Annotated in this window: 94 protein-coding genes (2 of these 94 running past the window's edge); 23 read left to right on the top strand and 71 right to left on the bottom strand. The window is 36.5% G+C overall.

The features are described from left to right. A protein-coding gene (locus MHB40_RS03730) for an AAA family ATPase (protein WP_342533962.1) crosses the window boundary here: on the bottom strand, positions 1–1,707 show its 5' portion. 420 nt of this gene lie to the left of the window's left edge; 1,707 of the gene's 2,127 nt are visible here — the first part of the coding sequence; its start codon is at positions 1,705–1,707; its stop codon lies off the left edge, out of view. Positions 1,708–1,975: 268 nt separating this feature from the next. Here MHB40_RS03730 and MHB40_RS03725 point away from each other — a divergent pair, with 268 nt between their 5' ends. After that, positions 1,976–2,662 (top strand): Crp/Fnr family transcriptional regulator, encoded by a 687-nt coding sequence (locus MHB40_RS03725; protein WP_205441358.1) that lies wholly within the window; start codon positions 1,976–1,978, stop codon positions 2,660–2,662. A 58-nt stretch (positions 2,663–2,720) separates the two neighbouring features. Here the strand turns inward: MHB40_RS03725 and MHB40_RS03720 are convergent, their stop codons facing one another. Both MHB40_RS03720 and MHB40_RS03715 read right to left on the bottom strand, forming a co-directional pair. Beyond that, complete coding sequence (locus tag MHB40_RS03720; RefSeq protein WP_036120908.1) at positions 2,721–3,029, bottom strand: metal-sulfur cluster assembly factor; 309 nt, start codon at positions 3,027–3,029, stop codon at positions 2,721–2,723. Between the two features lie 53 nt (positions 3,030–3,082). Continuing rightward, positions 3,083–3,847: a prolyl oligopeptidase family serine peptidase gene (locus MHB40_RS03715; RefSeq protein ID WP_342533961.1), complete on the bottom strand. Its 765-nt coding sequence runs from the start codon at positions 3,845–3,847 to the stop codon at positions 3,083–3,085. Positions 3,848–3,968: 121 nt separating this feature from the next. On the opposite strand from MHB40_RS03715, the gene MHB40_RS03710 reads away from it, so the two are divergent. Next, positions 3,969–4,778 carry a Cof-type HAD-IIB family hydrolase gene (locus MHB40_RS03710; RefSeq protein WP_342533960.1) on the top strand — a complete coding sequence of 270 codons (810 nt, stop codon included), beginning with the start codon at positions 3,969–3,971 and terminating at the stop codon, positions 4,776–4,778. Between the two features lie 142 nt (positions 4,779–4,920). Beyond that, entirely contained in the window at positions 4,921–5,778 is an 858-nt protein-coding gene (locus MHB40_RS03705; protein ID WP_342533959.1) for a DegV family protein, read from the top strand. Between the two features lie 48 nt (positions 5,779–5,826). On the opposite strand, the gene MHB40_RS03700 is transcribed toward MHB40_RS03705, so the two are convergent. From MHB40_RS03700 to addB, 6 genes are all read right to left on the bottom strand, one after another. After that, complete coding sequence (locus MHB40_RS03700; protein WP_342533958.1) at positions 5,827–7,296, bottom strand: alpha-amylase family glycosyl hydrolase; 1,470 nt, start codon at positions 7,294–7,296, stop codon at positions 5,827–5,829. 186 nt (positions 7,297–7,482) lie between these two features. Then, the gene (locus MHB40_RS03695) at positions 7,483–7,851 is read right to left on the bottom strand and encodes a YisL family protein (protein WP_205441348.1); all 369 of its coding nucleotides are present in this window, start codon (positions 7,849–7,851) and stop codon (positions 7,483–7,485) included. Positions 7,852–8,052: 201 nt separating this feature from the next. Continuing rightward, positions 8,053–8,955, bottom strand: a complete 903-nt coding sequence (locus tag MHB40_RS03690) for a fumarylacetoacetate hydrolase family protein (RefSeq protein WP_342442498.1) — start codon at positions 8,953–8,955, stop codon at positions 8,053–8,055. A 124-nt stretch (positions 8,956–9,079) separates the two neighbouring features. Next, positions 9,080–10,246 (bottom strand): DUF418 domain-containing protein, encoded by a 1,167-nt coding sequence (locus MHB40_RS03685; protein WP_342533957.1) that lies wholly within the window; start codon positions 10,244–10,246, stop codon positions 9,080–9,082. Positions 10,247–10,321: 75 nt separating this feature from the next. Beyond that, positions 10,322–14,038, bottom strand: coding sequence for a helicase-exonuclease AddAB subunit AddA (gene addA / locus MHB40_RS03680; RefSeq protein ID WP_342533956.1), 3,717 nt, complete (start codon positions 14,036–14,038; stop codon positions 10,322–10,324). A 1-nt stretch (position 14,039) separates the two neighbouring features. Next, a complete protein-coding gene (gene addB, locus MHB40_RS03675; RefSeq protein WP_342533955.1) occupies positions 14,040–17,549 on the bottom strand; it encodes a helicase-exonuclease AddAB subunit AddB in 3,510 nt (1,169 codons plus the stop codon). Positions 17,550–17,747: 198 nt separating this feature from the next. Here addB and MHB40_RS03670 point away from each other — a divergent pair, with 198 nt between their 5' ends. Beyond that, positions 17,748–18,656, top strand: coding sequence for a hypothetical protein (locus MHB40_RS03670; protein ID WP_342533954.1), 909 nt, complete (start codon positions 17,748–17,750; stop codon positions 18,654–18,656). Positions 18,657–18,748: 92 nt separating this feature from the next. On the opposite strand, the gene MHB40_RS03665 is transcribed toward MHB40_RS03670, so the two are convergent. Together MHB40_RS03665 and MHB40_RS03660 are read right to left on the bottom strand one after the other, a co-directional pair. After that, entirely contained in the window at positions 18,749–19,387 is a 639-nt protein-coding gene (locus MHB40_RS03665) for a TVP38/TMEM64 family protein (protein ID WP_081977475.1), read from the bottom strand. A gap of 11 nt (positions 19,388–19,398) precedes the next feature. After that, positions 19,399–19,950, bottom strand: a complete 552-nt coding sequence (locus MHB40_RS03660) for an XRE family transcriptional regulator (protein WP_048392043.1) — start codon at positions 19,948–19,950, stop codon at positions 19,399–19,401. Between the two features lie 124 nt (positions 19,951–20,074). Here MHB40_RS03660 and MHB40_RS03655 point away from each other — a divergent pair, with 124 nt between their 5' ends. Continuing rightward, entirely contained in the window at positions 20,075–20,809 is a 735-nt protein-coding gene (locus MHB40_RS03655) for an AzlC family ABC transporter permease (RefSeq protein WP_342442493.1), read from the top strand. Continuing rightward, the gene (locus tag MHB40_RS03650; RefSeq protein ID WP_205441334.1) at positions 20,806–21,132 is read left to right on the top strand and encodes an AzlD domain-containing protein; all 327 of its coding nucleotides are present in this window, start codon (positions 20,806–20,808) and stop codon (positions 21,130–21,132) included. The genes MHB40_RS03655 and MHB40_RS03650 overlap by 4 nt, the downstream gene beginning before the upstream one ends. A 33-nt stretch (positions 21,133–21,165) precedes the next feature. Here the strand turns inward: MHB40_RS03650 and MHB40_RS03645 are convergent, their stop codons facing one another. The 5 genes from MHB40_RS03645 to MHB40_RS03625 all read right to left on the bottom strand — a co-directional run bounded on the left by MHB40_RS03645 (position 21,166) and on the right by MHB40_RS03625 (position 25,868). Then, entirely contained in the window at positions 21,166–21,387 is a 222-nt protein-coding gene (locus tag MHB40_RS03645; RefSeq protein ID WP_016991517.1) for a DUF2198 family protein, read from the bottom strand. Next, on the bottom strand, positions 21,387–22,568 hold the full coding sequence (locus MHB40_RS03640) for a PDZ domain-containing protein (protein ID WP_342442492.1): 1,182 nt from the start codon (positions 22,566–22,568) through the stop codon (positions 21,387–21,389). The genes MHB40_RS03645 and MHB40_RS03640 overlap by 1 nt, the downstream gene beginning before the upstream one ends. 122 nt (positions 22,569–22,690) lie before the next feature. Continuing rightward, on the bottom strand, positions 22,691–24,133 hold the full coding sequence (locus tag MHB40_RS03635; protein WP_342442491.1) for a S41 family peptidase: 1,443 nt from the start codon (positions 24,131–24,133) through the stop codon (positions 22,691–22,693). Between the two features lie 518 nt (positions 24,134–24,651). Then, a complete protein-coding gene (locus MHB40_RS03630) occupies positions 24,652–25,239 on the bottom strand; it encodes a redoxin domain-containing protein (RefSeq protein WP_205441328.1) in 588 nt (195 codons plus the stop codon). Then, on the bottom strand, positions 25,236–25,868 hold the full coding sequence (locus MHB40_RS03625) for a hypothetical protein (RefSeq protein WP_342442490.1): 633 nt from the start codon (positions 25,866–25,868) through the stop codon (positions 25,236–25,238). The genes MHB40_RS03630 and MHB40_RS03625 overlap by 4 nt, the downstream gene beginning before the upstream one ends. 204 nt (positions 25,869–26,072) lie before the next feature. Between MHB40_RS03625 and MHB40_RS03620 the strand changes: the two genes are divergently transcribed. Continuing rightward, complete coding sequence (locus MHB40_RS03620; RefSeq protein WP_342442489.1) at positions 26,073–26,498, top strand: hypothetical protein; 426 nt, start codon at positions 26,073–26,075, stop codon at positions 26,496–26,498. A 27-nt stretch (positions 26,499–26,525) separates the two neighbouring features. Here MHB40_RS03620 and MHB40_RS03615 read toward each other — a convergent pair whose 3' ends face one another. The 8 genes from MHB40_RS03615 to MHB40_RS03580 form a co-directional block, all read right to left on the bottom strand. After that, on the bottom strand, positions 26,526–27,836 hold the full coding sequence (locus tag MHB40_RS03615; protein ID WP_342442488.1) for a peptidoglycan DD-metalloendopeptidase family protein: 1,311 nt from the start codon (positions 27,834–27,836) through the stop codon (positions 26,526–26,528). A gap of 54 nt (positions 27,837–27,890) precedes the next feature. Further along, positions 27,891–28,775 (bottom strand): permease-like cell division protein FtsX, encoded by an 885-nt coding sequence (ftsX, locus tag MHB40_RS03610; RefSeq protein ID WP_342442487.1) that lies wholly within the window; start codon positions 28,773–28,775, stop codon positions 27,891–27,893. After that, positions 28,765–29,451, bottom strand: a complete 687-nt coding sequence (ftsE, locus tag MHB40_RS03605) for a cell division ATP-binding protein FtsE (RefSeq protein ID WP_205441319.1) — start codon at positions 29,449–29,451, stop codon at positions 28,765–28,767. Before ftsE ends, ftsX begins: the two co-directional genes overlap by 11 nt. Before the next feature lie 247 nt (positions 29,452–29,698). Beyond that, positions 29,699–30,886, bottom strand: a complete 1,188-nt coding sequence (locus MHB40_RS03600; RefSeq protein WP_205441317.1) for a DUF4097 family beta strand repeat-containing protein — start codon at positions 30,884–30,886, stop codon at positions 29,699–29,701. 141 nt (positions 30,887–31,027) lie between these two features. Beyond that, positions 31,028–31,336: a hypothetical protein gene (locus MHB40_RS03595; RefSeq protein ID WP_342533953.1), complete on the bottom strand. Its 309-nt coding sequence runs from the start codon at positions 31,334–31,336 to the stop codon at positions 31,028–31,030. A 35-nt stretch (positions 31,337–31,371) separates the two neighbouring features. Then, positions 31,372–34,239, bottom strand: coding sequence for an excinuclease ABC subunit UvrA (gene uvrA / locus MHB40_RS03590; protein WP_342533952.1), 2,868 nt, complete (start codon positions 34,237–34,239; stop codon positions 31,372–31,374). Positions 34,240–34,246: 7 nt separating this feature from the next. Continuing rightward, a complete protein-coding gene (gene uvrB, locus MHB40_RS03585; RefSeq protein ID WP_342533951.1) occupies positions 34,247–36,226 on the bottom strand; it encodes an excinuclease ABC subunit UvrB in 1,980 nt (659 codons plus the stop codon). A 586-nt stretch (positions 36,227–36,812) separates the two neighbouring features. Continuing rightward, positions 36,813–37,061 (bottom strand): IDEAL domain-containing protein, encoded by a 249-nt coding sequence (locus MHB40_RS03580; protein WP_342533950.1) that lies wholly within the window; start codon positions 37,059–37,061, stop codon positions 36,813–36,815. 227 nt (positions 37,062–37,288) lie between these two features. Between MHB40_RS03580 and MHB40_RS03575 the strand changes: the two genes are divergently transcribed. Further along, a complete protein-coding gene (locus tag MHB40_RS03575) occupies positions 37,289–37,798 on the top strand; it encodes a competence protein ComK (RefSeq protein WP_205441307.1) in 510 nt (169 codons plus the stop codon). A gap of 44 nt (positions 37,799–37,842) precedes the next feature. Here MHB40_RS03575 and prfB read toward each other — a convergent pair. From prfB to MHB40_RS03390, 37 genes are all read right to left on the bottom strand, one after another. After that, positions 37,843–38,944 (bottom strand): peptide chain release factor 2 gene (prfB, locus tag MHB40_RS03570; protein ID WP_342534747.1). Its coding sequence is split into 2 segments (ribosomal slippage): positions 37,843–38,871 and positions 38,873–38,944, totalling 1,101 coding nucleotides; the frame shifts between segments, so codons are not numbered across the junction. Between the two features lie 125 nt (positions 38,945–39,069). Next, positions 39,070–39,612: a competence protein ComK gene (locus MHB40_RS03565; protein WP_205441305.1), complete on the bottom strand. Its 543-nt coding sequence runs from the start codon at positions 39,610–39,612 to the stop codon at positions 39,070–39,072. A gap of 374 nt (positions 39,613–39,986) precedes the next feature. Next, positions 39,987–42,497 carry a preprotein translocase subunit SecA gene (gene secA / locus MHB40_RS03560; RefSeq protein ID WP_342533949.1) on the bottom strand — a complete coding sequence of 837 codons (2,511 nt, stop codon included), beginning with the start codon at positions 42,495–42,497 and terminating at the stop codon, positions 39,987–39,989. Between the two features lie 143 nt (positions 42,498–42,640). Next, on the bottom strand, positions 42,641–43,192 hold the full coding sequence (gene raiA / locus MHB40_RS03555; RefSeq protein ID WP_004227537.1) for a ribosome-associated translation inhibitor RaiA: 552 nt from the start codon (positions 43,190–43,192) through the stop codon (positions 42,641–42,643). A 100-nt stretch (positions 43,193–43,292) separates the two neighbouring features. Continuing rightward, positions 43,293–43,676, bottom strand: coding sequence for a PilZ domain-containing protein (locus MHB40_RS03550; protein ID WP_205441292.1), 384 nt, complete (start codon positions 43,674–43,676; stop codon positions 43,293–43,295). A 195-nt stretch (positions 43,677–43,871) separates the two neighbouring features. Further along, positions 43,872–44,282, bottom strand: coding sequence for a flagellar export chaperone FliS (gene fliS, locus MHB40_RS03545; RefSeq protein WP_342533948.1), 411 nt, complete (start codon positions 44,280–44,282; stop codon positions 43,872–43,874). Positions 44,283–44,491: 209 nt separating this feature from the next. Beyond that, the gene (locus MHB40_RS03540; protein WP_342534746.1) at positions 44,492–44,851 is read right to left on the bottom strand and encodes a flagellar protein FliT; all 360 of its coding nucleotides are present in this window, start codon (positions 44,849–44,851) and stop codon (positions 44,492–44,494) included. Between the two features lie 22 nt (positions 44,852–44,873). Next, the gene (fliD, locus tag MHB40_RS03535) at positions 44,874–46,808 is read right to left on the bottom strand and encodes a flagellar filament capping protein FliD (RefSeq protein WP_342533947.1); all 1,935 of its coding nucleotides are present in this window, start codon (positions 46,806–46,808) and stop codon (positions 44,874–44,876) included. 18 nt (positions 46,809–46,826) lie between these two features. After that, entirely contained in the window at positions 46,827–47,225 is a 399-nt protein-coding gene (locus MHB40_RS03530; protein ID WP_342533946.1) for a flagellar protein FlaG, read from the bottom strand. A gap of 227 nt (positions 47,226–47,452) precedes the next feature. After that, positions 47,453–47,809 carry a hypothetical protein gene (locus tag MHB40_RS03525; protein ID WP_342533945.1) on the bottom strand — a complete coding sequence of 119 codons (357 nt, stop codon included), beginning with the start codon at positions 47,807–47,809 and terminating at the stop codon, positions 47,453–47,455. A 934-nt stretch (positions 47,810–48,743) separates the two neighbouring features. Beyond that, a complete protein-coding gene (gene pseC / locus MHB40_RS03520) occupies positions 48,744–49,892 on the bottom strand; it encodes a UDP-4-amino-4,6-dideoxy-N-acetyl-beta-L-altrosamine transaminase (protein WP_342533944.1) in 1,149 nt (382 codons plus the stop codon). A gap of 16 nt (positions 49,893–49,908) precedes the next feature. Next, positions 49,909–50,601 (bottom strand): class I SAM-dependent methyltransferase, encoded by a 693-nt coding sequence (locus MHB40_RS03515; protein WP_342533943.1) that lies wholly within the window; start codon positions 50,599–50,601, stop codon positions 49,909–49,911. Next, positions 50,598–51,290, bottom strand: a complete 693-nt coding sequence (locus MHB40_RS03510; RefSeq protein ID WP_342533942.1) for a PIG-L family deacetylase — start codon at positions 51,288–51,290, stop codon at positions 50,598–50,600. Before MHB40_RS03510 ends, MHB40_RS03515 begins: the two co-directional genes overlap by 4 nt. A gap of 35 nt (positions 51,291–51,325) precedes the next feature. Further along, on the bottom strand, positions 51,326–51,988 hold the full coding sequence (locus MHB40_RS03505; protein ID WP_342533941.1) for a class I SAM-dependent methyltransferase: 663 nt from the start codon (positions 51,986–51,988) through the stop codon (positions 51,326–51,328). A gap of 3 nt (positions 51,989–51,991) precedes the next feature. Then, on the bottom strand, positions 51,992–52,714 hold the full coding sequence (locus MHB40_RS03500; protein ID WP_342533940.1) for a WbqC family protein: 723 nt from the start codon (positions 52,712–52,714) through the stop codon (positions 51,992–51,994). Between the two features lie 372 nt (positions 52,715–53,086). Beyond that, complete coding sequence (locus tag MHB40_RS03495) at positions 53,087–54,145, bottom strand: N-acetylneuraminate synthase family protein (protein WP_342533939.1); 1,059 nt, start codon at positions 54,143–54,145, stop codon at positions 53,087–53,089. 11 nt (positions 54,146–54,156) lie between these two features. Next, the gene (pseG, locus tag MHB40_RS03490) at positions 54,157–55,200 is read right to left on the bottom strand and encodes a UDP-2,4-diacetamido-2,4,6-trideoxy-beta-L-altropyranose hydrolase (protein ID WP_342534745.1); all 1,044 of its coding nucleotides are present in this window, start codon (positions 55,198–55,200) and stop codon (positions 54,157–54,159) included. Positions 55,201–55,901: 701 nt separating this feature from the next. Further along, complete coding sequence (locus MHB40_RS03485; protein WP_342533938.1) at positions 55,902–56,480, bottom strand: formyltransferase family protein; 579 nt, start codon at positions 56,478–56,480, stop codon at positions 55,902–55,904. 1,137 nt (positions 56,481–57,617) lie between these two features. Then, a complete protein-coding gene (locus MHB40_RS03480; RefSeq protein ID WP_342533937.1) occupies positions 57,618–58,343 on the bottom strand; it encodes a glycosyltransferase family protein in 726 nt (241 codons plus the stop codon). A 91-nt stretch (positions 58,344–58,434) separates the two neighbouring features. Next, positions 58,435–59,058, bottom strand: a complete 624-nt coding sequence (locus MHB40_RS03475) for a pseudaminic acid biosynthesis-associated methylase (RefSeq protein ID WP_342533936.1) — start codon at positions 59,056–59,058, stop codon at positions 58,435–58,437. Between the two features lie 14 nt (positions 59,059–59,072). Further along, the gene (gene pseB, locus MHB40_RS03470) at positions 59,073–60,044 is read right to left on the bottom strand and encodes a UDP-N-acetylglucosamine 4,6-dehydratase (inverting) (protein WP_342533935.1); all 972 of its coding nucleotides are present in this window, start codon (positions 60,042–60,044) and stop codon (positions 59,073–59,075) included. A gap of 255 nt (positions 60,045–60,299) precedes the next feature. Then, complete coding sequence (locus tag MHB40_RS03465) at positions 60,300–63,065, bottom strand: 6-hydroxymethylpterin diphosphokinase MptE-like protein (RefSeq protein ID WP_342533934.1); 2,766 nt, start codon at positions 63,063–63,065, stop codon at positions 60,300–60,302. 111 nt (positions 63,066–63,176) lie between these two features. Next, entirely contained in the window at positions 63,177–64,796 is a 1,620-nt protein-coding gene (locus MHB40_RS03460; RefSeq protein WP_342533933.1) for a flagellin, read from the bottom strand. A 162-nt stretch (positions 64,797–64,958) separates the two neighbouring features. After that, the gene (gene csrA, locus MHB40_RS03455; RefSeq protein WP_259420191.1) at positions 64,959–65,177 is read right to left on the bottom strand and encodes a carbon storage regulator CsrA; all 219 of its coding nucleotides are present in this window, start codon (positions 65,175–65,177) and stop codon (positions 64,959–64,961) included. A gap of 3 nt (positions 65,178–65,180) precedes the next feature. Next, positions 65,181–65,615, bottom strand: a complete 435-nt coding sequence (gene fliW, locus MHB40_RS03450; RefSeq protein WP_342533932.1) for a flagellar assembly protein FliW — start codon at positions 65,613–65,615, stop codon at positions 65,181–65,183. A gap of 12 nt (positions 65,616–65,627) precedes the next feature. Then, complete coding sequence (locus MHB40_RS03445) at positions 65,628–66,194, bottom strand: DUF6470 family protein (protein ID WP_342533931.1); 567 nt, start codon at positions 66,192–66,194, stop codon at positions 65,628–65,630. Positions 66,195–66,319: 125 nt separating this feature from the next. After that, positions 66,320–67,315, bottom strand: coding sequence for a flagellar hook-associated protein FlgL (gene flgL / locus MHB40_RS03440; RefSeq protein WP_342442468.1), 996 nt, complete (start codon positions 67,313–67,315; stop codon positions 66,320–66,322). A gap of 29 nt (positions 67,316–67,344) precedes the next feature. Next, a complete protein-coding gene (gene flgK, locus MHB40_RS03435; RefSeq protein WP_342533930.1) occupies positions 67,345–68,997 on the bottom strand; it encodes a flagellar hook-associated protein FlgK in 1,653 nt (550 codons plus the stop codon). A gap of 16 nt (positions 68,998–69,013) precedes the next feature. Next, positions 69,014–69,514: a flagellar protein FlgN gene (locus tag MHB40_RS03430; protein ID WP_342533929.1), complete on the bottom strand. Its 501-nt coding sequence runs from the start codon at positions 69,512–69,514 to the stop codon at positions 69,014–69,016. A 27-nt stretch (positions 69,515–69,541) separates the two neighbouring features. Beyond that, positions 69,542–69,802: a flagellar biosynthesis anti-sigma factor FlgM gene (flgM, locus tag MHB40_RS03425; RefSeq protein ID WP_342442465.1), complete on the bottom strand. Its 261-nt coding sequence runs from the start codon at positions 69,800–69,802 to the stop codon at positions 69,542–69,544. 121 nt (positions 69,803–69,923) lie between these two features. Beyond that, positions 69,924–70,337 (bottom strand): TIGR03826 family flagellar region protein, encoded by a 414-nt coding sequence (locus MHB40_RS03420; protein ID WP_342442464.1) that lies wholly within the window; start codon positions 70,335–70,337, stop codon positions 69,924–69,926. A gap of 78 nt (positions 70,338–70,415) precedes the next feature. Next, positions 70,416–71,006: a ComF family protein gene (locus MHB40_RS03415; RefSeq protein WP_342533928.1), complete on the bottom strand. Its 591-nt coding sequence runs from the start codon at positions 71,004–71,006 to the stop codon at positions 70,416–70,418. Next, positions 71,003–72,388 carry a DEAD/DEAH box helicase family protein gene (locus MHB40_RS03410; protein WP_342533927.1) on the bottom strand — a complete coding sequence of 462 codons (1,386 nt, stop codon included), beginning with the start codon at positions 72,386–72,388 and terminating at the stop codon, positions 71,003–71,005. The genes MHB40_RS03415 and MHB40_RS03410 overlap by 4 nt, the downstream gene beginning before the upstream one ends. A gap of 45 nt (positions 72,389–72,433) precedes the next feature. Then, positions 72,434–73,276: a DegV family protein gene (locus MHB40_RS03405; RefSeq protein ID WP_342533926.1), complete on the bottom strand. Its 843-nt coding sequence runs from the start codon at positions 73,274–73,276 to the stop codon at positions 72,434–72,436. Positions 73,277–73,536: 260 nt separating this feature from the next. Continuing rightward, positions 73,537–74,082 carry a DUF3225 domain-containing protein gene (locus MHB40_RS03400; RefSeq protein WP_342533925.1) on the bottom strand — a complete coding sequence of 182 codons (546 nt, stop codon included), beginning with the start codon at positions 74,080–74,082 and terminating at the stop codon, positions 73,537–73,539. A 285-nt stretch (positions 74,083–74,367) separates the two neighbouring features. Beyond that, complete coding sequence (locus MHB40_RS03395; RefSeq protein WP_004227590.1) at positions 74,368–75,042, bottom strand: response regulator transcription factor; 675 nt, start codon at positions 75,040–75,042, stop codon at positions 74,368–74,370. Positions 75,043–75,077: 35 nt separating this feature from the next. After that, a complete protein-coding gene (locus MHB40_RS03390; protein ID WP_205441222.1) occupies positions 75,078–76,226 on the bottom strand; it encodes a sensor histidine kinase in 1,149 nt (382 codons plus the stop codon). A gap of 165 nt (positions 76,227–76,391) precedes the next feature. On the opposite strand from MHB40_RS03390, the gene MHB40_RS03385 reads away from it, so the two are divergent. Beyond that, complete coding sequence (locus MHB40_RS03385) at positions 76,392–77,027, top strand: YigZ family protein (RefSeq protein ID WP_342533924.1); 636 nt, start codon at positions 76,392–76,394, stop codon at positions 77,025–77,027. Between the two features lie 147 nt (positions 77,028–77,174). Continuing rightward, positions 77,175–78,230, top strand: coding sequence for an LCP family protein (locus tag MHB40_RS03380; RefSeq protein ID WP_205441218.1), 1,056 nt, complete (start codon positions 77,175–77,177; stop codon positions 78,228–78,230). 246 nt (positions 78,231–78,476) lie between these two features. On the opposite strand, the gene MHB40_RS03375 is transcribed toward MHB40_RS03380, so the two are convergent. Then, positions 78,477–79,544 carry an MraY family glycosyltransferase gene (locus MHB40_RS03375; protein WP_004230902.1) on the bottom strand — a complete coding sequence of 356 codons (1,068 nt, stop codon included), beginning with the start codon at positions 79,542–79,544 and terminating at the stop codon, positions 78,477–78,479. 225 nt (positions 79,545–79,769) lie between these two features. Between MHB40_RS03375 and secA2 the strand changes: the two genes are divergently transcribed. Continuing rightward, positions 79,770–82,133 carry an accessory Sec system translocase SecA2 gene (gene secA2 / locus MHB40_RS03370; RefSeq protein ID WP_205441207.1) on the top strand — a complete coding sequence of 788 codons (2,364 nt, stop codon included), beginning with the start codon at positions 79,770–79,772 and terminating at the stop codon, positions 82,131–82,133. Continuing rightward, positions 82,133–83,032 (top strand): accessory Sec system S-layer assembly protein, encoded by a 900-nt coding sequence (locus MHB40_RS03365; protein WP_342533923.1) that lies wholly within the window; start codon positions 82,133–82,135, stop codon positions 83,030–83,032. Before secA2 ends, MHB40_RS03365 begins: the two co-directional genes overlap by 1 nt. Before the next feature lie 84 nt (positions 83,033–83,116). Here MHB40_RS03365 and MHB40_RS03360 read toward each other — a convergent pair whose 3' ends face one another. Next, on the bottom strand, positions 83,117–84,010 hold the full coding sequence (locus MHB40_RS03360) for a LysM peptidoglycan-binding domain-containing protein (RefSeq protein WP_342533922.1): 894 nt from the start codon (positions 84,008–84,010) through the stop codon (positions 83,117–83,119). Positions 84,011–84,260: 250 nt separating this feature from the next. On the opposite strand from MHB40_RS03360, the gene brnQ reads away from it, so the two are divergent. Beyond that, positions 84,261–85,580 carry a branched-chain amino acid transport system II carrier protein gene (brnQ, locus tag MHB40_RS03355; RefSeq protein ID WP_342533921.1) on the top strand — a complete coding sequence of 440 codons (1,320 nt, stop codon included), beginning with the start codon at positions 84,261–84,263 and terminating at the stop codon, positions 85,578–85,580. A gap of 182 nt (positions 85,581–85,762) precedes the next feature. Next, positions 85,763–87,130 (top strand): S41 family peptidase, encoded by a 1,368-nt coding sequence (locus MHB40_RS03350; protein WP_342533920.1) that lies wholly within the window; start codon positions 85,763–85,765, stop codon positions 87,128–87,130. Between the two features lie 41 nt (positions 87,131–87,171). On the opposite strand, the gene MHB40_RS03345 is transcribed toward MHB40_RS03350, so the two are convergent. After that, a complete protein-coding gene (locus tag MHB40_RS03345; RefSeq protein WP_342533919.1) occupies positions 87,172–87,771 on the bottom strand; it encodes a helix-turn-helix domain-containing protein in 600 nt (199 codons plus the stop codon). Between the two features lie 590 nt (positions 87,772–88,361). Between MHB40_RS03345 and MHB40_RS03340 the strand changes: the two genes are divergently transcribed. Further along, complete coding sequence (locus tag MHB40_RS03340; protein WP_342534744.1) at positions 88,362–89,336, top strand: proline dehydrogenase family protein; 975 nt, start codon at positions 88,362–88,364, stop codon at positions 89,334–89,336. Positions 89,337–89,451: 115 nt separating this feature from the next. On the opposite strand, the gene MHB40_RS03335 is transcribed toward MHB40_RS03340, so the two are convergent. Beyond that, positions 89,452–90,789, bottom strand: coding sequence for a helix-turn-helix domain-containing protein (locus MHB40_RS03335; protein ID WP_205441199.1), 1,338 nt, complete (start codon positions 90,787–90,789; stop codon positions 89,452–89,454). A 180-nt stretch (positions 90,790–90,969) separates the two neighbouring features. Here MHB40_RS03335 and pruA point away from each other — a divergent pair, with 180 nt between their 5' ends. The 4 genes from pruA to MHB40_RS03315 all read left to right on the top strand — a co-directional run bounded on the left by pruA (position 90,970) and on the right by MHB40_RS03315 (position 96,349). Then, positions 90,970–92,514 carry an L-glutamate gamma-semialdehyde dehydrogenase gene (pruA, locus tag MHB40_RS03330; RefSeq protein ID WP_342533918.1) on the top strand — a complete coding sequence of 515 codons (1,545 nt, stop codon included), beginning with the start codon at positions 90,970–90,972 and terminating at the stop codon, positions 92,512–92,514. A gap of 274 nt (positions 92,515–92,788) precedes the next feature. Beyond that, on the top strand, positions 92,789–94,759 hold the full coding sequence (locus tag MHB40_RS03325) for an S-layer homology domain-containing protein (protein WP_342533917.1): 1,971 nt from the start codon (positions 92,789–92,791) through the stop codon (positions 94,757–94,759). A gap of 244 nt (positions 94,760–95,003) precedes the next feature. Beyond that, the gene (locus MHB40_RS03320; protein ID WP_342533916.1) at positions 95,004–95,510 is read left to right on the top strand and encodes a helix-turn-helix domain-containing protein; all 507 of its coding nucleotides are present in this window, start codon (positions 95,004–95,006) and stop codon (positions 95,508–95,510) included. Beyond that, complete coding sequence (locus tag MHB40_RS03315) at positions 95,507–96,349, top strand: IS3 family transposase (protein WP_243456011.1); 843 nt, start codon at positions 95,507–95,509, stop codon at positions 96,347–96,349. Before MHB40_RS03320 ends, MHB40_RS03315 begins: the two co-directional genes overlap by 4 nt. Positions 96,350–96,731: 382 nt before the next feature. Here MHB40_RS03315 and MHB40_RS03310 read toward each other — a convergent pair whose 3' ends face one another. The 4 genes from MHB40_RS03310 to MHB40_RS03295 all read right to left on the bottom strand — a co-directional run bounded on the left by MHB40_RS03310 (position 96,732) and on the right by MHB40_RS03295 (position 105,269). Then, positions 96,732–98,657 carry an N-acetylmuramoyl-L-alanine amidase gene (locus tag MHB40_RS03310; protein WP_342533915.1) on the bottom strand — a complete coding sequence of 642 codons (1,926 nt, stop codon included), beginning with the start codon at positions 98,655–98,657 and terminating at the stop codon, positions 96,732–96,734. A 233-nt stretch (positions 98,658–98,890) separates the two neighbouring features. Continuing rightward, complete coding sequence (locus tag MHB40_RS03305; RefSeq protein ID WP_342533914.1) at positions 98,891–99,802, bottom strand: C40 family peptidase; 912 nt, start codon at positions 99,800–99,802, stop codon at positions 98,891–98,893. A 221-nt stretch (positions 99,803–100,023) separates the two neighbouring features. Continuing rightward, complete coding sequence (locus tag MHB40_RS03300) at positions 100,024–101,091, bottom strand: S-layer homology domain-containing protein (RefSeq protein ID WP_342533913.1); 1,068 nt, start codon at positions 101,089–101,091, stop codon at positions 100,024–100,026. Between the two features lie 200 nt (positions 101,092–101,291). After that, on the bottom strand, positions 101,292–105,269 hold the full coding sequence (locus MHB40_RS03295) for a cell wall-binding protein (RefSeq protein ID WP_342534743.1): 3,978 nt from the start codon (positions 105,267–105,269) through the stop codon (positions 101,292–101,294). A 345-nt stretch (positions 105,270–105,614) separates the two neighbouring features. Here MHB40_RS03295 and MHB40_RS03290 point away from each other — a divergent pair, with 345 nt between their 5' ends. Together MHB40_RS03290 and MHB40_RS03285 are read left to right on the top strand one after the other, a co-directional pair. Next, positions 105,615–106,292 carry a hypothetical protein gene (locus MHB40_RS03290; RefSeq protein ID WP_342533912.1) on the top strand — a complete coding sequence of 226 codons (678 nt, stop codon included), beginning with the start codon at positions 105,615–105,617 and terminating at the stop codon, positions 106,290–106,292. After that, the gene (locus MHB40_RS03285; protein ID WP_342533911.1) at positions 106,289–107,548 is read left to right on the top strand and encodes an HlyD family secretion protein; all 1,260 of its coding nucleotides are present in this window, start codon (positions 106,289–106,291) and stop codon (positions 107,546–107,548) included. The genes MHB40_RS03290 and MHB40_RS03285 overlap by 4 nt, the downstream gene beginning before the upstream one ends. A gap of 494 nt (positions 107,549–108,042) precedes the next feature. On the opposite strand, the gene MHB40_RS03280 is transcribed toward MHB40_RS03285, so the two are convergent. Then, positions 108,043–110,535 carry an S-layer homology domain-containing protein gene (locus tag MHB40_RS03280; protein ID WP_342533910.1) on the bottom strand — a complete coding sequence of 831 codons (2,493 nt, stop codon included), beginning with the start codon at positions 110,533–110,535 and terminating at the stop codon, positions 108,043–108,045. A gap of 66 nt (positions 110,536–110,601) precedes the next feature. After that, on the bottom strand, positions 110,602–112,494 hold the full coding sequence (locus MHB40_RS03275) for a stalk domain-containing protein (RefSeq protein WP_342533909.1): 1,893 nt from the start codon (positions 112,492–112,494) through the stop codon (positions 110,602–110,604). Positions 112,495–113,072: 578 nt separating this feature from the next. Here MHB40_RS03275 and MHB40_RS03270 point away from each other — a divergent pair. After that, positions 113,073–114,650, top strand: a complete 1,578-nt coding sequence (locus MHB40_RS03270; RefSeq protein WP_342533908.1) for a VPA1262 family N-terminal domain-containing protein — start codon at positions 113,073–113,075, stop codon at positions 114,648–114,650. A gap of 2 nt (positions 114,651–114,652) precedes the next feature. After that, positions 114,653–115,343, top strand: partial view of a hypothetical protein gene (locus tag MHB40_RS03265; RefSeq protein ID WP_342533907.1) — the beginning only. 815 nt of this gene lie beyond the right edge of the window; the window shows 691 of its 1,506 coding nt (coding positions 1–691); the start codon lies at positions 114,653–114,655; its stop codon lies off the right edge, out of view.

The raw sequence follows: 115,343 nt of genomic DNA, 5'->3' as shown, positions 1-115,343 counted from the left end.
TAAAATGACCACTGTATTTGTAAAATTCACCATACGTCCCTGACTATCTGTAATGCGACCATCATCTAATATTTGCAATAAAATATTCGCCACATCAGGATGAGCTTTTTCAATCTCATCTAGTAGCACCACAGAATAAGGATTTCGGCGAACGGCTTCTGTTAGTTGTCCACCTTCCTCATAGCCTACATAACCTGGAGGAGCACCAACAAGACGGGACACACTATGTTTCTCCATGTATTCACTCATATCAATACGAATAAAGTGATCCTCTGAATCAAATAACTGTGCAGCAAGTGCCTTGGCAAGTTCTGTTTTACCTACACCAGTTGGGCCTAAGAATAAAAAGCTACCAATAGGTCGGTGTGGATCTTTGATGCCTGCACGTGCACGCCATACTGCTTCTGTCACTAATTGAACAGCTGTATCTTGCCCAACCACACGTTCATGCAATGTATCCTTTAAACGTAAGAGTTTTTCACGCTCACCCTCCACTAATTTTGTAACAGGAATTCCTGTCCAACGTGAAACGATCGCAGCGATTTCATCTGCTGTTACCTCTTCACGTAAAATGCGAGATTCTACACCGTTCTCTAATTCCTTTTCAAGTGCCTGAATGTCTTTTTCAAGTGTCGGAATTTTACCATGACGTAATTCAGCAGCTTTATTTAAATCATATTTACTTTCCGCCTCATCTAAATCACGACGATATTTATCCAATGTTTCCCGTTTTTTCTGGATATCGTGAAGCTTTTCTTTTTCTGCTTCCCATTGTTGTCGCATGCCCTCAGAGGATTTTTTTAACTTTGCTAATTCCTCACGTAATTGCTCTAGACGCTTTTTACTTGCCTCGTCTTTCTCCTTACGTAATGCCTGTTCTTCAATTTCTAGCTGCATAATACGACGAGTAACTGCGTCTAATTCTTGTGGCATGGAATCAATTTCCGTACGTATCATTGCACAAGCCTCATCAATTAAATCAATCGCTTTATCGGGTAAAAATCGCTCTGTAATATAGCGATTGGATAGTTCTGCTGCCGCAACAATGGCTCTGTCATGAATACGTACGGCATGATGCAACTCAAAGCGTTCTTTTAAGCCACGTAAAATGGATACTGTATCCTCTATAGAAGGCTCACGCACTAGTACTTGCTGGAATCGGCGTTCTAACGCGGGATCTTTTTCAATGTACATACGATATTCATCTAAAGTAGTAGCACCAATACAGTGTAATTCACCACGTGCTAGCATTGGCTTTAGCATATTTCCTGCATCCATAGCGCCATCTGTTTTTCCTGCGCCTACGATCGTATGAATTTCATCAATAAATAGAATAATTTGTCCTTCTGAATCTTTTACTTCTTTTAGCACACCTTTTAAGCGTTCTTCAAATTGTCCACGATAGCTTGCACCAGCGATTAGCGCACTCATATCTAGTTCATATAGCACACAATCTTTCAAGCCTTCAGGTACATCACCTTTTACAATACGTTGTGCTAAACCTTCAACAATCGCTGTTTTACCAACTCCTGGTTCACCGATTAATACAGGATTATTTTTCGTTTTACGTGTTAAAATACGAATGACATTTCGGATTTCTTCATCACGACCGATAACAGGGTCCATCTTGCCATTTTTCACTTCTTCAATTAAATTACGTCCAAATTGCTCTAATGGTTTTTTATTGTCTGTTTGTTGAAATTGCATAGCTAGCACTCCTTTACTTTCATGTTTCTCATTATTTATATACCCTATCTTATTCATTTGAAAAAGTTTGACCTTTTTTGACTAACTTTATTTTACATCACTCGACAATGCTTAGCAAAGAAATTGCACTAAAATTTTTTCACTTATTATGGAAATCTACGTTATAATAATGATATGTTTCTATGTTTTAGTATCGAAATCCACTATCCTTTTGTAATAATCGCCATTTATTACAAAAAGAAAGCGATGTGTTGGAGATATGGTTTTAATGGATAATATGTTTGAAAAAATTAAGGATCTTTTTCAAAAGCATGGTGTTTTTATCAAAGTGAATAAAGGAAATAAAATTTTTCTAGAGGGAGAACGGGCAAAAGAAATTTATTACATCCAATCAGGTGTTATTTCGATTAGCCAAGAATCCGAAACTGGCAAGGAATTAACCATTCGTATTTGTGGTCCTGACAGTATAATAGGAGAAGGTTCATTATTTTGTAATCTCGTCTATAATTCGATGACTGCCAAAGTTTTAGAACCCTCTACGCTGTATGTTTTGAGTCGTAAATCTTTGGAGCATTTACTAGAAGAGCAGCCGACAATTATGGTGGAATATATGAAGTGGTTGCAAACAGAAAACTTAAAGCATCAAAGCCGTTTGCGCGATTTAGTGTTAAACGGTAAAAAAGGTGCTCTATTTTCAACGCTCATTCGACTTTCCAATACGTATGGTAAACCTTTAGAAAATGGCTCCATTTTTATTGATTTTCAGCTAACCAATACAGAAATTGCGAATTTGTGTGCAACAAGTCGTGAAATGATCAATCGCATGCTGAATGATTTAAAAAAACATGAGATTATCACTTTTGATAAAGGATTTATTACCATTCATGATTTACAATTTTTAAAAAATGAAATTGCCTGTGAAAATTGTCCATTACAAATATGCCGTATCGATTAATTTCGTTACAAGCAAAAACCCTGCTTATTTTTGAATAAGCAGGGTTTAATATTACATTTTAACGTACACCTAATGCCATTTTTGCATAGCGTGACATTTTATCTTTTGACCAAGGTGGATTCCATACAATATTCACATTTGTACTTTTCACTTCAGGAAGTTCACCTAATGCTGTATTTACTTGATCCACAATGACTGGTCCAAGTGGACAGCCCATCGATGTCAAGGTCATTGTAACAGTTGCGACACCTTCATCATCTAAATCCACATCATATACTAAACCTAAGTTGACGATATCGATGCCAAGCTCAGGGTCAATTACATTTTCTAAAGCACCAAACATGCTGTCTTTCATATCTTGATCCATTCGTATTTCTCCTTCCATCATAGTGTTAACCTTATCATAGCAGATGCATCCTGTTATGCCAAATGCTGTGCAAGCCATGCTGTAGCTGCTAGCATACCGTCACGTGGTACAGCATGTCCAGCCCGTTTGTTAACCATGAACTTTAAATATTCAGGGTTTGCTTCATAGTATTCCCGTAATGTTTCATAAAATTTATACGTTTCATGAAAAGGAACTGTTTTATCTAATTCTCCATGCCAAAAGAATACAGGGCGGCCCGCGAATTTTTCTGGTGTTAAACTGACATCATATTGAGCAAGGACATCATTAATTTTTTCTACGTCTTCCTCTGACATAGGCCAGTTTACTCCGCTTTTAGCAAATTGCTGTAATTGATATTCACCCAATTTAATAAAACCAGGAGCGCCCATACATATTGCAGCTGTTTGTATCCAATCATAAAGTTTCAGACAGCCTGATGTCACGATGCCACCCATTGAAGTACCTGCTATGCCAATATTATGACTAGCTAATAATTTTTTATTCTTTAATTCATCATATAATTGTTGCACTTCATGAATAGAATTTAAAACAATGTCCCAAAAATTTAAGTTCATTTGCATTTCTGTTAGGCCTTCGCTACGCTCACCATGAAATTTTGCATCTGGCAATAGGACACGCACCCCTTTATGCACCAATTGGTATGCATAGTGTAAGTTATGTTCTTTTGCACTCATAAAGCCATGCAAAAAAATCACTACCGGGGTTTCTTCATTCATATTGTCTGTATGTATATGTAATAAAGGAATAGTTCCCCACACTTCTTTTTCTACAAACATTATTGTCACTCCCAACTCTTGTCTCATCTTTATGTTAGCAAACTTTTTTCACTGTGACAAAATTTTGACGAATGTAAGACAAAGAGATACTATTCAAACTATAGGAAAGGGGCAACGAGCTATGAAACCACATTTAATCGTATTAGACTTAGATGGAACTTTATTAACAGATCAACAACAAATTACAGCAAAAACGAAAAAAACATTATTGCAGGCTAAGGAACAAGGGCATCAAGTGATGATTGCGACGGGGCGCCCATACCGTGCAAGCGATCTTTATTATCATGAGCTTGGGCTCACTACACCCATTGTCAATTTTAATGGCGCATATGTGCATCATCCTAAAAACATCTCTTGGCAACATATGCACACACCGATTGATTTAAGTGTTGTACATGATGTCGTTGATTCTATTAATAGCTATGAGTATGAAAATATTATCGCTGAGGTAAAAGATGATATTTATGTTCACACAGAAGATGATCGTATCTTAAATATTTTTAATATGGGAAATCCCAAAATTACACTTGGGGATTTATACACACATCTCTTAGAAAATCCCACAAGTTTGCTGATTCAGGCAAATGAAGCAAATTCGGTTATTATACGTGATCATTTACAGGCGGTGCATGCTGAAGTCATCGAGCATCGTCGATGGGGCGCACCTCTTCATATTATTGAAATTGTGCGTCGGGGCTTAAATAAAGCTGTTGGTATAGCGCATGTGGCAAAAGATTTAGGTATCCCACGTGAGCGCATCATCGCGTTTGGCGATGAAGACAATGATTTAGAAATGATTGAATATGCTGGACTTGGCGTAGCGATGGGGAACGGTATCTCAAGTCTAAAAAACATTGCTAATGAAATAACTGCAACGAATAATGATGATGGAATTGCAAAAATACTCATTGAACGCTTGAAATTATCATAGTTAAGTAGTAAGTTCAAGTTAACATTCCATTTTTACCAGTTTAACTTTATTCAGTGGTACCCCTTCCATTTATCTAAAGTGAGTATCTACTGAATAAAGTTAAAAAGCTTGAAAAGTAAGTTGAATTTAGGGGGACAAGAGAATGAAGATTTTTACAGATAGTGGATGTGATCTACCGAAGTCTTACTATGAAGAAAATGATGTTGTGCTACTCCCTTTACGAGTGCAATTGAACAACAAAGAATATGAAGATGTGATTTCAATTGATTCCAAAGAGATTTATGATGCGATACGTCAAGGTGCTCAGCCAAAAACATCACAAGTGTCACCTGAGCTGTTTTTGAAGCATTTTGAGGAACTAGCCAAGAATGATGAAGAAGGCATTTATATCGCGTTTTCATCAGAACTATCAGGCACATATAGTACTGCTCAAATGATTCGCAATCAAGTACTTGAGCAGTATCCTTCCTTAAAACTAGTCATTATCGACTCTAAATGCGCCTCATTAGGACATGGCCTTGTCGTGGAAGAAGCTGTTCGACTTCGAAATATGGGCGTATCCTTAGAAGATACGGCATCTAAAATAAATAACCTTGCACCTCAGGTTGAGCATTTATTTACAGTGGAGGATTTAGATTACCTTGCTAAAGGTGGTCGTGTATCGAAAGCCAGTGCATTTTTAGGTGGCCTACTTAGTATTAAACCTATTTTAAATGTAGAAGATGGCAAACTTGTACCGATTGAAAAGTCACGAGGTCGAAAAAAGGCACTTAATCGTATGTTAGATTTAATGCAGGAGCGTGGCGGCAGCTTTACAAATAAAATCATAGGTATTAGCCATAGTGATGATGCTGCCTTTGCAAATGAAGCAAAAGCCTCTATCCAGGAGCGTTTTTCACCTCAAGCTGTGCAAATTACTATGATTGGCTCCGCAATTGGTTCACATGTAGGTCCAGGGACTATTGCGATTTTCTTCACAAATAAAAGCTTTGAAGGCTAATAAAAAGCATGTTAGGATGGCTCCTAGCATGCTTTTTTCGTTGTGCTATTATTGTTGGACGTCTTGCTCCTGACGGCGAACTTTTCCTCGTTTAATGATGATGACTACAAAACCAATAAAGATCAACCATACTAAGCCTAAAGCCACCATATAGGGCGTGTTTAAGCCTTCATCATTGCGAACCTGATAAATCTCGACCATTTCTCGGTCTAAAATAACAGGATAAACTTCTTTTTCATTTATACGAACTTTTTCCTCATGTAAAATCCCGTTCAACATTTTCCCTTCACCAAGTTGTTCAGGCGTTAAGTCGACGCGTTGTGTTTTACCAGTATTATTAACCATGATTACCCACTTTTCTTCATCAGAAGTACGTGTAAAGACAAGAAGGCCATTTTCATTTGTAATGACTTCAAAATCACCATTACGCAAAGTAGCTGATTGATTACGTAAAGATTGAACATTTTTAATATAATCAATCAGTTCTTCATCTGTTTTAAAGTTGTAAAACTGGTGTGTATCTGGTTTGGCTTCCCCATTCATAGCAATTTCGGTACCATATTGTACGACAGGAATTCCTGGTAGCATAAATAATGCACCCATCGCCATTTTTAAGCGCGTAGGTGGGAACATATTTTCATTAGCAGAGTCGAATGTAAAACGATGAGTTTCAAGCGAATCCACCATAATTTGTGTCGGTTTTTCTCCTGTAAAAGGTTCCATTAATTTAGAGGAATCCATATCCACGTTTTTAAACATATTACGATAGATATCTGCCGTTACAGGTGAGAAAGTTGCATCAAAGTCAGCATCACTTTCTTCATTAGCAATGACATAAAGGGACGATTTTGTCTCTTTTAATGCGGCTATCATTGCATTGATAAACGCTGTATCAGCCCCTGCAATATTTGTTAAACGAATACCACCGATGTCATATGTAGAAACAAATTCAGTTACTGCTTGAATAAGTGCCTCTTGCACATCTTTATTCGATAAATCCCACTGTACTTGTCCATTATTCGTAGATGCAACCCAATCTGCTTTTGAAGCATCCTTTGCCCACTCATGATTTGGACTCACATTTGTAAGTGGAAAATCAACCATAATAGACATATTTTTAGCTTTATAGGCCTCTACAATACTTTGGAATTCTTCCGTTGTTCCAAAATGACGTTCGATTGTAGTATAGCTTGTTGGCATTGAACCATCGTATTTCTCTGTAGAAAAAATAGGTCCAATGGAAACAATCGTATAGCCCATCTCACCGATAAATTTCAGTTTATCCTGTAAACCTGTAAAATCGCCCCCCGCAAATTTCGAAGGGTCCTGCGTATTTGTATCAAAATCGTTTGTGCCCGAGCCATTAAAGAAACGGTCAACGAGTAAATCATAGATGCTCTCTTCTGCTATCGTTCTAGTCGCTGATTCATCCGCATGGGCTACTGGTATAGTAGTTACGAATGAAGTTGCTAATAAAAGTGATGCAGCTGTTGCACTTATCCACTTCTTAAATTTCACTGTTATTCCCTCTCTTTCAAACCAATCATCGTCATTTTACCAAATAACTCAGTCACGTCGCTATCTTTTCCAAACATTTTGCGAAAATGCGAAATGAATTACGGCAAAAAGGTGTCATTTACGTCTTCATTTTCGTTTACAAAATAAAAGCCGTGAAGCAACTACTACTTCACGACTTTTAAATCATTATGCTAAGAAATCTTGACCCATTGGTAGTTTAAATCCTAGGAACAAAGTGATTAATAAGAATACTGCAAATAAAATCCAAAACATACCTGTTGGTTTATTTTTCTTTTGGCGCACTAATACCATTTCCATCATACCAATTACAAGTATGCCACCTAAGAATTTAAAACCGTAAAGCATACCTTGACCATAGTCCATTGCCTCGATAAATAATGCTCCACCTGTGATGATTATTAATACATAAAACAGACGTAATGTCATATGTAAGCCTTTTGATTGCTTGCCCATTAGTGCCGCAATTAAAAAGATAACAATAGCCACTACCCACGTAGTAATATGCAAATGCGTTTGGCTAGTTAAAAAACTCATGTTTGTCCCACCTCATTCTTTTTCTATCAAACTCTATCCTACCATGCGATGGAAAGGGTTTCAAATATTACAATAGTGTTCACATAATTTACATCAATTAAGATTCTACATCGTTAGATCTAACAGCTTTAACTTCTGTTACCTTCCCTTAAAGAAGTAAAAAATCCGCGGAGTATGGACTCCCGCGGATTGATATCATCATTATTCAAAATGGTTGACTAATGTACCGATTCCTTGAATGGATACTTTTACTGTATCTCCAGCTTTTAAGAATTGTGGCGGGTTCATACCTTTGCCAACTCCTGCTGGCGTACCTGTTAAAATAACATCTCCTGGCTCTAATGTCACATGCTTTGATAGGATGGATACTAGTGTTTCAACAGTGAACATCATATCTTTCGTAGAGCCGTTTTGACGTACTTCATCATTAACCTTTGTAACAACTGTTAAGTCTTGTGGATTTGGAATTTCATCCTTTGTCACAAGGTATGGTCCAAGAGGGCAAGTACCGTCTAAGCTTTTACCCAAGAAGAATTGTTTATGATTCTCTTGTAAATCACGAGCTGTTACATCATTGGCAATTGTGTAGCCAAATACATAATCAAATGCTAAATTTTTAGGAATGTTTTTGCCACGTTTCCCAATAACGATAGCTAGCTCACCTTCATAATCCATTTTTGAAGAAAGATCAGCATGAATAGAAATTGTTTGTCCATCAGCGGCAATTGCAGTTGGTGATTTTGTAAATACCATTAAATCCGTTGGTGCTGCTTCTGCACCCATTTCCTTCGCATGTTCATCATAGTTTTTACCAATACACATAATATTTTTAGGTGTACGTGGAATTGGTGAAAGCCATTCGATCTCTGTAAATTCACGTTTAAAACTATTAGCATTATCTGATTTTTCTGCTGCTTCTACTAATTTACGAATCTGTTCCACAAAATCAAAGCCTAAAGCAATGCCATCCACGATTGAACTTGAAAAAGAAGGGAGAACTTGAAGTTCATTTTGAATAGCGAGTACGTCCCATACCGCTTCTTCTTTTTTTACTTTTGGTCCAAAGCTTACATGTCCACCTAATTTGAATGATAAAATTTTCATGATTGAAAGAGCTCCTTCTTTTTTCTACATAATACAACAATATGATAGAAATTACCTCATTTTTGCGACAACATTTTTATAAGTTGTTATATCTTCTTAAAATATGCATGTGAAGAGGAATATATTAACGTACTTCCACCTTTTGCTTATATGTTAATTTACGCCATATTGCCTCTAGCGGCCCTTGTTTCCACTTAGATAGCCAAATTTCTGCTATGATCATTTGTACAACAATAATGCCAATAGCAATTAATACCCCAGTTTCCACACTTACTTTGCCATACCAGCCAAAACCAAATTGATAGAATAAACAAGTGCCTATAATCGATTGAAGAATATACATCGTTAATGACATGCGCCCAATTTTAGCAAAAGGACTAAGTAGCTTTGGCACAATTGGCACTAAGCAAAGTAACACAATCACCCCGATATAGCCCACCGATAGCATTGGACCCCCTATGTATACCTTTAAATAATCTAGTAAATAAGTTCTTGTAAACATAATAGATAAGCTTTTCATACCAATCCCGATGACCAATCCGGCAATTGCTAATGTCAGCCATAACCACTTCAATTCTTTAGCTCGTTCTACTAAACGCCATTTAGAGGCAGCGGCACCTATTAACATATACGGTAAAATGGTGAACAGTGCGACAAACCACATCTCGATGCCTGCCTGCGTCGATAAATCTGTTAAGCGTTGCATAAAGGCATCTACCCAGTCTCCTGTCCCATAAGCCGTGATGGCCTTCTCTACTGATACGATATCTAAGTAATCATCTACTTTTGTATTAAAATTAACAATCCCTACCACAAAGAGCATAAAAACTTGCATCAAGCCATTAATGATCAAAGCACTAGCAAATAGCCAGATAGGACTCAAACGTAGTAAAAGCACTAAGAACACGCCACAAAATGCATACATCATTAATATGTCGCCCCACCAAATTAACACAGCATGGACAAAACCAAAGGCAAAAAGGATGGACAGTCTACGAAGCCCTAGCGTATAAAAGTTTTGTTCACGACTCTGAGCCTTCTGCCACTGCATAGCCAGTCCATAACCAAATAGCATGGCAAAGAGCGGGTAAAAGCTACCTTGCACATAAATATCTATATTTTTCTGCCACACAATATCCGATGGGGTTGTAAACCATGATGCCAAATCAATATGCGGCATTGGCAAATAAAAGGTATACATATTTACAAGTAAGATACCTACTAAACTAATACCTCGTAAAATATCTAATGTTGCCATTCGTTCCTGCAACATTGTCGGTTTTAACTCCACAAAATAGCCTCCTCTTGACTAGTAGCTATGGTGAAAGCAGGACAAATAAGCCCTACTTTTCCCATAACAAGCTCTTTATGCCTGTATGATCTGTTCATTATCGAATAAATATAATACTTTATCGCTCACCTTGATGTGTAAAATGGATTCAATGGCTTCACTATAAACACGAAGCTGTACGGCATAACGACCTAGTATTTCTTTTGACAGGGCAGTCTCCTGCGCAAAATGAGATTGTATACGATCCGTTTTATAATCCAACAAGACCCAATTACCGTATTCATCCTCAAATAAGCAGTCAATAATCCCTTGCACAATTTGAGCATCGCCATCTTCATCGATTCTACTAATGGTAAATGGCATTTCCCTACGTATTTGACTCGCTCGTTGAAAGCGTTGCCCTATTTCTGTCTCAAAGAAATGATAAATCTTCGCTTGTGGAACCACCATACCCTCCGCCTCTGTTAAAAGCTGCCTTGCGACTAAATCCTCTACAAAGTCCTTTACATCATTGATATGACCAAAACCAAACTGAGGGACATGCTGCATCACTGTGTGCACAGCGGTACCAATTTCAGCACCTGTTAACTGTTGTTCCTGTAAAAAAGCTGGTCGAGGTGCAATGGATGAAGCCTTTTGCTTGGTAGGAGAGGCAAAATAAAATTCGGGTTCCTCCTGACGCTGTAGATTTTCTAATCGCTTTATTTCACTAACAGATGTTTTAGAGCGCTTTCTTGTTGATTTTTGATAGGCATACTGTGCTTGAAAGCGGGTCGTGATTTCAGCCAGCAAGTCCTCATCCTCTGGCATCGCAAGCGCTTGCTGTACTTCATCGCCCATCGCTTGTAACTCATACGAGTAATGCTTTGTATCGATGGCTTGAACCCACCAATGTGATGGATCCTCTAATTTCTTATAAGAATTGGTTGCTACTGCTGCAAAGTCTGCATGCCTTGCCACTGCTGGACCTATCCAGTCCAAATAGCTATTAGCTCTAGCACGTAAATATTCTTGAAGCGGTGCATCCAACGGCAAACTTTGTGCGTCCTGCCAGTTGTCGCGTGTTTTCTCCCAGTTCTTCACTGAGCCTACTAAAATCAAACGCTCCTTCGCACGAGTCATCGCAACATATAAGACACGCATTTCTTCTGCGCGCATCTCTAGTTCTTTTTTCTCCTTCAATGCTAAAAACGGTAACGATGTATAGGTGATACGATTTTCAGGATCAATGGCCTTAACAGCTAGTCCAAAATCTTGATCGAACAAATAAGGTTGATGAAAATCCATTTTATTAAACGGACGTCCCATTCCTGCAACAAAGACGACTGGATATTCTAATCCCTTAGAAGAGTGAATTGTCACCAGGCGCACCACATCGTCCTTTTCGCCAATTGATTTGGCAGTGCCTAAATCATCACCACGCGTACGCATACGATCAATAAAACGTAAAAAACGGAATAGTCCACGAAATGCCGTTTTTTCATACATTAACGCACGATCATGTAAAACGCGTAAATTTGCCTGACGCTGTTTGCCATTCGGCATTGCCCCAACCATTTCATAATAATGTGTATCTAAATATATTTTCCAAATTAAATCTGACAATGATCCACGACGTGCTAAATCTCGCCAATTTTCAAAGGCCAGCATAAAGCGTTGCAGCTTCTCAAATGTAGTGGTTTGCACACCATGTCCTTCACTGCGAATAAATTGTCGTAAAGCATCATAAAAAGGTACCTTTTGATCGGCTAAACGGATTTTCGCCAGCTCATTTTCCGTTAAACCAACAAACGGTGCGCGCAGTACAGAAGCTAATGGGATGTCCTGATAGGGATTATCGACTACCTTCAGGACATTTAACATAATCATCACTTCAAGCGCATCAAAATAGCCTTTAGACGATTCTGCATAGAGTGGGATCCCTGCCAGCTTAAATTCCTCCACTAAATCTGTCGACCATGTCATCGAACGCATTAAAATCACAATATCACTATACTTTAATGGTCGCTCTGTTTTTGTTTTCGTATCATAAACGGTTGTTCCATCTTCCATCATCTGACGTATACGATCGATAATAAAGCGTGCCTCATATTGTGATTTTTTTAATTCCTCTAGCTCAGCAGCCTCGTTGTTTATTTCTTCCAGTTCTTCTGTTGTTTCCTCTTCCTGTGGTGGATGCATTATGACTAGCTCAACAGGTATTTCTTTATCATCATAAGGCGCAGCGGGCTTTAGTGACGCATTGTCGTCATAAAGAATTTCACCAACACGCTCACCCATAATTTGTGCAAAAACGTAGTTTGTCACATTCAACACTTCTTTTCGACTACGGAAGTTAGCATTTAAATCAATTCGCATCCCCGTTACCTCAGGTGTCTCCATATACTCACTATATTTTCGCATAAAGAGCTTTGGTTCAGCTAATCGGAAACGGTAAATACTTTGTTTTACGTCCCCAACCATAAAAAGGTTACCATCCTGTTCCTCACCTGTTTTGACAAGTTGTAAGATGGTTTCCTGTAGCATATTGGTATCCTGGTATTCGTCCACCAGCACTTCTTTAAAGCGTTTTTTCATATCTAGTGCAACTGGTGAGGGCTGAAGCTCGCCATCTACCTCTACGGTTAAAATTTGAAGTGCATAATGCTCCAAATCTGAAAAGTCAATGATTCCACGTTCTAGCTTGGCTAGTCGGAATTGTTCACTAAAAGTAGTGGTCAATTCCACTAACGTAGCAATCGTTGGTGCCATTAATCTTATTTCCTCAAGTAGGCGTGCAGGCGTACGAACAAAAAACGCCTCTTTGATTTTATTCATCATTTTTTTGGCTGCTTCTCGTTTTTTCTTCGCAAGCTCTTGTAGCTCTACATCTACTAATGCATCCTTTGATACTCGTTTTAATGTAGACCATTTGACCGTTGCAAAATAATCAAATAGCTCCTGCCATGTACCGCTTTGGCTCATGCGAATCCCTTCCTGAATCATAGCAAAATCAATTTCTGCCGTTTCAGCATAGGGGGCAGGTCCGTCTGGCTGTAATGTAATCGCCCGCATTTCTGAAATTAATACAAACGCCTCTTCCAGACTATGGCGTACGGTCAATTTGACGTATTGAGATAGCTCTAAATCATCAATCGTCACTTCATCAGCTAAATCATATGCTTGTGGAAGGCTCCATAGCCATTTTTGAGGTTCTGCATGTACACGAGAAGTATCATAAAGTTTACTAATCAGCGTTTCGATGGCTTGATCATCACGATCTGAGGTAAAGCTATCAACAAGACGATAAATAGCCTGTACGCGAGCCTCATCCTCAGAATCGTAGGCATCTTCTAGAACTTCTGCTAAAACATCATCTCTCAATAATGCTATTTCTGCTTCATTGGCAATACGAAAGCCTGGATCTATCTCAAGTAAGTATGCGTATTGCTTCACAATGGCTAAACAGAAGGAATGCAGGGTGGAAATTTGTGCTTTATTCACAAGACTAAGCTGCCGTCTTAGATGATTAGATGTTGGATTTTCTGCTATCGCCTTTTCTAATGCCTCAGACATACGATGGCGCATTTCAGCGGCTGAAGCATTCGTAAAGGTCACTACCAATAGTTCATCTACATTGATGGGATTTTCAATAGCAATGACTTTTTCAATCATACGATTAATCAGGACTGCTGTTTTCCCAGACCCTGCCGCAGCCGATACAAGTGTATCTTGACCGCTAGCATAAATTGCCTTCCACTGATCGTCTGTCCATGTGACATCTGCTGGCTTAATAGGAATTGTTTGTACCATGCTATTCTACCTCCTTCCGAATTTTATCAACAATATCATTCGGCTTTGCTTGCATCAATTGACGATAGCTTTGTTTACCATCAGATGGATCAAATTGGCAAACCGCAGCAAATTGACAATAATCACATGCCGTTTTGGCTTTCAATTTATAGGGGCTAATGGCGGTATCACCAGATAAGATACCATTCCCTGCCTCCTGATGTTTACGACGAACGAAATGCTGTAACTTTTTCATATCATTGACAGGAACTATGCGGGATTGTGATTCAGAAGGTGTTCCATCTTTTTTCATATAGACAGGAATGATTTTTGAATGCCCGCTACTTTCCTCCAATTGTTCGTCCATCGATAATATCGCCTCAGCGTTTTCAGACAGTAAACCTTTCATTTTATACTGCTTTAAACGATCCTCTTCTATTTCACTGTCCGTCAAATCCTTATCCAGCTTTAGCATCGGATTATGGACATGGACATACAGTACCCCTGCTGGCTCTGCCTCACCTGATAGCCAGTAAGAGCTATTTTCCATTGCCACATCTAAATACGTTAGGACCTGTAAGGATAATCCGTAATAAACCTCATTTAAATCAAGGTCACGAGCTGAGGATTTATAGTCAACAATCCGCAAATAAGAGCGGTCATCTATCGTTGCACTATCCACTCTATCAATACGCCCACGCATAAACATTTTCTTGCCACCAGTCAAATCTATTTCTAGTGGTGGTAGCTGTTCATGTTGTCCAGGACCAAACGACGCCTCAATCGCAATTGGTTTGAAGTGAGATACATTAGCATGCTGTGTCAATGCCGTCATTGTGCGCTCGACAATTCGAATAAGCTTACGCTGAATATAGCGATAACGGGCACTAGATAATAGGATTTGATGGGAAAAGACTGGTACAATTTGTTCTACTGCTTGACGTGCTAATTGTTTAATTTGCTTTGTTGTTAAACGAATCCATGATAATTGCTGACGATGTGTTTCCTCTGTAATCCACTTTAACGCCTCATGGAATAAGTCACCCATTGCAAAGGTTTCTAGACGATACTCAGCACGTTCTTCTAGACGTAGACCGTATGTAGTGAAATGAGAAAAAGGACATCTGAAGTATTTCTCAATTCGCGACACACTGGATGTTAGCTTCTGACCATATAATTCCTGTGTAATATAGGTTTCAAGTGGTTCAGCCTCATTTTTATGGGTAATTGGATAAAGGACACGGTCGAAAATGAGCGCCCAATATGGATCTTGTTTATAAAATCTTTGTAAAGCTAGCCATTCTGGAGCTAGTTCACGGCTATGTTCAGCTTGACGTAGCTGCACCATCAGATGTGCTAATGCGGTACGTGGATGGCGTAAATATGGCAAAACATCTCCGTCTAGTAATTCAATCGGATCGATTACCACTCGTTCTATGGAAACATCACTTAATAAACCCGTCTTTTTGTCATTCCCTATTATTTTCTTAATATAAAGTGAGGATAGCAGTGCCTTGCCTTCCTCATCCGCCGTAGGGTACGTCATATACAATTTGTTAGATGGCGTTGTAATAGCGCGATAGAACAAGAAATTTTCCTGTAATAAACGATTAGTAGAGGTAGGGGCAAGCTCATAGCCAATTTGACTAAACCATTCACGCTCGCTATCTGACAACAAGCCTTCATACTCCATACGAGTTGGATAAACACCATCATTCATCCCTATAACAAAGGCAACTTTGATATTGGATAAACGGGCTAAATCAACAGTAGCCACCATTACCTCATCAAGGGTTGGCGGAATTCTTGAAAATTCTAATGTATCAAAACCTTCATCAAGAATTTTGGCTGCTTCCTCTACAGTCATCTCCTGCTCACCAAACATATAAACGAATTGATCAAGAACAGCAACCCATTCATTCCAAGCTTGTTCATGTTCACTTGCCGCTAATGCGTCACCCCGCTCTAGCTCACGATCTTTCATTGCTTGCAGTTTATCATATACCTGTAATGACTCTATTAGCTCAAATAAAGCAGTCGCAATATCTCTGCCATTCTTCGCGCTATCAAGCTTGTCTTGTAAAAGTTTTAGAGGGAGGCGAATTTCATCTCGAATGGCCTCGATTTCTGCCTGCATTGCACGCTCTTCGTCTGTTTGTACACGCGAATGGAATTCTAGACCTCGATATTTTTTATAAAACCAACGTGCCTCCTCAAACCATCGTTCACCATAGATGCCTTGTGCCAAGCAATAATTTTCTAATCGATCTGCTCGCTCACGCCAAATCGTTAGCTCCGCTTGTAAAGGGAAAAACAAATCTGTTTTCACACTACGAAAAACAGGTTCATATTTCCAGTTCGAGGTCATAACCTCCAAAGCTGAGCGACTTAGCTCTATTAATGGATGATGTAACATCGTCTTTTTTGTATTTGTAAAAATAGGAATTTCATATTGTTGGAAAATACTTGTAATAAGTGGATCATAGAGATCTGCTTGTCTATACAAAAGTACGATATCCTGATAGCGAAAACCGTCTTCCCTTGTCAGTTTTGTTATTTCCCGGGCAATCGCATGTACTTCTGCTCGACGATTTGATGCTTCGAGCACGGTTACATCTCCAGAAGTTTTTTTCGTTTGAGGCTCCAAATCAGCAAACTTTGCCTCCACATGCTGTAAATCTTCAGAATGAAATCTTTTAGTATTATAAAAATGGTATGGTAATTCAACATCAATGCCCTCTTCTTTTGCGATATCATGAAGTCGTTGATTCGTTAAAGCTGCTTCATGGAATAGAGCTTGTTCATCAAAGGCTTCATCTATATGATCAAACGGAAGTACAACGGTTACCTGCTGTGTTACCTTTAACAACTCACGAACCAGTTCTAACTCTCGCACAGTGAAAGCAGTGAATCCATCAATATAAATGGTCGCTTGCTTCATCGTTTCAGCATACTTCAATTGCTCCGTTAAAATCGGATAATAGCCCTCGCTGTCAACATATGTCGTACCCAGTCGTTCCTCTAATGCCTGCAAAACGACATGTAAATCGTTCGCTTTCGCCTGCAAGGTATTGGGTGCATCGATCGCCTTCAAAGATTCTGTTACCTCTGCCAAGACTGAGCTATTGACGCTATAGCGACTAAATTCTTTTAAAAGTGTTTCAATCTCCTCCGTAAAGCCACGTTTTCCTGCTGCTTGTCGAAATAAGGAAAATTCACTTTTTTGCTCCTCTAAAAGTTTACGAATAAGCATTCGATAGCCATAGCCATTCACTTCTTTACGAGCAATACCACCCGTTTCTTGTAACACCAACCATGCTAAACGTTTAAACGTCATGACCTGTGCTCGAATCAAGCCCTGTAAACCATGCTTATTCGTCAGCTCATATTCCGTAGAATAAGACATCTGGTCAGGCACTATAATGAAAATCGGATGCCCCAATGGATCTGTCTTAAGCTGCTCAACAATTTCCTGATGAATAAATGCCGATTTCCCTGTTCCCGAACGTCCTGAAACAATACGCAATGCCATATGCTTTCCCCTCCTCATTAACTTGCTGTTTTCGGGTGACTCTTTTAATGAATTAATTATTTTGTACTTTTATTTGAGCGATTTTTTTAATGGATTGATTTCTTCTTATCAGTTTTGGAGCGGTTTCTCCATCTCATTAATCACTTCTCACTTATTTTGGAGCGGCTCCTTCACCTCATTGATCACTTCTCGCTTATTTTGGAGCGGTTTCTCTATACAATTGAGCACTTCTCACCTATTTTAGAGCGGCTACTTCATCAAATTGATCACTTCTCGCTTAACTTGGAGCGGCTTCTCCATACTATTGATCACTTCTCACCTATTTTGGAGCGGCTTCTCCATCTCATTGATCACTTCTCGCTTAATTTGGAGCGGCTTCTCCACTTCATTGATCACTTCTCTCCTATTTTGGAGCGGCTTCACTACTTCATTGATCACTTCTCACCTATTTTGGAGCGGTTTCTCCATCTCATTGATCACTTCTCGCCTATTTTAGAGCGGCTACTTCATCAAATTGATCACTTCTCGCTTAATTTGGAGCGGCTTCTCTATACTATTGAGCACTTCTCACCTATTTTGGAGCGGCTTCTCCATACTATTGATCACTTCTCGCTTAATTTAGAGCGGCTTCTCCATACTATTGATCACTTCACTCCTATTTTGGAGTGGCTTCTCCACTTCATTGAGCACTTCTCGCTTAATTTGGAGCGGCTTCTCTATACCATTGATCACTTCTCATTGATTTTGGAGCGGTTTCTCTATACAATTGAGCACTTCTCACCTATTTTGGAGCGGCTTCTCCATACTATTGATCACTTCTCGCTTAATTTAGAGCGGCTTCTCCATACTATTGATCACTTCTCACCTATTTTGGAGCAGCTACTTCATCAAATTGATCACTTCTCGCTTAATTTGGAGCGGCTTCTCTATACAATTGATCACTTCTCATTGATTTTGGAGCGGCTTCTCCATACAATTGATCACTTCTCACCTATTTTGGAGCGGCTCCTTCATAAAATTGATCACTTCTCACCTATTTTGGAGCAGTCCCCCAGCCCTCTAAAACAACATAAATCATCTATCTTAAATTCTATCGAAAAAAACTAGTAAATACTATCTATCAACCTTCATCTACCTATAAAAAGGTTACACAAAAAAGCAGCCTCTTCAGACAATGAAAGAGGCTACAGATAATTTACTTAACTGGCATGGTGGTCCTGCTTTTTCGTCAAATTTCGCGCTTGCTTTAAATCTCTTTCTACACGGGCATTCAAACGCTTCTCTATCAACTTACCGACCCACCACAAAATAACAATGGCAACAGCTGCAATTATTAATCTGACTGGGCTTGTCAAGAGCGATTTTAAATCATAGCCCAATACACTCATGCCTAAAATCATGACAAACTTTCCTGCCAGTAAAACGATTAAATAAAACTTTTTATGGATATGTGACAACCCCGCTACAATATTGACAATAACAGATGGTGTAAAAGGGAAACAGAGGAGGACAAAAAGAGGGCTGATGCCATTCATATCCACCCATTTAATAAGCTTCTGTACTTTTTTACTACCTGTTAAAAATTGTAGCCTTGGATGCTTGCCAAAATGTCGTACAAGTAAGAAAACCGCATAGGAGCCAGCTACAGAGCCTAACCAAGATAATAAAAATCCTAACCATAAGCCAAATGCACTTGCATTCGCCACAACGAATACGACTAAAGGTAGGAATGGTAAAAATGCCTCTAAAAATGGTAGCAGTAAACCAATGATTGGGCCAAATGTTCGATACTGTGCCGCAACCTGTTCAATATTTTCTACAGTAAACCATTCACTCAACTTCGACACCTCTATTTATACTGTAAAATTAAATGAAAAATTGTTAGCCCTTCTGAAGTATTGCGATATTCATGGGGCTGATGCCCTGAGAATACTAGTGTATCCCCTTCATCCAGTAATTCATGCATGTCTCCGGCAGAAATAACTGCTTGTCCTTTGATGACCATTACAGTTTCCTCTACCCCTTCTGTATGGGCTTCACTCCTACTCACTGCTCCTGGCTCCATTTCAACCTTATAAAACTCCCAGCCTCGCTCTGGATTATAGGGAATAATGGAGTAGACACGATAGCGTCCCTCATCTTCATCGACATGTGGTACATCTTTACTGCTATAACGCATGTAATGAGCAGTTGGCGGCTGTAATAATGAAGAGAACGACATACGCATACCAGCAGCGATTTTCCAAATTGTTGAAACAGTCGGATTGGCCTCACCTTTTTCAATTTGTGCAAGCTGTGCTTTACTGACGCCAGTCGCTTTGGCCACATCATCGAGACTTAAATGACGTTGCTGTCTAATTTTCTTTAATTGAAATGCTAAATTTCGACTCATTTGTTCCATTTTTACTCACCAATTTCTATTGTTTATTTTATCAGACATATGTATACTTTAATAAACATCAAGAACTATCAAACAATTCCATCAATAGTATACATGGAAATTATCAAGAAAGGATGACCTATTTATGACAAGTACAACAGAGCTTCATCATGATGATACAACAAGCTCTTCCAACGACAGTTTTTTACAAGGCGTGAAAGATTGCGTACCTACATTACTCGGTTATATTAGTATAGGACTTGCATTTGGGGTTGTAGGTTCCGCTTCAGGGTTGTCTGTCCTTGAAATTGCACTATTAACGATACTGATTTACGCAGGCTCTGCACAATTTATTTTTTGTGCACTGCTTTTAACAAGTAGTCCTGCCTCTGCTATCATTGTAACCATTTTTGTGGTGAATCTACGCCATTTATTAATGAGTTTAACATTAGCCCCTCATTTTACGCGCTACTCTATGCTTAGAAATGTTGGATTCGGTACATTATTAACGGATGAAACCTTTGGTGTAGCTGTAACAAAGCAAATGCAAACAGGTAAATTATACGGTAAATGGATGGATGGGTTAAACTTAACAGCCTACATCTTCTGGATCCTTTCTTGTGTTACGGGTGCCTTTTTAGGACAGTGGGTAGCAAATCCTGAAAAATGGGGTTTAGATTTTGCCTTAATTGCCATGTTTGTTGCACTTTTAGTTTTGCAATTGAGCAGTGTTGGCAAAAGTAAAATCATGCATTATATCAAGTTAATCGGCTATATGGCGGTTATTATGTACGGTCTTTCTTATATAGTCCCTTCCCATGTGGCTGTGCTACTGGCAACCGTGATTGTCGCAACAATTGGGGTGGTGACAGATAAATGACGACAACTTCTTATATGGTCTGGCTTATAATCGGCTGTGCACTTGTAACATGGCTACCGCGTGTCATTCCATTTATCTTTGTACGCAGTGTAACACTCCCTGATGTTGTACTCAAATGGCTTAGTTTTATTCCTGTTTGTATATTAAGTGCTCTTGTCATTGAAAATTTAATAGATACTGAAAGTGGCAAAATAGTAACGCTTGATTGGCCAGTCTTTGTTACATTTGTTCCCACTCTAATTATTGCCCTTGTCACAAAAAGTTTATCCATTACAGTAGTTGCAGGCGTAATCATTATGGCAGCAGTACGATTTTTCATGTAAAAAGGTCAGTCCCATTGCTTGGACTGACCATTCTTATTTATTCATTTTACTTGCTAACCAAAAGCCTACCGTTAATGAAAACGCGTCGATTACAAAAATAATAGGTGGGGATGTATAGCCTGCATATACAGAGGCGGCGATTAGTGCAATGGCTAATAACAATGCAACATAGCGATTATACGTAATTCTAGTGAATAATAACACCAGTATGGCTGGTATAAATAACGCTAACATCATTTTCCCAAAAACGTCCATTATACTTCCCTCGGCTCCGCAAGTAATAACCCAATACGGTAATGATCATTGCTATAAATCACATGCTGCGTTAAACGTAATTCATTGTTTCGGTCTAAAACCTCTAAACGACAATGAGCTGCATTTAATTGCAGCGCCTCATATAATTCATTTTCTGTAAAAATGGACACACCATTTACTTTGCGTATACATTCCCCTGCCAGTAAACCCATTTTCTCTGCAGGTGAATCAGGAAGAACCGCTGCGATAATAGCACCTTTCGTACTTGGCGCAACCGCATAATGATCTGTTTTGTCCTGCTGTGCAAAGTAAATAGCAATGATGATTCGGATAATTGCACCAACAGCAAGTGTGATGAAACCAATCAATGGTTCAAAATATGCAGCCAGTCCTCCTACTAAAATAAGCTGTCCTAGTAAAAAGACAGGTCGCCCAATTTTAGCATACGTTAATGCTGGTAATTCCTTTCTAGTCAGCTTTGCAAAGCCAATGACAAGAGGAAATAACACGAGTGCAAAGCTACTATGACCTATCGTAAACTGTGGCCAGTACGGGAATATAGCTGAAATAGCATCACCTGGAATGACAAAGAAAATAGGTAATACCCATACATTTCTTGAACGATAGACAATTGCCTGCATACCTCGCTTCGTTTTCTCAATGCAAGGTGTTGTAACCTTCATCGCCACACGTCGAATTAATAGTCCTTCTGCAATGACACAAAGGCCCGCAAGAATGGTAATTGTAACAATGGCGCCATCCTCTAAATTGACACCAGCTAATGAAATTTTCCACCAAGAAAAGGTCCAATTGTAGTAGGACATTCCCCATATGGCCAGTGTGGCAATGCCCATTGTCACAATAGGTGACATTGCGTTCATGACATATAAGACAAGTGCTACTATAGAAACTGCTGTTAAAATGATTAAAAATTCTTTTGGTACAGTAAGCCCTGCTCCAATACCGATAAGAGAAATAATTAGTGCATAGAGCCACCCATCTTTCCATTGTCCGATTAACTCCGTCCAGCCCCAAATAATTCGTCTATTAAAGTATTTACGCTCCTGTTTTACACGACGATAACCTAACATAATAGCAAATATTATGACTATATACAGTAATGGGTTGAGTAAAAAGCGGCCAATCGCTGTTACAATTTCTAATAAAATCTCACTAACCATACGAACACCCGCCATTTCTATCTTGAATACTATGAATTTATTGTATCAAACGACTACACGCTTGCGTAGTACAAACTCATAGAAAGCTTTAGATTATGGTATTTTTGTTCTTTCAGCCAGTTTTATTGTTCAATTGTGTGCAGTAAAAAACTAGTGGCCATTTGAAATTGCTGGTCATTTTGACGATCGGTTTTAAAGTCTTTTAACGTTTCATTTAAACTATTAAAGAAAGTTGTATCCATATAAAATTCATCTTCTGCTAGCTTTAATTTTTTCTGTTTGCGATAAAGGTTCACAGCCTCTGCGGTTGTTTCATCCAAATAGCCATCTAAACGATCTATTTGATAGCCTAGTTTCTGTAAGGCATTTTGTGAATAGGAAATCTCCTCACTCATATCACCCACTTTAAACTTACCTGTTAGTGGATGAAGTTGAAAAGCAAATAATTCATTTTGCTCAATCATTAAACTTGCTTCAATGCCCTGCCCATGAATCCATTCGCGTTTTGGTGTTAGCCATTTATTGGTTGATAATTTAAGTTCACCACCGTTGGAAAGCTCCCAAGATTCTTGTACAGTCCCTTTTCCAAAGCTTTTAACCCCAACAAGTGAAGCGCGTCCCCAGCCTTTTAAAGCACCGCTTAATACTTCACTAGCAGATGCACTACCTTGATTTTGTAACACCACAATGGGAATTTTATTCATCGTTTCTATATATTTTTCATCGAAGCCTTTTGTTTGTGTTTTTAATGGTTCCATAGCACCTTCCGCATTTTGCATATATGCAAATACTTTGCCATTGTCCAATACTGTGCTCAGTAGCGCTGCGACGCTATGTAAATAACCACCTGGATTATCCCGTACATCGATCACAATTCCTTCCACATCTTTACGAAGCAATTTACTCGTTTCTGCTACCCATTCATTGGCCGTTTTTTCACCGAATAATGAGATTACCACATAGCCAATGTCTGTATCCTCTACCTTCACAACTTCACTAGTAACCGTTTTATTAGAAATTGCTGCGCGCTCCATCGTCATCTTAATATGCTTATCTTCACTTGGACGATAGACAACAATGGTTACTTTCGTTCCCTTTTCACCTTGAATTAAATGCATTAATTCACTCATCGTTTTTCCATCTATTCGTACCCCATCAACTTGTACAATTTCATCGAGTGAACGCATGCCTGCTTTCTCTGCTGGTGATGAACGAACAGGTGACACAACGATAAACTTCCCTTTATTTTCCGTTAGTTCAATACCTATGCCTACTCGTTCCTCAGCCAACATTTGCCGATGTTGCTCAGCCTCTTCCTTGGAGTAATACGTGCTATAAGGATCTTTAATGGCATCAGCCATACCACGAAGAGCCCCCTCCACCAATGCATCCTTTTTTGTACTGTATACTGATTTTTCTTCAATAATTGTCATAGCCTCACCAATAGTATCAACCTCCGTAACAGGCTCCTTTTTATCGCCAATATTAAACCAATCAAAGTAAATACCACTCCCCACCACCAAACTACTAAGTAGGACTCCGACACCGGCTGTTAATTTGCGCAAATCTTCCCTCCTCCGTCTCTTTTACTGTATGACTCTATTTTTTCAAACATACAAAATTACCTTTCAAATTTATGAAGAGAGAATATTGCATATTACTCACGCATGTTGTTGTTGATTCGAGGGTATTCACCTTGCTTCCGCGGGTATTCATCCTTGCTCCGCGGATATTCACCTTGCTCCGCGAGTATCCATCCTTGCTCCGCGGGTATTCATCCTTGCTCCGCGGGTATTCATCCTTGCTCCGCGGGTATTCATCCTTGCTCCGCGGGTATTCACCTTGCTTCCGCGGGTATTCACCTTGCTTCCGCGGGTATTCATCCTTGCTTCCGCGGGTATTCATCCTTGCTTCCGCGGGTATTCATCCTTGCTTCCGCGGGTATTCATCCTTGCTTCCGCGGGTATTCATCCTTGCTTCCGCGGGTATTCATCCTTGCTTCCGCGGGTATTCACCTTAGCTTCATGTAAAATAAAAAAACCTGCTCGTTTCTACTATAGAAAACGAGCAGATTTTTTATGAATCAATCTAGTGCATCTACATAATCATTTAACATATCCACGTCCATTGGTCCTCTGATTGCACGTTGGATATAGCCGTTGGAATCAATAAAATAAGTGGTTGGAATCGTGATGACTTGATAATTTAAGCCAGCCTCATTGTCTGGGTCCAATAAGATGGGAAACGTGAGCTCAAAGCTATCTCTAAATGTCATCACAGTGTCCACTTTAGCATCGGCGGTCACATCACGTTCGGCATCTGTTAAATTGACCGCTATGATTTCAACGTTTTTTTCTTTAGCATATTCATCGTAGAAGCTTTGCATATGCGGCATCTCAGCCTTACAAGGTGGGCACCATGTAGCCCAGAAATTTAGTACAACTTTTTTTCCACGCAAATCACTTAATGTGATATCTTCCCCGTCTAAGCTTGTTAAAGTAAAATCAGGCGGGATATCTCCTTTTCTTAAGCCCGTCTCTAGCTCCTCCATATCCTTACCAAGAGCTGATTTTTCAATGGCACGTTCTTCGTCAATTTGTTGTTTTACATATGTACCAATCATCGCAACCACTAATAGCACAACAATCAGTAGCCCAATATTTTTTTTCATTCTTTACCTCCCACATTGATTCGTTCATGCTGAATGGTTAATCCCAAACAAAGTAGTATTACACTAACAGCCACAGCTGTTTGCCATATACCAAGTGGCTGTAAGATAGCCACTATTAAATAGCTAACTGTATAGAGGAATAAAGCTTGTTTCATCGCTGCTAATTTCCATAATATGAAGAGCGTGACTACACTTAGCACAACTAATGTTATAACTTCACTCGTTGTGTTATTGTCATTGAGTAGCACAACAAGCATTTGATAAATGGATTGCGTTAAAATAATGGCCCAGCTACAGGCTGTCATATCTTCTCCCTCAAGCTGTAGCCTATTTCTCCTTCTCCATATTTGCAAGGATGCTACGATGACGCCAAGATAAACACCAATTGTTCCGCCATTAAAATAAAACACCGTAATTGGATTGCTTACAACAGTCTTGAAATCAGTTACAAGCAAGCTCAGCTTCCAAACAATGATAAACGTAAAAATGGCATCACTATATAGCTCAGACCACTTTTTAGAAAATTGTAGGCGCAAGATAAGCCATACAATAAAAAAGGTAATGAGTAAAGCGACTGCGGTAGCTGGTAAAGTTAATGTTCGGATCGAGTACCACTCTGTATTTATCACCCCAACGAAACCTCCTCCGAAAGCATAGCATAGAACCTTTTTAAAATTAGAATATTTCACACTGTTTTAAGAAAATCTTCAGAAATAACAACAATTAAAATACCCCACTATGTATATAATCATCATAACATCAAACAGAATCTTATAATAGCAATGAAACTTTTATTGGAATATTTCGTAAAATGATAAAAAGGGGGAGGAATTATGCTTTCAAAGCGACTTATACTATGGATCGCCGCTATTTTTCTCGGCATAAGTATACTGATGCTGTATACAGAATATCGAACGAAGAATTTGCTACATGATTTTTTACCTAATAAAGATCTTGAAGAAATATTAAATAAAATGACGATATGGGAAGTGGACAATGGTACCAATAAAACCTTAGCCATTATCAATCGTGGCGATCCACGATTAGATGAAATGCGTTTAGCCTTGAACTCTTGGGAAGTAAAAAGAACCTTATTAAATAACAAACAAGCTGATGTTGTCTATCAATTGGATATTACTTATTATGACCATACATTAAAAATACTGTTCATCCAAAATGGCTTATTGGCTATTGATGGGCAAACCTATAAGCTGGTGAATGGTGAAACACTAGATAAAATATTAAAAGCTATACACTAGAAAACGCTAGTGTATAGCTTTTTATTTTTACAATGGAATATATTTCAGTGGATTAACGCTGCCGACTGCTTGTCCTTTCCAAGCACCAATATGCACTTCAAAGTGTAAGTGTGGACCAGTAGAGCGACCTGTACTACCCATCGCTGCTATTTGATCACCTTGTGATACTTCTTGTCCTACACTAACATTAAACGCACTTAAATGTGCATAAACAGTTGTATAAATTTGTCCATCGATAGAATGCGTCAGAATGACAACATTACCATACGAACTAAGTGGTGCAGCGTAAGAAACAACGCCATCTGCTGCTGCCCATATTGGTGTTCCTGTTGCATTTGCAAGGTCAACACCATAATGGAATTCAGGGCCAGCACCAAGATTTCGCCAACCATATGGTGATGTTAAGCGACCATTCGTCGGTTTAATCCAAGTCCCATTTGATTGAGGCGCATGGACTGTACCACCAGATGATCCGCCACCATTGTTGGCAGCAGCTGCTGCCGCGGCCGCCGCTGCGGCTGCTTTACGTTTCGCCTCTTGCTGACGAGCAATTTCAGCCAAACGATTTTGTTCAGCAATAATTTGATCTTGTAATTCCTGACTTACTTCCAAAGCTTCTGAGTACTCTTTTTCAAGTAATACCTTTTCTGTTTTCAGTTTTTCTTGCTCTTTTTCTAATTGGTCGACTAGTTTATTTTTTTCAGCTTTTTGGCTATCTAAAGATGCTTTTAATCGTTCAAGCTCAGCTTTTTTGTCTTCCAAGTTTTTACGTTTTTCTTCGATAATTTGCTTTTGCTCTTCTAATTTTTGTTTATCATCTTTTTGATCTTGGATAATTTGTCGATCTGCTTCCAATAATGCATTAACTGCAGAGAAACGATCAATAAAGTCTACAAAACTATTAGAGCCAAGCAATACATCCAAATAACTAACAGAGCCTCCTGCTTGAATTGCTCGTGCGCGTTCTTGTAACAATAAATCGCGCTCCTCAATTTTATGCAAAAGCTCTTCGATAGACGCTTCTAACTTTTTTATTTCCTCATTTGTTGCCCGAATATCTGCTTGTACCTTTTTAATATTACTATTGGTTTTGTCGATTTCAGCGTTCAATGCTTGAATTTGATCTAAGATTTTTTGTTGCTTTTCTTGATTAGCTGTAATGGCATTTGATTTATTGCTGATAGATGAATTTAACTGGTTCTTCTTTGTTTCAACTTGTTTCTTTTCTTCTTTTAAATCCGATAAACTTGTTGCATATGCTGATGGAGTTTGGATAAAAAGAATTAGAGCAGACGCTGCTGCAAGTGTTTTCAATGTTTTTTTCGCCTTACTTTTCACCGATTGAACTCCCCTTCGACTATTCTTTTTCTTTTTCACAAATATCCGTTGTGACTAAATTTTTAAAAACTTACGAACTGACATGAAGCTTCCCCAAATACCAATAAGTACACCAATAAGTAACAGAAGACCGCTTACCTGATACACAAGTGGAGAAAAATCTAGTAATTGAATAAGCTCACCTTGTAAACGTGGTGCAATAATTTTATATATATTGTGGTAAATGGTTGTGACAACCGCAATCGGAATAATTGAACCTAAAATTCCGAGCCACATACCTTCTAATAAGAATGGGATACGCACGAATGAATTCGTAGCCCCTACAAGTTTCATAATTTCTATTTCATCACGACGAGCAATAATCGTTATACGGATAGTATTCGAAATTAAGAAAATCGCTGTAAATAATAACCCTAAAATAAGTACGATTCCTACATTACGACTAATATTTAAGAAGTTAAATAGTTTTTCAACTTTTCCTTCGCCATACATCACGTCATATGTATACTCATATTTATCAATGGCTTTCGCAACTTTTGCTGTTTGCTGTGGATCAGCAGCTTTTACATAAATTACATTACGTAAAGGGTTACTTTGTTCAAATAGTTTAAAATCATCACCGAAGTCTTTTACTAGCTTGGTTAACTCGTCTTCCTTAGTGGAATAAGTCATCTCGGAGACACCAGGCAATTTTTTGACTTTTTCAATGAGTGCTTTTTCTGCAGCTTCATCTGCTGTCTCATCAATTAACACTTTAATTTCGACATCGTTTTCTAAATCCGTTGCTACTTTATTTAAATTCATCATAATAAGCGCAAAAACGCCTACTAGTATGAGCGTAACGGTTACGGCACTGACGGACGCAATGGTCATCCAGCTATTTCGACCAAGTGATTTAATACTTTCACGGAAGTGGCGCTTTACTGTACTAAATTTCATAGCCGTAATCACCTCCGTGTTCATCACGGACAATTAAGCCACCTTCAATTGCGATTACACGACGACGAATCGTATTCACAATTTCACGGTTGTGGGTCGCCATTACAATGGTTGTCCCACGTGCATTAATTTCCTCAAATAAATTCATGATTTCCCATGATGTTTCAGGATCAAGGTTCCCTGTAGGTTCGTCAGCAATCACCACTTTGGGAACATTGACGATCGAACGAGCAATCGATACCCGTTGCTGCTCTCCGCCTGAAAGCTCATTTGGAAACATTCTTGCTTTATGCTTCAATCCAACTAGTTCTAACACTTCCATAACCCGACGTCGGATTTCATCTGGCTTTTCCTCAATTACTTCAAGCGCAAACGCTACGTTCTCATAAACGTTCAAACGAGGTAGTAATTTGAAATCTTGGAAAACTACGCCAAGTTGACGACGCAAAAAAGGGACCTTCTTATTTTTTAAAGTTGCTAAATCAATACCATTGACAATGATTTGTCCTGATGTTGCCTTTTCTTCACGGTACATCAATTTAATAAAAGTAGATTTACCTGCCCCACTTGGACCGACTACATACACAAATTCGCCTTGCTTTATATTAACGGAAATACCATTTGTCGCAACAACACCGTTTGGGTATTTCTTTGTCACATTTTTCATTTCTATCATGATTAAACCACCTAAAACTCTCATCTATGTAAGAGGTATTTCTTTTACTATTATAGCACTCTATTTCTGTTTTTTTATTACAGTTTCATTTCAATCCGTGGCAGTTCCTTCTATTTCGTTCTTTCCTTGCCATTATCCTTAAGAAAATGACAAAAATAAAAACAAGATTCGCCTATATATGCAAGGTCGAATCCTGTTTGATAAGAAAAAAGCACTCAAGCCTAAATTAGCTTGAATGCTTCTCCTGTTAAATTTGTTGTTCATCCGTTGTTGTGTAACGCACTAAAACGGCACCTGTTTTCGATTCACCTTCGATAAATAGGCGATTCGCATTTTCTACTTCTTTGTCAAAACGGACTACTTTGGATAAGAATTGATCTTGTGACTCCATTTTGGAAACATCCTGAATACCCACATCCACTTTTCCAAAATTTGTTACCACTTTGCCGCTCAATGAAATTGTTCGCGGGACATATAATTCCACAGCTCCAGCAACTGTCTGAGCTTTAATTTTAGAGGAGTTTGTCGAGCATGTTGTTACGACTACATGTCCATTGACTGACTTAGCTTCAACTTCATCCAGAGCACCATCCAAATAAACACGTCCATTCAATGTTTCAGCCTCTAAATCCTTACCTCGAACATTCGTTAATTCAATGGAACCATTAGAAGAATCCACTTCCGCTTTCCCGAAATTAAACTTCGTTCCTTTAATGGCACCGTTTAACGTTTTTACTTTTAATTCTTCAAATGCTGTATCCTGTAATGAAACACTACCGTTCATTAGACGCACAGATAATTTTTCAAGTTTATCCTTAGGTACTAACACCTTCACATTGACTTGAACAAGCTTTAATTGGCTCAAAATACGAAGAGATTGCGCTTCCTCTTTCACAACAAATTGCTCTAAAAAGTGATTGCGTGTTTCTTCTTCACTATCGTTCATCAAAGGTGCCTTTACCTTGCAGATCACTTGAATAGTGTCGCCTTCACCAGATTCCAATGAGAAGTTACCATTTGGTAATTCAACGATAATATTGTCTACATCGGCTGCAGCAACTTCTTCTGTATGTGTAAACTCAATTTTATCTCCAAATGGAGAAGCTACATCAAATTCCTTCACTTTTTTAACAGCTGTATTCATCATATCCATAAAAAGAGAACCGATTTGCGTTAAATCCTTACGAAAATCTTGCATTTCATCTTGGAAGTATTTCATAAAATCATCTTTTTTCTTGTCACCATCTTTTTGTTTTTCTTCAAATAGTGACTCTTTTTCAGTTGAAAAGGATTGCGTCTCTTTCGACACATCATTCATAACATGTTGAGTAGACTTGCCAGGTTGCTCTAATGCTTCTAATAATGTAATCGCCTCTTGTGCCGAAATTGTTCCTTTTTCTACAAGTTCTAAAATACGTTGACGTTCATTTTGCATAAATAAATAGCCTCCCTCAGTTCGTTATACTATTTATACGATTCATCATGTGAAAAGTTTCACTGCAAAATTGAATAAATTGGGTCTTTTCAATACAAAATCATCGGGCTTTTACCTATTACAAATTATATCACTCGTTTATTAGATCGGTTTTTCTTTGAATAGAGCGGAGGCCGCACTTTTTGGATCACTTCTGAACTCTGTTTGAGCGGGTTCTTCTCCTTTTAGATCACTTCCGGCCTCTGTTGGAGCGGGAACCTCACTTTTTAGATCACTTCCGACCTCTGTTTGAGCGGGGTCCTCACATTTTAGATCACTTCCGGCCTCTGTTTGAGCGGGGTCCTCACTTTTTAGATCACTTCTGACCCCTGTTTGAGCGGATTCCTCGCATTTTGGATCATCTTTCAATCTGGATTGAGCGGCTTTCTCCACTTGAAGATCACCTTTCAATCCAGATCAATCATTTCCATTCGATTGTAAATCCATTAAGATTTAGAAGCTTCTGCTAGCAATGCATCCATTCTCATACGATCTCGTTCCAGAATTGGTTTTAAGTATTTTCCTGTGTAGGAGCCAGCAACTTCTACTACCTCTTCAGGTGTACCAGTTGCAACGATTGTGCCACCTTTGTCTCCACCTTCTGGACCTAAGTCGATGATATAATCAGCTGTTTTAATCACATCTAAGTTATGCTCAATAACTAACACAGAATCACCGTTTTCAACAAGACGCTGTAACACGACAAGTAATCGAGCAATATCATCGGCATGTAATCCTGTCGTTGGTTCATCCAAAATATAGAACGATTTCCCTGTAGAACGTCGATGTAATTCAGAGGCTAGTTTTACACGCTGTGCCTCCCCACCCGATAAGGTTGTCGCTGGTTGTCCTAATTTCATATAGCCCAAGCCCACATCGACAATCGTTTGTAGCTTACGTTGGATCTTTGGAATATTTTCAAAGAACACTACTGCATTTTCAATCGTCATATCGAGAATATCAGCAATACTCTTATCTTTATACTTCACTTCAAGTGTTTCACGGTTATAACGTTTGCCGTGACATACTTCACATGGTACATAAACATCTGGAAGGAAATGCATTTCAATTTTAATAATGCCATCCCCACGACATGCTTCACAGCGACCGCCCTTGACATTGAAGCTAAAGCGTCCTTTTTTATAGCCTCGTACCTTGGCTTCATTTGTTGCCGCAAAAACATCACGAATATCATCAAAAACACCTGTATATGTTGCTGGGTTTGAACGAGGTGTACGCCCAATTGGTGATTGGTCAATATCGATTACTTTTTCAAGCTCATCAATGCCCGTCACTTCTTTATGCTCGCCAGGCTTGACCTTTGAACGATTCAACTTCTGTGCCAATGATTTATATAAAATTTCATTAATCAAAGTAGATTTCCCTGAGCCAGACACCCCTGTCACTGCAACAAATAAGCCAAGTGGAACATCTACTTTGACATTACGTAAATTATTTTCCTTAGCACCTTTAATGGAGAGCTTTCGCCCATTTGGTTGGCGTCTTTCAATTGGCAATGGAATAAACTTTCTACCGCTTAAATATTGTCCTGTTAAGGATTTTTCATTATTCATAACTTCCTGTGGTGTACCGGCTGCCACAATTTGACCGCCATGGACACCTGCTCCAGGTCCTACATCGATAAGATAATCGGCAGCAAGCATTGTATCTTCATCGTGCTCTACGACAATCAACGTATTCCCAATATCACGCATATTTTGTAACGTGCTAATCAGACGATCATTATCCCGTTGATGCAAACCAATCGAAGGCTCATCTAAAATATAAAGGACCCCCGTTAATCGTGAACCAATTTGCGTAGCAAGACGAATACGTTGCGCTTCCCCACCAGATAATGTACCTGCTGCACGACTCAATGTTAAATAGTCTAAACCAACATTAACAAGGAAGCCCAATCGTTCTTCAATTTCTCGTAAAACCAATCGTGCTATTTGCATATCCTTTTCAGTGAGATCAAGCTCTTTGAAGAATGTGTCCGCTTCCTGAATCGAATATTGTGTAACCTCACCAATATGCTTATCGGCTACTTTCACTGCTAACGTTTCAGGCTTTAAACGATAACCTTTACATGAAGGACAAGCTTGCTGTGCCATGTATTTTTCCATTTGCTCACGAACATAATCGGATGTAGTCTCTTTAAAACGTCGCTCAACATTGCGCACAACACCTTCAAATTCAATCATTTGATCTCGCACATTACCAAATTCATTTTCATAATGGAAATGTATTTTGTCTTTCCCAGAGCCATATAAAACCTTATCCATCTTTTCCTTTGGCAAATCCTTCACAGGTACATCCATTGGGATATCATAATGATCACATACAGCTTTCAGCAATTGTGGATAGTACTGCGAGCTAGTTGGTTCCCATGGTGCAATGGCATGCTCTAATAAGGAACGATCCCAATCAGGCACCACTAAATCTAAATCCACCTCTTGCGTTGAACCTAAGCCATCACAGCTTGGACAAGCACCAAATGGACTATTAAATGAAAACATACGAGGCTCTAACTCACCTATAGAAAATCCACATAATGGGCAGGCATGATGCTCACTAAATAGTAACTCTTCATGTTCCATCACATCGACAAGCACACGTCCATCTGCCAGACGCAAAGCCGTTTCTAACGAATCACTCAGACGAGCAGCAATCCCTTCCTTCATGACAACACGGTCCACCACTACTTCGATTGAATGCTTTTTATTTTTATCAAGTTCGATAGCATCATCTAAATCACGTAATTCCCCATCAATTCGGACACGAACAAAACCCTGCTTTTTTAAATCTTCTAGCAATTTAACATGGGTTCCCTTACGTCCAGAAACCATTGGTGCAAGAAGTTGCATTTTTGTTCTCTCTGGATAAGTTAATAAACGATCCACCATTTGCTCAATCGTTTGGGAAGTGATTTCTATGCCATGATTTGGACAAATCGGTTTACCAATGCGTGCATAAAGTAAACGTAAGTAGTCATAGATCTCCGTTACCGTACCTACAGTAGATCGTGGGTTACGACTTGTCGTTTTTTGGTCAATGGAAATAGCAGGAGATAAACCTTCTATGGCATCAACATCTGGCTTATCCATTTGCCCAAGAAATTGGCGGGCATAGGCGGAAAGGGACTCAACATAACGACGTTGGCCCTCCGCATAAATTGTGTCAAATGCTAGAGAAGACTTTCCTGAGCCTGATAAACCAGTTAATACGACCAATTGGTCACGTGGAATTGTGACATTGATATTTTTTAAATTATGAGCACGTGCGCCTTGCACGACAATTTCAGTATTTTTCACAAGTCATTCACCCTTCTACCTTCAATTCAAATATTGTATCTCGCAACTCAGCCGCACGTTCAAAATCAAGCGCTTTTGCTGCTTCCTTCATTTCTACTTCTAGGGAAGCTAAGAGCTGTTCTCTTTCCGCCTTTGTTAGCTTTTTGCCTTTTGTTGCCTTTGTTACATAGGATTCCTCTTCTTCTGCTACTTGTGTTGCACGAATGACATCTGGGATTTTCTTAATGATCGTTTGTGGTGTTATGCCATGCTCCTCGTTATAAGCCATTTGTAACGCACGGCGACGTTTCGTTTCATCAATCGCCTTTTTCATCGAGTCTGTTACATGATCTGCATACATAATGACATGACCATTCGCATTACGAGCAGCACGACCAATCGTTTGAATCAATGAACGCTCTGAACGTAAAAACCCTTCTTTATCAGCATCTAAAATTGCAACAAGGGACACCTCAGGAATATCAAGACCTTCACGCAATAGATTAATACCAATTAGTACGTCATACGTTCCTTTTCGTAGTTCACGGATAATCTCTATACGTTCTAGTGTTTTAATTTCTGAATGTAAGTATTCGACTTTTAAGCCCATTTCCTTCAAGTAGGCCGATAAATCCTCAGACATTTTCTTCGTTAACGTTGTCACTAAAACCCGTTCATTTTGTGCAATTCGATCTTGAATTTCATCGATTAAATTATCGATTTGCCCTTCAATAGGTCGCACCTCAATTAACGGATCCAATAATCCAGTAGGTCGAATAATTTGCTCAACCATTTCGGGTGTGTGCTCCAGCTCATACGGACCTGGTGTGGCTGATACATAAATGGCTTGATGCACTCTTTTTTCGTATTCTTCAAAGCGTAGTGGACGGTTATCAAGTGCTGATGGCAAACGGAAACCATGTTCTACGAGTACACCTTTACGTGCTTGGTCACCATTGTACATGCCACGAACCTGAGGCAGTGTGACGTGACTTTCATCGACTACAAGCAAAAAGTCATCTGGGAAATAATCTAGCAATGTATATGGAGTGGCACCTGCTCCACGCAATGTTAAATGACGTGAATAGTTTTCAATCCCTGAGCAAAAGCCCATTTCACGCATCATTTCTAAATCATAACGTGTACGTTGTTCTAAACGCTGTGCCTCTAGTAATTTATCTTCTGATCGTAATAATGCAAGTCGTTCCTCTAATTCTTGTTCAATGTTTTCAATTGCTTTACGCATTTTTTCTTCTCGTGTAACGAAGTGGGATGCTGGGAAAATAGCAACATGCTCTCGATCCGATAAAATTTCTCCCGTAAGTGCATCTACCTCACGAATGCGATCAATTTCATCACCGAAAAATTCCACGCGAATACAATGCTCATCACGAGAGGCTGGGAAGATTTCCACTACATCTCCACGTACCCGAAATGTTCCGCGTGTAAAACTAATATCATTTCGCTCATACTGAACGTCTACAAGTTTGCGCAGTAGCTGATTACGTTCTATTTCCATACCTGTGCGAATGGAAACAACCATTTCTCGATATTCTTCAGGGGAACCTAAACCATAAATGCAGGACACAGATGCAATAATAATGACATCCTCACGCTCAAACAATGCAGAAGTAGCAGAGTGACGCAGCTTATCAATTTCATCGTTAATGCTAGAATCTTTTTCTATATAGGTATCTGTCTGCGGTACATAAGCTTCTGGTTGGTAGTAATCATAGTAGCTGACAAAGTATTCAACAGCGTTATTTGGGAAGAACTCTTTAAATTCACTATATAACTGGCCAGCTAACGTTTTATTGTGTGCCATGATTAGTGTTGGTTTTTTAACCTGCTGGATGACATTAGAAATGGTAAACGTTTTACCTGTTCCCGTAGCACCAAGTAATGTTTGATGACGTTTGCCTGCATTCACACCCTCCACTAATTCCGCAATGGCCTGTGGCTGATCCCCATTAGGCTGATATGGCGCTTGTAAATCAAATGTTTGCACTCATGTCCCCGTCCTTTCCTTCCAATTTGTACATATATTTTAGCATAGCAATATTAAAATTTCGAACATTTAACGAACGAATGTTTGTAATTTTTTTTTCATCTCTAAAATTCTTAATAAATAACGATACGGCCAATTTAACTTGTCACTCTTATAATAGCCGTTTTATCAGGTTTTCAAGCTTCATGAGATTCCTTATTTAGGAGTGACGGTTATTGCTTTTGGAGCGGCTTGCACTCTTTTAGGAGCGGAGTTTTGTGCTTTTGGAGCGGCTATCGTGCGGTTACGATCGGGGGCGTCACTTTTAGAGCGGTTATCTCACCTTTATGAGCGGCTTCCGTCTCTTTCAGAGCGACTCATTCCCTTTTATGAGCGGGTTCCGTCTCTTTCGGAGCGACTCATTCCTTTTTATGAGCGGGGGCACATGCTTTTTGGAGCGGGAACCTTCACTTTCGGAGCGACTCTCACTTTTTTATGAGCAGAGTCTCAAACTGTTCGAATGAAAACAAACACTCTTCACATCCCTCACAACTATTTTCAAAGTCAAAAAAATCCCGCTCTCCAATAGAAGTGGAGAGCGGGTTCGTCAATATGTTTCATCTTCTGTTTGCTGTAAGGAAATTAGTTCGGATGCGTATTGATAAAATGCGTTTTCATCTTTTTCATCGAGTGCTCTATCTATCAGAACCATGAGCTGCTCTTGCCGATGCATACGCTGGATACGATTTAAAAATAAATCTAAATAAATCTCGTTTAATAATTTCTCTGCCTCATCAACTTTTTTCGACTGACCAACGGCTTTTAGAAAATCTGTATACGAATAATATTTATCCAACGATCTCACCTCGATCCTTTTCTAAATTATATGAAAATTGAAATTAAAAAGCAATGCTTACGAATCGAAAATATCTTGGATTAGCTCTAAATCACGTGACATTTAGAGCAAATTCTCTAAGCATTTCGTGCTTTTCTGAACAATTTTCAACTTTTTCATCTAATTTATGAAAGTCATTTTTTGCTCTACACTAATGTTATTACTAGAAAAAAGGAGGCACTCCCTATATGACAACTAATTTTGTAAACGGCTACTTAATTTCATTCAACACTTATTTACTGCAGCCCATTCAGCATGACTCCAAAGTATTCACACATGTGATTGATAAGCATAATGAGCTGATTGTTACGCGCAAACCGATGCATGTCCTTCGAAAATCCTGTATCTCATTAGGCTCCACCTATGAAGCCGCAAAACAATCGGCTAAGCGTTTCTTCGGCAATCAACACAAGTTACCAGTCGTCGTGGCCTTTGATTACGGTTATCCCTGTATTTTTTTACCAACTTATTCACCAAGCTCCATTCACAATATATGGATTGGGCTTCATGCAATTATCAATATTACACCTAGTGAAATGGGGTGTACTGTAACGTTAAAAAATAATAAACAAATTGAACTACCTATTCGATATGCATCCATTAGTAAACAATTTCTTAACGCATCTATGCTGTATAAATACTACATGAATGAACGTAAACAGCTTAGCCAAGATGCACCCTATCATCCGCCCTTTTAACAAAAAATTCCCCAAGAGCATCTCACTCTTGGGGAATCTGTGTATTAATTTATTTTTGAACGTAAATAAGCATTAATAAATGGATCTAAATCGCCATCCATCACTGCTCCCACATTACCTGTCTCTTCATTTGTACGATGATCCTTTACCATCGAGTATGGGTGGAAAACATACGAACGAATTTGAGAGCCCCAGCCTATTTCTTTTTGTTCACCACGTATTTCATCTAGCTGTGCCTGCTGTTTATCAAGCTCTAGTTGATATAGCTTCCCTTTTAACATCGTCATCGCTTTTTCACGGTTTTTAATCTGTGAACGCTCAGCTTGACATTGTACGACCGTACCAGTAGGGATATGCGTAATACGAACAGCAGAATCTGTCGTATTAATATGCTGACCACCCGCACCTGTTGCACGATACGTATCAATTTTTAAATCCTCTGTACGAATATCGATTTCAATATTGTCGTCGAACTCTGGCATAACATCGCAGGAAACGAAAGACGTATGACGGCGGCCAGAAGAATCGAATGGAGAAATACGTACTAGACGATGGACACCCTTTTCTGCTTGTAAATAACCAAAAGCATTGTGACCTTTAATCGACAATGTTACAGATTTAATCCCAGCTTCATCTCCAGGCAGATAGTCCACCGTTTCCACTTTAAATCCGCGCTTTTCCGCCCATCTCGTATACATACGTAAAAGCATGGAACCCCAATCCTGTGATTCCGTACCACCAGCTCCAGGATGCAGCTCTAAAATGGCATTGTTTTGATCATATGGACCACTTAACAGCAGTTGCAGCTCAAAATCAGCTATCTTTTGTTGGAATTCTGCTAGTTCTTTGCCTAGTTCTTCCTGTAATTCTTCGTCTGATTCTTCACGTAAAAGCTCCAGTGTCATATCTAAATTTTCATGTGTTTCCACTAAATCCTTATATTCATTGGCAATGGCTTTTAAGGCATTGCCTTCATTGATAACCACCTGTGCACCTTGCTGATCATCCCAAAAGCCTGGCTCTAGCATCATTTCATCTAGCTCCTGAATACGTGCCTCTTTGTTTTCTAAGTCAAAGAGACCCCCTAAAGTCCACCAATTTTTTGGCTGTAGTGTCTAACACATTGCGTACATCTGCTAATTCAATCATCGTTAAATCCTCCGAACGTTAGTCATGGAGCTAACACTTCATTCACAAAGCCCCGTATCTTTTTATTATAACGTTTTTACAAAGGAAAACATACTATCTAGCAGATGTTTTATGGTATTAAGTCAACTATCTTGCGTCTCGTCCTCCACCATATTCTTGGCAAGACGTTGAAATACTTTCACACGATCATACTGAACAAGTAAATATTTTGTTCGTTTCTCTAGTCTATATTTTAATAAAAAAGCTCTTTGAATTCGAGACTCTAACGCATTAACACTGACATCTACAATAAATTCCTTGCCATTCATAAAAGTGACCTTCGTCCTCTTTTTATCCACAGCATTATATTCATCAATATGATGGACAGCGAACCAGATACATTCGGGATGTAGAGGAGATCTACTAGGGAACCATAGAATATTACATCGTTCATCCACCACTATAGGATTTTTATTAAGCTTGCCTAGGATCATTTTCGAACCATCGAATGCTCCTCTTAAACTAGAACCAAAATAACGCAGATTAAAGTCCAATAATTTCGTGGGTGGTAGCGTAGATATATACTCATTATTTTTCTCATACACCTGCGTACATAAATTTCCAAAGGAATCATACACAGGCATATACATCATTGTTTCACTATTCATAATATCTTTTTTATGCATCTATAGTCCCCCTTTATACATTTTATGTTGCTTCCAGTCATAATAAAAAGGAATATACCAATATCCGTACATTCCCGATATTTTCAACGAGTAAGATTGCTTGAAATTTTTTTCAACACACCTACCCATTTCTCCAAGAAACCTTCTTGAAAATCCCGATCCTCCTTAAGTCTTGGTCTTATAATTAATAATTTAGGATAATAATAGGACAAACAACTTGTACTATATACCTATTATTACAGCTATTGTATACCCATATTTTTCAATTGTCTATAAATTCTGACTTTATAAGCTAAAATTTCTTCAATTTTGAGTTATTTTAAAAAGAAAAAATCATTTTAACACGTAGTTAAAATGATTTTTTCACCTAAATATTATTGAGCCGTACCATGACAGTTTTTAAATTTCTTACCGCTTCCACATGGACATAAATCATTACGGCCAATGTTTTCAGCCTTACGAACTGGTTGCCTTTTCGGAGCAGAGCCACCTTCTTCTTTTGGATTAACAGCCTGCCCCTTCGCCACCTCTTCACGCTCAAGATTGTTGCGGATTTCTGCTTTCATCGCATATTTCGCTACATCCTCACGAATAGAGGCTACCATATCCTCAAACATCGCAAAGCCTTCTTGTTGATATTCACGAAGCGGATCGTTTTGACCATATGCACGCAGATGGATACCTTGACGTAGTTGATCCATTGCATCAATATGATCAATCCATTTTGTATCGATTGATCGTAATAAAATGACCTTTTCAAACTCACGCATACGCTCTGGTGTCAGTTCTACCTCTTTTTCATTATAACGAACATGAACTGCATCAGAAATCAACTGATTAATATCTTCTACAGACTTGCCTTGGAAATCAGATACTTTAAGTTGACCTTCCTCTAAAAGATTGGCCGCTACAAAGTCTTCAATTGCCTTTAAGTTCCAATCCTTCTGTTCACCTTGAGTATACAGGCTAACAATATTATCAATTGTTTCTTGAATCATAGACTCAACAAGCACACGCATATTTTCTGTTTCCAGCACATCATAACGCTCTTTATAAATAATCTCACGTTGCTGACGTAATACATCGTCATATTGTAATAATCGTTTACGCGCATCAAAGTTATTACCTTCGACACGTTTCTGCGCTGATTCTACAGCTCTCGACACCACTTTCGATTGCAATGGCTGGGAATCATCCATACCTAAGCGCATCATCATAGACTTCATATTGTCAGAGCCAAAACGACGCATCAAATCATCCTCTAGGGATAGATAGAATTGTGTAACCCCAGGATTCCCTTGACGACCAGAACGTCCACGAAGCTGATTGTCAATACGACGGGATTCATGTCGCTCTGTACCGATTACCGCTAAACCACCAATTTCGAGTACACCTTCACCAGGTTTAATATCTGTACCACGACCAGCCATGTTTGTTGCAATTGTCACAGCACCCTTTGAACCAGCATTGGCAATGATTTCAGCTTCACGTTCATGGTTTTTCGCATTTAATACATTATGTGGAATTTTATACTTATCCAATAATCTTGAAATAATTTCAGACGTTTCAATGGCAACTGTACCTACAAGTACTGGTTGACCCGCTTGATGTCGCTCTGCAATATCTGCAGCTACCGCTTTATATTTTCCTTCCATAGTGGCAAAAATTAAGTCAGCACGGTCATCACGAGCAATCGGTTTATTCGTAGGAATAGCCACAACGTTCATATTATAAATATTACGGAATTCCTCTTCCTCTGTTTTCGCTGTACCTGTCATCCCTGCTAACTTTTGATACATACGGAAATAGTTTTGGAAGGTAATTGTCGCCATTGTCATCGATTCATTTTGAATCTCTACGCCTTCCTTGGCTTCAATTGCCTGGTGTAAACCGTCAGAGTAACGACGCCCTTTCATCAAACGACCTGTAAAGCCGTCAACGATAACGATCTCGCCTTCCTGCACAACATAATCTACATCATTATGCATACTCACATGTGCTTTTAATGATTGATTAATGGCATGGTTTAAACGAACATGTGTCAAATCAAATAGATTATCAATGCCGAATGCTTTTTCCGCCTTCTCTACACCTGCATCTGTTAACGTAACACCTTTTGTTGATTCTTCATACGTATAATCTGTCTCTGCATTTAACATCCGTACAAATGCATTGGACTGTTTATAAAGCTGTGCTGATTTCCCAGCTTGACCCGAAATAATTAATGGCGTACGCGCTTCATCAATTAAGATTGAGTCGACCTCATCAATCACCGCATAATGCAATGGACGTTGTACACGTTCCTCCTTATACAGCACCATATTATCACGTAAGTAGTCAAAGCCTAGCTCATTGTTTGTACTATACGTAATATCAGCCTCATAAGCAGTACGTTTTTCATCTTTTGAGAGGCTATTTAAATTAAGCCCAACAGATAAGCCTAAGAAATTATAAAGTTGTCCCATTTCAGCAGCATCACGACTCGCTAGGTATTCGTTGACTGTCACAACATGTACACCTTTACCAGTGATGGCATTCAAATAAACAGCCATTGTTGCTGTTAATGTTTTACCTTCCCCGGTCTTCATCTCTGCGATATTCCCCTCATCAAGAGCAGCAGCCCCCATGATTTGAACACGGAATGGGTACATCTCTAATACACGTTTTGCCGCTTCTCGACAAACAGCAAAAGCTTCGCCACGAATCGACTCTAAATGTTCGCCATCAGCATAGCGTTTTTTAAATTCATCTGTTTTCGCTTGTAATTGATCATCTGAAAGCTGTTCCATTTGAGAAGCGAATCCCTCAACTTGGTCAGCGATTTTTTCTAATTTTTTTAGCTCACGTTTATTGAAATCAAATAATTTATTTAATAGGTTTGCCATGAATGTTTTTCACTTCCTATATAGATTCAACTTTCATTTTACCATTGTGTAACAGTTTCATGCAAACTGTCACCCCGGCTACATATGATTGTCATACAAAAAAAGACCCTCGCCATCGCGAGAGCCTTTGTCATCATGAAGTTTTAAGTTGTTTCAATTAAGCCATATTTTCCATCTTTACGTTTATACACAATATTTGTGCCGTTCGATTCAGCATCTGTAAAGACATAGAAATCATGTCCAAGCATATTCATTTGTAGAACTGCCTCTTCTTGATCCATAGGTTTTAAATCAAATTGCTTTGTACGAACAATTGAATATTCTTCTTCCTCTGATACTGCATCAGCGGCTGCTTGAGTAGTAGCAAAATAAAGGCCTGCACCTTCACGCTCGCGGAATTTACGGTTTACCTTTGTTTTATGCTTACGGATCTGACGCTCTAATTTATCAACAATTAGATCAACAGCAGCATACATATCATTATGACGCTCTTCAGCACGAAGAGTTAGGTTCTTCATTGGAATAGTAACTTCCACTTTAGTTTGTTTGTCATTGTAAACCTTTAAATTGACATTAGCGTTGGCATTAACATCTTCGTTAAAATAGCGTTCAACTTTATCGATTTTGTTCTCAACATACTCTCGAATAGCTGGAGTTACCTCAATATTTTCACCACGAATGTTAAAGTTTAACATGTAAACTCCTCCTTTATAACTGCTATACTATCTATTTCTACACAAGTGTGTGAAATTCCTCTAAAATCATTCTTTTTTTTACAAAAAATTTTTATAAATTTTATAAATTATTATTTTGTTTTTTCGCTTCAGCTGCTTCCTTTTTGCGTCGAAGCTTTAGTTCTTCAACAATCAAATCTTCCACGGGTCCTTGATTATTAAAATAGATGCCGTATTGCTTGCCGTTCCCAAATGGACGACTCCAAATCACTTCTCCATAAGCGCGAACTTCTTGTGTATCTAGCACAAAATGAATATCTAATGGTGGAGGGTTTATACCTAAGTCTACTTCCGTAAACATCTTTAACCCACGTGGACTAATATCCAACAAGTCAGCCATAGCCGTTTGTCCATGATTGACCTTTCCATTTTCATAAATAGCAAAAGTTATTTGAATTGGCTCCTCAAATTTAAATCGGAAACCTTCTTGACGCTTAAAAATCATATTCCCACCCCAGTACTCTTTTAAACATGTTTATTGCTTTGATTATGCCATGATGCCCAACTAACAGCCACAGGGAATAAGTAACATATTTTACCGATCAATAGCCTAATTTATGACTATTTATCAATAATTTCTAGATAATTCCTCTGTCACAAAGAAAAGAGACCATCTTTTGATGATGGCCTCTAATTGTGTCTAAATTTGTCCGCTGTTTCCCTGACCAAATTGCTGTTGTCGATTAATGCGAATAACTTCCTTCCACGTATCGCGAAATTCCGTCACAAATCCTTCTACTTCCTCAATAATGGCTACGTCATTTTGAATGTTGGCTTCAATTAAACGACGATTTAAAAATTCATAAAGAGGTAACAATTGCTTCGACACCTCTATGTCCATATTGAGTGTCGACATCAGTTCACCAATAATGGACTGTGCCTTTTGAAGGTTCGTATTTTTTTCTTGAATATTCTTCTCTTGAATAGCTAGTTTCGCCTTATGCAAGAATTTCAGGCATCCATTATAAAGCATTAATGTTAGCTCGCCAGGAGAAGCTGTAGTCACACTATTTTGTTTATACGCGTTTTGTGCTGTTAAATTTGCTGCCAATAAAGGACAACTCCTTTGAAAGGTTACTTATTTACTAGTTTAAACCATTTTACGAAGAAAAGCTATTTGATCAATTAAGCCTCGGCGTAATTGTGTCTGGATTTTGAATTGTGTAATCACAATTCATTCCTTTTAAATCGAAGACATCCGCCAGGGCTTTATCTTCCATTCAGCTGGCGACTTGCACCACGCTGAATGAAGATAAACTATTAATTCTTTTTGTCATAATACATCCCATCCATTACACGAACATTCGAATAAGGATTGAAATATTGTTGTTCACTTTTTTTCGTTTTTTGTAGGTTTGCCATGTCTTGTTTAACTGCTTCCATAACAGCTGCTAACCGCTCTTTAATGCCATTATCCAATTCAAACAATGTAAGATGAATACGATTTTCTTGATTAAATTGAAAGTTCTCCTGCTTTAATACTTCCATTATTTGTCCACGTTTATTTAGCAGATCATTAATCTGATTAATGTACTCATCACGCTCTTCTCCTGCTGGAATTTCGCCTAAAATCTTATATAAATTCGCCGACACCTGTAATAATTGTTCGATTGGTTGCATCATAATCTCCTACTTCAACTTATTAATTGCCACCCGCAAATTGCGCAAACATGCTAGATTGCTCGTTTGCTTTATTAATCGCTTTCTCCATCGCAGAAAACTGCTTCCAATACCGAGCTTCGATATTTTCAAGCTTCGTTTTCCAAGTGTCCATTCGTTGATTAATTCCTACTAATTCTTTACCAAGAGCATATTGTTGGTCTGTCATCGTGGCACGACCAGCTTTTTTCTCTATAGATTGACTAAAGTCAGTAATAGCACTACGTAATCTTTGTACAATACCACGAGTATCTGTTCCATCTGATTTTTTCTCGCCCTGTTGTGTTAATGTACTAATTACACGCTCTGGATCATCTGTTAATGCTTTACGTAGCTGATTTTCATCAATTTGTAACTTACCACCATCACTATAATTACTTGTCGTAGTAATCCCCATTGCTGATAATGCATTATAAGCACCATCACCAAAGCCGCCTACATGTCCTCCTATTGCATAACGTATATCATTCATGCCTTGGCGTAATAAAGAATCACTACGCAATAAGCCACTTTTTGCCTTTTCATCCCATAATTTTTGCTCATTTTCACTCATATCTTTACGTTGCTCATCTGTTAAAGGAGTAAAAGAACGATATTTGGTCTCTTTTAATTGATCGTTAATACCACCAATCAGCTCATTATACTTATTTACGAATTCTTTAATTTTATCCACCATATGATCTATATCATGTGTGGATTTTACAGATACAGTATTAGCTGTACTTTCAGTAAATTCTCCTTTTAATGTAATTTCATAGCCTGAAACATTGACTAAATTAGAAGCACTCTCCATGTCTAGCCCATTAATTTTATAAATAGCATTTTGACCTTCTTGACCTATCCTAACACTATTTTCTACAACATTTGTTAAATCAAATGTTGCAACATTATTATCTTTAGTGTGACCTGTTTCTGCAGCACCAAATCCTAATTTCCCCAGTAAAGCTGAAACATTCGCATCATCATTACCGTCACCGTCACCATCTTTTAAAACTTGAATACTGCTTGTGCTACCATCACTAGTTTTACCAGAGTTATTAGCCCCAATTGTTAGCTTACCATTAGAGAATAGGGCTGTAACCCCTGCACCAGAACGATTAAGATTATTAATAAATGACTCAATTGTATCTGACTTGCTATAAGAAATTTTTGTTTGCTTTGTTTCACCATTCGACTGAATAACATTAAATGTTAAAGAGCCATCCTCAAGTCCTAATTCTCCTAAAAGTGTGTTGCTTTTAGCACCATTGCCACCGCCGGCTACAAATTGTGCAGTACTTTCACCCTTTTTAGAAAAACCTAGCTTCTCCGCATTTGTTTGGCTAGTCACCTCTACATTATTACCTGCAAAAATTCGACCTGTGGTAGCATTGAATTTTGCATCTTTTAATCCTTCTTCATTCATCCTCTTTACAAAGTCAGAAATTTTGTCTCCTGTTGTAAAAGTAACTTCTTTCTCTGTCACATTCCCTTTATCATCAGTAACTTTAAATTTGATACTACCGCCTTCACTGACGCCAATAGCACTCAACTCATCATCTGCGGTTGCTAGTCTATGTGTTGTATCGCTTACATTCATAACACCAGTTTTTGCATTCGATGCCAATTTTGTAACAGATTGAATCTCTAAATTACCTGCTGCGCCTGCGCCAGCTTTAATAGATACTTTATCACTACTACCGCCACTAACAGATGCTGTTTTTTTCAAGAAATTGCTTGATAACAAAATATTATCGAACGAGAAATCACTGAATGTTTTCAGCTTTGTATTGATAGATCGATAAGCATCTCTTTGCCATTCTGCAATTTGTTTCTTTTGAAAAAGTTTATCCATCGGCATTCTTTCTGCCTTCATTAACTTTGCTACCATAGCATCAATATCCATACCTGATGCTAAACCACCAATTCTATTTACCATATCCTATTCCTCCTAAATTTAGATTTTTTCATCAACAATCATACCAGCTAGTTTTTGCATTTGATAAAATGCATCTAATAATCGTTCAGGTGGTATTTCTTTAATGACTTCTTCTGTTTCTGCATTAACTAAACGAACATAATATTTATGCAATCCCTCATGAAAGACAAATTTAGACGTTTTTCGATCCGTTTGTAAAAATTCATTTATAGAATCTACGGCTTCTTTAAGCTTTTCTTTCATTCCTTCTTGGCTAGATTCGCCCTTTGAATCTATTAATTCATCTACTGGTTTTTGATTAGCTGTAGTAGTTCCTTCTTCTTTTAGTTTACTGCTCGCAATAGCTGCTTTAGCAGAATCAGTAGACACTTGAGAGTTTTGGAAACTTTCTACTGTTTGTTGTGCATTGATGCGCATCTTATTAACCCCCCTAACTTAAAAATCTAACTATAGTTATTATCGGCACTAAATCTTTGCCTTACATAGGTAAATTAGGAAATCGTCTTAAATTAGGATTCATAAGGTGTTTTGTAATAGTACTTGTTTTAATACTAGATTTGTTGCGCTAAAAATTGTAGTAAAAAAACCTACTATTCTAAATGAATAGCAGGTTTAAAATTAAAAATAGCAGAAATCTCGCTTATTTAGTTTTCAATTTTTTCAAATGTCCACTCTGACGCGCTCATAAACATTGGTGCAATTTCATATTCAAATAAGTCCGCCACCGTAACAGAATCGCCAATTTCTAATGCTTGACTAACTTCTTTTAGCATATCAATCATGTCGTTCAGACAACTATTGATACGATAGTGTTTTTCAAGCATGTGTTTTTCCACAGTTATAAGCCATTCTACACCTTCACTTAAATCCGCAATCATTTCGAATGCTTCTACCTGTTTGCCCGTACGCAAATTATTCGCTATTTGCTGGCAACCTCCTTCAATTTTGACTACATAATCGTAGTAGGAATGCTGTGTTTCTTGTAGTAATTCGTTTTGCATATTGGATTCTCCTTAAGGATATATATTCATTTCTAATTAAACAGCAATTGAAATACAGGTAGCACATGGCTATAGTCCCCATGAACTTCTATTTTGGAGCTAGTAACATTACACTTAGGACATTTTCATTTGTATTAATATGAGTGGGTTTCATTTTCAATACATAATCTACAAGTCCAATAGAAATCATCCTACACCCATGATTGTTTAAAAATAATATTGCCGTATTTCGTATGGTCAATGATTTTATTTCAAACTTAATATGTTGTAATCTGCACAAGCTTGTTTGTTTAACTTAACAATTACAAAATTATCCGTTATATCTACACAAAAATAATTTTTAAAGTTATTAATCAATCAATGGAACAAATGTAACAATTTGTATTAAATGATATTCAAACTCCACACATAATGTTGCTAAATTATTTCGTACATAAAAAGAACAAATGAATATAAATACAATAGGAGGAGTCCAAGTAGATATACTATCTTTTGCGAAGATAGTTGAGGGCCTAACCAGCTACCAACATGCAATAGGTCTGCACATTTGGTTTGTATAAAACTCATTATTCGTTTTTCATTATAGTTCACTGATTTTCTAATAAAAAAATTTAATATCTTCAATTGCAGTAATAAAGTCTATCACCAACATATAACTCATATCAGCAAACTCTTTTGTAGTTTCAATTAATTGCGCTAACACAGCTGCATACATTCATTTTTAATACTGGAATTAAACTAGAAAAATCCTGCTGAATTTGCGTTATTTCATCTTTAAGAAATACATCTGCTAAAATACTCACATATAGTGTTTTTATGACGCCGTTAAGCTTTAGTAATCGATTTTAACTTATTTGTAATATTTTCAATTTCATTTTCTAATTCTTTTATTCTGTTTAATAATGCTAGTTTATCAAACATACAATCTTATTTATTATTTTGTAGCAAATTCATTAATATTTAAAATTAGTTTATTTAAGATAAATGTCACTTCTTCATCACTCAATTGAGGGTGTATTGGTAATGTCAAAGCATTCTTATACCAATCTTCAGCTACAGGACAAAGCCCTTTTTTATATCCTAATTGTTGATAATAAGGATGCCAATATACAGGTATATAGTGCACATGAACTCCTATATTTGCCGCATGCATTTCTTCAAAAATATACTTACGGTTTACGCCTTTTAGTTGAATCATATATAAATGCCAACCAGATACTGTATTGTCTAATTGTTGTGGTGTAATAATATATTTAATTTCTTTTAATGTTTCTGTATACAACTTTGCAATTTCTCTACGTCGCTCAATGAATTGATCAAGTTTAGTCATTTGCGACAGACCTAGTGCTGCTTGCAAATCAGTCATTCGATAATTATAGCCAAGTTCAGTCATTTCATAATACCAACCGCCTTGCTCTTGAGCATAAGAGGTTTGCTCAATGCCATGACTACGAAATTTCAAAAGTTTTTTATAATACTCTTCATTATTCGTCACAATTACACCACCCTCAGCCGTTGTAATTGGCTTAACAGGATGGAAGCTAAACATTGTCATATCAGCTTGTGTGCCTACTTTTTGACCCTTATATTCTGCACCAAATGAATGGGCACCATCTTCAATAACGACTAAGTTATGCTCTTTTGCAATCTCCATAATTTCATCCATATTTGCTGGCTGACCAGTAAAATCTACAGGTATAATCGCTTTTGTTTCTACCGTAATTTTCTCCTGAATTCGCTTAGGGTCAATATTGTATGTTTCAGGATCAATATCAACAAAAACTACAGTACCTCCTACATAACGTACGCAGTTTGCACTAGCCGCAAAGGTAATGGGCGAAGTGATAACCTCGTCTCCCTCTACAATCCCAGCAGCGTAGCAAGCGCCATGTAATGCAGCTGTACCATTACAAAAAGCGACTGCGTATTTTACTCCAATATAATTGGCAACTGCTTGTTCAAACTCAGTAACTTTTGGACCTTGTGTCAAATTTGGTGAGCGCAATGTATCAATGACTGTTTGGATATCTTCCTCATCAATAGATTGTTTGCCATAGGAAATAAACTCTTTCAAATTAAACACCTCTTTTAAAGTTTCTTTACATTTTCTTTGCTACTAAATTCCAAGAAGCAATCGTATAGCTATTGGAAAGTTCATTTTTAGTTGTTTTATGTTCTAAAACTTGTATATCAAATTTAGAAAATAAATCTAATAGATGTTGTTTATCAGAAAAATGGATTTTCCCTAAATTACTAAGATGTCCGCTTTCTATATTCATTTTTGTAAAAATATCATCCTCAACTACACTTCCTTTATCAAAATCCGAATGTTTAGTTGAAAACCAATCAATTCCTATAAATTGACTTCCTGGTTTCATCGCTTCATAAACATTATTTAAACATCTCTGTATAGCAGAAGTTGTATTACAAGTTAGTGATCCTCTATCAATTACTAAGTCATAATAATTCTTTTTAAACTCAAAATTCGTAAAATCACCCACATGAATCGATTCCTGATATTGCGGGAATTTTTCATGTAATAAATTTACAATTGACTCACTACCTTCTACAGATGTATATTCGGACTTCAAAGACAGGAAATATGGTATATTAGCCCCTGCTCCACAACCTAATTCCAATACTTTTAACCGTGAACTCTTTGAATTTACATAACGTGATACATAACTAACTAAATCTGACCATGGCCATATACTTAAATGCTGATTTTTTTTATAAATATTTTCCCATTCTATTGAAAAGTCCATATTTCCTCCCTGTAAATTTTGGATCATTTTACGATTTTCCTCCCTAATATAAAAGCTTCTGCAGCTTCCACTCCAATATTTGCCCCACGCCATTTTGCTAAATAATCTAACGCATTTATGGAACGAGCATGCGGCCAATCGCGCATTTCATATTCATAAGCCTCTAATGCTTTTAATTTAAGAAATAATGTACTCTCAATATTTACATAATAATTGGGTGTAAAAGGTGTCGATGATCCTGGTGTCATCCACTCTGTACTAGAAGCCGTTTCAAAAAATAATACTTCGTCCACTGTATGACTCCCTGGAATAGGTCTTACTGCCGTTACAACTGCTCTATGAATCATTTGATGATCTATATTCACATCACCCATATGATGTGTATAAATAATATTTGGTTTAAATTCGTTAATTAATATTTCTATCTGCTTTACAATATCCAATAATTCTAGAGAATCCATTCTATTGTCAGGGAAGCCTAAGAATCTTAACTCCTTAACACCGACAATATCATTTGCAATTTTTGCCGCTCTATAAAGTTTTTTGAAATCTTCTGAATATAACTCAACATCTCGCTCAATATTTCTACTAGTTAGCCCCTCTGCTAAAATAGCACTATAAACTTCATCACCGCCTATTGAATGTCTCGCCATTACTCCACCACAGCCTAAAATCTCATCATCAGGATGAGCAGCAATAATTAAAACTTTCCTCATTTTCCCACCCTCTTTACCAAAAATATATTTATGAATTACTTTCCTACAACAAAATTCCAAGAAGCAAATGTATGATCATTTGGAAATTCAAATGTGTGTACTTTATGTTCTAATACTAAAAAGGTAAAATCAGCAAATAAATTAATTAAATGTTCTTTATCAGAAAAATGTACTTTTCCTAAGTTAACAAATTGCCCTTCATTTATATTTGTTTTAGTATTTGGGTCTCCTGCAACTTCCTCTCCTTTATTAAAATCATCATGAATAGTAGAAAACCAGTCAATTCCTATATATCTTCCATCTATTTTTAATGATTTATATATGCTTTTCAAACATGTAGTAATTGCGTCAGTACTATTATGCGTTAATGCTGCTCTATCTAATATCAAATCATAATAATTTTCCTTTAATTCTATTGTCGTAAAATCTCCTACAACAATATTCTTTTTATATTCCGGGAAATTTTTGTGAAGTTTTTCAACAATTGCTTGGCTACCTTCGATAGCATGATACTCTATGTTTAAACTTTTAAAGAATGGAATATTTGCCCCTGCTCCACAACCTAATTCTAATACTTTAAAGCTTTTAGCAGAAGGTTCCATATAACGCTTTACATAGCTCACTACATCTGACCATGGCCAAATACTCAAATGTGTCTGATTTTTATAAACATCTTCCCACTCTATGGAAAAATTCATAGTTTATATCTCCTTTAACTTTATAATTTCTTCTTTATTTATATTATTTTTAAAAATAATATTCAATGAATTTTCTCCTTCATTGAAAAGTAAATCAATGATACTCATATATGGAAGGAAGTTTCTTTGTTTTTGAGAATAAGTTGGATGAATATATTTTTGTACATAAGGAGAAATTTCTGCTTCTTCAAAAACACTTTTTTCTATATAGTTCACACCCATTTCTCCAAATATAAAAATATTAGAATGCATTTTCTTCGTAATATCTATTAAAAGTTCATTTTTCTTTCCAATAAAACTCTCATCACTTGCTTTTATTAATTTTACTTCTATTTCTAAAATCTTCAAAAACCATTCCATCATATGAAATGTTAAATCAGATAAATATAGCCACTCTCTTGAATAAATATCCTCTAAAAAAGGACTATATTCCTTAAAATATGGACTTGATTTATAATTATAATAAATAGATAGCCAATGTTTTTTTCTCCAATCTATATTATTATTAATTTTTATTTCATTAATAGCCATATCGATATGCCCTTTATGTTGGACAGGAACAGTAAGCCATTGTGGCATACCATTGGCAACTATTTTATTTCTATTTATAAAACTATTTTTTTCATATTGTACTGTATCTAGAAAAACATAATAATCACTTAGTGCAACTTTATGAAACAATCCAAGCCATGGTAAATAAGATGGCTGATGTGCAGTAACAATCAATTCAATACCTCATTCCTTAAAAACATGAGTAAATCTCAGCATTTCTTTGTCTGTTAAACTTAGATACATAGGTACAGACAATCTTGGTTTACTTACTTGTATAACTTACATAAGTCATAAAAATTTATAAACTATTTCTATTCTTAAAAAATATATTAACTTTGCACTACTTCCTCTAATGATTCTTTATATACGGCAACTTGTCGATGAGACCATTTAACAAACTACAGTGTACTTCGTTAACTAGGACAAATTACTTACATTTAAAGCAAATAATATTTATATTTTTTTTGCATTTTTCATTAAATATAGAGCCATTATAATAATCATTCAAACTAATGAATAATAGAACTCACATAAGGCTTCTCCTTATTATCCATCTATAAAATCACCTAAAAATATATTTTGACCTTTAGAAATTTTCTTGGCTGCTTTATTTCCTAATAATTCTTCATAGAAATTAGGAGATAGACCTGGTATACCTGTTCTTCGGAGTCCAATATTATTTACATTTAATACTTCTCCTTCTTCAATATTATCAAGCGCGATAATATATCTTCTTGCTATTTTTCTCATCTCTTCTTCTTGTTCTGTAGGTCTTATAATTGAATCTCCTAACATTTTATAAGCTGAAGTAATTGCTTTTACCCATTCACTTAAAGTCACAGGATTTTCAGAAAACCAATGATCTGGACCTGGTAAATCATTGTCCAACGTAAAATGCTTTTCAAAAAATCTAGCACCACATGCTACAGCTAATGAAGAGGCTACGTATCCCTGTGTATGATCCGAAAACCCTAAAGTTATCATTGGAAAAGCACTTGCCAACGTTTTTAATTTATTAATATTCACATCTTCTTCAGGTGTAGGATACTGTGAAGTACATAATAAAAGAATAACAGGATACCCTTCAAATGTACCAATCGTTTTTAGTGTTTCATATACTTCACTCATATCTGCCATACCACAAGATACAATTAAGGGAAGTTTAGTTTTTGTATACTTCTTTAACAAGGGCAAATTTGTAAAATCATCTGACCCTACTTTTATAGCCTCAATTCCTATTTCTAAAAGTAAATCTAAGTCAGATTCATTTTGTGGTGTCGATAAAAAAGTGATACCTACTTCATCACATTTTTTTTTAATTAAAAACCATTCATTTTTAGTAAATTCATATCTTTTAAACATCTCTAACATAGATTCTGTAACTTCTTTTCCTTGAGAAAAGTATGTATACATTTGATCATGATTATTTACAAATTCCTCTGCTTTAAATGTTTGAAATTTTACAGCATTAACTCCTGCTATTTTTGCAACTTCAATCATTTTATAAGCTTTTTCTAAATCACCATTATGATTAATACCTACTTCAGCAACAATATAAGGTGAATTTTCCATATTTATTACTGTGCCATTTATTACAATATCCATGTTCATCATCCTTAGCTTAATAGTTCTTTAACAGTTCTTTTTACTCCTATACCATCCACTAAATTTAAAGAGTTATTAACAATTTCACTACGTAAACTTATATTCTTAATGAATTTTTGAATTTGCCTTTGCCAATCCATAATTGTAATTTCATGTGCTAATCCTAAAAATTTAATCACCTTTTTTTCATCAGCATCCATTGACAATTCAATTTGATTTTGAGCAGCAGCAACAACTAAACTAGGAATTCCTAACGAACATCTCTCCCATGTAGAACTACCACCTGCCCCTATAGCAATATCACATTTATTCATTACTTCTGCAATATTATTAATTTGATAATAATAATGATAATTACTATGTCTCTCACAGAAGTTCTTTATTCTTTCACTATTCATGTTACCTTTTCCCACAACAACATGAACTTGCTTATCTTTAAAAATCAATAGCGCTTGCAGTACTTTAGTTGTTTCATCGGTAGGATCACTACCACCAAAAGAAACTAATACATCATTTACATTACTATTTTTAGGTTTTAAATTTCTTCGTTGCTTAATAAATTCATTTCTTAATAAGCAGTAGTTTACTCCTAATAATAGTTTACAGTTACTAGGAACTAATAAATTATATCTTTCTGCACCTTTAACATAATCATTTTGATCTAATAAAATGTCACATAAATGCTTACGATTTGCAATATCATCAATAACCATCATTTTATTTGTCCAACTGTATAATTTTCTTTCCCATTTTTCATCAATTGCATAATGGTCTATAATTAATGCATTAATGTTTTGATGATTGATTGCTTGAATAGTTTGGTCTGCATCTATTGCCCAATTTTCATTGGTATAACTCCAAATATCTTCATCAATTTCGGGTAATTCTGCTACAACAAAACCTTTATTTCTTATTAATTCAATGCAGTCACCTTTAGCTTTTCTACAAACAAATTGAATAGTTATTTTATAATTTTTCAAATGGTCTGCTAAAGTTAAACACCTCATAACATGACCATATCCGATTTCAACTGATGCATCAGTACGAAATACCATTTTCACGCTAAAACCCTCTTACTTTTTTATATGTGTATTAATATAATACCTATTTTATTTTCATGCATTACTTTTAAATTGATCTTCTGACTCCGCTTATGTAACTCCAATATCTACTTCTCAATTAATTAATAATCCTCTCCGTATCAACTGCCCAATGGTATTTGCTATTATCTTCATCATTTTTAATATTTAATAACCTGAAAGTTTTGGGTTAAAATACATATGATATGTAATATTTACAACACCTCATTGCTCCATAGCGTTTCTATAAATAGTTTCTAACGCATTCCTTGTAAAGACTTCTGTATCCATTCTTCTTGGGTAAGTTCTTTCTATATGGTTAGAAGCATAGTCTACTTTGTTCTCCATATACTTTTCAATTATATTATCGATAACCTCGATACCCATTACAGGACAATCCGATGTAATGTGAACTACTATATCCGCTTATATTGTTTAGCTGCCTAATAACAGCGTTCAACCTATTTTTTTAAGCCTCTCTAAAATAGGTTGGGATTCCATTTGTTTAAATAATTGAACAACTGCATCATCTCTTAGTTCGTTTGATAACGACTTCTTTATACTTACTTTTTGTGAAATATTCAGTTGATCAAGTAATGTTTTTCCTTTATAATTTTTAATACAGTTTTTTGGAAAACATATAGATCTCATTCACACTTGAATAATTAGAACTATATTCAACACTGTTCTCTCATAACCATTTGTTTTATCAAACTAATAGGAGTATCTAACCCATAAATTAATAGATATTGGTATTTATCTGTATCTTGTGTAGATTGATAACTTCCTTTCCCCTTCTGAGAAATTGCACAAATTTTCCCGTCACGAATATTTTCCCAATTCTCAATAAAGACATCTTCTGCCAACGTAATTAATTTATTATATGAAGTTCTTAATGTGTCATTCTCTTCAAATATTATTTCTTTTTGAACATAGATTGGGCCAGTATCTATCCCTTCATCTATTTGATGGATACTAATCCCTTTGGGTGTATCAGATAAAATACTCCAAAGGTTCGGAGAAGTACCTCTATTCCATGGTAAGTAAGATATATGAATATTAATAATCTGCATCTTTACTAATTTAATTATTGAGTAAGGGATAATATGTGTATAGCCAAAACTGATATAGTAATCATATTCCTTAATATCTTCCTCTGTTATTACCCTTTGAATTACTTTCACACTATGCCCTATTTTTGCTAAATACCGGATAATACGCTCATTTTCAGGGCCTAAAAAGAGTACTTTATTCATATTTCATCACCACATTCTATAAGTTACGAATAGACACACTTTATTATTGTCTCTTGTATAGTAAAAAACTATCTTGTCGTAAATTACCTCTTAATATTCATTGAACTACCATGGGAGCTCAGGCTTGTATTACATAATAAATATCAAAAACACGTTTATGTTTGCATTATTCTTCACAATCGCAAAATATCAATAATCTCATATTGCAATTTGATAAAATTTTTTTACTACTAAGTACATAATATTTATGCTTGGTATTTTAGGAATTAAATTTCATCCCATGCATATACTTAAATTATTTAGTGCACGATTCAACATAATTCAAAAGCTAGTTATACGTTCATCTATAATAGGTGTAACACCGTTATCTCCTTAAAGAAAGGAACAACATTAATTCCCTGTACCTCCTACTACATTGCTCTAATGTATAACTGAAAATCGCATTTTTCTTTCGTCTACATAAATATTAGTAGCTCAAAATGTATATCTGAAGCTAATTTCATTGCACCTTATAGATATATACTAGTGAACGAGCTTTATCTGCTGAAAGGGCAATCACCTTTTCTTTCCATTGATCAATAACTGCTTTGGAAATATTTTGTGTATCATTAATACTTGCTTTTACTAATTCAAACGGATTGTACTCACTTGCTCAACATGCTTCATCGGGGTTGCATTAATCACTATCAAGCACGTTATAAACGATTCTTATCACGCACAAAATCAATAAAAAAACGAATACTTTCATCTTGTAATTTCTGATTCATTTTTCATTTTATTTATCCTCTAAGTATTAAATACTTCCGAGTATTAACTTTGGGATATCATCCATTATATACAATAAAACCCAAAAAAATTATAGACCTAGCTGATAAAAACTGCAGTTTTATCCCTAATATCCCTGTTATTTTACTCCCTTTGCATCCTAAAGTTCCATAGCCTCTTCAAAACTTTTCCTAGAAATCGAAATAACTAAGATTAACAGGAAGAATTTAAATACCATTGTATTTAAATAATCATTACCTACATTTTAAACAGTTAGTAAATGATGATATAACTGACGAGCATATTCAATATACATGTTCAGTTGGGTGACAATAAATTTTACTTACTGAGTATCATTTTTGCTTAAAATCCTCATACTTTTTTCTGTTCAATATGTGCATTAATAGAATACCAATCTTTATTTTCGTGCATTACTTGAAGCAAGTTTTTTAAATTTATCTCCTGATCTCGCATATGTAACTCCAATATCAACTTCTCAATTAACTCAAAATCCTCTTCTGTATCAACTGTCCAACGGTATTTGCTATAATCTTCATCATTTTTAATATTTAGTAACCTAAAAATTTTCGGATTAAAATACATATATGGTGTAACATGTTCAATATCTCTTTGCTCCGTAGCATTTCTATATGCAGTTTCTAACGCATTCATTGTAAAGACTTCTGTGTCCATTCCTCTTGGGTAAGTTCTTTCTATAGTGTTAGAAGCATAGTCTACTTTGTTCTCCATAAATTTTTTAATTATATTATCAACAACCTCAATATCAATTACAGGACAATCCGATGTAATGCGAACTACTATATCTGCTTTAAATTGTTTAGCTGCCAAATAATAGCGTTCAAGAACATTTTTTTCAGACCCTCTAAAATATGGTTGATTTATTTGTTCACATAATTGAACAATAGCTTTATCTCTTATTTCTCTTGTAGTTGCTACGACAATACCTTTTATGTATTCACTTTTCTTTAAACATTCTAATTGATACTCCAGTAATGTCTTTCTTGCAACTTTTTTTAATACTTTTCCTGGTAATCGTGTAGATCCCATACGTGCTTGTGTAATTGCTATTATATTCATTAAACATCCTCCCATATCTTTATAAATAAACAATGTAGCCACAGACTACATTGTTTATTTAGTAATCCTTATTAATTAGTATTCATATAAACTATTCACTCTTTTTTAATAAAAACCACGTAACATCATCTTGAGGATAATTTATATCTCTATGATAAACAAAACCATAATCCACAAGCTCTAAATCTTTATATAGATCCATCATTTCTCCTGCAAAATCACGTTTAAACAATTTATCCTTATAGCCTCTGTATTCAACAACTGAAGGACTGGGACTATAATACTCTACAATACAAATATATTTTGAAGAACTTTCATATAACTTTTCATAAACATTTTCTAATTCACTAGGGTTGATATGAATTAATACACCTTTAATTAGCACAAAATCATATATCCTTTTAGGGTTATAATCTAAAATTGATTCATTAAGTATATAACCTCCATTTATAATTTCTCCAAGCTTTTTAGCAGCTTTTGTATTTATCTCTATCGCAGAGATTTCTAGATTGGGTTTAAGAATTTTTAAAGCTCTTATATTTAATCCAATGTTTGCGCCAAATTCAATTAGTGTATTTACATTCTTAGTTTTACTCATAATTTTTGAAAATAAATGAATATTGCTTGAAACAAATTGCACATTATTATTATTTCTATTTATATATTCATCTCCAAAATTTCCAAACCAAAATTGTTCTTGTTCAGTTTTAAACATTTTAATGGCTCCTTTTAAAATTCATTTATTAGATTTTTCAACTCTTCCACAGAAAGCCATACATTATTTTTATCACTAGTATAGGAAAAGTCGCCTTCTATTTTTTTTCCACTATCTTCTTTATTAAATTTCCAATAATTTAATTCAGGATAAATTGTATAATAGTCCTCATACTCCAAAGTATGTCTTGCGTCATCCTCCATAATCATCGCTTCATGTAATTTTTCTCCTGGACGGATTCCAACAATTTCATACTTACAGTTAGGTGCAATTGCCTTTGCTAAGTCCATAATATTCATACTTGGAATTTTAGGGACAAAGATTTCTCCTCCATGCATACGTACAAGATTATCTAGCACAAATTGTACACCTTGTTCTAACGTAATCCAGAAGCGTGTCATACGTCCATCTGTAATTGGAATTACACCTGTATCCTTTATTTTTTTGAAAAATGGTACTACGCTTCCTCTACTCCCCACAACATTCCCATAACGTACTACAGAAAAACGTGTTTTCTTTTCACCTACATAAGCATTGGCAGTAACGAAAAGTTTATCTGAAGCTAATTTCGTTGCACCATATAAATTTACTGGTGAACAAGCTTTATCAGTGGAAAGTGCAATAACCTTTTCTACTCCTCGATCAATAGCTGCTTCTATAATATTTTGCGCACCATGAATATTTGTTTTTATCGCTTCAAACGGATTGTACTCACATGCGTCAACATGTTTCATTGCTGCTGCATGAATGACAATATCTACGCCATCAAACGCGCGATATAAACGCTCTTTATCTCGCACATCGCCAATAAAAAAGCGGATACGTTCATCTTGAAACTCTTGCTTCATTTCGTATTGTTTTAGTTCATCACGGCTAAAAACAATAATTTTCTTTACACCAAGTTCTAATGCTCTACGAGTGAATTTATTCCCAAAGGAACCAGTTCCTCCTGTAACTAAAACATTTTTATTCTTTAAGATACTCATAACTTTCTCCTCATTTTCGATATAGAATTACTTTTGAAATTGAATTTATCATAAATTAAATAAATTTTACTTTATAAACTAATTTATCATAATCTGAAATAAACTATAATTTAATAAATCAAAAAAATTATTTCATCTACCTTATGACTTATAGGTAGACTCTTACTCTACTAGTATACTTTGGTGCAAATTGATAAATCATACGTGTCAACTACTTTTAAAATGTTAATCTTATCATTGAGGATGCACCATTTTTTATAAAACTAATCTCGGTCGGTATCCTGTCATCTTCAATGGCTCTGCAACTGCACTTGTACAACGATAATCAAATCCATTATCCAATTGAATAGATCCATCATCTCCTATGTAACTACCACGTAAAAGTCCTTGTTTACTATTTTCATTATCCACATCCTTTACCCAACTTGCTATAAATGAATCTGCACACCATTGTAGATTATTACACTTAACATTTTGATTCTCTACTAAATAACGATCCCATTCACTATTCTCAATATCTTTAGAGCTTGTTAGTAAGGAAATCATACCCATGTTTCTATCCAAGATTAACTCCTTATCTTCTATAGCCTGCCTACTAATCCAATTCTGTAGTACACGATCAGCAATTAAAATTTTCTGTCCTTCTTTCTCATCTACCATTATAAAGTAGAAATCACCATTTGGATGATTTGTTGCCTGTACAGGTAAATAGTTCATTGTAGCTTCGCCAATATTGCTAAATTCCCCAATTACATTATAATGAGCTTGATAATGACACCGAATACATTTACCAATTGTTAAATCTTCTATTTTCTCTACTTCATTTAAATGGTAAACACGTTCTCCTTTTTGAATACAAATACCAAGTAAATTAACGTATACATTTTCAGATAATATCTCCACTGTCACTTCATGTACACCTTCTGGAAGTTTCAATGTTTCAAAAAGCACTTGATGATGAAAAGTAGAGAACTTTTCATCGATATGTTCATAAATCGAAACAATTTGTTCTTTCTGATCAATGGTAATTTTTAATTTCAAGGCAGATTTGCTAGCATTTGTTCCAATTAATTGCAGACGTTTTCCTGTAAATTTAAAGTGGAATTTTGCTCCCTTTTGCATGTTCTCAGCACTTGCCCCATAACTTCCTATCTCATCATTATCTTCTTTTCTTAAAAACCATTTTTTATTCCAATTCCCTTCATACTTTATCACTCCACATACTGATTCGTAATATTGCCACTGCTCAGCATTTTTGAGGTAAGGTATCAAATGCAATTGTATTATTGGATTTATTTTCCTGTAAATATCTAAGGTAATTAGCATATAATTCTGATATATTTTAATTACCTTTTGAAGTTTTTTATTACTTTCACCCATTTTTTGACATATCTTTATATCGGAATAAAATCTACTTGTATGAACCTCAATAATTGGTGCAATGATTAATTCAAATAATTGATTTTGTATTAATTTCCCTAATAATTTATACATTTTATCTAGCATTTGATTGACTTTTTTACCATTTGTATCACCGTTTTGTTTTTCAAGTCTCTCTAATAATATCATCATCTCATTATATAAATTTCTATATTCAATGGATGATTGTTGTAATTGTTTAATTTTCTTATCACTAATTTCTGTAGTAGTAACAATTAAATCTTTCCACCAATTCCTATCTACAATCTTATCTGTTAAGTCGTTTTGAATCGTTTCTTTCAAAGATTGAAAAATGGTTCCTTCTATTTTCGCTCCACCTTGCGTTGTATTAATGACCTTCAAATTGGGGAAGTTTTTAATATACATTTCCATTTCCCGACGCATATTATCAAAGCCCGGTTCTGTTTGTACAAGTCCTCCAAATACATCTCCAACAGTAATTATTTGATCTTCTTCAATTTTTTTCAAAATACTACTGATATATTTAGTATCATCATAGGTTTTTATACCCTTTGCATAATAGGCATCTTTTTTATAAGCAAAGTTTTGCCCCACTAAAATGACTTTTCCCACATTTAATTGTACTAATAGCTGCAATGTGACATTTGAAATTGTAGTAGAATCGTATACTGTTTGAAAATCTCTATTCTGTAAATATGTTGCAAATTTATCTCGATTCATTACCATATAAATTTTAGGTCCTTGAAATAAAGGCAGTGTTTCATGGCCTACTGTTGTTCCGAAAATAAGTGGAATGCTGTTAATATGTTGTTTAGCTAGCTCTAAAAACACTTTATAATTTCCCATAGATGGGTCGTAAGAAAGCACAGCATCTGGTAAAATCTTGTGTTTAATTAACACTTCATTCGCTGAACCAACCGCAAAAATATAAGCTAGCCCTTTTTCTTTAATAACACGTAGATTTTCTAATTCCTCTGTCAATGAAGGACCTGCCGCAACTAGAATAACAGGCTTCCCTTCAAATACATCCATTCCTTGAATACATGTTGTATTCATTATCCAAGGTGTATTCATAATTGTATTAATTACCCAACGTTCATTAAATAATAGATTTGCCATTGTATTCGTCCGTGTATCTTGAATAAATTGCTGAAATATTTTCGAAAATTGGTAAAAAGATCCTTGCTCTATTTTTTCATAGACAGGGTATATAATTACCACAATATTTTGTGCTAAATATGGTTTAAAATCATTTAGATTTCTTAATATCTCCTCTTTTGAAGCACCAACATACTGATTCGTAATAGCATCAAGATTTACAGTTGTTTGTTTAGCGTACTGTAAAAATGCATTGTATACCCTATCTATCGGTTCATATGTAGAAATAAATTTATCAGGATAACGTTGTTGTAAAGCCTTTACATGATATCCTAGACCAACCCCATAACAAAAAATATGATCCGCTACCTCAATTTGCTTTGCATAAGAATCAATTAATCGTTCCGCCTCCGCTACTGGATTATATTTACTATGTATAGGGAGCATATTTCCATCATGTTCAACTTGAATGATGGGAAGTTGGGTTTTACTCATCAATACTTCAATAATCGGCTCTTTCATCAGAAAAACTCCTTTATTATTCTTTCTATTGAGTATATCGGTTGTTTTTATCAATTCTATAGAAAAAAACCTTTCGATGAAATACGCCGAAAGGTTTTTTAAAGGTACTGATTAACCTAATAATTGAAGTACACCTTGTGGTTGTTGGTTTGCTTGCGCTAACATAGATTGAGCAGCTTGTGTTAAGATATTATTCTTTGTGAATTCCATCATTTCTTTTGCCATATCCACATCACGAATACGAGATTCAGCAGCTGTCAAGTTTTCTGCTGTAGCACCTAAGTTGTTAATTGTATGTTCTAAACGGTTTTGAACTGCACCAAGACTTGAGCGTTGTGCAGAAACTTTAGCAATTGCTTTATCTAAAGTGTCAAGTGCGTTTTGAGCTCCAGCAGATGAAGATACATCTACACCTGTAATACCTAATGAAGCTGATCGCATATCATCAATACCAAATGTTATTGTTTGTCCTTTATTTGCACCTATTTGTAAAGTCATACCGCCATTTCCAGCAGCATTTGTTTGTGCACTAGATAAGCCTAGATCCTTAACAATTGACTGACCTGTTTTATCAGATAAATTTACTGGACCTGTCTCACTTACGATTTCAAAACGTCCATCATCTGTAACATTCACTTTTACTTTCGCAATATATCCAGGATCCCCAGGATTTGCTGCACCAGCTGTTGTATTTGCACCTGAAATAGCCGCATTTAAAGCTGTTTCTAATGCTGTTGCACCAGATGCCATAGTTGCACCAGCTGCTATACCACTAGTTAATGTAACATTCATTGTTACACCATTAATTTCTGCTGTAAATTCCTTACCACCTGAAATAGCAGAACCGTTGTAATTAGTTGTACCATCAGTTGCAACACCTGTAGTGCCTAGAGCTTTTGAAAGTACTGTTGTACCAGAAGTTACTGAAATCTTAGAATTAATGCCTTCTGAGCCACTTGATATTACTAATTTACCAGCGCCATCAACATAACCAGAAACATGAGCAACATTTGCTCCTGAACTATCAATCGCCTCATTAATCTTGCTCACAATTAAATCGGCAGCTTTTTTCTGAGATGTGGAATCTGAACCAACACCTGTAAGAATATTCTTTTCATCTTGTGTTAGTGAACCCCAGTTTACTTTAATATCAGTGCCATCAATCTTAATTGTTTCTTCTGTAAAAATACTTGTTTGTCCTGCTAAGCCAGAAGCAATTGTGCCACTACCTGTTATTGTTCCAGCAGTTAATTTAGCTACTTGTGAACCAGTTGTTGTGTTTTGGCCAACAGTTGCGCCACCAGCAGACTTTAGGTTACCGTTAAGTAATTTTTGAGTATTGAACTCAGTTGTGTTACCGATACGGTCGATTTCGTCTTTTAATTGTTTTACTTCATTTTGGATTGCTTCACGGTCGATACCAGTGTTTGTACCGTTTGCAGATTGGTCTGCTAAAACACGGATACGTTGTAGAATATCGTGTGTTTCGTTTAATGCACCCTCAGCTGTTTGGATTAAAGAGATACCATCTTGAGAGTTTTTTGTAGCCATTTCAAGACCACGGATTTGAGAACGCATTTTTTCAGAGATAGAAAGACCAGCTGCGTCATCACCAGCACGGTTAATTTTGTATCCTGAAGATAATCTTTCTAAGTTTTTTGCAGAAGCTGTATTATTAGCTCCTAAGTTACGATGCGTATTTAACGCAGCAATATTATGTTGAATTCTCATAATAGAATTCCTCCTTGAATGTTATTTTACTCCACATCCTTGTGGAGCAAATTATGTAACTGTTGAATCACCATAGTGGTTCGCTGTTACATAGTTTATATCGTATGTGATTTGAATTATTTAATAGTTTTATAGATAATTTATAAAAAAATTTTTAAAGAATTACTTTTTTGTCAAACCTTGAAGAATACTAGGTTCAATATTCAATGCAGCTTGATTTTGTGCCTGGATGGCTTCAAAAATTTCAGTACGATGAACCTTCACACTTTTAGGTGCAACTATCCCAATTTTCACCTGTTCTCCATCTATAGATAAAACTTTTATTTCAATATTGTTATCAATCATTATAGACTCATCTTTTTTTCTAGATAAAACTAGCATGTTTTACACCTCAATTTTAGAAAGTGGAAAGTGTAATGGATAGGCTACATTATCATTAAGAACAATTTGCTTCCCAAATTTCTTCTTTATATTAAAAATAACTGGAGCTAATAGATTCATCGTTGAATCATTTAAAGATTCTTTTAATGTAACAATTGCATACGTAGCAATATCTTCAGCACTTTCAACTTGCAAATCGGTAATGTCTTCTTCACTGATATCAAATGCATAGTCATTCTTAAATGCATATGGATAAGCCACAACGAAGCCTATTTTAGCATCTGTTATAGATTGTAATACGGCAATCGGAAGTTCCGAATCTATTGGTAATAAAACAAATCTTTTTTCATTTGGAAAACCAGGCAATCCACATTCAAAAGTTAAAATCTCTTTTTCATCAATTGTTACTTCGCCTAATAATTTTGTTTGGATTTGCATACAAATTCTCCTTTAACTTTTAACATCAATGGTAACAGATGGTCTTTGTATCATTGTACCAGTTACTTTTCCAGGTGTATATTCAAGGATAGGCTTGTTCACTTGAGTGTCAATTTTAGGCTCCTGACGCGCAATGTTTACATCTGTAGTACCTGGCGTATAATCAATTTTCACAGAACCTACAGATGGCACAAATTTTATGTTATAGGGACCAGGACGTTTTGGACCTGTATTTTGCTGGGCAATACTTTGCATGACAGAACGCCCCTGGTCCTTACCTGCGGCGTTCATCATTTGATATCCCTCCTTCACTCTTCTTGAAATCCCTTTGAGAACTCCTTCTTTTCCAGCCTGTGCATATTTTTCGATTGACTCTTTATTCGTTAACATCCCAATATCACTCCGTGCCTGAGTAGAATCTATTTTCAAAGTACTGTCAGTCGTGTGAATTTCCAAAATTGCCGGGGGCTGAGAAATGGTTTGCTTTGCTCTTGGTTGGTGTATGCGTTGAACAGGATCTTTGATACTCCAATCCATTTTTATATCATTTGTCGTTATTTGGATTTGTGGAATTTTCATAGTATCACCCTCTCTTTTAAAAAAGCGTTTGAACATAAACATAATGTTCAAACGCCTTAAATTTGTAATCAAGAAAATATTATACATAACAAACTAATCATCTATATCCTATTAACAATACTATATTAACGAATAAAATCGACTAGTGTTTGTTGAATAATTTTAGCACCTACTGAAAGAGCAGCTTGATGGATAGATTCACTAGTAACTAGCTCTGTAATGGCCTTTGAATAATCTACATCTTCGTTATTAGATAATTGCTTTGTAACACTAACCTCCCGGATTGATAAACGATTTTCCATCATTTCAACCCGATTTTGACGAGCACCAATATCGGCCTGAGCCTCTAGCACTTTATTGTGTAAAGTTGTAATATCATCAGAAGTACTAGTGGAGGAGAATCCGCCTAATGCACTACTAATCTCTTCACTTGTTGCTAAAGGGCTGCGTTTAGGATCTAAAAGATCTGATATTTTCCCCATCAATGCATCTAGATTTCCAAATAAATCAGCACCTGGTGTATTAACCTGTATTTGAAGGTCGTCATAGATTTCTATTTTCACTTCACCATTCGGAGCATTTATTTTTTGATCTGCTGTTGCTCCTGTAGTAATAACCGTATTATTCACCAAATTTGTATAGTCAGCATTTATCGTTTTATTGCCATTTGCATCTGTATCTGGTCCAAATAATGCTTTTCCAGTATTTGTTCCGCTGAAAATGTATCTATCAGCAATTTTCGTATTACCTACTTCTTGTAGGTGCTTGCGAATTTGATCTATTTCTGTTTTGATTTTTTCACGTTCGTCAATAGAATTCGTTCCACTAGCTGCCTGAATTACTAACTCCCGAACGCGCTTCATTTGCTCCCCTACTTGATTTAATGATTCATCAGAAGCATCTAGCCAGTTATTAACTTCATTCATATTACGTGTATATTGTTCAACTCTACCTAAATCTCGACGATAGCCCATCCCTTTTACAGCAATAACAGGGTCATCTGAAGGTCTAGTAATTTTTGAACCCGAATTAAGTTGATCTTGCAACTTTGACATCTTTCCGTAACTTCTATTTAAGTTTAATAACATGTTATTAGATAACATAGATTGCGTAACACGCATTTTTATAAAAACCCCTTTCTAATAAATATTTATAATCCTACACGGCCCATGCCATTAATAATCTTATCTAATGTTTCATCTACGACTGTGATCATACGTGCATTTGCGTTATAAGCCTGTTGGAACGTAATCATATTTGTCATCTCTTCATCTAATGACACCGAACTTACCGCATCACGATTATTAGAAAGTGTTAACAATAAGCTTTCAGACGTTTTGTTTAATCGATAAGCCTCTTCACCGTCAGTTCCCAACTTTCCTATCATGCCTTGATAGAAAGTGTTAAATGTCGCACCATCTAGGTGTTCTGCTAAGGGTGGAATTACTATAGTGTTTGCACCAACTGTAATCGTTAGCCCACCTGCGCCAATTGATTTGGATTGGAGATTTGCGAGTTCAATAGCCCATTTACCATTTCCTTCTTCGCCTTTTACAGATGACGCTGCTAATAAGGACGAATTTTTTTTCAAATCTTCATTTACTTTGATATTCGCAGCTGTAAACGTTTCTGGCGTCACGCCATTACCAGTGAAAAATGCAACTCCAGCATCCCCATTTAAATCAAAGCCACCTTTATGTACTTCATTAAATGTATTAGCAAAGGTGCTTGCTAGTTTATTTAGATCGGCTAATGTTTCTAGATAGTATCCTTTTTCACTAACCAAAGTACCACCTGCATCATATTCACCATACCCATAGGAATTAATTAAAGATAGTAACTTTCCTTTCCCTGGTTCAAGATCATTATGCTTAATCGTTTTAACTCCTGCACCAGCTGCTGGTTTTGTTGGTGGATCATCTAAGTCTGAAATTTCAATTTGCTTAAATACGTTAGTCAAATCATTCCCATCAATAGTACTAGTATTTGCACCAGTTGTATTCATTGCAACGTAGTTTTTGCCATTAACAAGTACAATCGGGTCGCCTGTTGAATATGATTTAAAAGAGATTGTTATACTTCCTTCCGCTACATTACTAGCATTACCACCTGAAGGAACACGTTCAATCGAAATAGGGATGTAACTATTTAGTTCATCAATTAATACATCTCGGGCATCGTATAAATCATTTGGCACAAGTCCATTTGGTTCAACTTCTTGTACTTGTTTATTAATTGCAGCAATCTGTCGTAAAAGTGAATTAATTCGGTCTGTAGCAACATTGATTTCATTCCCTAAATTACCTTGAATCGTTCTTAACTGTGTATCCATATAATTAAAGGATTCTGCAAGGTGGACAGCACGTTCGATAGCTACTTTTCGTGACGATGCATTTTCTGGATTAGTACTAACATCCTCTAGTCCCTTCCAAAATTGCTCTAACGCCGCATTTAAACCAAATTGGGATGGTTCATCAAGGATATCTTCCATTTGTGAAATCGCATTGGAACGAGATTCCCAATACCCCAGCTTATTCGTTTCTTGACGATATTGGCGATCAATAAACTCATCACGAATACGTTGAATAGATGTCGCTTCGACACCAGTACCTAGGTGCCCAGGATAGTAAGGTGAATTTAATCCGGCAGTTGGAAAACCTGGTGTAGCCTGCATATTTACTCGTTGACGAGAGTAGCCTAGTGTGTTGGCGTTGGAAATATTATGTCCTGTTGTGTATAAAGCTGTTTGCTGTGTGAAGAGGCCGCGTTTACTTGCTTCTAGGCCCATAAATGTTGAGCGCATGTTTCTTCCTCCCTTGTTATGCTTGTGAATCGAAATATGATTTTTTAGCGATGGTATTCGTTCCGCGTACCTCGTTGCTGGAGTAGTTCATTTGCTCTGTACGAGGTCTTACGGCATCTAATGTTAGGTTGACGATTTGTAATGATTGGAAAACGAGTTTTTGGTTTAGGTCGTTTTGTTTTCGTAGATTATTAATGATTTGCATTAATCGATCTCGAACTGCTGAGAGTGTTGCTTTGTCAGCTTGGTGTTCAGCGACCTCGATGACATCCGCGACAGTCGTTTTGTCAGATGAAGCAAGTCCCTTTGCTTCAAGGTAGTCCGTTACCTGTTTCTGACGCTGTTGCTCGAGCTTATCGATGGCCGCTACGTGTGCCTGCTCGTCCTTGAGCAATTGGTCTAGAGCTTCGATATCGCCAGCTTTAATGATTTCAGTTTTTTTAAAGGCTAGTTCGAGTAAGCTTTTATGCATTCTCTCTAGCATTGTTAGTGTAGAACTAATTGCTTCTACAGACATATCGTTATACACCCTTTCTGCTATTCCCTAGAAACGATAATATTTCAGCATATCCTCTGCCACTTTACGTGCATCTACTTTATATTCACCAGAAGCAATATCCTTTTTTAACTGTTGAACATGGTCTGCCCGCTCCGTACTGTATGTTGAAACACCTTGCATTTCTTGTGCAGCCTTTGAAATTTCAATTTTATCGGCGAAAGATGCTTTGTTTGTATCTGATTTCACATTGCGTACTTGGTTTTTATAGGCGTTTACTGCATTAATTCCATAAGATGTAATTTTCATTTCAATACCCCCCATCTCTAAATCCTATCTTACTATTATTTCGGATTGTCTCACATAATGTTAAGTTTTCACATAGAAAAAAGTGTGCTAATTTTGTTTAAAATTAACACACTTGGAGTAATTAACGTTTACGTTCTGAGTGATATGTTACTCGATCACGTTCCTCAACACTTTGGCGAAACTCTTTGGCAGCTTCAAAAGTCCTTAACTCAGATTTTAAATCATCCTGACATTTCGAGCAGAGCTTTCCTGTCGTCGTTAGATGGCCACAGTTATCACATGGGTAGCCAAGGTTAGGGAACATAGCTGGCTGTAAACGACCTTTACGAACCCATTTAAATAGTAAATCCTTATCTGCTCCCGTTGCTTCCACAATACGTTCTACTGTTGCCGCACGGTTTTCACGTTTACGTAAGAAACGATAAACGATTTGATAAAGCTCCTCCTCTGATTGTGCACACTTATGACACACTTCTCGGACTCCTGTATAATTAAAAAATTCATTACATTTTGGACAATTACGAACCTCTGCCATTGGCCTTTCCTCCTCTTTCTAGTAAATTTATCTACGAATGCTGTCTCATTAACTATTATACATAATGTATTGGTATTTTCATCCTTCAATTAATGTGAAGTATTGGACATTTTTAGCACCTGCTTGCATTAAAACATTTTCAGCATGCTGTAGAGTCGTCCCTGTGGTTTTTATATCGTCAAAAAGAAGATAATTTTTATGTTCGACTTGAGCACCCTCCTTTAAGCGAAAAAGTGGAGCTACATGTAGACGTTGCTCTCTATTTTTTGAGCTTTGTGTTTCTGTCGTTGTCTTTTCTAGTAATTGAATAAAAGGAATATGGGCTGCCTTTAATAGTTCATCAGTATGTGAGAAGGTACGTTCCTGTTGTTTGAGAGGGTGCATTGGAATGGGTAAAATAATCGCCTTTTCTTTGGTGAGACGATTATAAAGCTCCTGTCGAAAAACCTTTGCAAGCGCTACATCTTGAAGAAATTTTAACTGGTGTAAGTAATCCTTCATCGCCTCATTATATTGATAGAGGGATGTAGCAGATTGTGAAGGTGCAAAACGAGCGGCACATCTTTCACATAGAGTCGGTGAGAATTGCTTAGTTAAAATCATTTTCCAGGAAATAGTTATTTTTAATGGCTGTGTACACATTAAACAATGGGATTCCATTTTATTCATTCAGAAAACCCTTTCTTATTATAAAATTGAATTTTCGCACATGCCTCATCCATTTCTGCCGTATTACCATGATGAAAGAAAAGGACTTCACCATCAGGAAATTGAACATTTCGGCCAACTCGACCTGCAATCTGAATGAGGGCACTGGCGGTAAAAATCAATGACTCTGCCCCTATAACGGCCACCTGTACATTGCTAATTGTAATGCCTCTTTCTAATATGGTTGTGGTTAATAAGCCTGGAACTTCTTTATTTCGAAGCTTTAGCACTTTTTCCTTCCTCTCCGGATCTGCAGCATGCACAGCTAATATGTTTTCATTTACCTCTTGTACAAGAGGTGTTGCACTATCCATTAAGGCAATTGTTGGGAAAAATAATAAAAAGGGCTCCTTGTGGTGTAAGCGTTCTTCTACCCATTTTTTCAACCTGTTGGGGATTCTACCTCGCTTGAAGCATTTATCATAGCCCCATAAAGCACGAACTTGTGGAACTGGTAAAGGATGATTATGATAGCGTTTTGGAATAAAAGAGTAACTTTCTTGCTGGTAGGTATGGAGTAAGGATGATGATGGGGTTGCTGTCACAACTACGAGAGGAGCATTTTCCTTTTTAGCCTTTTCTACTGCTCTTTGTAGGGTTGCATCAAATGTATAAGGAAAAGCATCTGCCTCATCTACAATCATGACATCAAATGCCTTATCAAATCGGTAGAGCTGATGAGTCGTTGCTATAATAAACTGTGCATAGCCATTTTGGTTAGGTGCTCCACCATATAAAGCATGAATAACCGTTTCAGGAAAAGCCTGTTGAAAGCGTGGATACAGTTCTAACACTACATCTGTACGTGGTGTAGCAATACAAACACGTAGCCCTCGCTTTAATGCATCATAGACAGTAGGAAAAAGTAGCTCTGTTTTGCCTGCACCGCATACAGCATGGATTAAATGCGATCGTTTTACTTTCACACTTGCTAAGGTTTCATTAGCAGCCTGTTGCTGGAGTTCGGTGTATTGACCTGACCATTTTAATGCATGCTTATTAATCTTTATCGACTTTGGGCCAGTCCAAATCATTAATTGTGTACAGCTACTTACTCTACCCATCTTTATACAGTGTCGGCAATACACACATTTTCGTCGACATTTTGAGCAATCGAATTTTGTGAATAATTGCGGGTCTGTATTGTGGCAACGATTGCATTTCATAACGGACTTCATTTGAATTCCTTCTATTATACTGACGTATTTTCGCTGTATCGCTTTATCAATATCTTCTGCTGAAAATGGTGAATGATCTTTTAACCAAATACGTCCTTCATGAAAATCACGTAATGCTGGTGGCAACAACCAACCTCTATATCTCATTACATTTTCTCCTTTCATAGAAAAAAGCCTCTACTTTTGCTGTAGAGACTTCCTTACATTTCGTTATTTTTTTGTCCATCCTAAGCCCATCGATCCTTCACCTAAATGAGTACCGATAACAGGACCGAAATAGCTTAATTTAAAGTTTACGTTCGGGTATGTTGCGGCTAATTGCTCTAGCCATTCTTGCGCTTCGGCAGGGCAATTCCCGTGAATGACAACAGCGTCCATTGCTTCATACTTTTTGGCATCCTCTGCTAGCAATTCCTCAGCACGTTTCAATGCCTTTTTACGTGTACGGATTTTCTCGAAAGGTACAATTACCTTGTCCACAAAATGTAAAACAGGCTTTACTTGTAATAAACCACCGATTAATGCTGCCGCAGAAGATAAACGCCCACCACGCTGTAAATGTGCTAAGTCGTCTACAATGAAGTAAGCTCGGATATACTGCTGCATGTCCGCTAATGCTGCAAGTATGTCTTTTGCTGAATGACCCTCTTTCGCCATTTCAGCTGCTCTTAAAACGTAAAAGCCTTGAACAGCACAGGATATTTCACTGTCGAAGGCATAAACATCAATACCTTCCACCATTTCACCTGCCTGCACTGCACCTTGGTATGTTCCACTAATACCACTCGATAAATGGATGGAAATTACCTCATCATAATCCTTTGCTAGCTCATCAAAAAGAGCGACAAATTCTCCGATTGGAGGCTGCGTTGTTTTGGGAAATTCTTTGGTACCACGCACCTTATCATAAAATTCAGATGCTGTGATATCTACTTCTTCTGCAAATAATTGACCTGAGATATTGACACTTAAAGGTATCATGTGAATGTTTAAGCGTGCACGTTCCTCAGCTGTAATATATGCAGTACTATCTGTTACGATTGCCGTCCTCATCCATGTCCACTCTCCTATGATTCTTAGTTTACAATCTATTTCTTCTTGGTGCAATTGTTGTTCGTTTGTACTGTCGCTTCGGTTTCGCACAAACTACGGAAAGCAAAAAGAAATGAATGTGAAATGAATGACGAACGTGGGATTCACGTTCTCGTCCTTCTAGAGTTGTGCTAGTAAGCTAGCTTCCATTTCACATTCATTGTCTATGTATAATAGGCATATCTTCACTCAATTCTTATGTTGAATGAAGATAGCTTCTGTTAATTTCCTGTACTTGACTGTGAGTCATCACCAATATAAAAGACACTTGTCACTTTCCAATCATTGTTCTCTTTGACAAAGACTGTTACCTGACGTCCTGCACTTTCATGTTCGACATTTGTCTCAAGCTGAAGTGAGTGCATTTTCATGTTGGCAAATACTTGCGCCTCTTTTGATTCATACTTGGCAATTGTTACATTTTCTACTTCACGCTTAATATCAAATTGTTCAAATACTTCTGTTGCATATGTTTTTTCTTCATCGTATTTAAAACCCTTTGGATTTTTCGAGATAGTATTCATATAACGATCAATTTCTTCAGCATTTAATGCAGCAATATACTCATCAAAAGATGCTAAAATCGCCTTTTCATCTTCCGCTGGTACATTATCAGCCTTTTCTACGTTTCCACCCATCATCTCAAAGCCGACTGTACCATCCTCTATTACTTTATCTCGTTCTTCATCACTCATCTTTTCATCTTTATTACCACAGGCAGTTAACACTAATAAGATTAGAACTGCTAGAAAACTTTTCTTTAACATCAAAAAACCTCCCGCGCATATTGTAGCATATAAATGCTTTCGTAGGAATTTTGTTGTGCATTTTCAACATTTAGGTGCTACATCTTCCTTATGACGCATTAGGCTGTAAAATGTTGCATGATCTGCTAGTTATCATGTTTATACGTACGTATAGTAATGTTACAAAATTGTGAATAACCTGTTCTTCATCAAGTAAGCTCAATACAAATTATTACCAAAAAACAATAAAAAACTGTTTTAAAAACTACTTCAATAGAAAGTAGCTTTTAAAAACAGTTTTAGCAATTATCGTACTTCAACCCAGCCATTTTTGATAGCTGTTACAACGGCTTGTGTACGGTCATTCACATTCATTTTTTGTAGAATACTTGATACGTGGTTTTTAACCGTTTTTTCAGAGATAAACAGTGTCTCGCCGATTGTACGGTTTGATTGGCCATCTGTTAATAGCTGTAATACTTCACATTCACGTTTCGTTAGCAAATGGAATGGACGACGAATTTCCGTTTGGTGGAAGTTACCTTTATTTTCGTGTTCTGAAAGTCTTTTGAACTCTGCCACTAAATTTTTTGTTACTTTTGGATGTAAATAAGAACCACCGTTTGCAACAACTTTAATCGCCTCAACGATTTCATCTGCATCCATTTCTTTTAACATATAGCCAAGAGCACCTGATTTTAATGCATGTGTAACATATGTTTCATCATCATGTATGGACAGCATAATCACTTTAGCATCTGGAAATTCAGTAATTAACTCTGCCGTTGCTTCTACGCCATTTTTACCTGGCATGTTAATATCCATAAGTACTACATCTGGTTCGTTTTCAGCATATAACGTAACCACATCTGTGCCATCGTCACCTTCTGCTACTACATCAAACGTATCTTCAAAATCTAAAATGCGTTTTACTCCTTCGCGGAATAGCTGGTGATCGTCTACAATAATAATCTTTGTCATTTGTCTTTACCCCCTAAATTTCTGCAACAGTTACATCATTTTACTTCTAATGGTATTTTAAATAATACTGTCGTACCTCGATTGATTTCACTAGTAATGGTGATAGTACCATTTAAAATTTCAATACGTTCTTTCATTCCTAAAATCCCAAAGGAATGGTCCTTCACTACTTGTGGGTCAAAGCCTATACCATCATCTTTTACAACAATATTGACGGCATCTTTTAACCATTCAAGCTTCACCCAAATGTCTTTACACTTTCCATGCTTCATGGCATTTGTTACACATTCTTGCACTAATCGGAAAATGGATACTTCATAATTTGAAGGTATACGTTTTTCTGTACTTCTCGATTGGAAATGAATTTCAACACCTGGATTATATTCAGTTACTGTCGATAAATACTTCTTTAATGTCGGAATAATTCCCAAATCATCAAGTGCCATTGGTCGTAGATCATAAATAATACGTCGCACCTCAGATAAAGCATTGCGTACCGTTTTCTTTAAATCGGCAATTTCAGCCAATGCTTTTTCGATACCTTTTTCACGATACGTTCTATCTATTAAATCAGTGCGCATAAGTACATTTGCAAGCATTTGAGCAGGTCCATCGTGAATCTCTCTCGATAAACGCTTCCGCTCTTCTTCTTGAGCTGCAATAATACGTATCCCAAAATCTTGCTTCATTTTTGCTTGTTCAAGGGCTAAACCAACATTTTTTAAATCTGAAGTTAAGTAATTCAAAACGACATTTACCTGATTGACAATATGATCAGCACGTTCAATCGTATCGAGTAATCCTCTTAATCTTCTCTCTAGATCATCTCTTTTATCCCGTAGCTGTTTTTCTTGTGTTCTAATAACGGAGAGCTTTACTTGAAAATCATGTGCAGTTTCATATGCTTCTCTAACTTGTTCTTCGGTATAATTATCAAAAGCTTTACTCACTAATACAAGTCGTTGCTTAGCAAGCTGCGTACTTTTTTCCAATGCATCGCCATCATCAATTACGATTGATATTTGTTTTCGAACAATTTCTAGCTCTTTTTGCATATCTTCAAAGCTTCTGCGGCTTTGTTCACTTATAATAAAGATATCATCCTTTGAGCTCATGATTGTATCTAACATTCGATTGAAAATGTCATCAAGCGACTTTAAATCGAAGGTATCATTTGAAAACATAGTATACTCCCCAGTCTAATGTCTTATGATTACTTACTAATTTAATAGACTAAAATCACATATTCCCTAGTCTACACCTATTATAGCATTACCATGCTAAAATTTAATGCTTTTTCTTCATGAAAATTATAGAATAGAACTCTAGTTAAAAGGAGATTGATACGAATGAGAGAAAACTATTTAACTGTAAAAGGATATGGTGAAAGCGAAATCGTCATTTCCAAATCTCGCTTTCTCACTTATATAGAACGTGCAGAAACGGAAGAGGATGCAATTTCTTTTATAGATGGTATAAAAAAATTGCATCATAATGCAACACATAACTGCTCTGCTTATATTATTGGCGAGCATGATCATATTCAAAAGGCAAATGATGATGGGGAACCTAGCGGTACAGCAGGCGTCCCTATGTTAGAGGTCTTAAAAAAACAAGGATTAAAAGATACAGTCGTTGTTGTGACTCGCTATTTTGGAGGCATTAAGCTCGGTGGTGGTGGTCTCATTCGTGCTTACGGAAAAGCAACTACAGAGGGATTGATTGCTGCACAGGTAGTCGAACGTAAATTGCATAATTTCATGAAAGTGGCTATTGATTATACATGGCTAGGAAAAGTCGAAAATGAAATAAGAAGCTCATTATATACTTTAGAGGAAATACGCTATTTGGAGGGTGTTGAAATCATTGTTTCTGTGCCAAAAGAGGAAGAGGAACAGTTCCGAAGTTGGATAACAGAAATGACTAATGGACAGGCTTCCACCACTTTCGAAGATGCTCAATTTGTAGAATTTATTGTCAATTAAATAGTTTTAATTGTCGAAACTAAATATGCATAGTATAATTTTTTTGTTAAGCTATTTTATTGTCCACACAATTACTGAGTTAAAATTGAATAAAATTTAGCTTCATCGCATTATTATTCCCAATAATTAGAGGAGAATATATCTATTATGAAAAAAAGATCTGTTAGTCCAAATAAAAAGAGATCTTCTAAAGCTTCCTTAATTATAAAAGTTACACTACTCCTTGTTGCCAGCTTGGTGATTTGTGTAACGGCTTATGCTGTTTACCTTACAAAACAGGTAGAGCATGCTGCAGACTCAGCATATGAGGAGTTAGAAGGTCGAGAGGTTTCTACGCAACGTGTAGAGAAAGTAGAGCCTGTACAAGATAATGTATCTATTTTATTTGTAGGGGTTGATGATAGTGATAATCGCGGGCAAGGTTCAGACCATTCACGCTCCGATGCACTCGTTTTAGCTACATTAAATAATAAAACCCATACAATTAAAATGCTAAGTATTCCTCGTGATTCATACGTTTATATTCCTAAAGTAGGTTATAAAGATAAAATTACTCATGCTCATGCTATGGGTGGAACACTTACTACGATTGAAACAGTAGAGGAACTATTTGATATTCCTATCAATTACTATGTACGTATGAATTTCAATGCCTTTATTGATGTAGTCGATGCTTTAGGTGGTATTGAAGCTGAAGTACCATATGCTTTACATGAATTAGATGAGTTTGATAAGTTTACAATTAACTTACAGCCAGGCTTACAGCATTTAAATGGTAGTGAGGCACTTGCACTCGCAAGAACACGTAAACAAGATAATGATATTGAGCGTGGTAAACGTCAACAAGAAATTCTTTCTGCGATTATTAAAAAAGTCGCTTCTGTTAAGTCCGTTACGAAATATGATGATGTCATTAAAGCTCTTGGTGATAATATGAAAACAGATATGACATTCACTGAAATGAAGTCCTTCTTATCTTATTTATCAAAAGGTGCACCACGTATCGATTCCTTAACATTAGATGGCACGGATGATACATCTACTGGTATTTATTATTACCAGTTAAATCAAGATTCTGTTGAAGAAACAAAAGAGATTTTCAAAAACCATCTTGGCCTAAATGAACAATCATCGAGCCTAACAAGTGGCAATACTGGAACAGATAGTGCTGCCAGTAGCGATGACAATTCAGTTATTGAATAGACCTTTCAGACCATAGACTAACAACTTGTCTATGGTCTTTTTATGCGGCTTTTCCATTTGTTTGACTACCCTTTTCATTTACCCCGCCTAGTAATCGATAAACAAGCTTATTTAAGTTTCCCTTCTCTTCCATTCCCTATACATAAAAAACGGATTAGAAAGCGTTTCTCGGTGACTAGCAACTCACTGTTAAAGTCTTTTTAACAACAAAAAAGCAATCACACAAATTGTATGATTGCTTATATTTTATTTACTAAATATCCGTACAAAATTCAATAATGGTTTATAGTTTTTACCAGCCAACCCGATAACCTCTACAAAGATTTCAATAGCTGTTAGGATGACCGCTACAAGTAAAATAGCTCCCCAAACCTTTGCCATAGAGAAAATGATAGCTGCTAAACCAAACATCACTGCGATTCCGTAAATGATTAGGACTGTTTGTCGATGTGTAAAGCCCATATCGAGTAAACGATGGTGTAAGTGTGATTTATCTGGATCAGACCATTTCTTCTTCATACGAACACGACGGACAATCGCAAAGAACGTATCAGAGATCGGAACACCAAGAATAATAATTGGGATGATTAAAGCTACAAATGTAATATTTTTAAAACCAAGTAACGCTAAAACAGAAATCATAAATCCAAGGAACAATGCCCCTGTATCACCCATAAAGATTTTTGCTGGGTGGAAATTATAAAATAAGAAACCAAGTGAAGCGACAGCTAAAATGGCCGCTAACGCTAAAACAAACACATTACTCATAATAAACGCCATGACAGCTAATGTAATAAGTGCAATTGTAGAAACTCCTGCAGCTAAACCATCTAAGCCATCAATTAAATTAATGGCATTTGTAATACCGATAATCCAAATAATCGTTAATGGAATACTTAGTAAACCAAAGTCTAATGTACCTAAGAACGGTAGATTTACCATTTCAATTTCAATACCGCCTACAAAAACAACAATCAGGGCAGCAACTAGCTGACCAAGCATTTTTGCTTTAGCAGAAATCTCACGCATATCATCAATAACACCCGTGATCACGATTATACAAGCACCAATAATGATAGCTAATAAAGCTTCGTTACTACCATGTTTCGTATGGACTAAAAAAGAATATAAAATCGTCACGCCAATTATAAAGGCAAGGAAAATGGCCAAACCGCCAAGTCTTGGCATAATTCGAGCATGTACTTTTCGATAGTTTGGTGCGTCAACTGCACCTATTCTAAACGCTAAACGTTTCACTAATGGAGTTAACAAAATGGATGCAACGAATGCTGCTATTAAAGACACGTAAAGCATGTCTCTCCTCCTCAAATAAATAATCTACATTGAAATCCAAATTGATTATAGCATGAACAAGCATTGAAATATACTTTTTCTAAACATTTTCCACGATTTCACAAATATTTTGTACATTTTAGCATTAATAGATTCCTATATAGTCAATTGTAGTCACCATTCGCAAAATTTGATAGAATAATGGAGTGTCTAGCATGTAGACAACATTAAAGGAGCGTATATTTCATGTTCTCAATTTTCAAAAGTAACAAAGAGCAAACAAGTGCTCGTCAATTAAAACGCTACTACAAAATAGTAGATCAAATTAACAATCTTGAAGAAAAATATGTTAACAAGTCAGATGCTGAATTACGAGAAATGACTTTTATTTTCAAAGATCAATTAGAACAAGGTGAGCCTATTACATCAATTATCCCGGACGCATTTGCTGTTGTACGCGAAGCCTCAAAACGTGTATTAGGAATGCGTCATTTTGATGTACAACTTATCGGTGGTCTGGTATTAACTGAAGGTAATATTGCTGAAATGCCTACAGGTGAAGGTAAAACACTTGTTGCTTCCCTTCCCTCTTATGTGCGTGCATTAGAAGGCAAAGGTGTTCACGTCATCACAGTAAATGATTACCTGGCGAAACGAGACTATGAGCTAGTTGGCCAAATCCATCGTTTCCTTGGCTTAACTGTTGGTTTAAATGTACCGATGATGGAACCGGCTGAAAAGAAAGAAGCCTATAATGCAGATATTACATACGGTGTGGGTACTGAGTTTGGCTTCGACTATTTACGTGACAATATGGCTTATAGCTTAGCAGATAAAGTGCAACGTCCTTATCACTTCGCTATTATCGATGAAGTGGATAGTGTATTAATCGATGAAGCGAAAACACCGTTAATTATCGCAGGTAAAATGCCTTCTAACGATGAGTTACATCGTATTGCTGCTATGTTAGCGAAACGTTTTAAAGCAGACGAAGATTATGATTTCGATGATGAAACAAAGGCTACTTCTCTTACAGATAAAGGTATTGAAAAAGTTGAGGCAGCATTCAATGTAGACAATCTGTATGACTTAGAACATCAAACTCTTTTCCATTATGTAATCCAAGCTGTGCGTGCACATGTTATGTTTAAGCGCGATGTTGATTACATTGTGAAAGAGGACAAAATTGAGCTTGTTGACATGTTTACTGGTCGTATTCTAGAAGGTCGTTCACTTTCTGATGGCTTACATCAAGCAATTGAAGCTAAAGAAGGTGTAGCCATTACGGATGAAAATAAATCCCAGGCGCAAATCACTATTCAAAACTATTTCCGTATGTATCCGAAGCTTTCCGGGATGACGGGTACAGCGAAAACTCAGGAAAAGGAAATTCGCGAAGTGTACGGCATGGAAGTTATACAAATTCCAACAAACCGTCCGCGTCAACGTATCGATCAGCCTGATATTATTTTTAGCACACAGGAAGCAAAATATAAGTATGTTGCAGCCGAGACGAAAAAACGTCACGAAAAAGGACAGCCAATTTTAATTGGGACAACATCAATCTTACAGTCTGAAACTGTAGCTGACTATCTGAAAAAGGAAAAGTTAACATTCCAATTACTTAATGCAAAAACAGTTGAACAAGAAGTTGAACTTATTTCACAGGCAGGTCAAAAGGGTCGTATTACTGTAGCGACAAACATGGCTGGTCGTGGTACGGATATCATGCTAGGTGATGATGTCCATGAACTTGGTGGTTTATATGTAATTGGGACAGAAAAACATGAAAGCCGCCGTGTAGACAATCAGCTACGTGGGCGTTCAGGTCGTCAAGGTGATATAGGTGAAAGCCGCTTCATTCTCTCTATTGAAGATGATATGTTCCGCCGTTACGCAAAAGAAGAAGTTGAAAAATTCTCTGCAAAAATGGTTGTAGATGAAAATGGCATAATTCAAAATAAAGAGGTACAAGAACTTATAGACCGTACACAGCGTATTGTTGAAGGTTCACAGTACGGCATGCGTGAATACAACTTAAAGTTAGATGATGTCATTAATGATCAGCGTACGGTTCTTTATGGATTACGTGACAAAATTTTAGCCGGTGAAGACTTGATGGGTGAGCTAAAAAAAATGCTTCGTGAAACTGTTGAATTTGCTGTTCATGACGCCGCACCGGAAGACGTATCTTCTATAGATTGGGACTATGATCAAATGGAGTACGCACTTAACTCCTTGTTCATCACACCAGTTACAATTGATCGCGAAGTTGGAAAAGTAAAACAAATGCTAATGGATGTTCAGCCTTCTGAACAAGAACTACTCAATCATATGGAGAAATTTGCTGAAAACGAAAGAGTAATGGAAGTACTTCCTCAAATCATGCTTAGCCATATCGATAGTGGTTGGGTAAAGCATTTAGAGGCAATGAGTCATTTAAAAGAAGGAATTGGTTTACGTCATTATCAGCAAGAAGATCCAATGCGTATTTACCAACGTGAAGGACTCGAATTATTCGGTAAAAATTTCCAAGAATTACGTCGTTCAATAATTATTGAAATTACAGGCTTCATGAAAACAGTTGAGGCACAACAGGAGGCACAATAATGGGCTTATTTTCATTCTTTAAAAAATCAGATAAAGTTGTTCAGGAGAACACAATTGACTCAAAAGATTTATTGGGAAATACTACAAAAAACACTGGCGATAATCGTGATGTGGAAACAAAATTATCATTCCATCCAGAGTGGGATGTGCCACAAGAACAAAAATACATTTTTAACTTCCTAGCGAATGAGCTAGAGCCATTGAAACCAAATCAATTGTCACTATCTTCTATTAGTATCGAAGAAGACATACTCACTCGTAAATGGCTTGTTCGTGCATTTTTCCGTTCATCCTTATCACAAGCAATTGAACTAGGTGAGATTGAACTTTTCATCTTGGATAAAAACGATGAGCTTGTAGCATCTAAAAAATTCGATTTTAAAGCGCTCGGCACAATTCCAGCAGAAAGTGCACGTCCATGGGTGTTTGAGTTTGAAAATGCTACAATTAAAGCAGATGAAGTGCCAGAAGATGGTTGGAAAATTGCCTTTAACCTTGTTTCCCTTCGTGGTCATCAATTAGAATTAGATCCATCATGGGAAGAACAATTACCAGAAGCACAAAAAGAAGAGCTTGCAAAAATCGTTAAAACATTACCAGAGTTAGGCGAAACAGAGGTAAACTTCACAGGTTTACAGGCAAAGTTAGCTGACAATGGTAATTTAAATGCAACTATTTTTATCCGCAACGGACATAAGAAAGCAATCAATTTAGAACAATTACCGTTAGAAATTATTGATGCAACAGGTAAACAAATTGCAAAAGGTTCATTTAAAATGAATCCAATTCTAACAGTCCAACCAAACTCTACAAAGCCTTGGACATTTATTTTCCCAGCAGAGCTTGTTGATGCAAAAGACGCTGACCTCTCTCGTTGGACAGCACGTGTAACACAATAACCGAATAAAACCCCCTCTCTTTTTGAAGAAGGGGGTTTTGCTCAAATTAAAAGCGATTTTTGCCTAGGCAAAAATCGCTACTTTTTATTTCACACTGTCAAAACGCTTGTAAGCTACTAATTTAGAAGACCAGTAAGAGTACGTAACATCTGATACTTCTACACCATCTGTACCCGCATGTATGAATTTATTATCACCGAGATAAATTCCCATATGAGAAATACCTTCTTTATACGTATTTTCAAAGAATACTAAATCACCAGGTACCGGATTTTCTACATGGGTTGTATTGCCATAAAAATAACCTTCACTGCTTGCTCTTCCTATTTTTAAACCACCTTGATTAAAAGCATAAAAAATAAAGCCACTGCAATCAAGACCTACTGGTGTATTACCACCGTATAGATAAGGTGTTCCAACCAATGTATTGGCAACTTCAACTGTTTTGTTATAAATCGCTTGTCCATTAGCTGTAGGATCTTTAGCGGTTACTTTTGATGGAGTGCCCGTACCTGAAGTCACATTATTATGTATAGTATCACCATCGGGTATCACTGCGCCTTGAGAAACCTTCAACACTTGTCCAATAAAAATCGTGTCTTTTTCAAGCTTATTCAAATCCATTATATCCTTAATTGTCACATTATATTGCTTTGCGATTTTTGATAATGTGTCACCTTTTGCTACTGTATGTGAGCTAGTTGTTGGTTTTACAGATGTTGATGGAGTGGAAGGCTTTACTCCCTCATTCGTAGATTGTTTTTGAATCTCAAGCTTTTGAGCTACATAAATCGTATCTTTCGATAGATTATTCCACTTCATAATATCCCCAATAGAAACTTGATGATTTTGGGCGATTTTAGTTAAAGTATCTCCTTTTTGTACAGTATATGTTGCTGCTTCTGCTGTTTGTAGTGCTAAAAATGAAGTTGCTATAGTACTTAAAACAAGAATTCTCCATTTTTTTGTCTTTTGCATACCAAAGTGCCTCCGTTCGTGCTAGAATATTCCCTTGTGTGTCTATCATACTAGATAACTACCTCATGAAAAATCGGAAAAACTGACTATTTTTCAAACATTATAGCAAACTTATAGAATACGACGAAATCCGACTATATTGAAATACTATTTCGATTGCAAGATTAGTGTTCCTATGATAACATACACTTCTGTATTTAAAATTTTTAGAAAGTTTTAGCTTTTCAATCTTAAAGGAGTTTTTATACTTATGAAGAACATCTTGCATTTCATCAAAGGAAATTTAGCAGTAGGATTACTACTATTTGCCTTGTTCTTGGGTGCTGGTAATATTATTTTTCCACCATTATTAGGCCAACAAGCAGGTGAAAACATCACTGTAGCCATGATTGGTTTCCTTATAACAGGTGTTGGTTTACCACTACTAGCGATCGTTGCAGTTGCCAAAGCAGGAGGCGATTTGCAGCTGCTTGCAAACCGTGTTAGCCCTGCTTTTGGTGTGATTTTCACCTCAATTGTCTATTTAGCGATTGGACCGTTCTTTGCTGTACCACGAACAGGGTCTGTATCCTATGAAATAGGCATTGCGCCATTCCTCTCTGAAGCTATGAGGGATCATTGGGCGCCACTATTTATCACATCTATTTTGTTTTTCACTTTAATTCTTTATTTATCCATTAATCCTTCGAAGCTTGTCGATCGAGTAGGCAAAATTTTAACACCTGCCCTGCTTTTTGTTATTTTATTGCTTGCTATTAAAAGTTTTATCTCTCCAATGGGAGAACCAGGAGAAGCTGTAGGAAACTATAAAGTGTCACCTTTAGCTGAAGGCTTTGTACAAGGTTACTTAACAATGGACGTTCTAAGTGCTCTTGTTTTTGGTATCGTAATTTTACAGGCCTTGCGTGATATGGGTATGAAGGATACGAAAAAGCAAGTAAAAACAACGATTTTTGCCGGTGTCGTTGCTGCTATTGGTTTATCATTTGTCTATATCTCTCTAGGCCATATTGGTAACACAAGTATCAATGCAATCGGTATCTCTGATAATGGCGGAAATATTATTGCAAAATCAGCTGAGGTGCTCTTTGGAAGCCTTGGAAGTATTATTTTGTCTGCGACTATTTTACTAGCTTGTATATCAACAGCTGTCGGTTTATTAACTGCCAATGCACAGTTTTTCCACAAGCTCTTCCCCAAAATTTCGTACAAAACGTTTTTAATTGTCTTCACTATTTTTAGTACAGCTATTACAAATGTAGGGCTTTCAACAATAATTAATGCGTCACTTCCTGTACTCTTAATTATTTATCCATTAGCTATGGTATTGATGGTCTTATCACTAGCAGATCATTTCTTTAAAGGTGGACAAATTGTTTATATTTTAGCGCTCGTTCCAACTTTCCTTGTTAGTCTATATGGTGGCTTAAAACAAATGAAAGTTGAAATTACACCTTATGAAAATATCCTGAAAGCATTGCCAATGTATGGGCAAAATTTAGGGTGGCTTTTACCAGCTATTGTTGGTGCATTAATTGGTTTTATTATTCATAAATTGATAAAAAAATAATATACAAGAATCTGCTTATCCTCTAGTGACAAGCGGATTCTTTTTCTATCTCATATAAGTCCACCACTATAGTTATGGCTTCATGTATAATAAAAATCAGATACTCAATTGCAAAATGTAACCATCCAATTAATACCTTAAATTGCTACATTCTATTTTGGGTTCTAGAAAAGAGGTGTCCAATGAAAAAGTTAATATGGTCATTCGCATTTGTTCTAGGCTTTTTCCTTCTCCCTTTTACAACGACTCACGCTGCTGAAAATGATCAACAGCTTATCAAGGAAATTAAGGAGATTGTGAAAGATACTTACGTTGGAACAATTAATGGAAACTTAGAGAAGGCTACATCCATCTCAGAAATCATGAGTATGCTTGATCCTTACTCAACCTATTTCACTAAGCAAGAATTCGAAAATTATATGAATAGCATCAATCTAGCTACTATAGGGATTGGTGTTGTGATTGAAGAACACGAAGATGGAATTCATATTTTACAAGTAATTGAAGGAAGCGGCGCATTTGAGGCTGGTGTTCAGGCTGGAGATATCATCATTGGCGTTAATGGCGAATCTATAATTGGTCGCTCTACACAAGAGGCATCCTCCCTATTAATCGGTAATGAAGGAACTAAGGTGGAAGTTACATTAAAGCATAGTGATGGTTCAACAACTACGAAAACTATTACACGTAAAAAATTCACTTTACCGAATGTACAAACTGACCTACTATTTGGAAATGTGGGCTATATCTCGTTAGCCTCTTTTTCAGAGGATGGCGCACAGCTTGTCAAAAATGCAATGATTGACTTAAAAAAACTTGGTGCAACATCGTTCATCTTAGATTTACAAAACAATGGTGGCGGTTATGTGACAACAGCTGAAGAACTTACAGGATTATTCCCATCTGCTAAAGTTGCCTATTTATTAGAAGAAGCACAAGCCTCTTATACAATACCAGCAGTTCAACAAGATACAAAGTTTCCAAAAAATACGCGTATTCTTGTCAATCGCTATAGTGCAAGTGCTTCTGAAATGCTTTCTGCCTCATTAAAAGATCAAAAAGCTGCTATTTTATACGGAGAAACAACCTACGGGAAAGGTGCAATGCAAGGCTTTTATACATTACATGATGGAAGCTATTTAAAGCTCACAGTTGGTAAATTTACGGGTCCTGCGGGTCATACCATTCATGAAGTAGGCGTTAAACCAAATGTTCAAACGACAACAGCACCTATTTTCCAGGCACATTCTGATGCATTGAAGGAGAAGTATTCTAAATATAAACAACTCTCCACTGTAAAAAGTATTGCTGATACGCAAAAATTCACAGTGAAATTCCCTTCAGCACTTACTACACAAATCGCCAAGAGCAACATTCAACTGGTTGCTTTAGGGGCTAAGGAAGTACCCGTAACAGTTAAAATTGAAGGGCGTTCAATAACAGTTACATCTAAGAGTGCTTTATCAGCGGATCAGGAATATATGCTACTTATTCACCCAAGGAGCAAAGATCAAAAAGGCTACTATCAGCATATAAGAATAAACAATTAAAAAATCCTGTCATCGATTTTTATTCTCGATGACAGGATTTTTTATATCACTTCTTTAGTTTTCCAAAAATATAATTGTACAATATCATTTGCAAGTTCTGCAGGTAATCTTTTTTCTTCTAATAAATTCGTTATGATTAGTCTTTCTATTGACCCTACCAAACTATCTATCATTATTTTTATATCCACACTATACAGTAGAAGATCTTTGTCACAATCATGTAGATAAATAAGGTGGATCAATTGTTGTGTCAGTTGTTTTTTTACTAAATGGGCTTGCTTGGATTCAACAAAACCTATTTTAGTTAATTCAGGATTTTCAATAATATAAACAAACAGGTTCAATAACTTTTGCTCTAGTAGTGTGACAAAACCCTGTAATCCGTTTTCAATAATGTCAGTAGACTTATTATTCATTACCGCAAAGAATCCACTTTGAAATTGCGCATTCAAATCGTTATAAAGGGCATCCTTGCTTTTAAAATAGAGATAAAAAGTAGGCTGAGTTACATTGGCAGCCTTTACAATGTCACTAATTTTTGTGTGATGATAACCTTTATCAGAAAATAGCTCTATCGCTTTTTCAAGTAATAGTTGTTTGCTTTGTTCTCCATTTGAATTAAATTTTCTGCCTCTTGCCATACTTTCCACCTTATCTTAGTTTAGAGTAGTCATATTCCCTTTTGTATTGCTTATATAGACACACTATTCTAAATCAAAAGTAACTATAAATTCACAAAACGTACATAATTTAATCTTGATTATATACCATTTCATTATAATACACCCTGTTTTTTTTTACTATAAACTACTATTAATATGATATTTAGATTGAAAAATGCAAAAGTGGATACCTAAGAATCGCTTCTAAGATATCCACTATTATTTAGCTAATAAATTATATTATAATAACAATAACTCTATATTGAGATTCCTAAATACTATCGTGCCATTCAAGTAAAACTACTCTCTAAAACACCAATATCATACATATGCCCAAATTAAGACATATAACAACCAACATAAAGCAAATCTATAATTTTGAAAAGTCCTTTTTTTTGAAAAAATTTTTTTAAATTGTTTTTTTACTACGAAAAAGTCAATGACTGCAATAGTTTTATCTCCCTAACTAGCTGTCAAAAAAATTTTTTCTGAAAATCAAACCATTTTACTTTTCAAAAAAAGTGTTATAATCGCCAAGAATTTAAAATTTTCATTTTTGGAGGCATATGATGGTATTACGTGACTTTTTCATTTATTTATCAGAGAACAAATTATTAAACAGCGCTGCACAAAAATATGGTTTAAAAATGGGTGCCCAAAGTGTTGTTGCTGGTACAAGTTTACCAGAAGTTGTGCAATCGATTAAAGAATTAAACAAGGCTAATATTTCTTGTACTGTCGATAATCTAGGCGAGTTCGTCTACGAAAAATCAGAGGCAACTGCTGCCAAAAATAATATTTTAGCTGTTGTACAAGCTATCCATGATGAACAGCTTGATGCACACATCTCTCTTAAACCTTCACAATTAGGTTTAGATATTGATTATGCATTTTGCTATGAAAACTTAAAAGAAATCGTAGCTCTTGCACATCAATATAATGTTTTCGTGAATTTTGATATGGAAAACTACGAGCGTTTACATAGCTCTTTTGAATTATTAGAGGAATTACACAAAGAGTATGATAACGTAGGGACAGTTATTCAAGCTTACTTCTTCGAATCAGAGGAAAATATTGAGAAATATAAAAACTTCCGCTTACGTATTGTAAAAGGTGCTTACAAAGAACCTGAAAATGTGGCATACCAATCAAAAACTGATATTGACCATAATTACTTAAAACTAATTGAATATCATTTGTTACATGGTAAATTTACTTCAATCGCTACACACGACCATAATGTGATCAACCATGTAAAACAATTTGTGAAACAACACAATATTCCAAATGAAAAATTCGAATTCCAAATGCTATATGGTTTCCGTAAAGAAATGCAGCTAGATCTTGCACGTGAAGGTTATAACTTCTGCACATACCTTCCATTTGGTAATGATTGGTACGGTTACTTCATGCGTCGTTTAGCAGAGCGTCCGCAAAACGTAGCACTTGTAACAAAACAAGTGTTTAACAAAAAAACGAACATGGCAATTGGATTAGGAGCCGCAGCATTTGCCCTTGGTCGCCTTTCAAAAAAAGCTAAATAATTACACAAGCTGAGAGCTATCCATCACTTTAGTAATTCTATCCTTCACTTTCGGGAACCTATCCGTCTATTTAGTAAATCTAACCATCACATCAACAACAAAAGCGAAAACATCGTTAATCAATGTTTTCGCTTTTTTTATTGAGCTTATAGTTTTTAACACGATACTGTAAACTTTGTCGACGAATCCCCAATGCAGCAGCCGTTTTGGAAATATTCCCCTGATGAAAGTCCAATGCCTTCGAAATATAGTACTCCTCTACCTCTTTCATATAGACATCTAACGGTCGAATATCCTGTTGATTTTTAATAACAAACAAGTCACTCGTAGAAACCTCTTTTTCCGTCTCCTCACAAGAGCTTTGGATTTTCCATTTGAAATGCACAGGTAGCATATGTGATTCAACGATTGTTTCATTGGTGATCAATGAGGTAATTTCATCCAACAGGACTTCTAATTCCTTTAAATTCCCAGGCCAATCATATTTTAAAAAAGTATCTCGTACTTCTTCTGAAAGCCCTTGAATAGATGAGCCAAAGCTATCACGATGCCTTTTGAAATAATCATCGATAAAAGGCATAATATCTTCTTTTCTTTCTCGTAAAGGGGGCACATAAATCGTAATACCTGAAAAAAGTCGGTAAAGCTTTTTGGATAGCTCGTGCTTTTGAATTAGATCAATTGGATCTTTGCCAACACTAGCAATTAAAACATGCTGATGATTCGGATGATTATTGAAAAGTTCAACAATCTTTTCTTGTGCTTCTAGCGATAAATATTCGATGCGCTCAGCAAAGAAGGTTATTTTCTCCTTTTCCACAATATATTTTTCAAATTGCTTTAAAACCGTTTTCTCATCTCGGCGGCAAATTAAAGCAATAAACATATCATTTTGCACCTTTAGATCATGATGAATTCCCTCTGCAACCATATCAATCCCAGTACCTGATTCCCCTATTAATACAACAGGCATTCTACTTAGCGCCACAATCTTTGCCTTTTCAATGACATCCTTCATGACTGGTGATACTGCCGTGATGATGTCAAATGTCAATGGTGCGCCATACCTTCTTAATGGCTGATACATCATGTATTCAAGCTGTGTAATATCTCGGGCAAATTCCACAGCCCCTATTAAAGAGCCTTCATAGTGCAACGGATAAATATTGCTTATGTAGGTCACTTCTTGATTTTTTTTATTCCAATACGTTTTTTTTATATTGTGCACTGGCGTTTCAGAGCTGAGGACCTTATAAATATCACTTTTTTCGATTTCAAAATCAATGATCTCTAAGGCTCGCCTCTCCTCAAATTCATCCTCATTAACGCCTTCTAATTCTCTCATTTTTTTATTGTATATAAGCAATTTGCCCTCAGTGTCTACCACACAAATTCCCATATCGCCTTTTTCAATGACGTATTTATAAATACTTAGTAGTACATTATTATCCATCTTGTCCTCCTGTATTCCATTAAGCTTATTCTAACACCAATATGAAAAGCAGATGCAAAAATTAAAAAAGTTTTAAAATTTGAGTTGATTAATGCCAAATTATATTGCATTATATAATTAACACAATCTTAAAAGGTGCATAATCATTTGGCACCACTTATCCATGGGGAGGAAACTGACATGATTCCATACAAACACGAACCATTCACAGATTTTTCACAAGAGGCAAACTACAATGCTTATGTAGAGGCTTTAAATAAAGTTGAAGGTTACTTAGGTCAAGACTACCCACTAATTATTGGTGGCGAGCGCATTACAACAGAAGATAAAATCGTTTCGTACAATCCTGCAAAGAAAACAGAAGTTATTGGTCGCGTTTCGAAAGCAAGCAAAGATTTAGCTGAAAAAGCAATGCAAGCGGCAGATGAAACATTTAAAACTTGGAAAAAAGTTGATCCAGCGATTCGTGCGGACGTTTTATTCAAAGCAGCAGCGATTATTCGTCGTCGTAAACATGAATTCTCTGCTTTATTAACAAAAGAAGCTGGGAAACCATGGGCAGAGGCAGATGCAGATACAGCGGAAGCAATCGACTTCTTAGAATACTATGGTCGCCAAATGCTACGCATTAAAAACGGTCAACCAGTAGAAAGCCGTCCAGGTGAGTACAACCGTTATGACTATATTCCACTAGGAATTGGTATCGTCATCTCACCTTGGAACTTCCCATTTGCAATCATGGCTGGTACAACAGTAGCTGCTTTAGTAACAGGGAACACAGTTTTATTAAAACCAGCTTCAACAACTCCTGTTGTGGCGTATAAATTTATCGAAGTATTAGAAGAAGCAGGTCTTCCAGCAGGTGCAGTGAACTTCGTACCAGGTTCTGGTGCTGAAGTAGGTGACTACTTAGTTGATCATCCAAAAACTCGTTTCATCAGCTTCACAGGTTCACGTGATGTTGGCTTACGTATCAACCAACGTGCATCTGTGTTAAATGACGGTCAAATTTGGATTAAACGCGTTATCGCTGAAATGGGCGGTAAAGATACAATCGTAGTCGATAAAGAAGCTGATCTTGAATTAGCTGCACAATCGATCGTGAAATCAGCATTTGGCTTCTCTGGTCAAAAATGTTCAGCATGTTCTCGTGCTGTTATCGTAGAAGATGTCTATGAGCAAGTGGTGAATCGTGTAGAAGAGTTAACAAACGCTTTAACAGTGGGTGACCCAACTGATTTCAGCAACTTCATGGCAACAGTAATTGACCAAGCAGCATTCAATAAAATTACAGAGTACATCGAAATCGGTAAAGGTGAAGGTCGCCTAGTAGCTGGTGGTACAGCAGATGATTCAGTCGGTTACTTCGTACAACCAACTGTTTTCGCGGACGTAGAGCCTTCTGCACGTATTATGAAAGAAGAAATCTTCGGACCAGTAGTAGCAATCGCAAAAGCAAAAGATTTCGACCACGCGATTGAAATTGCAAACGATACAGAATACGGTTTAACAGGCGCTGTTATCACAACTAACCGTGTGAACCTAGAAAAAGCGCGTGAAGAATTCCATGTAGGAAACCTTTACTTCAACCGTGGCTGTACAGGTGCAATCGTTGGTTACCAACCATTCGGTGGCTTCAACATGTCAGGTACAGATTCAAAAGCAGGTGGCCCAGACTACCTACAACTGCATATGCAAGCAAAAACAACTTCAGAAATGCTTTAATTATTATCCCAATAAAATGCCGTACATTGTTTCTTAGCACACAATGTACGGCATTATTTTTATGGACAACACAAAGGACATATATAATAGAAGAAACTCATGTGAATTTCGATTCACTTCCCCTCTCCTATTTTAAACTAACTCTCTCATCAAAATATAAAAGCATACTTATTGCCTATAAAAGGTTGGTATATTTTATGGTATTTCTAACATTTGACCCTTATCTTGATTGTGTAACTTTGTTAAAATGATATCAGTTTAGGAGGGTAAAACTATGAAAAAACTATCAATTTTTATGTTGCTCATGATGCTTGTTAGTCTAGCCATTTGGCAACCCCAATCGGTCTATGCAGATGAGCTATCAGGACATATGCATGAGAGTGGTCTGCGCTATTTAATTCAGAAAGATGCATTGCTGAAAGATGCAAATGGTAGCTATCGTCCAAATGCTACGGTAACACGCGGTGAATTCGCCACATACATAGCAAAAGCGTTAGATTTGGACGCAAAGAACGAGATAACGTTTACAGATGTCTCAGACACATATTTATTTGCAAATGAAATTAAGCTTGCTGCTACTGCTGGAATTATTACTGGCTATACGGATGGCTCATTTAAGCCCGATGACCGTATTTCAAGAGAGCATATGGCAGTTATGCTAATCAGAGCTGTTGATTATTTAAAAATACCAAAAGGTACTTCTTCTATTACCTTCAAAGACAATACCACTATTTTTAAAGATTTCCGTCAAGATGTTGCAATCGGTGCACAATTAGGACTTATTAAAGGAAGCTCCAATGGCATGTTTTTACCTAGAGACAATGCCACAATTGGTGAAGCGTCAACATTTATCTTACGATTAATCCTTCTTGCTGATCAGGTTGACGCTGGTAAAAATGAAAACAACGGTAACTCTGAGAATAACGGTAATACTAATAATAATGAGAACAACAATAATACTGGTAATAACGGTAATACTACCGCATATATCGTCAAAGAAATTTCAAATGGTAATCTAGTAGACAAGCAAACCTTTACTAGCTTTGAAGCAGCTGAAAAAGCGATGACGAATAATTCTTTAGTGATTACTCAAAATAATAAAATTATCAAAATGACTTCAGGTTATGTTGTAACGAATAATTATGTGGCACTGAATTCTGAAACCATAAAGGATCAAATCGCAGTTGCTGGTAATACAGAAATGGAGTATCTAGGTAGTGATGCCACACAAGTTAAAGTACGTTTAGCTGGTCATACTGGCTATTTAAAGCAGGCAGACGTTAGCTTAATTCCTTCTGCTTTAGTGAAAGGCCGTTCTTATTACACAAATGAATATGGTGAAATAAAACATACCTTATATGATTATAAAACAAATAAATATTCAGCTAGTTACGTGTATGGCAAGGCACCTAGCTTTATGAAGCAGGGTGAGAAATACTTTAGCTGGGATGGCATTAACTTTACCAATGCTGATGGTTCTTCAAAAGGAGAAGCCTATAACTACTATCAATTCTTACCAGCCCGTGCAACAACTCAATATACAGTAGAAGAGCTAGATCAATATATTGTGGAAAAATTAGCAGAGGTTGAAAGCTCTGGTGCTTCGATTTATAAAAATGCCACAACTAAAAGTAAGCTACTTGGCTTAGGTTCTGTATTAAAAGACGTGGAAGCAAATTCTCATATCAATGCTATGCTTATTTTATCTCTAGCACAGCATGAGAGTGCCTATGGTATGAGTGATCACGCTCAAAACCTAAATAATCTATTTGGGTTATATGTCTATGATACGAATCCACTGAACAAAAAGTTTGATAGTGTCGAAGCTAATATTAATGAGTTGGTTGAAAAATTCTTACAGCCAAATTATATTACGCCAGGTGGACGTTATACGAATGGTGCAGTTGTTGGCTCTAAAGCTATCGGCTTCAACGTAAAATACGCTTCAGATCCATTCTGGGGTGCCAAAGTTGCTGGACATTATTATCGTGCAGAAAAAGCTTTAGGCTTTAAAGATGCGAATAATCCTTATAAAATCGCACTTACAACAACTGCTGGACTGAATGTTCGTGCAGATGCATCAACAAGTCAAAGTCCACTCTTCACATTTAGTAAAAGTAATATGCCGGTCATTGTCACAGATACAAGCTCAAACGGTTGGTATCAAGTTGTTTCGGATAAACTAAACACTGAACCAGGATATATTAGTAAGGATTACATTAAATTCATTAATACCGTGAAATAACAGTAAATGGCTGCCTCTTCTAATTGAGGCAGCCATTTACTGTTGTTAAAAAGGATAAAGTTACTAGCAGAAAAAGACCTTTTCATAAGGCGAGAGGTTGATTTCCGTTCCGCCAGCGTCCTTTCCAGGGGGCGTCCGATGAGCCGCTTCACTCACTTCCGTTCGCTCCAGGGTCTCCTCTGTGACGCTATGAACTGCACCCAAAATATTGGACTTGAAAAATTTAATATAGGGGGTGCAGTTAGTGATTTCTGATGAACAAAAGTTAGCCGCAGTTCTAGCTTACATTGAAGAAAAGGAAAGTACGTATCAGATTGCCAATCGATTAAAGAGGGATCGACAGTACATTCGATTATGGATTGAATTATATCGATATCATGGCGTTGAAGGAATTATTCGTCCTCAAGGGTTCACGAATTACGAAGATTCTTTTAAAATAAAAGTAATTCAACACCTGATAGAGACGGGCGATTCGCTCCTTCAGACTGCTGCCAAGTTTAATATTCCTTCTCGTGAAACCATTCGGAGATGGAAAAAACAATGGATGTCTAAGGCTGGAGAGGCGCTCTATCAAATAGAAAAGGAGCACCAATCAATGCCAAAAAAACAACCACCTTCGTCCGATTTAAATGAAAAAACAACGGAAGAGTTAAAAGCGGAAATTGAGTATTTACGGATGGAAAATGCCTATTTAAAAAAGTTGAAAGCCTTAGTTCAAGAAAAGGAAGCCTTCAAACCAAAGAAAAAGTGAGAGCTGTGTATGAGCTAAGGCTGGAATTTCCACTTCAAGCTCTATTAAAAGTCGCGAAACTTAAGAAAAGTACGTATTATTATCATCTTCAAAAATGGGTAAAACCAGATAAATATCAGGCGATTAAAGAACGAATCCAGACACTTTTTCATCACCATAAGGGGCGTTATGGCTATCGTCGTATTTGTCTTGCCCTCCGAAATGAAGGGATTTTCATCAACCATAAAACGGTCCAACGATTGATGAAAGAATTGGGCTTAAAAGGGACAGTACGCCCTAAAAAATACCGTTCGTATAAAGGAACGGTGGGCTATGTCGCAGAGAATGTCTTTCAACGTGATTTTGAAGCCACTGTACCCAATCAGAAATGGGTAACCGATGTCACAGAGTTTAAAATAAATGGTCAAAAAATCTACGTATCGGCTGTATTAGATTTATTCAATCGAGAGATCGTTGGATATGAGGTATCAAAATCACCTAATTTTGAGTTAGTTCAACAGTCTTTTAAAAAGGCGTTTACGTATACAAAGTTATCGAAAAAGAGTGGCTTAATCATTCATTCTGATCAAGGATGGTTATATCAAATACCACGTTTTAAAGCGTTATTGGCAACGCACGAAATCAAGCAAAGTATGTCACGGAAAGGAAATTGTTTAGATAATGCCGTGATAGAAAGCTTTTTTGGTATTCTGAAATCAGAATTTCTGTACACAACTACGTTTAGAAACTACGGAGAATTCAAAAAAGCGTTGGTAGACTATATCCACTACTACAATCATGAACGGATAAAAATAAAACTCAACGGAAAAAGTCCCGTTGAGTATCGAAAAGCTTCGTAAAAAAGTTTATATTTTTGGGGTCAGATCAGACGCTGGCTCCTCTCCAATCAACCATTCTACAAAAGTGTTTTTTCCTTTTATTTTATACTAACAGTTGTGAAAAATATGAAGAAACGATGAGTGATAACTCCTCTCCATAAAATGAGTAGTGAACACTTTATTTAAAAACCTTTGCTAAAAAGTTAACATTTTGTGGGTTGGAGTGGAAGACTACTTGACTACCCTGTGATAGAGAGTCAGGTGAGCCCACAGAAAAGCAAGTAACCTGCAAACGAGGTAGCCATTTTTATAGATTTGTTTGTCTTTCTCTATTGTGGGTATATAGAGAATAAGAAAAACGATTCCAAAGGCTAGTACAGCTTTGGAATCGTCTCTTAATCACTTATTGTTTTTTATAGTATTGCAAAATACCATTATAAATAGATTCTGCAAATAATTTAACGTATTGATCATTTGTCATTTTACTGTTATCCTCTGTATTCGTTAAGAAACCAAGTTCCACTAGAATGGACGGGATCACCATATTACGAATTACGTAGTATTGCTCTTGCTTGACACCACGGTTTTTCATATTTAAATTGTTGACGATTTGATTATTAACATAAGTCGCTAAATCAATGTCTTCCTGATACATATCTCCTGTAGATATTGCATAATATGTTTCAGTACCAGAAGCTGACGTATTAGCAGCAGAGTTGACATGAACACTCACGAAAATTTCACCATAGTTTGCTTGAGTAAAGTCTACGCGATCTTGTAATGATGGATACGTATCACCAGTACGTGTCATATAAACTTTTGCACCAGCATTCTCTAGTAATTGTTTCACTTGTGTGCTGACTTTTAATGTAATGTTCTTTTCGGAATCAGAGCCTTTTACAGTACCTGGATCTTTACCACCATGACCTGGGTCTAGGATGATAATACGATTTTGTAAAGGTTTAGCCGTTTGATTTAATAGTTTCAAATAAGACTTGTGAACATAGCCTGTTTGTCCATTATAAGTGATTTCTGCCCAGTAACCATTGATGCTATTAACTTGGACATACTCTCCTTTATTCAACTTAAATAACACAGCTGATGTAGAGTTACTTTGACTTCGAATATTTAAGTTATCAACCGTTACTCTTCCAAGCACATCACCTGAAGCTGGTGGAGGTGTTGGATCTGGATTTGGATTTGGATTCGGCTTTTCTTCTTCCACAGTATCCGTAGTGCTATTCGCTACAATATAACCTGGTAAACCATTTACTTGTGTTAAGTAGTAGCCACCAATTGTTTTGTAAACAGGAAGTTTTTCATTCGCTTTAATTGATGAAATGACTTTTGCTGAAGATGTAGGCTTCACATATAAATTGACAGCATTTTTTGTCGTTACTTCTTTTTCGACTGTTCCTAACTCATTGCCATCTGCATCTACAAATTCTGCATATTGCTTATAAACATAGGCATATGCCCCTTTATAAGTAACCTTTAGCCAATTACTTTCAACAGCGTAGACTGATAATTTACCGCCTGTATTGACTTTACCTACAATGTTCGTACTTGAAGTAGAATCTTTTGATTTACGGATGTTTAACCCATCTGTAGTGACTTTCACTAAGCCGATGACTTGTGATGTATCTGGAACTTGTACACCTTTTACAGGAAGCTCTAATCGATATTTTTCACTGTTTGCACGTGCAACGAATAGTGAGAATTGTGAACGTGTTACAGTGCCATTTGGTAAATACGTATTACCTGTTCCGTTTGTAATACCATTATAATAGATTGTATTGATGTATTTCACATATTCGTGTGTGATTCCTACATCAGTAAATAGTGAGTCGATCCCCTCATACTCACTAGTATCTAAATTAAAAGCCTTTGTTAATACATAACTCATTTCTCCACGAGTTAGAGGCTTATTTGGTAAGAATTGGCCTTTTATATTTTTGTCGAAAAATCCTAGCTGTACAGCACGTTCTATGTAACCTGACATTTCAGTGCCGACTGTAACATCTGAAAAGCTAGATTTATTTACAACTAATGGTTTATTACCAGAGGCCACAACAACCATTTTAGCTGCTTGTCCTCTTGTTACACTATTATTTGGGCCAAAGACTCTTTTACCATTCACAAAGTAACCTTGAATTACCCCCAAATTTACTAAATAATTGATTTCTTCATAGGCTGGGTGATTTTTAGTAACATCTTCAAATGTTATATTTGAATTGTTAGCTGCACTGACACTTGCACTATGTATCGTAAACATAGAAGCCGAAATGAATAAGACGCACAAGATAAGACTAATTTTTTTGATGTTCAATGTCTTATTTCCTCCCTTCTTGTTCTCTTAACGTGTCCATTTTAACAAAATTAGCTAAATAAAGCATCATACAATAGAACTGTTAAAATTTAATTTTCCAATTCACATCCTTTCCTACAAAATTATCATAAAAATAGAAGAGTCTGCTATTGCAAACCCTTCTTCCATTATACGCTATTCAAAAGATCATTTCTTGCAATCTATGACACAATTAAAGTGTTAACTTTATGAACTTATTGTTGAATTCTTTCAATAAATACTTTTAATTGTTCGATTTTTAGTAATTCATCAGAACCGAAGCTACCATCTCCGTCACCATTTGTAATGCCATTTGATGCTAGAGTAGACACATACTCATTAGCCCAGCTCTTTTGAGGTACATCACTAAATGTTACACTTCCACCATTGTTTTCAAGGCCAAATGCTAGCACTAATACTTTAGCAATTTGTGCACGCGTAATTGGTGAAGACGGGTTGAATTTACCATTTGCATCGCCTTCAAAGATACCTAATTTAGCTACAGCTGCAATAGCACCTGCGTGAGCAAATGTAGGTTTTACATCAACGAAACTAGTAGTAGTATCAGATGTATCTAAGTTTAAAGCTTTTGCAATTTGTACTGCTACCTCTGCACGAGAAGCATATACAGAAAAGTCAATAGCTGCTTGCTTTACTTCAGCTTGTTGTTGAGCATCAAATGTTGCCACGCGTTTTGCACCTACATAACGATCTCCCCAATAATATGGGTCATTAACATCTGAGTAGCTTACACCTTGACCAGTTTGAGAGTGGATCATTTTACCATCACCTATGTATATCCCCACATGTGAAATCCCACTACCACTTGTATTGAAAAATACTAAATCGCCAACTTGAAGATCACTCTTTGCAACTGCAGTACCTTGTTGATATTGTGATCCTGACGTACGGTTTAATTGAATGCCTAAGTCTGAAAATACTTTAGAAGTAAAGCCTGAGCAATCAAAACCGCTTGTTGTTGTACCGCCGTATTTATATGGAACACCTAAATATTTAGAAGCTGTATCAGTTAAATCTGCTTTAGACGCTGCTTCAGCAGTATTAATATTAGTAGTTGAAAATAACATAAAAGATGCAAAAATCGGTAATAACCATTTCTTATTCATACTTTTGTTATACCCCTCTCAAAACTTTTTTGCCTATACATAGACTATCACAAAAGAGGCTCATGTTATTTTTCAATTGTGTAACGGTTTTAGACAGCAAAAAAACGCTGTAATACCAACGTTTGGTGGTATTTCCAGCGTTAAAAAGGGGATTTTTTTATCGTAATTTGGAACTTTCGTAACATTTCTGTAATATTAGCGATTCTTTGTTACACAACAACTTATTGACTAGAGAACATTTGAACCCAATAGTAATTTCCTTTGCTATCCTGTGCTATTGCAACACCCGTATTTGTATAATGTTCTTTTAAAATATTATCTCGATGACTTGGAGAAGCCATCCATGCCTTTACTGCAACTTCTGGCGTTTTAATATTTCTAGCAATATTCTCTCCAAAACTTGTATAGTTGTAATCAAATAATGTCGCTAAATCCCAAGGTGCCCCATAATATGGAGAAACGTGCTCAAAATAATGACGTTTTACCATGTCCTGTGCTTTGATAATAGCGATTTGTGTCAGCTCTGAATCATAGACAACAGGTTCCAGCTTATTCTTCTGTCTTTCAACATTAATTAATTCAATCACCTTTTTAGACCACTCGGAAGAAAGGTTTACAGTTGGGATATAATCCTTTGCAAGATAGTCATAAGCTACTTCCAATGCCTTAATTTTTTGCTGAAAAACAATGCTTCGCTCAACAAAAACAGCAAACTGAGCGCGTGTTACCATTTGGTCAGGAGCAAAATGTTTAGCATCCACTCCACCGATAATGCCGATATCTGCTAAGGATTCGATATAATCCTTTGCCCAATGAGTACGTGTAATATCTGCAAACTGGCTATTATTTTTGCTATCTACTTTAAACTGATACGCAAGTGCTAGCATTTTTGCCACCTGCATACGTTTTAATGGCTCTTCTGGATGAAAGGCATCACTTTTTTGAATGACTCCTATTTTAACAAGCTGACAAATTTCCTTGTAATAAGGATGTGTTGTAGGAACATCCTTAAATTTTACAGGGTTTTCAATGTCAATGTTTGTTTGAAGAGAGCGTGCAATAGCAGCAGCAGCCTCTGCCCTTGTAATAGCTTGCTCAGGCTTAAAAGTGTTATCGTTATATGTAGTCATATATTGTTTAGTGAGCATATGTTGAATTGAGGCATTTGCCCAGTATGAATTTGTCACATCTACAGCCTTTGCAGATGCTGCTTCGACTTGACTAAAACTAGTTAAACTTCCTACGGTTGCAGCTATTGAAAGTACCATTATACTAAGTAATTTTTTCAACAGGGCTACCTCCTCACGTTGGCAAAATAAATATGTATCAAATGGTACATCCCAATCAAAGCGACCATTTATACTATAAGATACGAAATTCAAATGATATAGTTTCACTTTTTTGGAAAATAATATTAAGGTCCACTTTTTCTTACTTATAAAAGGAGTTTTCCCATAATAATCATTGGGAAAACTCCTTTTTTATCATACTATTGAATCATTTTAAGATAGTCTTCTAGAATGCGGTAATTATACACTAAGCCCTGTTGCTCAATGGACAAATTACTATAATCTTTTTGAGCAGCTAGCACCTTTTTCTCAAATGATGAGCTGTCTGGATCAATGTTTCCGATAGCTTGAACAACTTTGAGAACAGCAGCCACATCTTTTTCAGCCTGCTTTAAGACATCCTCATTAATGACTTGTCCTTTAATTTTAGAGTCCAATGCCTTATAGGCAGCAACGGCATTCGCCACATCTTCAATATATGTCGAAGAGCTTGGAGACAGTCCCGCAATGATCTCTACAACCTTCTTCACGTCAGCTAAACTTTTCTCTGCTTCGAGTAAAATAGAATAATTGGAGATACGCTGTTTATCTGTCGTATTCAAACTATCATACTCTTTACGCGCCGCTTCCACCATGCCAAAGTAATATTTATCCTTTGGATTCAATTTAGCAATATCATTATAAACCTTTATAACACTATCTAGTGAAAGCAATAGCTGGTCATTATAAACATAGCGTCGTTGATCAGCATTGAGCTTATCATACGCTTTTAAAATCTTTTGGTATTGACTGTTCATATCTTTTGCCGTTAGCAATCGATCTATATCTTCTACAATACTTATTACAGGCTTTATTAGCTTTTCTTGATCTTGTAGCACTTGATAATTTTGAACAGCTCGTTGCTGATCCTTTGGTAAAGCATTGTAAGCAGCACGGATTTCTTGAATGCGTTTCACATATTGCTTTGGATCAACAGATGGTAAACCATCAATCATTTGCATGACATTACCAGCACCTAAAATACTGGACTCCGCTGCTTGCAATAAGTAGTAGTTTGTTACATATTGCTTCATCTCGTCAGGTAGCGCATCGTAAAGTGAGCGTGCTCGTGACGTATCTTGAAGGAAGGTGTTACTTGAAGATTTTAGTTTACTAATCAATTCCATCACATTGGAGACAGGCTCAAACTTTAACAGAATATCAATATTGTCGATATATTTTTTTTGATCTTTCGATAGTTTATCATAAGCCTTACGTGCTGAGCTTACCTTACTAACAAAGCTTTTTGATTCTGGATCTAACTCATTAATTTGAACCATCACACTTAAAATTGGTTTAACCGCTTTCTCACGTGTTGTTAGATCTTTAATATTCGTCACTAATTTCTTTTGGTTAGATGACAGCTTATCATATGCTACACGGGCATTCATTAGCTTCGTTAAATAGTCGGCATCCTGCACTTCTGTTAAGTTTATAAGCTCAACCACGCTCTGTGCTAGGCCCTGCTCATTTTCTGCTGCTACCAGTGCATCATAGTTTACTATCGCTTGCTGCTTCTGTTCTGGCAACGCATCATAAAGCTCACGCGCTGTTTTCATATCTTGATAGAATGTTTTACTAGTAGGCTTTAACGAAGCAATGAGACCAATCAAGGAAGCGACATCCTCTACAGCAGTGAGATTAGCATAGTTTGTCACACGTTTTTGGGAAACTTGATCAAGCGCATTATAGGTTTTACGAGCATCAAGAACCTTTTTTGTATAATCCTTATTTGTTGGATTTAAGGCATCAATCATTTGAATAACCTTGATTACAGCCTTGTTATCCTTTTCATAGGAGCTTAACACTTTAGCCTGCTCCACTAGCTTCTGTGCGTTTTTATCCATTGCTTTATATTCAGCTGTCAGATCGGCTACCTTTTTGACAAATGTATCAGGTCCTTCATTTGCTAATGCAGTTACACGGTCATCAAATGCTTTGGCTGTATCGATATAGCCTTGTGCTTTTGGAAGATCAGTATAATTAGTAACTTCGGCTTTAAGCAATGGATCTAGGGTATCCAATGCATTGTAAGCATCTGTTGCCGTTTTCACATCGTCTTTATACGACTTCTTAGAAGGATTTAAAGCATCAATTTGAACAATCACATTTATAACAGGTAATTTTTTATTTAATCCTTTGTAATTTAAAACAAACGCTTGATTCGCATTATCTAGTTTGGAGTAAGCCGTATAAGCTGACTTTGCTTTAGAAATATAACTTTTAGAAGTTGAATCTAGTTTTTCAAAGAGAGAAATAACATTAACGACTGATTTATAGGATTTCTCTAAATCTGTTAACACTTTAATATTTGTCACACGCTTTTTAGCTGGAGCTGATAACGCATTATAGTCTGCGCGTACCTTCAATATTTCCTCAATTGCTACATTGTCACCGAGAATATTAATTTTATCTATAACATTTTTTACCGCTTTTTCCTCATTAATCAAAGCCTCTATTTTTACAGTTAGCTGTGTTTTTAAATTGCTAAGAGCTGGTTCATAGTCTTCAAATTGCGTATTTAATTTCTCAACTGTGTCTTTCAAATTGGCAAGCTGTGTGCCATAGTCAGCTGAATGCTTTAATGTATTGATTGCTTTTGATACATTAGCGTATTGTACAAATAACTTTATCTTTTCAGAACCCTGCACCAAATCTTTATCATTGGCATTCAACTTGTCGTAGGCAGTCCAAGCAGATAGAGTTTTACTTTCAAATGTTTTTGCGGCTGGATCTAAGCTATCGATTAACTTATCTACCTTTAATGCCGCACTTAAATTTTTCTCCCAAGATGTTAGCTCTGCTAAATTATTGACGATTTTTTTGACATTGGACGTATTGATAACTGCCCCAGGCTGCGATAAAGGAACATCATATGCCTTTCTTGCAGTTTTAATTGCTTCAACTTTATTTTGAGCATCCTGAATTTTCTCAATCAATCCTTCAATGTGCACTGCAGAATCAATATTCGCACTCGCTGTTTCTAAATCTACACTGTTTTTTACATATAATTTTATTTTATCTAAATTATCGTAGGTTGTCATTAATGAAGTAACTGAATCTCGATAAGCCTTTTCACTTGAAACTCTTAGAGATGAGATTTGCTTAGAAACATCTGCTGCTTGTATAAATGGTTTTAAATCATCATAATTTGAAACTAAATCCTTCTGAGTATTGTTTAGGCTATTATATGATTTTTCAATAGCAGCTACAGCACTTATAAAACTTGTTGCTGAGGAAAAGTCTGAAGGTTGCTTTGCCTTTAGCTGATCGATACTTAAAGAGACTTTATCCACTGCTGACAGACCTGTTAAAACATCCTTATACTTTTTAAAAGGTGTTACTGCTTCGTTTTTGGGGTTATAGGCTTCGACTATTTTCTTTTGATCTGCTGTAAGTGCATTATAAGTAGTCGTAAAACTTTTTATTGCAGTAGCATCTAGTAAATTTAATTTATCTAATTCATCTGTAGCTAATTTCGCTGTAGCTGCATCACTAATTAATTTATTTAGTTTGTCGATATCTGCTCCCTTACCTTTAAAGTAAGCATTGCGTGGAGCCTCCTCCTCATATCCATACTGCAAAACTGATTTACGTATATCAGATGCAACCCCACTGGCATTATTAATAAGTGCTACCTCAATAGCTTTTTTAAATTGATCTTGTGCAAAGAGATATGATGCAGTTGTTTCTTTACTCCCTAAAAATGTGTCATATTCAGCTTTTATATTTGTAACTTCTTCGTTAAATATTTTGCTTGAATACAAAATTTTATCAATCTTAGGACCAATTTCTTTAAGCTTCAGTAATAGTCGACGTTGTTCTACTACATAATCATATTTCGCTTTAATTATTACTTTTTCATCAGAATTAAAATCTCCTGAATTCTGTACAACGATTAGATCTCCTCCCGCAAGTACCATTTCACTTTCTAAGGAATTCTCCGACAGCTTACCAAATTGTGCAATAAGCTGTTCTCTTGTCGTTGCAGCCGCTATTTCATTCGTATAGGCAACTTGCTCCGTATGTGTTGTAACGCGTGGTTGTGCATCATTTTCCTGTGCATTGGCTATAGTCGTAGGTGCCAATAAAAGACCTGTTATGACTCCTGCCGTCAATTTTCGATTCAATCGAACCACCCTTTCATCGTTTATGTATAGGAAAATGATTGTGTTCATTTTCATTTAGAAATTATGACTTTAGTATCGGTGTAAATTGCTTGATTTCAAGCCATTCTAATACATTTACAAAATCGGACATATCAAAAGTAACTTTTCAAAATTACTAGCTAGAAAAACAGGAAGTTATTTCAATTATACTATACAATGGTGTTATGAGATTTTCACCAATCGACATATAATGAGAGAAAGCGTTTTTCCAATGAATTTATTGGAAAAAAACAGCTATTTTCATATGTCATAATCTCTTTACAAGGTGTATACTACAACTTTGATATCCTATTTTGGAAGAAAGGACGCTGTTTAATGTTTTACCATTATAAGTTCTGGCATAGTTTAAAAAATCCTACCTACTTTACTAGCATCGTAGAGAAAGGCGAGGTCATCGGATATAAAAAACGAGTACTAGCGGTGTTCATTCTTTTCATCCTGTTGTTTGCTGCTCGCGAATATTGGGGCATGGGGACAGAAAATTTAACGTCCTTATTCGCAATGGATTTACAAAATGAATACTATGTAGCACGTATACTTTCGTTGCTTGGTGCCGTTTTATGGGCAATCGTCTATTTTTGCTTCCACTATTATGGTGTTACCTATCTATTACATCTATTAACGGACATTCCTTATACTTGGATAAAAAGAGTCCAACTTTATGTTGTGGCCTTTCTACTAATTGAAAAAGCAATCCTCTTTGCTGTTTTCTATGCAGTAGGCTATACAACCATGTTTTCTTTCTTCTCCTTAGCTCCTGCTGCCTTACAGGTGATTGAAACAGATTTCGTATTATTTACGATCAATCAGTTGACGGTAACAACGGTTTTAATCATTATTGTACAGTATCTCTTCCTATCGAAATGGGAGGAAGAAGCTAGTAGAAAAATGTTAGTAGTCAAATTGATTGGTGTACAGCTATTTATGGCCCTTTTTGTTGGCTTAATCAGTGTGCTACCAATTAAAGAATGGATTGCTAGGGGGTTAGGATGATGGCATTTATCAAAACAAGACTATGGACAACGATGACTATCGTGTTAGCAATGCTAGTAATCGGTATAAATGCTTATTTTGTCTTTAAAGATAATAGCAGTGTGACACGATCCTACTTTATCGATGAGTTTCAAAAAGCGTATGTCGGCACGAATACAGAGCAGGTTCATAAAGAAACCATTGTAGCACCTGCTGAAACATACACGATTACTGCTGATGCCACTAACTTATCGGCTGTGAATGTAAAGCGTGGCCAAGAAGTGATGATGAATGATGTACTTGCTACCTATAAAACGGATGAGGTGGATGAGGAGTTAACTAAACTCGAATCTGAACGTACGGCCTATGAAACAGAATTACACGATTTACAGGATGCACTTGATCAAATTGAGGATGAGTACGGAGACAGCTCTAACCCAAAAAGCTCCATTAATACGGATCAAATCAATGACAAGCTATCCGTAACGCTAAAATTAGAGCTAGCTCAACAAAATTCAGCATCGACAGCAGTTGCGCTGTTAAATCGACATATAGCTGAAACAAATCGTCAAATTGCGCTACTTGAAGCCCAAATAACACAAATACAATCTCGTCAAGGTATTGTGAGCCCTATAGATGGTATTGTGTCAGCGATTAAAGAAGAAGCTGGTGCGCTAACTTTTGAAATCTACTCCAATGAAAAAGCAATGTATGCCTATTTATCGGAAAAAGAATGGCAAAAGGTGCAGGAAGGACAAACTGTTGATTTTAAAGTGAAACATGTCAAAGATGAACTATCTGGCGTGGTATTAGAAAAACAAACAATTGCTACTGACGATCAGACAGTTTGGGCAAATGAGCTAGCCAAAACAGCAACCTTGCCTCAGCCAACAAATTATGAAGTAACGTTGCAGCAAGATGCCCCACTAGAGGACATCCCATTTTCGACAACTGGCAAAGCCTCTATTATTGTCAATGAAGCTTTTGATTCTTATAAAGTCGATAAATCGTGGCTAGTCACAGCTAAAAAAGGGAACAAAAAGCTGTATATCATCAATCAGGACGGCAAAATCCAACTAATTGATGTCAATGTGCAATTCAATACGGCTAAGTCAGCTATTTTTATGGATTATGTTGATGAAGGGACACCAATGCTCTCTAATGAGAAACGTAATATCGAAGCCTATACCTTCAGAACATTGCCTGTTGAGAAAATACAATGGAGCCATTTTAAAGAACTAACTTGGAAGCAATATGTGAAATATATCGTTTTCTAATTGAAAAATCCGCTTCGTCCTTTTATGGACTAGGCGGATTTTTTGTTACAAAAGAAATTGACACTAAAAATTATTTTGCAAAACAAGCGATGGGTTGATTTCCGTTGCGCCATCGTCCTTTCCAGGGGGCGTTCGATGAGCCGCTTCACTCACTTCCGTTCGCTCCAGGGTCTCCTCTGTGACGCTAAATCCCCAAGGAGTGACGCTGGCTCCACTCCAATCAACCACTCTGAAAATGTATCTTTTCATTTTCTTTCATACTAACAGTAGTGAAAAATGCGGAGAAGTGATGAGTGACAGCACTCCTCAATAATATGATTAGTGAAAGCCTTTCTAAAAAGTTAACATTTTGTGGGTTAGAGTGCTTTGCGCTAACTCACAGGTAAGCAAGCAACGGATATCCACTTCACCTTTCACATAAATTCTGTTAATCGTTTTGTTTTTCAAGACAACATAAAGAATCCTCTGTAGCTGTTACAGAGGATTTGTCTTCTTTATTTTAATGATAAGCATCTATTTAAGAAGCTTGCAAATTGAGCACGTGTAATTTGTGCATCTGGTCTAAATGTGTTATCTGGGAAGCCTCCAGTTAAATCATTTGCCACAAGTGCTTGGATATGGCTGTATGCCCAATGTGTTGATTTCACATCTGAGAAGCTTACTTTGCTTGTACCTGTTAATTTATAGGCTCTTGTTAAAATGGCAGACATTTCTGCACGTGAAAGCTGTCCATTTGGATTAAACTTCCCTGCCTCTTGCCCTTTAATAATGCCAGCCTGCTCAACTGCGGCAATAGCACTGTATGCATAATGGCTCTTACTCACATCTTTAAAGCTAGAATCCTTCGTTGTAGTTAGATTTAGAGCTCTGGCAATGATTGTAGCTGCCTCTGCACGTGTAATGGATGCCTCTGGTTTGAACGTTCCATTTGAGTATCCTTTAATAAGAGATTTATCGTATAAGCTTTGGATTTCTGAAAATGCCCAATGCCCTTTTGTTACATCTGTATAAACTAATTCTTCATGATTGTCTTTATAAACTGCTTGTAATTGATCGAAATACAGCTGACCTTTCTTCTGAAGAGAAGCTGTTGGCTGAGCAACATATAAACGCTCGAATTTCAATGGCTGTGGTAGATCACTTGGAATATCCGCTGTCACGTACTTCCAGCCACTCCAGTCTAAACCACCCTGGCTTGTGAAATCAACCGTATGCTTAGCTCCAGCACCATCAATCACAACACCTCTTAGCCAATGCTTGCCAGCATCGCCAAATACCCAAAGACCGATATTTTTAGGTTGCCCTGAAATAGCAATTGATGTTTTCGCAACCATATAGGCAGCTTTTGTGCCTGTTCCAGCTGCAGTAAAATCATAGTTTAATTGTAAGCTAGCGGTTCCCTGTCTAGCATACTCTTTAGAGCTTGCTAATGAAGCATTGGCTTTCGCTGTTTCGGTTGTCCAAGAAGACGCATTATCGAAGCTATCTAGTACAATAGGTTTTTCTGCTAGGTCTACTACTTTCACAGCTGTAGACGTGCGGATACCTTCATACTCCCCGATAATTTTCCCTTCACCTTTTTGTGTAGCTGTAAAGGTAGAACCGTCCATCTTGCCAATATTTCCTTCAACTGTCCAGTTCATATTTGCTGGGTTGATGGTCATCGGATTTAGGTATTGATCATAGGCACTTGCAACCTGCATATCTACAGAAGAACCTTTCATTACTTGACCAACACTACTTAACGTAATTGATTTTACTTTCCCTGGTGGCGCTGTATTCACCACCTGTAAAATGGCAGATACACGACGCTCACTGCCCTCTGATGGTCTATTCACTAGGTTGGCGAAATACCCCCCTGGATTACGCACGACCATTGCTGTAGAGCCGCCTCCATCTAGGTTAATAGCCGAAGAAGCACCCATGGAAATTAAATGAGAAGCTAAATCGGATAAATTAACACCATTACTATGACCACTTATGCGACCATCAATTGTCACAAGAGATACCTTTGTACCTGTAGCATCTATCGCTACTGCTGTACGTGGGCTACGTGTGGAAGCAAACCCTGAATTTGTTGGCATTGAAATATCAACTTTACCGTTACGTACAAGCATCGGTCCAGCAGCTAAAATGAACTGTGCATCCATCCATTTTTGATCGATTGATAAGCTGACATCCACGCTTGTGCCTTCTGTAATGCTACTTAATTCAGCGGCTAATTCTTTATTTTGTACAGAGATGACAAAGCCATCTGCTGGTACAGACGAGTTACCTTCTGCTCCATAGGCTGTTACATGAGAAACTGTGCCCGAGAACTGATCACCAAAATGCAAAGTGTTTGTATCTTGGCTAGCACCCGACACAACGAGTTCTACACCCCATGTATTTGTCCCTGTTGATCTTTTTTCAGGTGTATATAAAACGTTTTTATTTGTTCCTCGTTCACTATTAATAAGATCAATAGGATAGCTTTTGCCATTCACTTGGAAAGTTAGATTCGTAGAATAATAGTCTGCTATCGCTTTCCCTGATTTCGATAAACCAAATGCAACTGGTTTTTGTGTTGGGCTATCATATGTATCTCCCAAAATACCGTAGTTCACAATTTCATTGTTTTCTGCTAACAAGTTCGCAGGCATACCATTTCCTAAAAAGTAAGAGGCATTGACCGCTCCAACAACGCGATGCCCATCAACTGTGTTTTGCTTGGCCATAGCAGATGTTGTTTTTAAAGAATTAATAGGATTTGGCATACCAATTTCTAGTTTTGTATATGTATTATTTAAATTGACATCTAAAACATTTACAAACTGACGTATAGAACCTGAAGTATAGTTTTGCTGTGAATGTATTACCTGTGGTGAAACCTCTGTTTTAACTTCACTGACTTTATTGCCTAAACCAGCAGCTTGTCCATTGATGGGACTAACTGTAAGTGTAAGCATGAATAGGACTACAATAATCGTTATTAGTTTTCTTGCCATTTTTCACTCCGAATTAATTCAAAGTATGGCACGTACCATGTCACATGGCCCATGCCAGTGACTTTTTTATTTTGTTTCTACATAGATCGCTACTGGAAGATTCACGCCACCAGCATGCATTAACTCTAATTCAATCGTATCTTTTGAACCCTTCATCTTGAAATCTGGTAATTCAACATACTCAGCCCCTACTCTTAAAGAAGGCACTAAATACACTTTGCCATTCACCTTAATCGCTCCGCTGTATAATCCTCCTCGACCAGCGAGCTTCAGCTTAATCGTTTTTGTAGAGCCTGTTGGATTGACAACTGGAATGGAAACTTTATAGTTCATACCGAAGTGACCTGGGTTTCCTACCGCACCATTGATTTGAGAAAGCGAATTTTCAGCCGTTTGTAGATGGTCTGTACGGCCATTAGAAATGTTATAGCCTACCTCAGGAGAATCTACTGTATAGGCTGGTAGCTCTGCTAGAATGGTAGCACTTGGCCACGCACCTCTTGGATGTTTCGCATACTCATCTACCGCAACCTGGTTCGATTGGATTGTTGTTAAATCTGTATTATCTTTTGAAAGCACTGTACGAATCGTATACTCTGGCTTTCCACCATTGACTGCTTGAATATCTAGATCATGTAAAAAACCAATAATATAATCATAGTGTAGGTCATATGTTTCAATTAGCTTCGTTTCACCTGGTGCGATAACAATGCCACTACTCTCTGATTTTTTAAGTTTATTATTTAATACAGCATCAGCAATTGTTAAACCAATATCATGACCTACCCAGCTATTACCTGTTTTTTGGTTAATGCCTTTCGAATCAGTCACTTTAATGCTCTCTGTCATAGACTTGTTTTGAACGGTAATACCAATATTGACATCTGTTCCTAGCGTGTTATAGTGCCAGCCAAAGACACGGTGTTTATTCATTGCTGTCGTTGGTTTCACATCATATTGTGCAAGTGTTACATTATTTATTGGTACAAGTTTGCGTGTTAATGTTTCTGGATTATCACTAATAAATAGATCACGATCCCCTTCTAAACGAGCAGAAGGAACAACCTCTGGGGATGACGTAGTACCGTATGACTTTTCAAGGAAAGAACTAGTATACATGTAGCGATATACGTAAATATACATTTCTTTTTTATCAGTGATATAGCGCAAATTCCCGCCTAATGCATCCACAAGAAACTTAGCAGGAACATACATTTTACCTTTTTGTATAAAAGGCTTTTCGATCATTGTCACTGCTTCATTGTTAATCAAAGCCTGATTGCTGTTATCATTGAAAATAAAGCTCATCCCACCAATTAGCAATTCGAAGGAGCCATCAGGTTGCCATGTGCCAGACGAATCATCTAAATAATCATAAATATAGTTAGCAGGTAAATAGGTTCTTCCATCCTTTGTAACAATCTGATCTTTCATGACAATACGCTTGTTATTGATATGTAAGATATATGGGTCTTCCTGCGGTGGTGCTGTTGTTTCATCTGATAATGTAATATCTACCGATTGAGTAGCCTCATCCCAATTAACAACACCATCAAAGTTTTCGCTGACGAAACGTAATGGCATGTAAGTACGATCTTTATACATAAATGGCGCAACATCCATTGCAACCTCTTCTCCGTCTATTAAAGCAGTCATCGAATCGATCGTTAAATCAACCGTCTTACCATTGCGAATCGCCGATGCAGTCAACGTTTCCTTATCCCAATCCACACTTGCACCAACCGCTTCATATAATGCACGCATTGGTAGTAATAAGAAATCCGATTTATTTAAAATAGGGTCATAAACACTAATCGTCTCTCCATTAATCGTAATCGAAACATTGTTTTTTATCTGAATTCCATTGTTATTAGTAGCTGTTGCAGACGCTTGTCCAGGTAAAATTGTAGCCAAAGCAACTGCTGATACAATACATGTAGTCTTTAGTTTTCTAAACATCTCAATCTCCTTTTTTCCTCTTAAAATCGTCTTTACCATCTTAACATGAACAAAGCCCAAAATGTGGGATTTTTATCGAATAAAGTAGAATTCGGTACTAGAGTGCTAGCCTTCCTCCTTCAAAAGCTTCATATAGAACAAATGGTATTCTAAAATACCATGAATATTTTCTATAAAAATTATTTTGGGTGCTTTCACACTATTAGTACATCCCTTTTAAGTAGACTTGTCATAGCCTCAATAAGTTACATAATGCTCCATTTTCTTTTGAGAAATTGAACGATTGAGTTGCGTTATAAAAGGAAAACTTTATGAATAAAGAAAGATGTATTATGCTAGAAACACAATGTTTCTAAGGGAATATTTGATGTAGTTGTCACTGATAGTATGCGGGGCAGAAAAGCATAGAATAGTAGTTGATAATAAATATGTAGTACATTCTAGTGACGATTACTAGATAATTAATGACTGTAGAGAAGCTAACATAACCTTTATTTGCAGCATGATTTTGAAATTTATCACGTATTTTTCATAAAGGTTGTTTTGCCTTAAAATATATTTCAGGGAGACTGGATAATATGAGCAATGAATTTACATTACTTCAAACACCAGGTGTGCTAGGCTTTTATCAATCTTGTGAAGTGACGATGATTTTTATTTATAACAAAAAATTAAAAACGACCTATAATCTTTATACACTTATTGCCTTTGAAGAGAGACCCTATTCCTCGCCTAATGAAAGTTACCTTTCCAATCCTTTTCACATTTCGAAAGATTTTTTCATTGGTATCTTTCAATATAATTTAACATTAGAAGAAATAACAGAAGCCTATAATCATCTGCTTCAACAACATATTTGGAGATATAAAGAAAAAGAATTTCAATTAATCGGTCTACAAAAACTGAATAAGCAATTTATTAAATGTAATGGTACAAGCAATGTGCCGTTAAACTCTATTTTAAAAAATAATTTTCACAATGGCTCCTACATCATTGAATTTTTTGATACAGAGAAAACATTTCTAAACGAACTATTACAAGTCACATCACTTGAAAAAATTAATCACTACATAAAAAATATCTTACCAATTGATTTACAATTCATGAATGATCGCATAGGTAATATCATCTTTCAATTCCCTTCTAACCTCACGGCAATCCACTATAGATCTACTGAAAACTGGGATGGAATGAATGTTGAATTAGTATGGGATGCTAGAGTACTAGCAAAAGAGCATTATGCTCTGCAAATCTTTGATAATTTTGATGAAACCATCACTAGCTTTCATCTGACACACGAGCTAAATAAAGAGAAATTTACCGTCACTACAGGAAACAGCAAATCTCTTAATACGGTTCAAATCATTGATACGAAACATCAATTAATTCTTTATTCCAAAACAGCAAGTTTTATGCAGCATCTAGCTTTCAATATGGATATTGGAGGTAATGAGCCACGTACAATTCAAAAAGCTGCTGATAGACAAATCGAAACTATTGATGTTGTAGCACAAAATAATAGCAATATTAAAGGGGCAACAACAGAGAGAGATTGGATTCGACAAAGAAAATATAAAAATGCAAAAGATGTTTTAACCGAGCAACTAGAATTTATTCAATACGGAAAAAATGGCAATGAACGTACAAAAGCACTTCAAGATATTCGCACACTTATCAATCGTCATGGTCGTGAAGGTGTTTATTTATGGGACCCTTATTTAACCTATGAGGATTTAATAGATACCCTTTATTATTGCAAATATTTAGGAGCCGAAATGAAAGCTATCACTTCCTGTGATAAAAAACGCATGCGAGTTTATCAGCATCAGCTTGAAACCCCTAAAGAAAATCTAACAATTTCAGAGTGGTATGCAATACAAGTTGAAGGACTTCAATCTTCTAGTAATAATGTAGGTATGAACTTGGAATTTAGATGTCAGCACCATAACTTTGGCTGGAAATTCCATGATCGATTCCTTATTTTCCCTTCCCCATCAGGAGAGCCTAAAGTATGGTCATTAGGTATATCTGTCAATGGTTTAGGAAAGGAGCATCATATTCTTCAGCTTGTTAGTAATCCTCAAAATATTATAGATGCCTTCAATGATCTGTGGAGTCAACTAAATCATGAAGAATGTGTTATTTGGAGGTCATAGCATTGAACAATTTATACTTTGTCTTTATAGAGCGAGTAAAGCAGGTACCTAAGGAAACAGTGAAAGATGTAAGCTTTTTCAATGAGTTTCTACACAATGTAAAATACCATTTTAATCCCAACTTTATAAAAAAGCATCGTTTTCCAAAGGAATGCTTTGATTTTTTAAAAAAAGAACTTCCTTTTATTGAAAAATACGCTGAAAGCTATTATGAACAAGACATCAAAGAAACGGAAGTCATTATGACAGCAAGCTTTATTTATTCGTTAAATAGGCAACTCTATATGGCAAGCAAATTAGTTGATTTAATACCAGTTTTAATAGGATATCAATTTTTAAAAGTAGATTATCGGCAATTCATACATCCTAAAAATTTTAATGAGGCAAATTTCATACAGTTAAAAGCGGCACTTTTAGAATTTCTTGGAGCCTTCAAAATCAACATGGCTACAACATCAAACAGTTATTATCATGACAAACAAATACTTGCATTACTCAAAAAGGGGTATGAAGAGCAAGACGTTCAAAAAATTTATGAGTTTGTCGATGCCGTTGAACGTGGGATTGGTTTTACTATCCCCAATGTATTTCATTCAATCACAAAACTTATTGATTTTATTGACTTCGAACTATTCAGCGAAGCTTTAAATGCAAAAAGACAGACAATAGATATAATTTATCTAGTCGATTGTC

Origin of the sequence: Lysinibacillus sp. FSL K6-0057 (assembly GCF_038630885.1) — a bacterium.
Taxonomy (GTDB): Bacteria; Bacillota; Bacilli; order Bacillales_A; family Planococcaceae; genus Lysinibacillus; species Lysinibacillus fusiformis_F.
This window is presented reverse-complemented; position numbering and strand designations above follow the sequence as displayed.

Coding starts and splice junctions, on each gene's coding strand:
- MHB40_RS03725 (WP_205441358.1), top strand. CDS start 1,976: ATGGATAATATGTTTGAAAAAATTAAGGATCTTTTTCAAAAGCATGGT.
- MHB40_RS03720 (WP_036120908.1), bottom strand. CDS start 3,029: ATGGATCAAGATATGAAAGACAGCATGTTTGGTGCTTTAGAAAATGTA.
- MHB40_RS03715 (WP_342533961.1), bottom strand. CDS start 3,847: ATGTTTGTAGAAAAAGAAGTGTGGGGAACTATTCCTTTATTACATATA.
- MHB40_RS03710 (WP_342533960.1), top strand. CDS start 3,969: ATGAAACCACATTTAATCGTATTAGACTTAGATGGAACTTTATTAACA.
- MHB40_RS03705 (WP_342533959.1), top strand. CDS start 4,921: ATGAAGATTTTTACAGATAGTGGATGTGATCTACCGAAGTCTTACTAT.
- MHB40_RS03695 (WP_205441348.1), bottom strand. CDS start 7,851: ATGAGTTTTTTAACTAGCCAAACGCATTTGCATATTACTACGTGGGTA.
- MHB40_RS03690 (WP_342442498.1), bottom strand. CDS start 8,955: ATGAAAATTTTATCATTCAAATTAGGTGGACATGTAAGCTTTGGACCA.
- addA (WP_342533956.1), bottom strand. CDS start 14,038: ATGGTACAAACAATTCCTATTAAGCCAGCAGATGTCACATGGACAGAC.
- addB (WP_342533955.1), bottom strand. CDS start 17,549: ATGGCATTGCGTATTGTTTCAGGACGTTCGGGAACAGGGAAATCGGCA.
- MHB40_RS03660 (WP_048392043.1), bottom strand. CDS start 19,950: ATGGAACAAATGAGTCGAAATTTAGCATTTCAATTAAAGAAAATTAGA.
- MHB40_RS03655 (WP_342442493.1), top strand. CDS start 20,075: ATGACAAGTACAACAGAGCTTCATCATGATGATACAACAAGCTCTTCC.
- MHB40_RS03650 (WP_205441334.1), top strand. CDS start 20,806: ATGACGACAACTTCTTATATGGTCTGGCTTATAATCGGCTGTGCACTT.
- MHB40_RS03645 (WP_016991517.1), bottom strand. CDS start 21,387: ATGGACGTTTTTGGGAAAATGATGTTAGCGTTATTTATACCAGCCATA.
- MHB40_RS03640 (WP_342442492.1), bottom strand. CDS start 22,568: ATGGTTAGTGAGATTTTATTAGAAATTGTAACAGCGATTGGCCGCTTT.
- MHB40_RS03630 (WP_205441328.1), bottom strand. CDS start 25,239: ATGAAAAAAAATATTGGGCTACTGATTGTTGTGCTATTAGTGGTTGCG.
- MHB40_RS03620 (WP_342442489.1), top strand. CDS start 26,073: ATGCTTTCAAAGCGACTTATACTATGGATCGCCGCTATTTTTCTCGGC.
- ftsX (WP_342442487.1), bottom strand. CDS start 28,775: ATGAAATTTAGTACAGTAAAGCGCCACTTCCGTGAAAGTATTAAATCA.
- ftsE (WP_205441319.1), bottom strand. CDS start 29,451: ATGATAGAAATGAAAAATGTGACAAAGAAATACCCAAACGGTGTTGTT.
- MHB40_RS03600 (WP_205441317.1), bottom strand. CDS start 30,886: ATGCAAAATGAACGTCAACGTATTTTAGAACTTGTAGAAAAAGGAACA.
- MHB40_RS03575 (WP_205441307.1), top strand. CDS start 37,289: ATGACAACTAATTTTGTAAACGGCTACTTAATTTCATTCAACACTTAT.
- MHB40_RS03565 (WP_205441305.1), bottom strand. CDS start 39,612: ATGCATAAAAAAGATATTATGAATAGTGAAACAATGATGTATATGCCT.
- secA (WP_342533949.1), bottom strand. CDS start 42,497: ATGGCAAACCTATTAAATAAATTATTTGATTTCAATAAACGTGAGCTA.
- raiA (WP_004227537.1), bottom strand. CDS start 43,192: ATGTTAAACTTTAACATTCGTGGTGAAAATATTGAGGTAACTCCAGCT.
- MHB40_RS03550 (WP_205441292.1), bottom strand. CDS start 43,676: ATGATTTTTAAGCGTCAAGAAGGTTTCCGATTTAAATTTGAGGAGCCA.
- MHB40_RS03540 (WP_342534746.1), bottom strand. CDS start 44,851: ATGCAACCAATCGAACAATTATTACAGGTGTCGGCGAATTTATATAAG.
- fliD (WP_342533947.1), bottom strand. CDS start 46,808: ATGGTAAATAGAATTGGTGGTTTAGCATCAGGTATGGATATTGATGCT.
- MHB40_RS03530 (WP_342533946.1), bottom strand. CDS start 47,225: ATGCGCATCAATGCACAACAAACAGTAGAAAGTTTCCAAAACTCTCAA.
- MHB40_RS03525 (WP_342533945.1), bottom strand. CDS start 47,809: ATGCAAAACGAATTACTACAAGAAACACAGCATTCCTACTACGATTAT.
- MHB40_RS03515 (WP_342533943.1), bottom strand. CDS start 50,601: ATGATCCAAAATTTACAGGGAGGAAATATGGACTTTTCAATAGAATGG.
- MHB40_RS03510 (WP_342533942.1), bottom strand. CDS start 51,290: ATGAGGAAAGTTTTAATTATTGCTGCTCATCCTGATGATGAGATTTTA.
- MHB40_RS03505 (WP_342533941.1), bottom strand. CDS start 51,988: ATGAATTTTTCCATAGAGTGGGAAGATGTTTATAAAAATCAGACACAT.
- MHB40_RS03495 (WP_342533939.1), bottom strand. CDS start 54,145: ATGGATATTGTAATAAATGGCACAGTAATAAATATGGAAAATTCACCT.
- pseG (WP_342534745.1), bottom strand. CDS start 55,200: ATGGTATTTCGTACTGATGCATCAGTTGAAATCGGATATGGTCATGTT.
- MHB40_RS03485 (WP_342533938.1), bottom strand. CDS start 56,480: ATGAATAAAGTACTCTTTTTAGGCCCTGAAAATGAGCGTATTATCCGG.
- MHB40_RS03480 (WP_342533937.1), bottom strand. CDS start 58,343: ATGAATATAATAGCAATTACACAAGCACGTATGGGATCTACACGATTA.
- MHB40_RS03475 (WP_342533936.1), bottom strand. CDS start 59,058: ATGTTTAAAACTGAACAAGAACAATTTTGGTTTGGAAATTTTGGAGAT.
- pseB (WP_342533935.1), bottom strand. CDS start 60,044: ATGAGTATCTTAAAGAATAAAAATGTTTTAGTTACAGGAGGAACTGGT.
- MHB40_RS03465 (WP_342533934.1), bottom strand. CDS start 63,065: ATGAAAGAGCCGATTATTGAAGTATTGATGAGTAAAACCCAACTTCCC.
- MHB40_RS03460 (WP_342533933.1), bottom strand. CDS start 64,796: ATGAGAATTCAACATAATATTGCTGCGTTAAATACGCATCGTAACTTA.
- csrA (WP_259420191.1), bottom strand. CDS start 65,177: ATGCTAGTTTTATCTAGAAAAAAAGATGAGTCTATAATGATTGATAAC.
- fliW (WP_342533932.1), bottom strand. CDS start 65,615: ATGCAAATCCAAACAAAATTATTAGGCGAAGTAACAATTGATGAAAAA.
- MHB40_RS03445 (WP_342533931.1), bottom strand. CDS start 66,194: ATGAAAATTCCACAAATCCAAATAACGACAAATGATATAAAAATGGAT.
- flgL (WP_342442468.1), bottom strand. CDS start 67,315: ATGCGTGTTACGCAATCTATGTTATCTAATAACATGTTATTAAACTTA.
- flgK (WP_342533930.1), bottom strand. CDS start 68,997: ATGCGCTCAACATTTATGGGCCTAGAAGCAAGTAAACGCGGCCTCTTC.
- MHB40_RS03430 (WP_342533929.1), bottom strand. CDS start 69,514: ATGTCTGTAGAAGCAATTAGTTCTACACTAACAATGCTAGAGAGAATG.
- flgM (WP_342442465.1), bottom strand. CDS start 69,802: ATGAAAATTACATCTTATGGAATTAATGCAGTAAACGCCTATAAAAAC.
- MHB40_RS03420 (WP_342442464.1), bottom strand. CDS start 70,337: ATGGCAGAGGTTCGTAATTGTCCAAAATGTAATGAATTTTTTAATTAT.
- MHB40_RS03415 (WP_342533928.1), bottom strand. CDS start 71,006: ATGAATAAAATGGAATCCCATTGTTTAATGTGTACACAGCCATTAAAA.
- MHB40_RS03410 (WP_342533927.1), bottom strand. CDS start 72,388: ATGAAAGGAGAAAATGTAATGAGATATAGAGGTTGGTTGTTGCCACCA.
- MHB40_RS03405 (WP_342533926.1), bottom strand. CDS start 73,276: ATGAGGACGGCAATCGTAACAGATAGTACTGCATATATTACAGCTGAG.
- MHB40_RS03400 (WP_342533925.1), bottom strand. CDS start 74,082: ATGTTAAAGAAAAGTTTTCTAGCAGTTCTAATCTTATTAGTGTTAACT.
- MHB40_RS03395 (WP_004227590.1), bottom strand. CDS start 75,042: ATGACAAAGATTATTATTGTAGACGATCACCAGCTATTCCGCGAAGGA.
- MHB40_RS03390 (WP_205441222.1), bottom strand. CDS start 76,226: ATGTTTTCAAATGATACCTTCGATTTAAAGTCGCTTGATGACATTTTC.
- MHB40_RS03385 (WP_342533924.1), top strand. CDS start 76,392: ATGAGAGAAAACTATTTAACTGTAAAAGGATATGGTGAAAGCGAAATC.
- MHB40_RS03380 (WP_205441218.1), top strand. CDS start 77,175: ATGAAAAAAAGATCTGTTAGTCCAAATAAAAAGAGATCTTCTAAAGCT.
- MHB40_RS03375 (WP_004230902.1), bottom strand. CDS start 79,544: ATGCTTTACGTGTCTTTAATAGCAGCATTCGTTGCATCCATTTTGTTA.
- secA2 (WP_205441207.1), top strand. CDS start 79,770: ATGTTCTCAATTTTCAAAAGTAACAAAGAGCAAACAAGTGCTCGTCAA.
- MHB40_RS03365 (WP_342533923.1), top strand. CDS start 82,133: ATGGGCTTATTTTCATTCTTTAAAAAATCAGATAAAGTTGTTCAGGAG.
- MHB40_RS03360 (WP_342533922.1), bottom strand. CDS start 84,010: ATGCAAAAGACAAAAAAATGGAGAATTCTTGTTTTAAGTACTATAGCA.
- brnQ (WP_342533921.1), top strand. CDS start 84,261: ATGAAGAACATCTTGCATTTCATCAAAGGAAATTTAGCAGTAGGATTA.
- MHB40_RS03350 (WP_342533920.1), top strand. CDS start 85,763: ATGAAAAAGTTAATATGGTCATTCGCATTTGTTCTAGGCTTTTTCCTT.
- MHB40_RS03345 (WP_342533919.1), bottom strand. CDS start 87,771: ATGGCAAGAGGCAGAAAATTTAATTCAAATGGAGAACAAAGCAAACAA.
- MHB40_RS03340 (WP_342534744.1), top strand. CDS start 88,362: ATGGTATTACGTGACTTTTTCATTTATTTATCAGAGAACAAATTATTA.
- MHB40_RS03335 (WP_205441199.1), bottom strand. CDS start 90,789: ATGGATAATAATGTACTACTAAGTATTTATAAATACGTCATTGAAAAA.
- pruA (WP_342533918.1), top strand. CDS start 90,970: ATGATTCCATACAAACACGAACCATTCACAGATTTTTCACAAGAGGCA.
- MHB40_RS03325 (WP_342533917.1), top strand. CDS start 92,789: ATGAAAAAACTATCAATTTTTATGTTGCTCATGATGCTTGTTAGTCTA.
- MHB40_RS03305 (WP_342533914.1), bottom strand. CDS start 99,802: ATGAATAAGAAATGGTTATTACCGATTTTTGCATCTTTTATGTTATTT.
- MHB40_RS03290 (WP_342533912.1), top strand. CDS start 105,615: ATGTTTTACCATTATAAGTTCTGGCATAGTTTAAAAAATCCTACCTAC.
- MHB40_RS03285 (WP_342533911.1), top strand. CDS start 106,289: ATGATGGCATTTATCAAAACAAGACTATGGACAACGATGACTATCGTG.
- MHB40_RS03280 (WP_342533910.1), bottom strand. CDS start 110,535: ATGGCAAGAAAACTAATAACGATTATTGTAGTCCTATTCATGCTTACA.
- MHB40_RS03275 (WP_342533909.1), bottom strand. CDS start 112,494: ATGTTTAGAAAACTAAAGACTACATGTATTGTATCAGCAGTTGCTTTG.
- MHB40_RS03270 (WP_342533908.1), top strand. CDS start 113,073: ATGAGCAATGAATTTACATTACTTCAAACACCAGGTGTGCTAGGCTTT.